This window comes from Psychrobacter sp. Marseille-P5312 (genome assembly GCF_900291405.1).
Classification (GTDB): Bacteria; Pseudomonadota; Gammaproteobacteria; order Pseudomonadales; family Moraxellaceae; genus Psychrobacter; species Psychrobacter celer.
Map to the genome: position 1 here is coordinate 230,687 of NZ_OLML01000001.1, position 115,343 is coordinate 346,029.

At 46.1% G+C, this 115,343-nt stretch carries 90 protein-coding genes, 3 tRNA genes, 3 pseudogenes and 1 other annotated feature (1 of these 97 cut by a window edge); of the genes and pseudogenes, 44 read left to right on the forward strand and 52 right to left on the reverse strand.

The window, feature by feature from the left end; translation table 11 throughout:
- Nucleotides 1–256 precede the first annotated feature (256 nt).
- Together C6W44_RS01010 and C6W44_RS01015 are read right to left on the reverse strand one after the other, a co-directional pair.
- Nucleotides 257–895, reverse strand: coding sequence for a peroxiredoxin (locus C6W44_RS01010; RefSeq protein WP_093068729.1), 639 nt, complete (start codon nt 893–895; stop codon nt 257–259).
- Nucleotides 896–1,274: 379 nt separating this feature from the next.
- Complete coding sequence (locus C6W44_RS01015; protein WP_105243868.1) at nt 1,275–3,002, reverse strand: glutamine--tRNA ligase/YqeY domain fusion protein; 1,728 nt, start codon at nt 3,000–3,002, stop codon at nt 1,275–1,277.
- A gap of 241 nt (nt 3,003–3,243) precedes the next feature.
- Here C6W44_RS01015 and C6W44_RS01020 point away from each other — a divergent pair, with 241 nt between their 5' ends.
- Together C6W44_RS01020 and C6W44_RS01025 are read left to right on the forward strand one after the other, a co-directional pair.
- Nucleotides 3,244–3,759 (forward strand): peptidylprolyl isomerase, encoded by a 516-nt coding sequence (locus C6W44_RS01020; protein WP_105243869.1) that lies wholly within the window; start codon nt 3,244–3,246, stop codon nt 3,757–3,759.
- 57 nt (nt 3,760–3,816) lie between these two features.
- Entirely contained in the window at nt 3,817–4,665 is an 849-nt protein-coding gene (locus C6W44_RS01025; protein WP_105243870.1) for a UDP-2,3-diacylglucosamine diphosphatase, read from the forward strand.
- Between the two features lie 131 nt (nt 4,666–4,796).
- On the opposite strand, the gene orn is transcribed toward C6W44_RS01025, so the two are convergent.
- On the reverse strand, nt 4,797–5,384 hold the full coding sequence (gene orn, locus C6W44_RS01030; RefSeq protein WP_105243871.1) for an oligoribonuclease: 588 nt from the start codon (nt 5,382–5,384) through the stop codon (nt 4,797–4,799).
- Between the two features lie 207 nt (nt 5,385–5,591).
- Here orn and rsgA point away from each other — a divergent pair, with 207 nt between their 5' ends.
- From rsgA to secB, 4 genes are all read left to right on the forward strand, one after another.
- Nucleotides 5,592–6,695: a ribosome small subunit-dependent GTPase A gene (gene rsgA, locus C6W44_RS01035; protein WP_105243872.1), complete on the forward strand. Its 1,104-nt coding sequence runs from the start codon at nt 5,592–5,594 to the stop codon at nt 6,693–6,695.
- Nucleotides 6,696–6,845: 150 nt separating this feature from the next.
- Nucleotides 6,846–7,301: a rhodanese-like domain-containing protein gene (locus tag C6W44_RS01040; protein ID WP_093068718.1), complete on the forward strand. Its 456-nt coding sequence runs from the start codon at nt 6,846–6,848 to the stop codon at nt 7,299–7,301.
- 442 nt (nt 7,302–7,743) lie between these two features.
- Complete coding sequence (grxC, locus tag C6W44_RS01045; RefSeq protein ID WP_075100643.1) at nt 7,744–8,007, forward strand: glutaredoxin 3; 264 nt, start codon at nt 7,744–7,746, stop codon at nt 8,005–8,007.
- Nucleotides 8,008–8,237: 230 nt separating this feature from the next.
- The gene (gene secB, locus C6W44_RS01050; RefSeq protein ID WP_075100642.1) at nt 8,238–8,690 is read left to right on the forward strand and encodes a protein-export chaperone SecB; all 453 of its coding nucleotides are present in this window, start codon (nt 8,238–8,240) and stop codon (nt 8,688–8,690) included.
- Nucleotides 8,691–8,896: 206 nt separating this feature from the next.
- Here secB and adk read toward each other — a convergent pair whose 3' ends face one another.
- The 6 genes from adk to C6W44_RS01080 all read right to left on the reverse strand — a co-directional run bounded on the left by adk (nt 8,897) and on the right by C6W44_RS01080 (nt 15,882).
- Nucleotides 8,897–9,550, reverse strand: coding sequence for an adenylate kinase (gene adk, locus C6W44_RS01055; protein ID WP_172953130.1), 654 nt, complete (start codon nt 9,548–9,550; stop codon nt 8,897–8,899).
- 232 nt (nt 9,551–9,782) lie between these two features.
- Entirely contained in the window at nt 9,783–11,063 is a 1,281-nt protein-coding gene (gene ccmI, locus C6W44_RS01060; RefSeq protein WP_105243873.1) for a c-type cytochrome biogenesis protein CcmI, read from the reverse strand.
- Nucleotides 11,060–11,623: a cytochrome c-type biogenesis protein gene (locus C6W44_RS01065; RefSeq protein ID WP_105243874.1), complete on the reverse strand. Its 564-nt coding sequence runs from the start codon at nt 11,621–11,623 to the stop codon at nt 11,060–11,062. Before C6W44_RS01065 ends, ccmI begins: the two co-directional genes overlap by 4 nt.
- On the reverse strand, nt 11,620–12,279 hold the full coding sequence (locus C6W44_RS01070) for a DsbE family thiol:disulfide interchange protein (RefSeq protein ID WP_105243875.1): 660 nt from the start codon (nt 12,277–12,279) through the stop codon (nt 11,620–11,622). Before C6W44_RS01070 ends, C6W44_RS01065 begins: the two co-directional genes overlap by 4 nt.
- A gap of 4 nt (nt 12,280–12,283) precedes the next feature.
- On the reverse strand, nt 12,284–14,311 hold the full coding sequence (locus C6W44_RS01075; protein ID WP_105243876.1) for a heme lyase CcmF/NrfE family subunit: 2,028 nt from the start codon (nt 14,309–14,311) through the stop codon (nt 12,284–12,286).
- A 236-nt stretch (nt 14,312–14,547) separates the two neighbouring features.
- Nucleotides 14,548–15,882: a hypothetical protein gene (locus C6W44_RS01080; RefSeq protein ID WP_105243877.1), complete on the reverse strand. Its 1,335-nt coding sequence runs from the start codon at nt 15,880–15,882 to the stop codon at nt 14,548–14,550.
- Between the two features lie 574 nt (nt 15,883–16,456).
- On the opposite strand from C6W44_RS01080, the gene mrdA reads away from it, so the two are divergent.
- The 10 genes from mrdA to C6W44_RS01130 all read left to right on the forward strand — a co-directional run bounded on the left by mrdA (nt 16,457) and on the right by C6W44_RS01130 (nt 26,486).
- Complete coding sequence (gene mrdA, locus C6W44_RS01085) at nt 16,457–18,424, forward strand: penicillin-binding protein 2 (protein ID WP_105243878.1); 1,968 nt, start codon at nt 16,457–16,459, stop codon at nt 18,422–18,424.
- A 57-nt stretch (nt 18,425–18,481) separates the two neighbouring features.
- The gene (gene rsmD, locus C6W44_RS01090) at nt 18,482–19,186 is read left to right on the forward strand and encodes a 16S rRNA (guanine(966)-N(2))-methyltransferase RsmD (RefSeq protein ID WP_105243879.1); all 705 of its coding nucleotides are present in this window, start codon (nt 18,482–18,484) and stop codon (nt 19,184–19,186) included.
- Between the two features lie 261 nt (nt 19,187–19,447).
- Nucleotides 19,448–19,876, forward strand: a complete 429-nt coding sequence (gene rplM, locus C6W44_RS01095) for a 50S ribosomal protein L13 (protein ID WP_075100632.1) — start codon at nt 19,448–19,450, stop codon at nt 19,874–19,876.
- A gap of 10 nt (nt 19,877–19,886) precedes the next feature.
- Nucleotides 19,887–20,273 (forward strand): 30S ribosomal protein S9, encoded by a 387-nt coding sequence (gene rpsI, locus C6W44_RS01100; protein ID WP_075100631.1) that lies wholly within the window; start codon nt 19,887–19,889, stop codon nt 20,271–20,273.
- Nucleotides 20,274–20,508: 235 nt separating this feature from the next.
- The gene (locus tag C6W44_RS01105; protein ID WP_105243880.1) at nt 20,509–21,618 is read left to right on the forward strand and encodes a lipid A biosynthesis acyltransferase; all 1,110 of its coding nucleotides are present in this window, start codon (nt 20,509–20,511) and stop codon (nt 21,616–21,618) included.
- 320 nt (nt 21,619–21,938) lie between these two features.
- Entirely contained in the window at nt 21,939–23,006 is a 1,068-nt protein-coding gene (trpS, locus tag C6W44_RS01110) for a tryptophan--tRNA ligase (protein ID WP_105243881.1), read from the forward strand.
- 45 nt (nt 23,007–23,051) lie between these two features.
- On the forward strand, nt 23,052–23,969 hold the full coding sequence (locus C6W44_RS01115) for a segregation and condensation protein A (RefSeq protein WP_227526316.1): 918 nt from the start codon (nt 23,052–23,054) through the stop codon (nt 23,967–23,969).
- A gap of 25 nt (nt 23,970–23,994) precedes the next feature.
- On the forward strand, nt 23,995–24,561 hold the full coding sequence (scpB, locus tag C6W44_RS01120; protein WP_075100629.1) for an SMC-Scp complex subunit ScpB: 567 nt from the start codon (nt 23,995–23,997) through the stop codon (nt 24,559–24,561).
- Nucleotides 24,562–24,723: 162 nt separating this feature from the next.
- Nucleotides 24,724–25,335 (forward strand): IS607 family transposase, encoded by a 612-nt coding sequence (locus C6W44_RS01125; protein WP_105243882.1) that lies wholly within the window; start codon nt 24,724–24,726, stop codon nt 25,333–25,335.
- Nucleotides 25,332–26,486, forward strand: a complete 1,155-nt coding sequence (locus C6W44_RS01130; protein WP_100749529.1) for an RNA-guided endonuclease InsQ/TnpB family protein — start codon at nt 25,332–25,334, stop codon at nt 26,484–26,486. The genes C6W44_RS01125 and C6W44_RS01130 overlap by 4 nt, the downstream gene beginning before the upstream one ends.
- 173 nt (nt 26,487–26,659) lie before the next feature.
- Here C6W44_RS01130 and lolA read toward each other — a convergent pair whose 3' ends face one another.
- The 3 genes from lolA to rplU form a co-directional block, all read right to left on the reverse strand.
- Nucleotides 26,660–27,346, reverse strand: a complete 687-nt coding sequence (gene lolA, locus C6W44_RS01135) for an outer membrane lipoprotein chaperone LolA (protein WP_105243883.1) — start codon at nt 27,344–27,346, stop codon at nt 26,660–26,662.
- Nucleotides 27,347–27,878: 532 nt separating this feature from the next.
- Entirely contained in the window at nt 27,879–28,136 is a 258-nt protein-coding gene (rpmA, locus tag C6W44_RS01140) for a 50S ribosomal protein L27 (RefSeq protein WP_075100627.1), read from the reverse strand.
- A 92-nt stretch (nt 28,137–28,228) separates the two neighbouring features.
- Nucleotides 28,229–28,540 carry a 50S ribosomal protein L21 gene (rplU, locus tag C6W44_RS01145; protein ID WP_075100626.1) on the reverse strand — a complete coding sequence of 104 codons (312 nt, stop codon included), beginning with the start codon at nt 28,538–28,540 and terminating at the stop codon, nt 28,229–28,231.
- Nucleotides 28,541–29,144: 604 nt separating this feature from the next.
- On the opposite strand from rplU, the gene C6W44_RS01150 reads away from it, so the two are divergent.
- From C6W44_RS01150 to hemB, 5 genes are all read left to right on the forward strand, one after another.
- Nucleotides 29,145–30,170 carry a polyprenyl synthetase family protein gene (locus C6W44_RS01150; protein WP_105243884.1) on the forward strand — a complete coding sequence of 342 codons (1,026 nt, stop codon included), beginning with the start codon at nt 29,145–29,147 and terminating at the stop codon, nt 30,168–30,170.
- Nucleotides 30,171–30,977: 807 nt separating this feature from the next.
- A complete protein-coding gene (locus tag C6W44_RS01160; protein WP_105243886.1) occupies nt 30,978–32,390 on the forward strand; it encodes an efflux RND transporter periplasmic adaptor subunit in 1,413 nt (470 codons plus the stop codon).
- A 35-nt stretch (nt 32,391–32,425) separates the two neighbouring features.
- A complete protein-coding gene (locus C6W44_RS01165) occupies nt 32,426–35,701 on the forward strand; it encodes an efflux RND transporter permease subunit (protein ID WP_105243887.1) in 3,276 nt (1,091 codons plus the stop codon).
- Nucleotides 35,698–37,488 carry an efflux transporter outer membrane subunit gene (locus tag C6W44_RS01170; protein WP_105243888.1) on the forward strand — a complete coding sequence of 597 codons (1,791 nt, stop codon included), beginning with the start codon at nt 35,698–35,700 and terminating at the stop codon, nt 37,486–37,488. Before C6W44_RS01165 ends, C6W44_RS01170 begins: the two co-directional genes overlap by 4 nt.
- Nucleotides 37,489–37,694: 206 nt before the next feature.
- Nucleotides 37,695–38,702, forward strand: coding sequence for a porphobilinogen synthase (gene hemB, locus C6W44_RS01175; protein WP_105243889.1), 1,008 nt, complete (start codon nt 37,695–37,697; stop codon nt 38,700–38,702).
- A gap of 163 nt (nt 38,703–38,865) precedes the next feature.
- Here hemB and C6W44_RS01180 read toward each other — a convergent pair whose 3' ends face one another.
- Nucleotides 38,866–39,843, reverse strand: coding sequence for a glutathione S-transferase family protein (locus C6W44_RS01180; protein ID WP_105243890.1), 978 nt, complete (start codon nt 39,841–39,843; stop codon nt 38,866–38,868).
- A 376-nt stretch (nt 39,844–40,219) separates the two neighbouring features.
- On the opposite strand from C6W44_RS01180, the gene C6W44_RS01185 reads away from it, so the two are divergent.
- Nucleotides 40,220–40,296: transfer RNA gene (locus C6W44_RS01185), tRNA-Val, on the forward strand.
- 87 nt (nt 40,297–40,383) lie between these two features.
- On the opposite strand, the gene C6W44_RS13535 is transcribed toward C6W44_RS01185, so the two are convergent.
- Nucleotides 40,384–40,701, reverse strand: coding sequence for a transposase (locus C6W44_RS13535; RefSeq protein WP_105243891.1), 318 nt, complete (start codon nt 40,699–40,701; stop codon nt 40,384–40,386).
- 382 nt (nt 40,702–41,083) lie between these two features.
- Between C6W44_RS13535 and C6W44_RS01195 the strand changes: the two genes are divergently transcribed.
- From C6W44_RS01195 to C6W44_RS01205, 3 genes are all read left to right on the forward strand, one after another.
- Nucleotides 41,084–42,208 (forward strand): hypothetical protein, encoded by a 1,125-nt coding sequence (locus C6W44_RS01195; protein WP_158676683.1) that lies wholly within the window; start codon nt 41,084–41,086, stop codon nt 42,206–42,208.
- 430 nt (nt 42,209–42,638) lie between these two features.
- Nucleotides 42,639–43,442, forward strand: coding sequence for an HAD-IIB family hydrolase (locus C6W44_RS01200; protein WP_105243893.1), 804 nt, complete (start codon nt 42,639–42,641; stop codon nt 43,440–43,442).
- 297 nt (nt 43,443–43,739) lie between these two features.
- Nucleotides 43,740–44,951, forward strand: a complete 1,212-nt coding sequence (locus tag C6W44_RS01205) for a glycosyl transferase (RefSeq protein WP_105243894.1) — start codon at nt 43,740–43,742, stop codon at nt 44,949–44,951.
- A gap of 215 nt (nt 44,952–45,166) precedes the next feature.
- Here C6W44_RS01205 and C6W44_RS01210 read toward each other — a convergent pair.
- A protein-coding gene (locus C6W44_RS01210) for an IS3 family transposase (protein WP_413772327.1) occupies nt 45,167–46,350 on the reverse strand; the annotation gives its coding sequence in 2 pieces (ribosomal slippage) (nt 45,167–46,101 and nt 46,101–46,350; 1,185 coding nt in all).
- Nucleotides 45,995–46,111 (reverse strand) — a sequence feature (AL1L pseudoknot). Its footprint overlaps the gene before it by 117 nt.
- 26 nt (nt 46,351–46,376) lie before the next feature.
- Here C6W44_RS01210 and C6W44_RS01215 point away from each other — a divergent pair.
- Nucleotides 46,377–47,125 (forward strand): annotated as a pseudogene (locus C6W44_RS01215) (IS5 family transposase).
- 183 nt (nt 47,126–47,308) lie between these two features.
- Here C6W44_RS01215 and cobA read toward each other — a convergent pair.
- The 5 genes from cobA to C6W44_RS01240 all read right to left on the reverse strand — a co-directional run bounded on the left by cobA (nt 47,309) and on the right by C6W44_RS01240 (nt 56,661).
- Nucleotides 47,309–48,241: a uroporphyrinogen-III C-methyltransferase gene (gene cobA / locus C6W44_RS01220; protein ID WP_105243896.1), complete on the reverse strand. Its 933-nt coding sequence runs from the start codon at nt 48,239–48,241 to the stop codon at nt 47,309–47,311.
- Nucleotides 48,242–48,378: 137 nt separating this feature from the next.
- Entirely contained in the window at nt 48,379–51,558 is a 3,180-nt protein-coding gene (locus C6W44_RS01225; RefSeq protein WP_105243897.1) for a nitrate reductase, read from the reverse strand.
- Entirely contained in the window at nt 51,555–53,000 is a 1,446-nt protein-coding gene (locus C6W44_RS01230) for an NAD(P)/FAD-dependent oxidoreductase (RefSeq protein ID WP_105243898.1), read from the reverse strand. Before C6W44_RS01230 ends, C6W44_RS01225 begins: the two co-directional genes overlap by 4 nt.
- Before the next feature lie 76 nt (nt 53,001–53,076).
- Nucleotides 53,077–55,155, reverse strand: coding sequence for a bifunctional protein-serine/threonine kinase/phosphatase (locus C6W44_RS01235; protein ID WP_227526318.1), 2,079 nt, complete (start codon nt 55,153–55,155; stop codon nt 53,077–53,079).
- Between the two features lie 3 nt (nt 55,156–55,158).
- Complete coding sequence (locus tag C6W44_RS01240; RefSeq protein ID WP_105243899.1) at nt 55,159–56,661, reverse strand: NarK family nitrate/nitrite MFS transporter; 1,503 nt, start codon at nt 56,659–56,661, stop codon at nt 55,159–55,161.
- A gap of 648 nt (nt 56,662–57,309) precedes the next feature.
- On the opposite strand from C6W44_RS01240, the gene nirB reads away from it, so the two are divergent.
- On the forward strand, nt 57,310–59,895 hold the full coding sequence (gene nirB, locus C6W44_RS01245) for a nitrite reductase large subunit NirB (RefSeq protein WP_105243900.1): 2,586 nt from the start codon (nt 57,310–57,312) through the stop codon (nt 59,893–59,895).
- Nucleotides 59,896–59,940: 45 nt separating this feature from the next.
- Nucleotides 59,941–60,348 (forward strand): nitrite reductase small subunit NirD, encoded by a 408-nt coding sequence (nirD, locus tag C6W44_RS01250; protein ID WP_077450019.1) that lies wholly within the window; start codon nt 59,941–59,943, stop codon nt 60,346–60,348.
- 268 nt (nt 60,349–60,616) lie between these two features.
- Here nirD and C6W44_RS13355 read toward each other — a convergent pair whose 3' ends face one another.
- Nucleotides 60,617–60,826: a hypothetical protein gene (locus C6W44_RS13355; protein WP_158676684.1), complete on the reverse strand. Its 210-nt coding sequence runs from the start codon at nt 60,824–60,826 to the stop codon at nt 60,617–60,619.
- Between the two features lie 211 nt (nt 60,827–61,037).
- Here C6W44_RS13355 and C6W44_RS01260 point away from each other — a divergent pair.
- The 3 genes and pseudogenes from C6W44_RS01260 to C6W44_RS01270 form a co-directional block, all read left to right on the forward strand.
- A pseudogene (locus tag C6W44_RS01260) lies at nt 61,038–61,406 on the forward strand (integrase core domain-containing protein); the annotation flags it as partial.
- 246 nt (nt 61,407–61,652) lie between these two features.
- A complete protein-coding gene (locus tag C6W44_RS01265) occupies nt 61,653–62,291 on the forward strand; it encodes an IS3 family transposase (protein ID WP_227526457.1) in 639 nt (212 codons plus the stop codon).
- 27 nt (nt 62,292–62,318) lie between these two features.
- Nucleotides 62,319–62,666 carry a hypothetical protein gene (locus C6W44_RS01270; protein WP_413772328.1) on the forward strand — a complete coding sequence of 116 codons (348 nt, stop codon included), beginning with the start codon at nt 62,319–62,321 and terminating at the stop codon, nt 62,664–62,666.
- A 4-nt stretch (nt 62,667–62,670) separates the two neighbouring features.
- Here C6W44_RS01270 and C6W44_RS01275 read toward each other — a convergent pair whose 3' ends face one another.
- The 8 genes from C6W44_RS01275 to C6W44_RS01310 all read right to left on the reverse strand — a co-directional run bounded on the left by C6W44_RS01275 (nt 62,671) and on the right by C6W44_RS01310 (nt 69,564).
- Nucleotides 62,671–63,720, reverse strand: coding sequence for a dipeptidase (locus C6W44_RS01275; protein ID WP_413772310.1), 1,050 nt, complete (start codon nt 63,718–63,720; stop codon nt 62,671–62,673).
- Between the two features lie 2 nt (nt 63,721–63,722).
- Nucleotides 63,723–64,880, reverse strand: a complete 1,158-nt coding sequence (gene pqqE, locus C6W44_RS01280; RefSeq protein ID WP_105243903.1) for a pyrroloquinoline quinone biosynthesis protein PqqE — start codon at nt 64,878–64,880, stop codon at nt 63,723–63,725.
- Entirely contained in the window at nt 64,877–65,173 is a 297-nt protein-coding gene (gene pqqD, locus C6W44_RS01285) for a pyrroloquinoline quinone biosynthesis peptide chaperone PqqD (protein ID WP_105243904.1), read from the reverse strand. The genes pqqE and pqqD overlap by 4 nt, the downstream gene beginning before the upstream one ends.
- Complete coding sequence (pqqC, locus tag C6W44_RS01290; RefSeq protein WP_413772311.1) at nt 65,170–65,937, reverse strand: pyrroloquinoline-quinone synthase PqqC; 768 nt, start codon at nt 65,935–65,937, stop codon at nt 65,170–65,172. The genes pqqD and pqqC overlap by 4 nt, the downstream gene beginning before the upstream one ends.
- A gap of 21 nt (nt 65,938–65,958) precedes the next feature.
- The gene (gene pqqB, locus C6W44_RS01295; protein WP_105243905.1) at nt 65,959–66,870 is read right to left on the reverse strand and encodes a pyrroloquinoline quinone biosynthesis protein PqqB; all 912 of its coding nucleotides are present in this window, start codon (nt 66,868–66,870) and stop codon (nt 65,959–65,961) included.
- Nucleotides 66,871–66,949: 79 nt separating this feature from the next.
- On the reverse strand, nt 66,950–67,024 hold the full coding sequence (gene pqqA / locus C6W44_RS01300; protein WP_075107140.1) for a pyrroloquinoline quinone precursor peptide PqqA: 75 nt from the start codon (nt 67,022–67,024) through the stop codon (nt 66,950–66,952).
- A 386-nt stretch (nt 67,025–67,410) separates the two neighbouring features.
- Nucleotides 67,411–68,553, reverse strand: a complete 1,143-nt coding sequence (locus C6W44_RS01305; protein WP_158676685.1) for a siderophore-interacting protein — start codon at nt 68,551–68,553, stop codon at nt 67,411–67,413.
- A gap of 351 nt (nt 68,554–68,904) precedes the next feature.
- Nucleotides 68,905–69,564 (reverse strand): hypothetical protein, encoded by a 660-nt coding sequence (locus C6W44_RS01310; protein WP_158676686.1) that lies wholly within the window; start codon nt 69,562–69,564, stop codon nt 68,905–68,907.
- 366 nt (nt 69,565–69,930) lie between these two features.
- Between C6W44_RS01310 and C6W44_RS01315 the strand changes: the two genes are divergently transcribed.
- The gene (locus C6W44_RS01315) at nt 69,931–70,911 is read left to right on the forward strand and encodes an alpha/beta hydrolase (RefSeq protein ID WP_158676687.1); all 981 of its coding nucleotides are present in this window, start codon (nt 69,931–69,933) and stop codon (nt 70,909–70,911) included.
- 192 nt (nt 70,912–71,103) lie between these two features.
- Here the strand turns inward: C6W44_RS01315 and C6W44_RS01320 are convergent, their stop codons facing one another.
- Nucleotides 71,104–73,422 carry a FepA family TonB-dependent siderophore receptor gene (locus tag C6W44_RS01320; RefSeq protein WP_105243909.1) on the reverse strand — a complete coding sequence of 773 codons (2,319 nt, stop codon included), beginning with the start codon at nt 73,420–73,422 and terminating at the stop codon, nt 71,104–71,106.
- Nucleotides 73,423–74,050: 628 nt separating this feature from the next.
- On the opposite strand from C6W44_RS01320, the gene truC reads away from it, so the two are divergent.
- The gene (gene truC, locus C6W44_RS01325) at nt 74,051–74,809 is read left to right on the forward strand and encodes a tRNA pseudouridine(65) synthase TruC (protein ID WP_105243910.1); all 759 of its coding nucleotides are present in this window, start codon (nt 74,051–74,053) and stop codon (nt 74,807–74,809) included.
- A 19-nt stretch (nt 74,810–74,828) separates the two neighbouring features.
- Here the strand turns inward: truC and C6W44_RS01330 are convergent, their stop codons facing one another.
- The 10 genes from C6W44_RS01330 to C6W44_RS01375 all read right to left on the reverse strand — a co-directional run bounded on the left by C6W44_RS01330 (nt 74,829) and on the right by C6W44_RS01375 (nt 87,793).
- Nucleotides 74,829–75,767: a response regulator gene (locus C6W44_RS01330; RefSeq protein ID WP_105243911.1), complete on the reverse strand. Its 939-nt coding sequence runs from the start codon at nt 75,765–75,767 to the stop codon at nt 74,829–74,831.
- Between the two features lie 24 nt (nt 75,768–75,791).
- The gene (locus tag C6W44_RS01335; RefSeq protein WP_105243912.1) at nt 75,792–78,152 is read right to left on the reverse strand and encodes an ATP-binding protein; all 2,361 of its coding nucleotides are present in this window, start codon (nt 78,150–78,152) and stop codon (nt 75,792–75,794) included.
- 289 nt (nt 78,153–78,441) lie between these two features.
- A complete protein-coding gene (locus C6W44_RS01340) occupies nt 78,442–78,855 on the reverse strand; it encodes a PaaI family thioesterase (RefSeq protein WP_105243913.1) in 414 nt (137 codons plus the stop codon).
- Nucleotides 78,856–78,905: 50 nt separating this feature from the next.
- Complete coding sequence (locus C6W44_RS01345) at nt 78,906–79,865, reverse strand: DMT family transporter (protein ID WP_105243914.1); 960 nt, start codon at nt 79,863–79,865, stop codon at nt 78,906–78,908.
- A 302-nt stretch (nt 79,866–80,167) separates the two neighbouring features.
- Nucleotides 80,168–80,662: a M48 family metallopeptidase gene (locus tag C6W44_RS01350; RefSeq protein WP_105243915.1), complete on the reverse strand. Its 495-nt coding sequence runs from the start codon at nt 80,660–80,662 to the stop codon at nt 80,168–80,170.
- A gap of 256 nt (nt 80,663–80,918) precedes the next feature.
- On the reverse strand, nt 80,919–82,964 hold the full coding sequence (gene betT / locus C6W44_RS01355) for a choline BCCT transporter BetT (RefSeq protein WP_105243916.1): 2,046 nt from the start codon (nt 82,962–82,964) through the stop codon (nt 80,919–80,921).
- 362 nt (nt 82,965–83,326) lie between these two features.
- A complete protein-coding gene (betA, locus tag C6W44_RS01360) occupies nt 83,327–85,027 on the reverse strand; it encodes a choline dehydrogenase (RefSeq protein ID WP_105243917.1) in 1,701 nt (566 codons plus the stop codon).
- Nucleotides 85,028–85,185: 158 nt separating this feature from the next.
- Nucleotides 85,186–86,700, reverse strand: a complete 1,515-nt coding sequence (gene betB, locus C6W44_RS01365) for a betaine-aldehyde dehydrogenase (RefSeq protein WP_105243918.1) — start codon at nt 86,698–86,700, stop codon at nt 85,186–85,188.
- 135 nt (nt 86,701–86,835) lie between these two features.
- Complete coding sequence (locus C6W44_RS01370; protein ID WP_105243919.1) at nt 86,836–87,417, reverse strand: TetR/AcrR family transcriptional regulator; 582 nt, start codon at nt 87,415–87,417, stop codon at nt 86,836–86,838.
- Nucleotides 87,418–87,448: 31 nt separating this feature from the next.
- Nucleotides 87,449–87,793 (reverse strand): DMT family transporter, encoded by a 345-nt coding sequence (locus tag C6W44_RS01375; RefSeq protein WP_105243920.1) that lies wholly within the window; start codon nt 87,791–87,793, stop codon nt 87,449–87,451.
- Between the two features lie 617 nt (nt 87,794–88,410).
- Here C6W44_RS01375 and C6W44_RS01385 point away from each other — a divergent pair.
- From C6W44_RS01385 to C6W44_RS01395, 3 genes are all read left to right on the forward strand, one after another.
- Nucleotides 88,411–88,486, forward strand: a tRNA-Asn gene (locus tag C6W44_RS01385).
- A gap of 202 nt (nt 88,487–88,688) precedes the next feature.
- The gene (locus C6W44_RS01390; protein WP_105243922.1) at nt 88,689–89,018 is read left to right on the forward strand and encodes a CopG family transcriptional regulator; all 330 of its coding nucleotides are present in this window, start codon (nt 88,689–88,691) and stop codon (nt 89,016–89,018) included.
- 320 nt (nt 89,019–89,338) lie between these two features.
- Entirely contained in the window at nt 89,339–90,076 is a 738-nt protein-coding gene (locus C6W44_RS01395) for a hypothetical protein (protein ID WP_227526319.1), read from the forward strand.
- A 160-nt stretch (nt 90,077–90,236) separates the two neighbouring features.
- Here C6W44_RS01395 and C6W44_RS01400 read toward each other — a convergent pair.
- The 3 genes from C6W44_RS01400 to C6W44_RS01410 form a co-directional block, all read right to left on the reverse strand.
- Nucleotides 90,237–90,327, reverse strand: a tRNA-Ser gene (locus C6W44_RS01400).
- A 92-nt stretch (nt 90,328–90,419) separates the two neighbouring features.
- Nucleotides 90,420–91,508 (reverse strand): type I glyceraldehyde-3-phosphate dehydrogenase, encoded by a 1,089-nt coding sequence (locus C6W44_RS01405; RefSeq protein WP_227526458.1) that lies wholly within the window; start codon nt 91,506–91,508, stop codon nt 90,420–90,422.
- A 126-nt stretch (nt 91,509–91,634) separates the two neighbouring features.
- A complete protein-coding gene (locus C6W44_RS01410) occupies nt 91,635–93,548 on the reverse strand; it encodes an AAA family ATPase (protein WP_105243925.1) in 1,914 nt (637 codons plus the stop codon).
- A gap of 284 nt (nt 93,549–93,832) precedes the next feature.
- On the opposite strand from C6W44_RS01410, the gene C6W44_RS01415 reads away from it, so the two are divergent.
- From C6W44_RS01415 to C6W44_RS01425, 3 genes are all read left to right on the forward strand, one after another.
- Nucleotides 93,833–95,359, forward strand: coding sequence for an aldehyde dehydrogenase family protein (locus C6W44_RS01415; RefSeq protein ID WP_105243926.1), 1,527 nt, complete (start codon nt 93,833–93,835; stop codon nt 95,357–95,359).
- 97 nt (nt 95,360–95,456) lie between these two features.
- Nucleotides 95,457–96,485 (forward strand): alcohol dehydrogenase AdhP, encoded by a 1,029-nt coding sequence (adhP, locus tag C6W44_RS01420; protein ID WP_105243927.1) that lies wholly within the window; start codon nt 95,457–95,459, stop codon nt 96,483–96,485.
- A gap of 514 nt (nt 96,486–96,999) precedes the next feature.
- Nucleotides 97,000–97,344, forward strand: a complete 345-nt coding sequence (locus C6W44_RS01425) for a DUF779 domain-containing protein (RefSeq protein WP_105243928.1) — start codon at nt 97,000–97,002, stop codon at nt 97,342–97,344.
- A 3-nt stretch (nt 97,345–97,347) separates the two neighbouring features.
- Here the strand turns inward: C6W44_RS01425 and C6W44_RS01430 are convergent, their stop codons facing one another.
- From C6W44_RS01430 to serS, 4 genes and pseudogenes are all read right to left on the reverse strand, one after another.
- Nucleotides 97,348–97,566: a topoisomerase DNA-binding C4 zinc finger domain-containing protein gene (locus C6W44_RS01430; protein WP_105243929.1), complete on the reverse strand. Its 219-nt coding sequence runs from the start codon at nt 97,564–97,566 to the stop codon at nt 97,348–97,350.
- 50 nt (nt 97,567–97,616) lie between these two features.
- Nucleotides 97,617–98,849 (reverse strand): annotated as a pseudogene (locus C6W44_RS01435) (IS3 family transposase).
- A 162-nt stretch (nt 98,850–99,011) separates the two neighbouring features.
- Nucleotides 99,012–101,009: a transketolase gene (gene tkt, locus C6W44_RS01440; RefSeq protein WP_105243930.1), complete on the reverse strand. Its 1,998-nt coding sequence runs from the start codon at nt 101,007–101,009 to the stop codon at nt 99,012–99,014.
- Nucleotides 101,010–101,331: 322 nt separating this feature from the next.
- Nucleotides 101,332–102,618, reverse strand: a complete 1,287-nt coding sequence (serS, locus tag C6W44_RS01445; protein WP_105243931.1) for a serine--tRNA ligase — start codon at nt 102,616–102,618, stop codon at nt 101,332–101,334.
- A gap of 583 nt (nt 102,619–103,201) precedes the next feature.
- Here serS and C6W44_RS01450 point away from each other — a divergent pair.
- Nucleotides 103,202–103,861 (forward strand): YcxB family protein, encoded by a 660-nt coding sequence (locus C6W44_RS01450; protein ID WP_105243932.1) that lies wholly within the window; start codon nt 103,202–103,204, stop codon nt 103,859–103,861.
- 488 nt (nt 103,862–104,349) lie between these two features.
- Nucleotides 104,350–104,829 (forward strand): Dps family protein, encoded by a 480-nt coding sequence (locus C6W44_RS01455; protein ID WP_105243933.1) that lies wholly within the window; start codon nt 104,350–104,352, stop codon nt 104,827–104,829.
- Nucleotides 104,830–104,948: 119 nt separating this feature from the next.
- On the opposite strand, the gene C6W44_RS01460 is transcribed toward C6W44_RS01455, so the two are convergent.
- The 3 genes from C6W44_RS01460 to C6W44_RS01470 form a co-directional block, all read right to left on the reverse strand.
- Nucleotides 104,949–105,650 (reverse strand): DUF2057 family protein, encoded by a 702-nt coding sequence (locus tag C6W44_RS01460; protein ID WP_105243934.1) that lies wholly within the window; start codon nt 105,648–105,650, stop codon nt 104,949–104,951.
- 190 nt (nt 105,651–105,840) lie between these two features.
- A complete protein-coding gene (gene hda, locus C6W44_RS01465) occupies nt 105,841–106,644 on the reverse strand; it encodes a DnaA regulatory inactivator Hda (protein WP_105243935.1) in 804 nt (267 codons plus the stop codon).
- Between the two features lie 314 nt (nt 106,645–106,958).
- Nucleotides 106,959–108,065: an AI-2E family transporter gene (locus C6W44_RS01470; RefSeq protein ID WP_105243936.1), complete on the reverse strand. Its 1,107-nt coding sequence runs from the start codon at nt 108,063–108,065 to the stop codon at nt 106,959–106,961.
- 411 nt (nt 108,066–108,476) lie between these two features.
- Between C6W44_RS01470 and purM the strand changes: the two genes are divergently transcribed.
- Complete coding sequence (gene purM, locus C6W44_RS01475) at nt 108,477–109,526, forward strand: phosphoribosylformylglycinamidine cyclo-ligase (protein WP_105243937.1); 1,050 nt, start codon at nt 108,477–108,479, stop codon at nt 109,524–109,526.
- Nucleotides 109,526–110,209, forward strand: coding sequence for a phosphoribosylglycinamide formyltransferase (purN, locus tag C6W44_RS01480; protein WP_105243938.1), 684 nt, complete (start codon nt 109,526–109,528; stop codon nt 110,207–110,209). Before purM ends, purN begins: the two co-directional genes overlap by 1 nt.
- A 99-nt stretch (nt 110,210–110,308) precedes the next feature.
- Here purN and C6W44_RS01485 read toward each other — a convergent pair whose 3' ends face one another.
- Both C6W44_RS01485 and C6W44_RS01490 read right to left on the reverse strand, forming a co-directional pair.
- Nucleotides 110,309–111,688: an NAD-dependent succinate-semialdehyde dehydrogenase gene (locus C6W44_RS01485; RefSeq protein WP_105243939.1), complete on the reverse strand. Its 1,380-nt coding sequence runs from the start codon at nt 111,686–111,688 to the stop codon at nt 110,309–110,311.
- Nucleotides 111,689–112,074: 386 nt separating this feature from the next.
- Nucleotides 112,075–113,064 carry a LysR family transcriptional regulator gene (locus C6W44_RS01490; RefSeq protein WP_075100589.1) on the reverse strand — a complete coding sequence of 330 codons (990 nt, stop codon included), beginning with the start codon at nt 113,062–113,064 and terminating at the stop codon, nt 112,075–112,077.
- A gap of 814 nt (nt 113,065–113,878) precedes the next feature.
- Between C6W44_RS01490 and C6W44_RS01495 the strand changes: the two genes are divergently transcribed.
- Nucleotides 113,879–115,343 carry the 5' portion of an isocitrate lyase gene (locus tag C6W44_RS01495; protein ID WP_105243940.1) on the forward strand. It continues 122 nt past the right edge of the window, so 1,465 of the gene's 1,587 nt are visible here — the first part of the coding sequence; it begins with the start codon at nt 113,879–113,881; its stop codon lies off the right edge, out of view.

Below are 115,343 nucleotides of genomic sequence, written 5' to 3' on the forward strand. Positions count from 1 at the left end.
CTGCCAGCCATTATTGTAATGAGTAACGAGCCTTGCTGAGCATTCGTATTGGGTGGCTACGACCCACTCAAATCTGGCTCACATCCTGACGCTCTATCATAGTTATAGCTTACTCAGCGCACCATAGCAAAGCTTTCTTGTCTTTTGCCACGGCAGAGGCCTAAAGCTAGATAAATACGATGATTGAGATATAAAAAAAGCCTCACAACTTTACGTCGTGAGACTTTGTATCATGCGACTTGCCATTCACTGCCACTTATTTATTAGGGGCAGGTGTGGTACGTAGATAGGGCTTAATTTCTGTATGGCCTTTTGGATAGTTGGCAGGGATGTCTTCGTTTTTGACACTTGGCGGGATGATCACATCGTCGCCATCTTTCCAGTCGACTGGTGTGGCAACATTATATTCATCAGACAACTGTAGCGCATCGATGACCCGAACGATCTCATCAAAGTTACGACCACAGCTGGCTGGATAGGTCAGGGTCAGACGTACTTTTTTGTTTGGATCAATGATAAACACGCTGCGAACTGTCGCGGTGTTATCAGCATTTGGGTGAATCATGTCATACAAATCCGCAACCGTGCGATCAGAGTCTGCAATGATAGGGAATTTCACCGCAGCGCCTTGTGTCTCTTCGATGTCGCTGACCCAGCCTTTGTGATCTTCTAAGCCGTCCACTGACAAAGCAATCGGCTTGACATTGCGTTTTTGGAACTCACCGCCCAATGCAGCGGTGCGGCCAAGCTCAGTGGTACAAACTGGCGTATAGTCGGCAGGATGTGAAAACAATACCACCCAGCTGTCACCCGCCCAATCATAAAAATTAATATCACCCTCTGTGGTGGTTGCATCAAAGTTTGGTGCGGTGTCGCCTAAACGTAAATGTGCCATACTAAATTCCTTATTTATATGAATGATGAGCGCCGATCTTACTGTCTTATGCGCCCTATTATTATAAACCGATTATTGCAATGTGCGAGACGGTTTGATCATTTGCTTATCCCGTCTAGTGCATCAATAAAAACTCACTTTATAGTACCAAACTGGTTATGAATGTCTTGTGAAGGATTGTAATGCGATTATTCCATTTATCACTAAGTAAACCACTATATAGGTAGCATAGCGCATTAAACTATCATGCCTGTATCCCACAAGCAAAGTTCATAAAAAACCCACCCCTAGCGCACTAGAGATGGGTAAGTCTAAAAGGACAATGATTTGACATAATAATTTGACGTTAAGCCCTAAGGGCAAGCTCAAAGGCTATGCATTAAGCTGGCTTATAACTGTCGCGTAAGCTGACAATTTGGTTAAATACCGGCTTGTCACTGGTGTGCTCTTCGCTATCGGCGATGAAGTAGCCTTCACGCTCAAACTGAAAGCGCGTGCCAGCATCTGCGTTGGCAAGTGACGGCTCAACCACTGCTGCAAGCTCAGTCAATGAATTGGGATTGAGTACTTGATGCACATCACTGGCACTACCTGGGTCCTCGACACTAAATAACTGCTCATACATACGCACGGTCGCAGGCACGCCAAGGCTGGCTGATACCCAATGAATCACGCCTTTGACTTTGCGGCCTTCAGGGTTGTTGCCCAATGTCGCAGGATCAATCGTCGCTTTTAGCTCGGTCACATTGCCAGCATCGTCAGTAATGTGTTCAGTCACGGCCAGCACATAAGTGTTACGCAGGCGGATTTCTGGCTTTGCTGGTGACAGGCGCTTATAACCGGCTGGCGGCTCAATCTCATAGTCGCCTTGGTCGATATAAAGGGTTTCGGTAAAGGGAATCTCACGCTCACCCATATCGACGTTAGGATGTTTTGGCTGCTTGAGCCATAGAGTCTGAGCGTCTTCATCCCAGCGCGCATTGACGCTATCGGCCTTTTGTGACTCCCAGCTGCTAACCGCATCGCTAAAGTTAGTAATCGTCACTTTTAACGGCTTAAGCACCGCCATGCCGCGCGCGGTCGTCGTCTCGAGTGATTGACGAATGCTAAATTCTAATAGACGAAAATCAACAACGCTGTCGACTTTGGTCACGCCAACGCGCTCACAAAAATCGCGCAGACCCTCTGGCGTATAACCACGGCGGCGCATGCCCGCGATAGTCGGCATACGCGGATCATCCCAGCCGCTTACCACCCCTTCATCGACCAACTGTTTGAGCTTGCGCTTACTGGTCATGGTGTGGTCGACATTTAAGCGACTAAACTCATACTGATGCGGCGGCACCTCAAAGCCGATTTTTTCTACTGCCCAATCATAAAACGGACGATGGTCTTCAAACTCTAGTGTACACAACGAATGGGTGATGCCTTCGAGCGCATCAGAGAGCGGATGGGCAAAGTCATACATCGGATAGATGCACCATTTATCGCCGGTTTGATGATGCGCTTGGTGCATGACGCGGTAGATGACAGGGTCACGCATGTTCATGTTTGGGCTGGCCATATCAATCTTGGCACGTAGCACCGCTTCGCCTTCGGCAAACTTGCCGTCTTTCATCTCATTAAAGCGCGCTAAGTTTTCTGCGACACTGGCATCACGTTGCGGTGATGGCGTACCTGCCTCATTAAATGAGCCGCGGTTGTCGCGGATTTGTTCAGGCGACTGCAAATCCACATAAGCGTCGCCCTGCTCGATAAGCTGCACCGCCCACGCATAGAGCTGATCAAAATAACCTGAGGCATGATGCGCCTCGCCTGCCCACTCAAACCCAAGCCATTTGACATCGTTTTCGATATTGTCGATGAAGTCTTGTTTTTCTGCCGTTGGGTTGGTGTCATCAAAACGCAAATTACAGACCCCGCCAAACTCCTCAGCAATACCAAAGTTTAGACAGATTGATTTGACATGACCCAAGTGCAAATAGCCGTTTGGTTCAGGGGGAAATCTCGTTACGATTTGGGGGTATTTTTGCGCCTTAATATCATCACGAATGATATTACGAATAAAGTCGTTTTTTTGTGCATTATTGCTTGAGTGCTCACTCATTACTCATTGCTCCTAGCGCAAGTATTCAGCGCGTGTTGCCACGCTCAAAAATGATAAATTAAAAAAGACTGATAAAAGATAACGTTGCGTTATTCTATCAGCTTTTGCAAAGCCATTAACAGCCTGATACATGACAGACGACAAAAAAGCCGTTAGACTAGCCATAACTTTTTAACCACCCACTTTTAACCACCACTTGACAGCGTCATTTAAGGCGCTGCAATCAAAAAAGGAATATCACATGGTAGACATGCCGCCAGTAGTACAACTAGACACCAATATGGGTGCGATCGTCATCGAACTCAACGAAGAAAAAGCACCAAAAACCGTAGAAAACTTCTTAAACTACGTAAAATCTGGCCATTATGACGGCACAATTTTTCATCGCATCATCGATGGCTTTATGATTCAAGGCGGCGGTATGGACGCTGAGATGAATGAAAAAGCAACCAATGCTCCTATCGAAAACGAAGCGGACAATGGCCTAAAGAATGACAAAGGCACTATCGCCATGGCGCGTACGCAAGATCCGCATTCAGCGACCAGCCAATTCTTTATCAATGTCAAAGACAATGACTTCCTCAACCACTCTGGCAAAAACATGCAAGGCTGGGGTTATACAGTATTTGGTAAAGTCACCAGCGGTATGGATGTCATCGACAAAATGCGCGGCGTACCAACCGGTCGGTTCGGCATGCATGCTGATGTGCCAAAAGAGCCTATCGTTATCAACTCTGCGACCATCGTTTCTCAGTAGGTCGTGATAAGTAAGTGTTACTGATAGTCTGACAATAGACGACAAGGATTATGATAAATGCAAACGTTTAATCATCTGATAACGACCCGCCCACATGAGGTGCGGCAAGTATTCATCAGCGATTTGCATTTATCGCCAGAGGAGCCTGCCTTAGTGCAGGCTTTTTTGGCGCTACTTGATGACTGTCTGGCCCTGCCCGTCCTCAAACGCTTATTTATCTTAGGCGATTGGTTTGAAGTCTGGATCGGTGATGACGCTTATTTGACGTTATCAGATGCCGCGCGCCAAACCCACTGGCTCACCCCGCTTATCGCTAAATTAAAACAACTGCGCATCAATGGCTGTGAGATATTAGTGATGCATGGCAATCGTGATTTTCTGCTGGGTCAGCCGTTTTGCAACCTGTTTGGCGGGGAGCTGATTGATGAGCCGCATATGTTAACCATCGGGCAGCAACACTACCGTCTCGAGCATGGCGACGCGCTCTGTACCGATGATAAAAAATATCAGTTTTTTCGTAAAATAATGCGCAATCGTCTAACCCAGTGGTACCTGCTGAATAAATCCCTAGAAAAACGCTTGGCTATCGCGGAAAAAATGCGCCAAAAAAGCCAACAAAACAATGCCAATAAAGCCGCTCACATTATGGATGTCAACGATGAGGCGGTAATACAAGCCGTGGCTAATAGCGATAGCGATGCGCTGCTACATGGTCATACCCATCGTCCAGATATCCATCAAGCAACGACAGATAAAAAACGCTACGTGCTGGGTGACTGGCGGCTGCTAAATAAAGATGCCCGTAAACCAACCGTCAGCGCAGTGATTGGTGTGATGATCGCTAATGCACACTCAGATAGCAATAAAGCCAAATTTGAACTGGTTGAATTTAGCTCACTGGTCTAGCTTCTTTTTTTTACAAACCAAACGATGTCATAAAATAAGGGTTCGCTAACTAGTTAGCAGACCCTTTATAATTGGCTATTCACTTATTAAGTGCAGGCTCATTACTTGTCGAGCTTAACTTATCAATCTTATTAAGGCATCAGTTTAAAAAAGTGCTGACGATAATGCTTTAGCTCACGAATAGAGTCACGGATATCATCTAGCGCGAGATGGCTGCCGCCCTTTTCAAAGTTTTTTAAGATATCAGGGCGCCAGCGAAAGCACAGCTCTTTAATCGATGACACGTCAAGGTTGCGATAATGAAAGAACCGCTCCAGCTCTGGCATTTGCCGCGCCAAAAAGCGACGATCTTGACAGATCGAGTTACCGCACATCGGCGACTTACCGCTATCGACCCATTTATTCAAAAACTTAATGGTTTCCGCTTCAGCCTCTGCCAGCGTCACCTTACTACGGCGCACCCGATCGATCAGACCTGACTGACCATGTTGCTTGGTGTTCCAGTCATCCATTTTGTTTAATACCTGATCGGATACTTTAATCGCAAACACCGGCCCTTCTGCAAGGACGTTTAAATCTTCGTCAGTGACGACAGTGGCAATCTCGATAATCTCATCGTTTAAGGTATCAAGTCCGGTCATCTCTAAGTCAATCCATACCAGCCCTTTTTTGCCTTGACTTTTGATCTTAATTTTATTGGGATGGTCGCCGGTAGTCATAAAATATCCTATGGTCAATAATGTTTGGAGCAAGTTGTTATATAAAAAGTGCCGTTTTATCTACGGTGACAAGATGAGGGCTTGGGATTTAACAGTGCCAAATCAGCCCTGATATTACAAAACCACTATCTGCCACGGACGGTTTAGGCTGTATGTTAGCAAATTTTCACGCTACACTTAGCAATATTTTTATAATAGGTCAAAACCATGGCATTAATACGGCAACGCAAACTGACTAAACAACAGATTCGTCGCATTGACAAACAGCAGCTCGACAGTCAAGACAGCCTCGATGACAGTTTGATGGATGGCGTGGTCATGGCGCATTATGGCAAGCAGCTAGAGGTACAAATCACCAGCTTGCCTGCGGTGCTACCGGTGCAGCCAGAGATTGCGCCTGATGATCCTGAGCCATTTTGGCAAGCGCTGGAGTTGGGCGATATATGGCGCTGTCATGTGCGTACCAACCTGCCTATGCTGGCGGCAGGCGACCACGTACGCTGGACAGCTGACCCCAATACCGGCTTTGGCCGTATCGAATCGGTCAAACCGCGTACCTCTCTTGTCTCACGCCCAGATCGGTATCATAAGCTCAAACCTGTCGCTGCCAATATCGATATCTTGGCGATTGTGTTTGCGCCACTACCAGCGGCGGCGGCGTCCCTGATCGATCGCTATTTGGTGGTCTGTCATCACGCGGGCGTCAAGCCGCTATTGGTATTGAACAAAGCCGACCTACTCGCACAAGAAGACGGCGTCGATACCAGAGAGCTTTTGACTCAATACGCGGCTCTTGGTTACGAGAGCGTACTGACGTCGGTTGACTGTCCTGAAAACATCGCCGCTAGCGACGCCCAAACAGGTCTTGATGAGCTCAAGCGTCATATAGATAAAAAGCTGGTGATTTTTGCTGGACAATCTGGCGTCGGTAAAAGCAGTCTTATCAATGCGCTGTTGCCTGAGTCAGGGCAAATGGTCAACGTCATCTCCGAAAACTCGAAACTTGGCCAGCATACCACCACCACCAGTCGTTTATTGCCTTTTAATCCAGAGGACTTGACCGAGGGCGGCATCGTCGATACGCCTGGCATTCGTGAGTACGGGATTTGGCATCTGACTCCTGATGATATTATTTCAGGCTTTATTGAGCTTGCCCCGCTCGCTGGTGATTGTCAGTTCCGTGACTGTCGTCACACTCATAACAGCAAAGGCTGCGCATTATGGCAAGCGGTAGCTGATGGTGATGTGCTACAGCGCCGAGTCGAAAACCTGGTGACCTTGAGCGAAGAGGCTGATACCAAGCCCTATTAATAACGCTATGTATCAAATCAGCATTATTAAAACGTAGGTTGCTCATCATACATTTACTATAGATGACCTAATCGGTATAATAGCGCCTTGTTCAAAATCATTGAGCTATCTTCTCGGCTTAATAGAACACTTATTTTTTGGAGGTATGGTTTGGATCGTGCGCTAGAATTTGTGGGCAACCACCCGTTTTTGTTTGGTATATTAGCCGTACTTGCTGTACTGTTTTTTACCATCGAAAACAAACGTAGTGGTAGAAAAATATCGCCCAACACGCTTGGTATGATGGTGAACTCGCAAAACGCGCAGCTGATCGATATTCGCGCCAAAAAGAAATTTTTGACCGGCTATATTCAAGGCAGCCGCAACATACCTTTTACTGAGCTAAAAGATCGCCTAGAAGAAATCCGCGCCATCCAGCAGCCAGTGGTCATCATCTGCGACATGGGCGTACAGGCAGGCGCAGCCATTCAAATGATTGGCAAAGATGACGTTTATCGCTTAGAAGGTGGCATTGGCGGCTGGCAGGCAGCTGGTATGCCACTCGTTGGCCTAAAAGATGCTAAGTCAAAAACCAAAGGCAAGGCCAAGCCGTCATTGCACAAATAGCTGGTGCTGCATTATTTAGTATCAGTAACCATCAAAAAGACACCGCATTTGGGTGTCTTTTTTTATGTGGTATATAGTCGATGTACTCTAAAAAGAATATAGCGCTACTGGGATGCTATTTTTAAACGTAGGTTGCGCAGCCTCTGGGAACGCAGCACGCAAGTAAAATTTTAGCGGCCTTGCTGGTTAAGCAGCGCCTTTTTGGCCCATCCCGCTTGAATTTGCCTGACACATCCCCACTGTACTAATAAGCCCGACCCAATACCTCGCACGTTTACTTGTGAGTAACTGATAATCATCATTTTTATCACATAATTTTTTATCGTATTTTTTATAATCACTAGGGTCTGTTAAGCATTCCACTTTTTATTCATATTTTTTATGCGTAGTTTTTTATAATAAAGTCATTACTGACGACCATACTGACCAATAAGGATTTATCATGACTGTATCTGTCAAAGTTTATACCACGCCTATCTGCCCGTACTGCTCTAACGCCAAACAACTACTAAAAACCAAAGGCGTCGATTATGAAGAAATCGGTATGCACGATATGACGAGCGAAGAGCGCCGCGCATTGATGCAAAAGACCAATAACTATCGCACCGTGCCACAGATTTTTGTGGGTGATACCTTTGTCGGCGGTTTTGATGAGCTCAATCAACTGAACCAACAAGGCAAGCTTGACGAGCTATTGGCTGGTTAATTTACAAGTTTTTTGCAACCTTGTTTTGCGGTTTGTCATCAGCTGTGTAATGATAAGCAGCGGCAAAATAAAACACGGTGTTATGCAATGCGTGTGATAAAACGGCGAGATTGGTCTTTTTGATTCAATCTAGGCTACTATTGCCATAAGGCTTTTATGACGAAGCTTTTGTTGTAGTATTTTTAATCATAACTTGCCCAATCATTTGATCTAATTTTAGAGGAATTATCATGGCTGAAGAACAAGCACAACCACAATTGGCACTAGAGCGCATTTATGTAAAAGACATGTCACTTGAGGTGCCAGGCGCGAGCGTATTTACCAAAGAGTGGAACCCAGAGCTTGACATCAATCTCTCTAGCAACGCAGAAAAGCTAGACGACGATCATTATCAAATCGTCTTGACCGTCAGCGTGACTGCAAAAAATGCAGGCGAAGCTGCATTTATCGCTGAGGTGCATCAAGCGGGTATTTTCTTATTAAAAGACATTCCAGAAGACCAAATCGGTCAAATTCTAGGCGCTTATTGCCCAAATGTGCTATTCCCCTATGCACGCGAAGTCATCAGCGACATCGTCACACGTGGTAGCTTCCCGCAGTTACTGCTCGCTCCTGTAAACTTTGACCAAGCCTACGCACAAAGCCAGCAGCAAGCACAAGTTGATGCGCAAGGTAATGCATAAGCAGTAAGCTGCTAAAGCAGAAAGCTGTTGTGCAAAATGCGTATTAAAAGCCGCTTACTTATCATAGGTAAGCGGCTTTTTTTATGAGTATGGTTGTGTGTGGGCAGGGTTGTACGGGCATGGCTATATGAATGCGTATCAGCCACAAAAAAACCCTGCTAAGAAACAGGGCTTTCAATCACGGCATCGGTTATCTTATAACAAGATTAACCCTTTAGCGCCGTTAAGATTTGTTGTTTGACATCATCAATCGCTTGCGTGCCGTCAAACTTATCGTAGTTCGGCGCATCACCACCTTCAGCCGCTTTGTTTTGATAAAAATCTACCAGCGCTGAGGTTTGCTGATGATACGTCGCTAGGCGATCACGAATGGTTGATTCTTGATCGTCCTCACGCTGGATCAGCGCTTCACCCGTTACATCATCGATACCTTCGACCTTTGGCGGATTGTGATCGACGTGGTAAACACGGCCTGAGCCTGGGTGCTGGCGACGGCCAGACAAACGCTTGACGATTTCGTCATCAGGTACGCTGATTTCGATGACATGGTCGATTGCAACATCCGCATCAGCCAGCGCTTGCGCTTGTGGAATCGTACGTGGAAAACCATCTAAGATACAACCATTGGCACAGTCAGGCTTGGCGATACGTTCTTTCACTAGGTTAATGATAAGGTCGTCAGATACCAAACCACCAGCATTCATGATGTCTTTGGCTTGTTTGCCAAGCTCACTGCCTTCTTTGATTGCTGCTCGCAACATATCGCCAGTTGAGATCTGCGGAATATCATACTCTTTAGAAATAAACTGGGCTTGGGTACCTTTACCGGCGCCTGGTGGACCTAGCAAAATAATACGCATCATTACACAACTCTCCTTAATAGGTAGGATTTTGGGACTAATAAATACTTAGGGATTGGTTGGTTGCTAAGCTACCTTACCTTGTGGCTTGACAAAGCTCAAGTATTTTCATTATCTGCAGTAAAAAGTCGCAATGACTTCTCTGTTCATATAATGCAGTTGCGCGCTGCTGTGACGACGACAGCGCGCTTACTGAGCAGGTAGTAGTCGCTACTAACAACCGTTATAAATACTAGGGAATTTGTTGATTGATTTCAACATTGGCCTGATTTTGATCGGCACTAATGACCACAGGGTTGCCAGACAAGTCGCCTGACTCAGCCGTCGCGGTGCCGCTATGACTGATACGAGCGATCACTGCCAGCTGTACCTTGTCTGCACGCGCCGATTGCAAGGTGCGTTCAGGCATCATCGCATCGAGATCGCTTAGACTGATAGTTGCCTCGCCTTGTTTGATCACGCTGATCGGTAAGCGCTTGGCGGCAAATGGCGGCCCACCGTTGACATCACGTATCGCCACAAAAAGTACATCGTCTGCCTTGACAAGTGGCAACAGGCTAGCGCTGATTCTAATGCTTACCTCTACCCCTTCTGAGGCTTGCTGCTGCTGCGCGCTGACATTGGCGCTGAGCTCATCTAGGCTGGCTAAGGCTTTTGTATGGTCGCCAGGTTTGGCCGCGATACTGCTCCGCAGACGTTTAATCCAGCCTTGCGCCTCTTCAAAGTTATTACTACGCGCCTCACCCATGGCCATCAGCATTTGCGCGCCTTCGTGGCTTGGGTTTTTGGCCAGCACGTCCTGCAAGACGCGGCGACTGGTGGCGTCTAGTTGGCCTTTATTGGCAAAGAAGCTGATCTGTGCATAGGTCGTCGCAATCTCCTCGTTATCAGGCGATAAGCGATAAGCGCGTGATAATGCCTCTAGCGCCGAGTCTGTCGCTTCTAATGACAAAAACAGCTCAGATAAACGCATCCAGCGATTGGGGTCATCAGCATGACGATAGACATTGGTCTGCATCGCGCTGATAAGCTGCTGGCCGTTTTCGATTGCCCATACAGGTGGCTGATCGATTTTGCCAGTCAACAAATCATCAGCGACTTTTCCGACCTTGTCTTCGGCCGTCCACAGATCAAACACAGGCGTTCGGTCACCCACCATCAGATACGCCAGCGCAGCCAATACAGGCACCCAAACCATGAGGATCAAGCGGCTTTTGATACCAGGGGTGACCATCGGCGTGACTTCACGCTGGGCATCCAATAGTTGCCGCTCAAGCTCAAGCTTTTGGTTTTGGTAGTGAGCATCATCGATGGTGCCACTGTCTTTGTCTGTTTTTAGCTCTGCCAGACGCTCGCGAAACACCGCCACGTTGATATCTAGTAGCTGGTTGTCCACAGAAGTGCCTGATGTACGCGTGGCGCGCAGCCATGGCATGATGGTAATAACAGCAAGGAGTAAGGCAATCAGTAAGCTTAGAGCAATAAATAAGCCAGCAGTAGAGAATATGGTCATTTTTTGTCCTCGGGGCTTGTGGTGTCATGAGCGTCATTATCGGTGCTATTGGCACGCGATAGCAGACGATCAAGTTCGGCTTTTTCGGCGACAGTCAGCTCCGAGGCGGTATTATCTACCGTCACTCTACTCTGACCGCTCGCTACCAGCTGACGGCGACGGCTTTGCCAAAACCACCCTATCAATAATACAATCAGTAGCAATGGCGGAAAAAACCATAAAATCCATGTCGATGGACGTACAGGTGGCTTGTAGCTGATAAAATCGCCGTAGCGCTCTTGCATATAAGCGCGAATCTCACCATCACTACGACCGTCTTTTACCATATCGTAGGTTTTTTGCTTTAAATCTTGAGCGATCGGTGCATCAGAGCCGGCCAAGTTTTGGTTTTGACATTTCGGGCAACGCAGCTCTTCGATTAGCCCTCGGTATTGGGCTTCTTGTTGTACAGAGTCAAAATCATATACCTCTATCGCCGCGTAACTTACGCTACTGAGCAAGCACGCTAGGACAACGCCTGCTAGCTTCAGTATCAGGGTAGATAAGTGATTGGCCATCATTTACATGCCTCCGCAACTTGAGCTGGATCTGGGCTGATGTTTTTATCATTGGCGTCATTGAGCACCATAAGACAAGGGGTGATACGGCTTTGCCAATTGCTCTCGTTTACCTCCCCAATAATATGCTGGCGAATAACACCCTTCCCATCGACCACAAAGGTCTCAGGCGCACCGGTCAACCCCAAATCCAAAGCAAATTGACCAGATAAATCTTGAATAGACATCAAAAACGGATCGCCGCCGCGGTTGAGATAGCTGAGCGCATCACCGATATCGTCTTTGTAGTTGACGCCCACCAAGTTGACACCGCGCTCCTCTAGCTGCATCAAAAAAGGATGCTCGATAATACAAGTGGGACACCAAGAGCCCCAAACGTTGAGCAAAAACGGCTGATCGGGCAAATTGTCGTTGGTCATGATACGGCTGGTGTCTGACAATAATGGCAACTCAAAAGGCGGCACCGGACGCTCAAGCGCCGTATTGGTCACGATATCTGTGGGCTTACCCAGACGCATATACAGCATAACGAGTAAGCCGATAAACACAATCAGCGGAATCAAGAACCATACTTTTAGCTGCTTTTTGTTCATGGTTTTAGACCCCTGTACAGAGGTTTTTTGGATGCTATTTTCAGAGGAATGATTGGATGAGCTCATGTGTTTACGCCCCTCTCTTTGGTGCTGGTGTGTCCAAGTCGGCAACCGTGGCAAAGCCTGATTTTTTGGCAGCGACTTGCGCAGGTGTCTTGTCTTTATTAAAACGATAACGCTTATCAAGCATACTGAGCAGCGCACCTAACGCCATGATGATTGCGCCTAGCCATATCCAGCGAATCAGTGGCTTCACATAGATACGAATTGCCCATTCGTTACTGTCAGCGGCGATAGGCTCACCAAGCGCCACATAGACGTCACGCATGAGGCTAGCATCAACGGCAGCTTCGGTCATTGGCATCATACTGATGATATAGTTACGTTTTTCAGGATACAAAGTTGTGACATCGCGCCCATCTTTGCTGACCAATACTTCAGCTTGAGTAGCATCAAAGTTACTGCCTTTGACTTCGCGAAAGTCCTTAACCGTAAAGTCATAGCCTTGGACATGGACGCTCTCGTTTGGCCCTAGTGCCACATCACGCTCGATGCTGAGCGTGCTGGTAAAGGCCACACCAATGACAGCAATGATGACACCAATATGCGCGGTTTGTTGCCCCCAATAGCTCAGACGCAGCTGGCGCAGCCCCTGCAGACGACTCGGGGCGTTTTTGGTTTTATCCTTGAAATCAACGACCATCCAAAACAACACCCAAAAACTAATCGCCAATGTCACGCCAATATTGAGCATGGCAGAGGGGCTAGTAAAGTAGGTGATAATCGCAGCCAGTACCAGACTACTTGCGGCAATCACCATGCCAGCGCCCAAGAGCGGACGGCTGTCTTTTTTCCAGCGAATGTTTGAGCCCATACCCATCGCGATGAGCAGCAGCCACGTCAGTGGCACAAACAGCGCGTTGAAGTACGGAGGGCCGACAGAGACCTGACCGAGGTTAAAGGAGTCAGCGATAATCGGATATAGCGTACCCAGCAATACCACCAAGGTAGCAATTAAAATAATAACGTTGTTAATCACCAAAAACGACTCTCGTGAGATCAGCTGATACTGACTCTCAACCGTCAAGCGCCAACCGCGCACCGCAAACATCAACAGGCCGCCGCCCACAACGATACCAAGAATCATCAAAACCACCAGCCCGCGCGTGGGGTCGGCAGCAAATGAGTGCACGGAGGTAATCACCCCTGAGCGCACCAAAAAAGTACCAAGCAAGCTCAGCGCAAAGGCAAAAATAGCCAGCATGATCGTCCAAGCCTTAAAGACCCCGCGTTTTTCGGTCACCGCCAGCGAATGCAGCAAAGCCGTACCAGCCAGCCACGGCATGAGTGAGGCGTTTTCTACAGGATCCCAAAACCACCAGCCGCCCCAGCCAAGCTCATAATACGCCCACCAAGAGCCAAGAGCGATACCAACGGTCAAAAACCCCCAAGCCGCTAGCGCCCATGGACGCGACCAACGTGTCCATACTGCATCCAAACGCCCTTCCCACAATGCCGCCATACAAAAAGCAAATGGCACCGCTAAGCCTACATAGCCCATATACAGCATCGGTGGGTGAATGATCAGCCCAAAATCCTGCAAAAGTGGGTTGAGATCTACCCCATCTACGGGCAGATTGGGCAAGGTACGATCAAATGGCGACGAGGTAAAAATCAGCATCGCCAGCATCATGACCTGCACACCGGCCAATATCACGAGTACCCGCGCGCGCATCGACAACGGTAAGCCACGGCTAAAATAGGAGACCAGCGCGCACCACGTGGCCATGATGGTCATCCACAACAAGAGCGAGCCTTCGTGTCCGCCCCATGTCGCCGAGAGTTTATAGTACCAAGGCAACAAAGTATTAGAGTGCTGCGTGACATAGACGAGACTAAAGTCATTGAAATAAAAGCCTGCCATCAATGCAACAAATGAAAAAATCATGGCAGCAAACTGTGCCCACGCGAGACTGGGCGCGAGACGCTGCCAAGCAACGTGATCGCGCATGACGCCAACGGTTGGTAATACCACCTGCAAAATCGCCAATATAAAGGCGGCCAGCAAGGCAAAATAACCCAATTCTGTGATTAACATACGGTCTAACCTTGTTTACCTTGGATACAATTAAGGATTCGCCAATAGCCTTTTGGCCCCTGGCAAACGCGAAATAGTCCTTTATGCGGTCATAGTTTACGGTTAAAAACGGCGGTTTTAATGGCTATAGAAGCTGTAAAACTCGCTACTATTGTCGTGATGCATCAATGGGAATCATTGATACAAAAAACGTATCTGCTATTTATACTGATACTCAGCGATGCGCCCATGACAGATCACTGTACTGAAGGAAAAAACACCAAGACCAAATGCAGCCAGCCTGCCAAAAACCCTGTCAAACCACCAAGGATGATCAGCGTCATCTCGTCCTCTTTAAAGGCAGGACGCAGCAGGTTTTGAAACTCATTTGGCGTCAGTGCCCGAATCCGATCGCGAAACATCCCAAATATTTTACTGGCACGGCTCTCATTGAGCTCAGGGTCACGCAGCGGCACCATCGTGGCCACGATTGACTTATCAATAATGGTGTTTTTTAGCTGACCATACTCACGGCGGCCCAGCCCGACACGCAATGTGGTACTGATCACAGGCGACTCTAACACCTGATACAAATGCGACTTCATCAAGTCACGCGTCTGCGGCGCGCGCGCGCCATACATCATCTCATTCATGATGTTTTCTAACGTCACCAAGTCTCGCACCACAATCTCAGCAAACACCTCAGAGACCTCTTCTTGCCGCTTCATAAAACCGCCCTGCAAACGGTACTGGGCAATGTGCGGCATTTGCGGCTGAATAAACGGAAAGCGGCGCCGAACTGTAAAAAACTTCACATAAGGTATAAAACGCGGCTCAACGGGATTAAACACCATCCAAATCGCAATCCAATTGGTCAAAAAGCCCCAAATCGCCGCAAAAAACGGCACGGTCCAATGCTGCGGCACCACCAAAAAGATAAACATCTGGATAATACCAAAGACCAGCCCAATCAAAGCACTGATATGCCAGATAAAATCTATCTCTTTTTGGCCAACTTTCAAAAACATATTGACCATCAAGCGGCGATCACTCTCCATTTTATTGACAATCATCTGACGCATATCGACAAGATCTTCGACATGGTACGTCAAATCCGTCACCAAGGACTGCATGATGCTTGGCAGCTCTTTGTGCGCTTGGGCATAGACGCGGCGCTTGACAGCATATGGCAAATTACCCCATAAGGCTGGCGAATGATCGAGCATAATCTCATCAATCAACATCTCAAGGTTTTTATCGACCGTCTCCGTGATAAAGACCGCCATCTGCTCAGGCTCCATCGCCTGAAAAAACTCATCAAGCGACCCAAGCTTTGATAATGTCTGATCGACGATAACACCCGATATCTTACCGGCTTTACGCGGCACGATACCCTGCCAGCCAATACCTGGCAAACCAAAAAACGGAAAGTTTGGGATACGAATACCCCAAAACTTAATCGGATAAAACAGCATTTTGAGCGCCATCCACACGTGTGCCCAAGTGACAAAAGCGGTCACCGGCGGAATGGTTAGCATGGCAAAAAACTCTGGATGCTCAGCGATTGTCTGCCACAATGAAGTTACGTCCATGATTTATCTGGTTCCTGACAGGTTGATTGTCGGTGCTAGTAAATGAGCGTTAGCAAACTTCGAGCGCGGCAAAAAGACGCGCGGCCATCATAACGACTATAAAACAAATCGCCTGATTTTAGCATACTTGCTATTTATTAGCACACGTCGCAGCGCGCAATTTGTGACTCATCTGACAAATAACGGTGAGCCACTGCCAGCGCTGACAAGCCCATCCAACATAACATTCGCGCCTTTTAGGTCGTGTCTACTGATATTCACTTTATATGGACCTGATGATGGTGGTCGGCCAGATAGCGCCTGATAGCAGATAATCGTGACAAACCCGCTGACGAGTACTGCGCCCGCGCATAGCTTCTGTTATAATTTGTCCACCAACCACATAAGATATCAGCTAGTCAGTTGCTAAGATATCTTTTTGAGCAAAGACCATCTATGTGATTGAAACTCTTTGCATTATCCTTTATTCTTACCGCGCTTTGGCAAACCTGTCTATTTGTTTGCTTGTTTTTTGTTATCCATGTTTTGCTGACTCAGCTTTATTGACTCGCTGACCGTTTGGGCTTTGATTTTTATGAATAAACCGCTGACTCCCAATACCGAACAGGTCAATCGTATTTTTACCAATCGCATTATCATTTTTGGCGCTATTATACTTCTAGGCTTGGGTGGTCTGATACTGCGTTATGGCTATCTGCAGGTCTATGCGCATGATAAATATACGACGCAAGCGGACAATAACCGTATCAAGCTGATTTCAGCGCCGCCGAGCCGTGGCTATATCTATGATCGCAACGGCATTATCTTGGCCGACAACCAACCTGTCTTTACCGCGATGCTCAGCCCTGATGAGGTCGAAAACCCTGAGCGCACCTTAAACTTGCTGGCGCCTATTTTTGATCTGACAGAGACGGACATCACTGATATTTTGGCACGTCTGAATAAAGCCAAAAACGATCCAGTCACCATCAAGATTGACCTAACCGAAGCACAGGTGGCGCAGTTTAGCGAGCGTAAACCGTTTTTTCGGGGCGTGACGATTCGAAGTAAGCTGACACGCTCCTACCCTTATGATGAGCTATTTGCCCATGTCATTGGCTATGTTGGCCGTATCAATGACAAAGAAACCAAGCGTATCGACAAGGATCGTTATGCAGGCACTGACCTCATCGGTAAAATCGGTATCGAAGATTATTATGAAGATATCCTCTTAGGGCAGCCAGGCTATCAATCGGTTGAGACCGACGCACACGGCAATATCATCCGCCAACTAGATACCAAACCACCGATCGCGGGCAACGACATCACTTTGAGCTTAGATTATGGCCTACAAAAAGTCGCCCAGCAGCAGCTAGATGGCCGCCGCGGTGCCATTGTGGCTATTGACCCCAAAACAGGCGACGTACTGGCGTTTGTGAGTAACCCAAGCTACGATCCTAATCCCTTTATCTCTGGTATCTCCTTTAAAGATTATGGCGACCTGCGTGATGACCCAGATCAGCCGCTGTACAACCGTGCGCTGCAGGGCATGTATCCCCCTGCCTCTACCATCAAGCCCTTTGAAGGCTTGGGCGCGCTGCATTATGGCCTACGGGAGTGGGAGACCTCTATCTATGACCCAGGGTATTTTAGCTTGCCAGGCGACAGTCACCGTTTTCGTGACTGGAAACGCGGTGGTCATGGCTCAGTCGACCTCAAAAAATCGGTGGTGATGTCGGTGGACACTTACTACTATAAACTCGCCTATGAGATGGGCATTCAGCGCCTGCATGACTGGATGGTGCGCTTTGGTTTTGGAGAGCAGACGGGTATTGACTTGCCGCATGAGCGTTCAGGTATCATGCCATCGCCGAAGTGGAAAAAAGAAACTTATGATAAAGACTGGCTACCGGGTGAAACCATCTCAGTCAGTATCGGTCAAGGGTATTTTTTGGCGACGCCGCTACAGGTAGCCAACGCCACCGCCATGACGGCCAGTAAAGGGCAACATATCACCCCGCATCTACTCAAAAGTAGCGACGGCGCAGCGGATGTAAAGATCATCAGCAAACCGGATGGCAAAATCGACTACAATGGCAAGCCCTCAGACTGGCTACGCATGCATGACGCGATGGAGAGCGTGATAAAAAACGGTACCGGACGCCGTATTTATACCTCCAAATATCGCATCGCAGGCAAGACGGGTACCGCACAAGTCAAGTCCATCGCCCAAGGCAAGCGCTATGATAAGTCTGCACTCGATAAGCGCCACTGGGACCACGCGTGGTTTAGTGGCTTTGCCCCTGTCGATGACCCACAAATCGCGCTGGCGGTGCTGGTCGAAAACGGTGGCGGCGGTAGTACCGTTGCCGCCCCAATTGGCCGCGCGCTCTTTGATTATTGGGTACTGCAGCGGCACGATGACCCTATCTTGCCACCGACAGCAGACGAACTAAAAGCCATTAAACGTCAAAAAGCGTTTGACAAAGCCATGCGTGAGGCGCTGCGTGATAAAGAAGAAAAAGCACAAGCTGAGCAAACTGCCAATGCAGCGGCACAATAGGATACATAGGAATAATAAGCAAAATAAAGACCATGACCAGACACGGTAACCCAAGCCATGACAAAAAAATCCTCAAGCAGACGCGCCGCTAAAAACCGCACACCCAAAACCAGCCATCTGGCAAAGAGTAGCTCTGCCGGAGATGTCCGCATCATCGGTGGAGAACACAAGCGCCGTATCGTCCAATTCGTCGACGCCGAAGGCTTGCGTCCGACGCCCGACCGCCTGCGCGAGACATTATTCAACTGGTTACTGGCTGATATACACGGCGCTTATGTGCTCGACAGCTGTGCAGGCAGTGGGGTGTTGGGGTTTGAAGCACTGTCCCGCGGCGCCGCGCACACTACCTTTATCGAGCCAAATCCTGCCCAATGCCGCTTACTTGAGCGAAGCGCCACGCAGCTACGCTTAGAGACTCATCGTTATCAGATTATCCAAGGTACCGCCGAACACGTCCTGACGCACACTCAAACATTGCAACGTCACTTTGATATCGTCTTTATCGATCCGCCGTATGCGCAGGACTTATGGCAGCCTATCTTGACGACGCTCATCGAGCAGTCGTTGATCACAAGCGACACGCTGCTATATCTTGAGGCAGACAAAGCACTAGAGGAACAATTGCAGCAATTGGCCGACCACCTTAGCCAATCAACGACCTGCGCGGCGCAGACAGAACCAACAAGCATCAGCTTTGATTATCTAAAACAAACCAAAGTTGGCCAAGTTGTCGCTGGACTTTATCGGCTGGTACCGTCATAATTGCAGCGTGCTTGCAAAAAGTGAGTGATGAGCAAATCGCTTTTCTTTGCCTCCACGCTTTTAGCAAAATCACGCAACACCTACAAAATGTCTAAAACCGCTTAAAAACTGGCCAAACGCTGCAGTTTGATGCATAAAGGCAAAAATAAACCCCAATGCAGCTTGCAAGCGTAGGCGCTACTGCTTATAATGTGCAGTCTGTTTTTTGAGAGCCCCGTTCCCAGCTAAACTCTCAACGAATTCTAATTTTAAGGTTTTATCATGAAAACACTTAGTGCAAAACCAGCTGAAGTGACCCATGACTGGTATGTCGTAGATGCTGACGGCAAAACTCTTGGTCGCTTAGCCACTCAAATTGCTACTCGCTTACGTGGCAAGCATAAAACTTCTTATACTCCGCACGTAGATACTGGTGACTTTATCGTTGTCATCAACGCAGAAAAAATCGCGGTAACGGGTAAAAAAGCACAAGACAAAAAGTACTATCGTCACAGTGGCTACCCAGGTGGTATCAAAGAAACCAACTTCACCAAGCTGATTGCACATAAGCCTGAAGATGTTCTATACAAAGCTGTTAAGGGTATGCTTCCAAAAGGTCCTCTTGGCTATGCGATGATTAAGAAGCTAAAGCTATATGCCGGGGAAGAACATCCACATACTGCACAGCAACCTAAAGAACTAGACATCTAAGGAGTCACTTATGGAACGCAATTACGGAACTGGTCGCCGCAAGACGTCTACTGCTCGTGTCTTTTTAGCGAAAGGTACTGGTGCTATCGTTGTTAACGGTAAACCACTTGATGAATACTTCAGCCGTGAAACTTCACGCATGGTCGTTCGTCAGCCACTAGAGTTACTAGACTCTGCTAACGAATACGATCTATATGTAACCGTTGCAGGCGGTGGTATCAGTGGTCAAGCGGGCGCAATCCGCCACGGCATCACGCGTGCATTGATCGAAGCTGACGAAACATTAAAGCCTGCTCTAAAATCAGCTGGTTTTGTTACTCGTGACTCACGTCAAGTCGAACGTAAGAAATTGGGTCTACGTAAAGCACGTAAACGTCCACAATTCTCAAAACGTTAATCAAAGCTATCTCTTATCTTTTTGCGATTGGCCGCTTTATCTCAAAACAGTCGTATTCGCATTAAGCCAAAGAGTAGATTTGTAAAACCTTATAAGCTGGTCACAGCTTATAAGGTTTTTTTATGGCTGTTTTTCTAAGACTATTCTACAAAAACCTGCTATACGCAAAAACCACCTTGCAAAGTATTCAGCACTACCCCATCATGATAGTAACTTTTATTACCTCATCCTTATTATGAAAGCGCCAGAACAATACGATCCCAGCAAGCACCCAAAGACTGATGTATCAGGCTCACGCCCTGCGTCGCCTAATCATACGGCCAAAAACAACAGCAAATCACCGGCCATCCCTGCCGGTACGCCGACCATCACACAAAACCACAAACGCACCGCACAAGCAGAAAAAAAGCCTTTTGAATGGCAGTTTTTGTTGCCCAAATACTGGGGCATTTGGCTATTATTCTTTTTTATATTACCGATGATATATCTGCCGCTGCGTTGGCAGTTTTGGTTGGGCCGTAAGCTGGGTATTTTGGTTTATACCGTAGCAGGCTCGCGTCGGCGTGATACGCTGATAAACCTTAGGCTGGCCTTTCCAGAAAAACCAGAAGCTGAACGCGAGCTAATGGCAAAGCAAGTGTTTGTCAATCAGGGCATCGGTGTGTTTGAGACCTTATGTGCTTGGTTCCGTCCTAATGTATTTACCCGTACGGTATCGATATCGGGTTTGCAGCACTTAGTCAACGCCCAAAACGAAGGGCGCGCGGTAATTTTACTGGGCGCGCACTATACGATGCTCGATTTGGGCGGTTTACTCTGTACGCAGTTTTTTGCCGCCGATTGTATGTACCGACCTCAAAACAATCCATTGCTCGATTGGTTTATCTACAACGGCCGCACCACTATCTTTGGTAAGCAAATCTCTAGCCGCGATATGCGCAGCCTAGTCACCTCAATCAAAGCCGGACACGTGATTTGGTACTCACCCGATCAGGATTATGGCCTCAAACAAGGGGTGATGGCACCGTTTTTTGGTGTACCAGCGGCCACCATTACCGCCGCCAGACGTATGGCAAAACTGGGTGACAAACAGCATCCACCTGCCCTCATGGCACTGCATACCTATCGGCAAACGCCTGATAACCTACCGCGAGGCAAACGTCCTCATTATCACCTGACCATTACCCCAGCGCTGGAAAACTATCCTAGTAATGACGAGGTCGCTGACGCCACACGTGTCAATGAGATATTAGAAGGACTGATTCGTATTGATCCGACTCAGTGGATGTGGTTCCATCGCCGCTTCAAAAACGGCCCTGATGGTCGTACAGATATTTATAAGTAGACATTGATACCCAAACAAAGCAGTAGGTAAATTTGTTATAATTTGCGCCATCAAATTGAGTCGTTGACGTCAATACCACTCTTTTACTTAAGTAAAAACACTAGGGCCTGTCCTCATTTTCAAAATGGCGATAAAAATGAGATAAATTGCCGCCAAGCAAGGAAAATAGCGCAGATAATATCAAGATATTCGTCAGCTATTTGACACCGTTTGGCCAGACTTAGCCGTTTTTAGCCCATTTAGATGGCTATCGATTGAATTGAGGACACGCCCTAATAGCACTCTAATAAATTAAAAAGTAAACCAACCACGGATTTTTCATGACTAATCAAACTGACGCCCCTAATAAAGAACACAAACGCATCCTCACTGGCATCAAACCAACAGGTATCCCGCATCTAGGTAACTATGTCGGTGCCATTCGTCCAGCGATTGAGTCGATCCAAAATAGCGACGATGAAGCGTTTTTCTTTTTGGCTGACTACCACGGCATCATCGGCTGCTACGATCCTGCCGTCATCCATGAGTCAACCAAAATCATTGCTGCGACGTGGATTGCTTGTGGTCTTGACCCTGAGCGCGTGACTTTTTATCGTCAGTCGGATGTGCCTGAGATACCAGAGCTGGCTTGGATTTTGAACTGTTCATGCGCCAAAGGTCTGATGAACCGTGCCCATGCCTATAAAGCGGCGGTCGATATTAATATGGAAAAGGCAGATGTCGATCCAGACCAAGGCATCAACATGGGGCTGTTTGGCTATCCTGTGCTCATGGCAGCGGATATCTTAATGTTCAACGCCACCCACGTCCCCGTAGGCCGTGACCAAGTACAGCACATCGAGATGGCGCGTGACATCGCTGGCACCTTTAACCATCGCTATAAACCGCTCTTTACCCTCCCCTCAGCGGTCGTTGATGAAGACATCCCTCTGCTGACAGGGCTTGATGGTCGTAAGATGAGCAAAAGCTATAGCAACACCATTCCTCTATTCGGTGAACCCAATCCGCAAGTCAGCGCTGAAAAGCAAATGCACAAAGCCATCATGAAAATCGTCACCAACTCGCAATTGCCAGATGAGCCAAAAGACCCTGATGACTCAGCACTTTTTGAGGTTTACAAAGCCTTTGCCACTGCTGAAGAAATCGCGGATATGCGCGCACAGTATGCCGCTGGTATCGGCTGGGGTGATGCCAAGCAAGTATTGTTTGATAAAATAAATAGCGAGATTGCGCCATTTCGCGCGCGTTATGAGGAGCTGATGGCCAACCCCAAAGAGCTTGAAGAAATCCTGCAAATGGGGGCGAACAAAGCGCGCCGTCATAGCCGAAAACAGTTAGACAAGGCCCGCCGTGCTATTGGAATACGTCCACTTGCCAAACTTAAATAGCTCCTTACGTGGCAAAGTACGTCGCCATCAGGACGGGTGCTAAACATGCAAACCTCAACGACCAAACAATCAGCCGCTTTAGATAAAGCGGCTTTGTCTGCTAGCACGCCTGACAAAAAAGACAGCACCGCTATCAGCCAAATACCGCTACGTATCTATCAAACGCCCGTACAACATCTGCCCGATGATCTGTACGTGCCGCCTGGGGCCTTTGCCATTTGGCTTGAGCAATTTGCCGGGCCACTTGATTTTTTATTGTATCTGGTCAAAAAAAACAACGTCGATCTCACGCAAATGCCCATCTTGCCTATCACAGAGCAGTATCTGGCTTATATCAGTGAGCTAGATACCGAGCATTTTGAGCTGGCGGGCGACTACTTACTGATGGCATCCACATTGATTGCGATCAAATCTGAACTGCTACTGCCCACGCCTGAGGTGCCAAGCGATGAGCGTGACCCAAAGGCAGAGCTGATCGAGCGCCTTGAAGAATACGCACAGATCAAGGCGGTCAGTCAACGCTTGGACAATCTGGTGCGTCTTGAGCGCGATGTGTTTTTGGCGATGGTCAGCATGCCCAGCACCGAGGTGATGAGCGCCGAATTACCTAGCTATTCACCAACTCTGTTGATCGATAGTTTGTTTAAGATGCAGTTGCAGCCTGATTATCAGATGCACACCATCAAAGTCGATACCGTGCCGCTGTCTGATCGCATCGCCAGCATCAGCCGTCAGCTAAGCACGGATGGCGCGCGCTCATTTTATGAGCTGTTGGACAATACCCAAGGTAAGATCGGTGTGGTGGTCAGCTTCGTTGCCGTACTGGAGCTGATAAAACGGCAGCTGGTTGGCGTTGTAAATACCGATTTAGAAAGCCGTCCTAACGATGCTGGTACTGATGCTGATAAAGGGGCTGCAGAAAACGACCACATAGGACACCTAACGCTACAGTGGCTGGCTTAATAGTTTTTAGTAGAGAATATATGCAATGACAGACAACCAGCACCAATCGCCAACACAGACGGACGATTATTTAGAGACGATGAGTAAGCATATCGAAGTGCTGTTGCACGCATCAGAGACACCTCTTACTGACACGGTCTTAAAAAAACAGCTGTCGTTAACGGTCGAAGAGCTGACCCAAGCGCTAGAGCGGTTACAATTACGCTTAGCCAGCGGCGTGCTCAGTCTGCACAAGACCGCCAGTGGTTATCGACTACAAATCTCTGACGACTATAGCGCGCTCATTCAGCGTGTGTTCCCGCAGCGCCAAGAGCGCCTAAGCCAAGCCCTGCTTGAGACTCTAAGCGTCATCGCCTATAAGCAGCCTGTGACCCGTAGCGATATCGAGCATGTCCGCGGCGTGACGCTATCGAGTAACATCTTGCGCCAACTGTTTGATAAAGGCTGGATCGTCGAGGAAGGCTATAAAGACACCTTAGGGCGCCCTGCACTGCTGCATACCACGCCGCAGTTTTTGGACGCATTTGGGCTAACACATTTGGATGAACTGCCGCCTATGCCAGATATGGAAGCTATCCAAGCGATGTCTTAGAGTCTTGCTGCCATAAAAAAGGACAAACCACGCAAGGCTTGTCCTTTTTTTTATACATAGTCGTTTGTTTTGAGGGTTGCAAACAGTTAAATAAAACATATACAAACCTACCTATTTATTACTATAATAGATAGATTATATCTATTATATAGAGAGCAAGTTATGGGGAAACTGGTTAGTATTGGGGAGGCTGCCAAACATTTCGGGGTTGCTCAATCCACATTAAGACGTTGGGATGAGGATGGTACGTTAGTCGCCAAGCGAACCGAAAACGGGCATAGGCGATATGATTTAAGTGAAATCAGACCGCATTCCTTGAATACACCACCTAAATTAGACCGAAAAACCATTGCTTATGCTCGTGTGTCGAGTCGTGATCAAAAAGACGACTTACTTCTCCAGTCTCAAGTTTTGGAACTTTATTGTGCCAGGCAAGGCTGGACTTTTGAGACGATTACCGATCTTGGTAGTGGAATGGATTATAAAAAGAAAGGCTTAAAAAACCTGCTTGATGATATACTGAGCAATAAAGTTGAACGGCTGGTAATTACCCATAAAGACAGGCTTTTACGATTTGGTGCAGAACTGGTTTTCATGTTGTGTGAAGCTCGTGACGTTGAAGTGGTAATAATCAATCAAGGTGAAGAATTGAGTTTTGAGCAAGAATTAGCCCAAGATGTATTGGAGATTATCACCGTATTTTCAGCGAGGCTATACGGCTCTTGCAGCAAGAAAAACCAACAATTAATAGAGGCGGTTAAAAAAGCATTATGATCCGTGGACACATTATCGAACTCAAGCCAAACAACGTACAGGCAAATCACCTTGCTCGTGCTTGTGGCGTGGCGAGAAAAGCCTACAACTGGGCTTTGCATGAGTGGCAGCGGCAGTATGCGCTTGACAAAGCGTACCGTGATGCGTGTTTGGCCGCAGGCGTTGAGGTTGATACTAAAAATCTAAACAAGCCCTCACAGGCGAAGCTCAGACGCGAATTGAACGCCATTAAGCGTGAATTATTCCCCTATATGCTGGAAGTGACCAAATGCGCTCCGCAGGCGGCAATCATGCAGTTGGGTGATGCTTATAACAACTTCTTTAAAGGCTTAGCGAAATACCCAACCGCTCGTAAAAAAGGCCGTGACGATAGATTCAGTTTATCCAACGACCAATTTGCCATTAAAGGTAAATCCATTCGTATCCCAAACTTGGGCTGGGTTCGCTTAAAAGAAGCTTTACGTTTTGACGGCAAGATCATGTCAGCCACCATCTCTAAACGTGGCGGTAAGTGGTTTGTTAGTGTGGCTGTTGAAATACAAAAAGCTGTAATTCCTACTAAAAAGACAGGTAAAAGCGTTGGTGTTGATCTTGGTATTACCGACTTACTGGTTTTATCAGACGGCACTAAAATTAAAGCGCCAAAACCACTTCAAGCAAACCTTAAAAAACTAAGAACGCTAAACAAAGCGCTCAGTCGCACTAAAAAAGGCAGTAAAAACAGAGAAAAAGCGAAAACCAAGCTCTCTCGTTTGCACTATAAGATCAGGTGTATTAGGCAAGATTCTCTCCATCAAATCACAACAAGTCTGGTTAATGAGTTCGATGTGATTGCGATTGAGGATTTGAATGTCAAAGGTATGGTTAAGAACAGGCGGCTATCAAGAGCTATCAGTGACTTGGGTTTCTTTGAGTTTAAGCGACAGCTTATCTACAAAGCCACTGAGCAAGGCAAGGTTGTGAAATCAGTCGGACCCTTCTACCCAAGCTCAAAAACCTGTTCAAACTGCAATCATATCCTTGGTAAAGATGAGCTAATATTGAAAATGCGTGAGTGGTTGTGCCCTAACTGTCAGGTTTCTCATGACCGTGACCTCAACGCCAGCATCAATATTTTAAATAACGCGACTGTTATTTTAACAGCTGCATAATCCTGTTTATTGGACGGTGAGTTCCATCGCCAATTAAAAAAGTCTGTGGAGTCGTGGTCAGTCTAAATCTCAAATGAGAAATAGCGCGTGACAATGAAGCAGAAAGAAAACGTCAAACCTATCTAATAGTCAATATTGGATAGGTTTGAGTAAGATTTTTGGAACGGCTAAACTTACTGATTGATGACGTCCACACCCTTTGGCGGGGTGAATTTAAACTGGCTACTACCAATACTCGGGTTTAGCTTGATATTGCTAAACTTGATAGAAGTAGTCTGACCCAAACTGTCATTAAGCACCATCATCACAGGCTTGCCGCCGCTAAAGCTCATCGACAGGCTCTTAAAGCTCGCACTATCAGCTTTTGGATAAAGCACGTAGTAGTTTTTATTATCATAAGGCTGGGTGATTTTGAAGTTTTTATCAATTTTACTGGGATCACCCGACAGCAATAACGCTGGCGTGTTGCCTACTTGGCTATCGACATTTTGTTTGCTCGCTTGCTCTAAGTCTTTATCATAGACCCACATCGAGTTGCCGTTGGCCACGATAAGCTGCTGCGATGGGGATTTGGTTTCCCAGCGAAAATTATTGGGACGCTGTACGCTCATCGTACCTGTGAAGGTGCCACTATTGGCGCCTTTGGTGGTTTGGCTAAAGTTTGCGGTCATACTTTTGGTGTTTGCCAAAAGCTTATTTAAGCGCTTAGCGGCTGTTAAATTGTCCGCGGGGGCGGCGGTTGCTGATTGGCTGATCGCCATCATAGGGGCAGCCACGCCAAGCGATGTCATCAACACGCCTGTCAACGCACTGCTCATCAGTTTTTGTGTTAAAGTGGTTCGTTTGCTAGATACAGTCATACTCATTCCTCTCTCAACATACAAATCGCATAAAAATAAAATGTCTTCATTAAAATTGTTTTTTTCAATAAGTGCTTATCTCGCGCCAAAAAATCGACGTGAGTAAACAATGCAGACAGTGTGCCAGTTTTTTTATTACACGCCTAGTCATCGTTTGCAATCTTTACTACGGCTGCCATACACGCTTGTAACTGATTGACGCGCGGCGACTATACATCATAAACCAAACGCACTGCCCTATGGCGCGCGATTGGGCAAGTTTTTAGATTCCTTCCAAACCGGTTGTCTAATAGACCAATAGCCGTCTTTTAAACTCGTAAGCTGGCAGATAATGGCTGATACAGAGCGCCCAACAAAACACTTAGCTCAAAGCAATTAGCTCAAAACGCTCAATAATGTTCGTGAGAAATGACTGGCATAAAAAAAGCTTCTACTGCCCTCAGACAGTAGAAGCTTTTTTGTCGTCATTTTATACAAATGAAAGATAAATAAAATGACGTCGCATCATTGCTAAGCCGTTATAGGCCATGAATTATGCGCTTTCAACCGATACATAACGACGGTTGAACTTACCTTTGGTCGCAAACTTTACAACGCCGTCATTTAGGGCAAATAAAGTATGGTCACGACCCATGCCAACGCCTTCGCCTGCGTGGAACTCTGTACCACGTTGACGTACGATGATGTTACCAGCTGTGATAGCTTGGCCACCAAAGATTTTTACGCCGAGCATTTTTGGGTTTGAATCACGACCGTTACGAGTCGAACCGGCAGCTTTTTTATGTGCCATGAGAAAATCTCCTTGTTAATGTGACTTACCGCCAATGCGATAACTCTTAAGCATTTAGTGCGCTAGTTTAGCGATAATCGCTAAATAGGGAATTAGGCATTAATGGCTTTGATTTTTAACAAGGTGTACCATTGGCGGTGACCTTGCTCTTTGTGATAGTGCTTACGACGGTTGTGCTTGATGATACGGATTTTTTCGCCGCGACCATGCTCAACCACTTCAACTTCTACGCTAGCGCCTTCAACAACAGGCTGACCGATTTTGACGTTATCGCCGTCAACAACCATCAACACGTCTTCTAGTTTGATTGTCTCGCCTTTTTCTGCTTTTAGTAGCTCAACTTTTAAAAGCTCATCGACGACAACGCGGTGCTGCTTACCACCAGTTTTGATTACTGCGTACATTGTATGACTCCGTTTAACCCGTGTGCCGTGGCTGATGTTATATCAACGCTTCGATAACGAACACGACAGGGAAAAATTAAAGGCAAGATTTTACGGCTTTTTGCTCATAAAAGCAAGCCGCGCCTCTTGTTTTTGTAAGGTGGTTACCTGAATACCATCGTCCGTATCTCTCTGCTTGTCAGTGACGATCAAGCTTTATAAAGGCGGCCGCTATTGCTACACACTTTTTATGGCCAGTGACTGTTTACAACTTACAATCAATGATTGTGAATGCCCAGTTGCTTAGTCTAGCAGACACGCTAGCAAATACGACGAATGGCTAATGCCTAACGGTGGCCATTATAGCTTATATAATCAGTGACTTACAGTTCTTTATTTACTCTTTGGTTATTTTTAACGCCTATCCTCGGTTGGCTTTTAGCTTTTAGCGTCTACCTTCCCAGCCCAGCACCTATCAGCGTCAGCGTCAGCGTCAGCGTCAGCGCACTACACTTTAACCAACCATTCAAAAACACAGCTATGCTATTATAACCAAAACGACGCCTTTGCTATATAAGACCGAGGCTACCAAACTTTTTTATTTTGACTGATATGACGATTTATTATGACCAGCACCCTTTTAGACTCGAATACGCCTAACGCTCAGCCCACGCCCAGCTATGCCGATATCCAAAGTATCGTGGCCGATGATTTTGAGATCATGGACAAACAAGTATTTGGCAGCCTGAACTCCAAAGTACAACTCGTCATGAGCGTCTCACAGCATGTGATCAATGCAGGGGGCAAACGTATGCGCCCACTGATTACGCTGCTTTGTGCGCGTATGTTTGACGACAATCCATCAGAAAAAGCGATGCACCTAGCCGCCATTACTGAGATGCTACATACCGCAACCTTAGTGCATGACGATGTGATCGATGAATCAGGACAGCGCCGCGGTAAACCGACGGCAAACGCCACATGGGACAACGCCACCGCCGTACTGGTCGGTGATTATCTAATCGCCCGTGCCTTTAATCTTTTGGTTGGTTTTCAAAGCTTGCCATTGTTGCAAGTCTTCTCTGATGGTACTTGTGATATTGCTGAAGGCGAAGTCTTGCAGTTGCAGCATCAGCATAATCCTGAGGCCACTGAGACAGATTATCTCAACATCATCGATGGCAAAACCTCACGGCTGTTTATGATGGCGACCCAAGGCGCGGCGATTTTGCAAGGCAAGACAGAATATATGGCTGCGCTAGGCGACTTTGGACAGCACTTTGGTAATGCCTTTCAAATTATCGATGATGTCCTTGATTATAGTGGGGATAGTGAGGTAATGGGCAAAAACCTAGGCGATGATCTTGCAGAAGGCAAGCCTACTCTGCCAACTATCAAAGCACTTGAGCTTTTAAAAGACCAAAACCATGAGGGCTATGAGCAGCTAAGAATTGCGGTACAGACGGGTAAAACACCGAATGCTGAGCAGCTTATTGAGTTGGTACGCAGCTCCGGCGCATTAGATTACTGTAAACAGCGTGCACTAGAGGAGACAAGATTGGCACAGCAAGCACTGGGCACACTGCCTGACAACCGCTACCGTCAAGGTCTGTACCAGCTGACTGAGCTTGCTAGCGCACGATTGGTATAATTAAATATGAGTCGTCTATGTTATCGACTAATTAAAATAATCGGCTAATTAAGACGACTCATTTTTTAGCAATCAATGAACAGCAATCCCATAACTTAAAAGCGACACTCTTCAAAAACTTATTCTCTTCAAAACCAACATACCAGTTAAATAGTTACCTTTCTTTAAGTTTCATAAATCTTTGCAGTACTATAATCATGTAAGGATTTTTGAAGGTTGGATGATATTTGACCACGCTCATTAGAGGCTACTGACTGGTCTAAGTCGCTATATTTTAAAGGTCATAATTAGGGGTTGATAAATTCGTCAATTTATTGACAAAGCAGATTTTTGGCGGTTTTAAAACCTCAATAACACTATGGCTTTACAATTATAACAAAAAATTACAATAAATTTGCATAGCGGGTTGTATGTCTTCTTATTAGCTGCTAGTTGGTGTAGCAGTTACTATGGCGGGATTTTATTTACTCAGCGAGCACAGTGCGGTCAGTTTTTGTCAGCTTTCCTATCGTGAATCACTTGACTGTGGGGTTACCCCAATAGTTTATAATAACTCTTTAAATTTACTAACCTACTTTGTGGTCTGCCTAAACTTCTAATATCACATTTACCAAATCGCGTCTCAATCAAACTCGCTACTGGCTGCCTTACTAGCGATTTTTATTAAATCCATTGACTCAAAGGTTGAGTATGCCGTACTGGCATGAATGTGCAGAATAAGTAGGCCCTCGATATTTCGTACATCAAAATTTATTGATAAACTTTTTATACTGCCATTATTCTTTATAGATATTGCCGAGGACATTGATGAAGCATTCTACTCTTGCGCTTGTAATAGCATCTGTGCTATCTGGAGCTGTACTGGTTGGCTGTGACAAAAACGAGGACGCCGCTGGCGCTGAAGCCGCTCAGCAGCAGATGCCGCCTGCGGTCGTCAACGTCCAAACCGTCACATTTGATACCGTCCCTCAAGTACAAACATTCTCCGGACGTACCGCCGCGTATCAAACCGCTGACGTCCGCCCACAGGTCAATGGTGTCATCGACGAAGTGCTGTTCCGTGAAGGCAGTAACGTCAAAAAAGGCCAGCCCCTTTATCGTATCAATACCGACAACTATGCGTCTTCTGTCGCCAGTGGGCAAGCCGCGGTGCAACAAGCACAAGCCAACTATCAGACAGCACAGGCCAACAACGCCAATGCCAAAGCTGAGCTAGCCAGCCGCCAAGCATCATTGGCGCAGGCGCAAAACGACTTACAACGTCTGCAAGGGCTGGTCGATATCGATGCCATCTCCAAGCAGCAATACGAACAAGCACAAACCGCGGTACGCACCGCACAAGCTGCTGTACAAAGCGCGGCGGCCGCTGTCGCACAGACCCAAGCTGGCATCGAGAGTGCCAAAGCAAGCATTCAAACGGCTAAGGCTGGGCTACAAGCCAGCACGCTAGACCTCAACCGTACCATCGTACGTGCGCCATTGACGGGTCGCACGGGCCGCTCAAGCGTGACGGCGGGTACACTAGTGAGCGCAGGTCAGCCCGATCCGTTGGTGACCATCTCTCGCTTAGACCCTATCTATGTCGATATCAGTCAGTCATCATCTGAGCTACTAAAGCTACGCCAACAAATCTCTGAAGGCAAAGCACAGCCAGGTATGAACTCTGTGGAGCTGGTATTAGAAGACGGCTCGGTCTATCCGGTACGCGGTAAGCTTGCGCTGTCTGAGGCCAAAGTCGATGAATCCACAGGCGCGGTCACCTTGCGAGCGATTTTCCCAAATAGCAACAATATCTTGTTGCCAGGCATGTACGTCACCGCTCGCCTCACGCAGAGCGTCATCACCAACGCCGCCTTAGTACCACAAAGTGCGGTCATGCGTACGCCTAAAGGCGACACGCAAGTGTACATCGCTGACAAAAACAACAAAATCCAAGTGCGTCCAGTCACCATCAATGGTACTTATGATGGACAATGGGTGGTCACAGATGGCCTGCAAGCGGGTGATAAATTGGTCGTTATTGGTGGTTCGAAGGTCAAACCTGAGCAAGAAGTGGTGGTAAAACCACTAGAGAGCGCCAATCCAGCACCATCTGCAAAAGGTGCTGAAGCCAAAACACCGCAGCAAGCGGCAAAAACAATGGATAAGAAGCCAGCTGGTAATGACACCTCTGAAAACAACGCTACCAAAGAAAAATCAACAGAAGCCGCTGCTAACTAATTCCATTCAAAGATAGGAAGACTTAGGGATATACTATGTCACGTTTTTTTATTAATCGCCCTATTTTTGCATGGGTGCTGGCTATTTTGGTCATGCTCATCGGGGTGATATCGGTCATCAATCTACCGATCGAACAGTATCCACGTATTGCACCGCCGACGATTTCGGTGAGTGCCAGCTATCCTGGTGCCAACGCCCAGACCGTCGAAGACTCCGTTGTTCAGATCATTGAGCAACGTATGAAGGGCCTTGATGGGCTGATGTATATGTCATCGTCGAGCTCCTCAAACGGTAGCGCTTCAGTGACGCTTACCTTTGAGAACGGTACCGACCCTGATACGGCGCAAGTACAAGTACAAAATAAACTGCAAGCGGCGATGAGCGCGTTGCCTGAGGCTGTTCAGCGTCAAGGTGTCAACGTTAATAAGTCCTCCAGCAGCTTTTTGATGGTGCAGGCATTTATTTCTGAAGATGGCAGTATGGATCGTGCTGATATTGCCGATTACATCAACTCAAACGTCGTCGATCAGCTTAGCCGCGTAGAAGGCGTGGGTGAAGTGCAAGTGTTTGGCTCCTCTTATGCCATGCGTATCTGGTTAGATCCTGCGCGATTGCGTAGCTATAACATGATGCCATCTGACGTGGTCAGCGCTGTACGCGCGCAGAACGCACAAGTCTCAGCTGGTCAATTAGGACAGGCGCCAGCCGACACTGATCAGCAGGTTATCAATGCCACCGTCAGTGTACAAAGCTATCTTCAGACTCCAGAAGAGTTTAGAAACATTCTACTAAAGACAGACAGCTCAGGCGCGCAGGTACGTCTCGGTGACGTCGCAGACGTAGAGATTGGTAGTGAAAACTATAGCATCATCTCCTTGTATAACGGTCAAGAGGCGGCAGGTCTAGGTATCTCATTGGCTGCAGGCGCAAACGCGCTAGAGACCCGTGAGGCGGTCGGCGCACGTATGGCCGAGCTAGAAACCAACTTCCCAGCAGGTCTAAGCTCTGTTGTCCCTTACGACACCACGCCCTTTGTACGCTTATCAATCGAGCAAGTCGTCAAGACACTTATCGAGGCGATTGTACTCGTCTTTATCGTGATGTTTGTCTTCTTGCAGAACTGGCGCGCCACCATCATTCCAACCCTTGCTGTCCCTGTCGTACTCTTAGGTACGTTTGCGGTGTTGTATGTCGCAGGGTTTAGTATCAACGTATTGACGATGTTTGCAATGGTACTGTCCATCGGTCTACTGGTTGATGATGCGATCGTTGTCGTCGAAAACGTCGAGCGAATATTAGAAGAAGACCCTGATATTTCAGTCAAAGATGCAACCGTTCAGTCGATGGGCGAGATCAGTAAGGTCGTTATTGGTATTGCGCTGATTTTGTCTGCCGTATTTGTACCGATGGCCTTCTTTGGCGGCTCGACAGGTGTTATTTATCGTCAGTTCTCTATCACCTTGATCACGAGCATGGCGCTGTCAGCCATGGTGGCATTGGTGTTCACCCCTGCCCTATGTGTGACCTTGCTAAAACGTGGTAAGAGCCATGAAAAAGGCAGTATTGAACAACAAAAAGGCTTCTTTGGCTGGTTCAACCGCGGCTTCTTTAAACTCAGCCGCTCTTATGAAAACTTCGTCGGCAAAAGTATTCGTTTTAAGTGGTTGTACCTGATCGGTTATGCCGCCATTATCGGTATTATGGCAGTGGTGTTCTTGCGTATTCCAGGTTCGTTTTTGCCAGAAGAAGACCAAGGTATTATGTTTACCTTAGTCCAGCTTCCTGCTGGCTCCACGCTAGATGAAACACAAGACGTGCTCGATAAAGTCAGTAATTATTACGACACACAAGAAGGCGACAATATCGCCTCTGTCTTTACCGTTGCTGGTTTTAGTTTTGCAGGTCAAGGCCAAAACATGGGTCTGGCATTCGTTCGACTGTCAGATTGGGAAGAGCGCTCAGGCGATGAAAACACCGCGCAAGCCGTTGCTGGTCGTGCCATGGGTTATTTCGTCACACAGCTCAATGAAGCTCAAGTATTTGCCATCGTGCCGCCAGCCATTACTGAGCTTGGTAATGCCAGTGGTTTTGATTTGATGCTACAAGACAGTGGCAACCTTGGACACGAAGGCTTACTTGAAGCCCGTAATATGCTCTTAGGCATGGCAGCACAGAACGATAAAGTATCTGGCGTGCGTCCTAACGGACAAGAAGACTCACCGCAGCTCAAGGTCAATATCAACCAAGAGCAAGCAGCGGCTTATGGCCTATCGCTTGGCAGCATCAATAGTGTTATTTCTACGGCTTGGGGCTCGAGCTATATCAACGACTTCGTCGATCGTGGTCGTATCAAGCGTGTCTATGTTCAAGGTGAAGCCAGTAGCCGTACCAATCCTGATGACATCGGTAAGTGGTATGTACGTAATGATACGGGCGACATGATTTCATTTGATGCATTTTCTAGCAGTGAATGGCAATCAGGGTCACCGCGTCTGACGCGTTATAACAGCTTACCTTCGATGAATATTCAGGGTAGCGCCGCTCCAGGCTTGAGTACTGGTGAAGCGATGAGCTCAATGGAAGCGATGATTGACAAGTTGCCTGAAGGCATCAGCTATGAGTGGACGGGCATGTCATTAGAAGAGCAAAAGTCAGGTGCCCAAGCGCCGATGCTTTATGCGCTTTCAATCCTTGTCGTATTCTTGTGCTTGGCGGCACTATATGAGAGCTGGTCTATCCCCTTCTCTGTCCTATTGGTTATTCCACTTGGGGTATTGGGTGCGGTGATATTTACGTGGTTACGCGGTTTTGCTAACGACATCTACTTGCAAGTGGGTCTACTCACCGTCGTTGGTTTGTCCGCCAAAAACGCCATCTTGATTATTGAATTTGCCAAAGAACACCAAGAAGAAGGCTATAGTCTGACAGAGGCCGTCATGACCGCAGCACGTCAACGTCTGCGTCCAATTATCATGACCTCACTTGCCTTTGGGCTCGGTGTTGTGCCATTATTCTTGGCGAACGGTCCAGGCTCAGGCAGTCAGAATGCTATTGGTACCAGTGTGGTCGGTGGTGTCTTAACCGCTACCTTCCTCGGCATCTTCTTTATTCCTATGTTTTATATTTGGGTGCGCAGCATGTTTCCTTATAAGGGCAATGAAGCTCACAATGGTAAAGGGGATGATGATAACCATCCAGGTGGTAACGGCGGCGGTGATAATCCGGTCCCATCTGCCCCTACAGAAGATAAGCAATCATTAACTCCTCCTGCGAGTTATCAGCCTGTAAGCCTTGGAGATAATACACAATGAGTTCTTTATTCTTAACCTCTAACTCAGCCGTAAGAGCGATAAGCTCTAAAGCTTTACTAGCTACTGGTAAATCATCGCGCCTACTTGGCCTGAGCTTTTTGGCTATGAGTATGGCAGCCTGTAATACCATTCCAAAGGCGGATATGCGTCCTGTATTGGCTGAGCCCAATGTGCCGATTGAGCAAACCTACGGCGCATTTGACAAAGAAACCGTCAGTAGTGGCGAGCAGCCAAGTATCGCAGGACAGCGCTGGCAGGACTTTTATAGCGATGAGCGCCTAAAAGGTCTGATTGCGTTAGGACTGGAAAATAACAAAGACTTTGAGAGTGCCCGTTTGGCTATCGAAAAAGCGCGCGCGCAATATCAAATCACTGACATCAATGATTTGCCTGCGATCAACGCCAGTGGAGGCTACACGCGTCAAGCGCAAAATAGCGTCGACAAAAACCCCAATAGCAGCTATAACGTCAACCTAGGCTTGGCCAACTATGAGCTGGATTTTTGGGGTAAAATTGCCAGCTTAAAAGATCAAGCCTTGCAAAATTTCTTAGCGACGAGCGCCGCCAAAGACGCCACGCAAATCAGCCTGATTAGTAACATCGCCCAAAGCTATGCCAACCTAAGCTATAGCTTGGCGCAGCTAAAACTGGCAGAAGCCACTGCTGAAAGCCGTGAGCGCTCGCTGTTTATTGCCGACAAACGCTTTGAAGCTGGGGTCGATCCCAAACTGCCCTCATTACAGGCCAGCGCGTCTTTAGAAAATGCCAGACTGGCGGTACTACGCGCCCAGAGTAGTATTTTGACCTCGCGTAATGCCTTGCAGTATCTGATTGGCGCCCCGATTCCAAATGAGCTGATTCCAGCGCCTGCCGTCAGCAATATCACAAGCCAGCAGATCTTTAATGCCGGCTTGCCAAGTGAGCTGCTGCGTTATCGCCCTGACGTCCTACAAGCAGAGTACAGCCTCAAAGCGGCTGGTGCCAATATCGAAGTGGCACGCGCCTCTTACTTCCCCTCTATCAGTCTAGCCAGTAGTGTGGGCGTGAGTAGTGGTAGTTTGGATGACTTGTTTAAGAGCGGCTCGGTGGGCTGGTCATTTGGCCCAAGTATTAGCGTGCCTATCTTTGATGCAGGTCGCCTAGATGCCAACTACGACGTGGCCAAAATCGAGCGCGAGCAGACCTTGGCAAACTACGAAAAATCTATCCAAACTGCCTTCCGTGAAGTGTCAGATGTATTGGCCACACGTGCGACGCTAGGACAGCAGCTCGAAGCACAGTATCGTCTACAAGACAACTTTGAGCAGACCTATCAGATAGCAGATGCACGCTTTAAGGCTGGTATCGCAAACTATCTAGACGTACTCGATGCCCAGCGCTCGCTGTTCTCAACTCAGCAAGGTATCTTGGATTTGGAGCTACAAAAAATCGTCAGCCAAATCGAGCTATACCAAGCGCTCGGTGGCGGTGCCAACCTTGATGTACCAACAGCCATTCCCGTACCGCATAAAAACTTGGTACAATTGGTCAACTTACCTGCTAGCACCAACAAAGCAAAAGCAGTAAACGCTATCGAGGCTGCCAGCTCAGCACGGGTAGCCTCGCCGCAAGAAGCAGGTGCAATAAAGCAAGCGCAGGCCAAAGAGACCGCGAGCTTTGAGCCAACCGCGGTGGTCGATGTCAATGACGATGGTAAAACAGATACTGCAGTCGGGGTGATCACCGAAAAAACCACCTTTGACACCAGTACAGAGACCGTCCCTGTGACCCAGATCGTTGAACCATAAGCAGTCTTAACGAGGGCAAGGCCATGCCCTCACCTTGACAGTCGATACGTACCATCAGCCCTACCGACTTGGTAGGGCTTTTTGCTTTTGACCGCGGCTATTGGGTATAGTAGTCAGACCATACTAGCCAGCCTCACATAGCCGTATCAGACGACAACGCTTAAAACATGTAAACCCATCAAACAAAACAAATATAAGGAATGATTATGAGCTATACCTTTAACCGTCAATATCCTGCCACTCGCTTACGCCGCTTGCGTTATAACGACAATGTACGCTCGATGATTCGTGAAGTGGAGCTACACCCCAAACACTTTATCGCCCCTGTTTTTGTCTTAGAAGGTAAAAATCAGCGTGAGGCTATCTCTAGCATGCCAGGGGTCGAGCGTCTATCTATCGATCTGCTGATCGATTATGCCAAAGCGCTATTAAATGAGGGCGTCACAACCATCGATATTTTTCCCGTCATTGACAACGCCCTAAAAACCCCAGACGGCAAAGCAGCCTACGATAAAAATGGCCTGACAGCGCGCGCTGTAAAAGCCGTAAAAGACGCCGTACCAGAAATGGTGGTGATGACTGACGTGGCACTGGACCCGTATACCTCACATGGCCAAGATGGTCTGCTCGACGATAGTGGCTATGTCATCAACGATGCCACCATCGAGGTATTGGTCAAGCAAGCCCTTGTCCATGCACAGGCTGGCGCTGATATCATCTCACCAAGTGACATGATGGATGGCCGTATCAAAGCCATGCGTGATGCCTTTGAGAGCGAAGGTCTTGTCAATACCGCTATCATGGCTTATTCTGCCAAATACGCCTCGGCTTATTATGGACCATTCCGTGATGCTGTCGGCAGTGCAGGCAACCTAAAAGGTGGGCACAAAAAACAATACCAAATGGACTTTGGTAACCGCGCCGAGGCTCTACACGAGGTGGCCATGGACATCAACGAAGGCGCCGATATGGTGATGATTAAGCCCGGTCAGCCTTATCTGGATTTGATTCGCGAAGTCAAAAACACCTTTGGCATACCGACTTTTGCTTATCAAGTATCTGGCGAATATGCCATGCATATGGCCGCGATTCAAAATGGCTGGCTGACTGATGCGGTGATCCTAGAGTCTTTGATTGGCTTTCGCCGCGCGGGTGCCGACGGTATCTTGACCTATTTTGCCTTAGAGGCAGCGCGCCAGCTAAATAACGCTTAAAGATAAGTTTAACCAGTAGTTTATCTTTCAAAAACGCCCCAGCTCACATCGGTCAGCTGGGGCATTTTTTGTTGTGGTGTTTTTTTATCAGTATCAGTTAACCTATGTCAGTGAACCTCTTAAACACACTGACAATTTAATAAATGGTCACTTTGAGACAAACTTATGTCTTATCACGCTGATGTGGTGAATGAAAATCAATCGCAGGCCCGACAGGGACGATACGTGTTGGGTTGATATTGGCATGACTGCCATAATAGTGCTGCTTGATATGCGTCATATTGACCGTCTCTGCAACGCCTGGCACTTGATACAACTCTCGTAGATAGCCCCATAGATTGGGATAATCAACAATACGGCGTATGTTGCATTTAAAATGACCAAAATACACACTATCAAAACGCACAAGCGTGGTAAATAAACGCCAATCTGCTTCTGTGATCGTCTGGCCGACCAAGTAGCGCTGCTGGGACAAGCGCGCCTCGAGCATGTCTAACGCCTCAAATAGCGCCGTCACTGCCTCTTCATAAGCAGCTTGCGTGGTAGCAAACCCTGCCTTATAGACGCCATTGTTTACCGCTGTATAGATCCTATCGTTGATCTCATCGATTTCGGCCAACCTCTCTGCTGGCAAAAAGTTACCAGCACGCGCGCCAACCTCATCAAAGGCGGTGTTAAACATACGGATAATCTCTGATGACTCATTGCTGACGATGGTGTTGGTTTTTTTATCCCACAAGATAGGCACCGTGACGCGCCCTGTATAATCAGGCTTCGCCGCAACGTATATCTCATAAGCATAATCGGCATCGTGTAGCGGATCAGCAATCACGCCCTCACCCGCGGCAAACGTCCAGCCATTATCACCCATAAACGGATGCACGACCGACAACGACACCATATCCTCCAAGCCCTTGAGCTTACGATAAATGGTGGTGCGATGCGCCCAAGGGCAAGCCAGCGATACATACAGATGATAACGGTTTGGCTCGGCTTTAAAACCGCCTACCCCTGATGGGCCTGCGCTACCGTCTGCGGTCACCCAGTTTCTAAAGCCTGCGTCCTCACGCTGAAAACGCCCCCCACTGGATTTTGTGTCATACCACTGATCTTGCCACTTTCCCTCGACTAATAATCCCATAACCTATCCCATTCTACGTTAATATCATCATAGCCTTGTCAACGTCATCATTGAGTCCTGACATCAAACAAAACAGTCTGTACAACGACCTCTGATCAAAACCATTGCTCTTTTATGAAAACCACTGAGCCATTATGACAACCATAGTAACATCAATACCGGTGATATCTCTATGCAGCTTTATCCTTAATGCTTATCACTCACAGAACACCATCCAAACGCATCAGATAAATCGCTGGCAGTCGCCAAACTATAGAGAAAAGGCCATAAAAAGCTTCAGTATCGAAGGAATTATAAGTATTTTCATAATAATTCAATTTTTTTATAAAAAAGGCTTGCAAAGTCTTAAAAACTTGCTAAAATGCTCAACCTAAATAGGCGTATAGCTCAGTTGGTTAGAGCGCTACCTTGACATGGTAGAGGTCGCTAGTTCGAATCTAGTTACGCCTACCAGATTCGAAAAGCCCCAATCTTTAAGATTGGGGCTTTTTTTATGCCCGTAATATAAGGGCTGTGGCGGAATAGAAAGGTTAATTTCAACTAAACTTTATATCTGTAAGACATCAAAAAATTATTGTTGAAAAACCTGTGTGCCCAAAATGCGCCCTCTCTGGGGGTGGATATCTCAAGATCGCCTGTGTCACTGCGTACTGTCTTTTTAGTGTGACCGTTGCGCTTGTTTTGCTTATCCGCCTTTTCATGCTTAGGATAGCCTAGATGATCTTCCATCTCGGCTTCTAAGGCAGTGTCAATAAATGACTGCATGAGCTCTTTTTGAAATGCTTTGATGTCTTCGAAGCTTCCAACGTGTTTAGCCATTTGTTCGGCTAATTTCTTTAGTTCTGTTTCTTTTGTCATTGCTTATAGTCGATACACTCTAAAAATGTCATAGCGCTACTGGGATGAATTTTGCGCAGCCTCTGGGAACGCAGCACGCAAGTAAAATTTATACCAGTAGCGCGTTTAAATCCATAACAGTTTTACATTCAGCTAACTATATTCTCCTTTACATTGGATTATAAGCAGTTACACAGAGTTTGGGAAAGGCTCGAATTTTTTTATTAATTTTGTGCAGAGTAATATTGGCGACAGTTCAAACAAATTTATCTTTACCTTATCATCGGATCAGCGCCCTATTGATGACCATGTTCCGTTGCAGTTACTCAAACGAGTCTTAAAAGACATATCGGTAGATGATAATGTAGCAGAGCATACTTTTCATGGGTTTAGGCATACGGCAGTGAGCAACCTATCTTTAGCGCTAGTAGGCCATTCAGATCTCGTAGAAGCACTCACCGATTATGACGAAAGCGACGTATTGCGTATAAAAGAAGGCCTACTCGGGGAGCATACCAAGGGACAAGATCGCTGGTACGCTCTATCAGGTATTATGGGGCACTTATCGCCTGAGCGGAGCTTTGAGTATTACAATCACTTTGCTACTCTGATGGCTACTTATGCGTTGAGTGTTGCTGACATCGGACTACCCAAACAAACACTGTGTAACATTACCAAATCTACTAAAATTAGCCCAAGACAGATCAGTGATAATGCTGACATTGATGATAACGGTATGATCAATATGCCTAGTATACGTAAGCTGTTATTTAAAAATATCATAGAAGGCAAACGCAAGTCACCGAAATTTACGATCGAAAGCCGTGCTAAGCAATTTCTCTTGAGTACCAATACGCCAGCCAATAATGAGCTGTTTGGTCGTTATGGTCTAAACCGAGTACAACTGCTACTACAGACCTATGATAAAAAGATGCCTTTAAGTAAAGCGGCCCAGTTGGCAAATATTTCTATTCACGATGCAAATATTTTAATAAAACGTGCCAGCGAGATTACCGATATCACTACCAAACGCGGCAAACCTCGCTTTGTTAAGCTATCAGATTCAAACACCCCTGTACTGAGTCCACTGAACATTCAATACCAAAGTGATTTAAGATTGCTATCGCTTTTGTTAAATAATGCCTACCGTCTACGAGAAAAGTCAGGGACTGACTGGACTTGGTTTATTGAGATATGTCGTGAAAAACTGTCTGTTAGCAGAGCATACCTACCATTTAGAACAGAAGATGAGAAGGCGTTGCAGCGTTTCATTGATATCGCTGAGAAGCTGTTACCTTTGAAGCGTTGGCTAATAAGTAGCAACGAAGCTTTATTGATGAAAACTATTTCATCTACTGACTATCAAGACATTAAGCAGCAATCTAATGAGTCGAAAAATGCTCTCTATATCGGTATTGCTAGTCAAGACCATAGAGAACGGACGAATAAATGGCAATACTCACCGCTACTACGGTTTTTTGTGCATATGATGCTGATTACAGATGAAACATTATCTATTGCAAATTAAGTTTCTTGTCTCAAAAAATTTTAATATAACGTCCGATACCTTCAGTATAAAGACGTTTAGACTTATCTAAGCCCCAAAAGCAGATTTTTTTTGATAAACTGGTGTTTACTAAATTGATTGTATGTTTGCGTTATTAAATAGTAAGTGCTTTCAGCATGATAAGCTTAAAGACAGTTACGGTGCTGCGATCATAATAGCTTGTGTTTTTATTTGGTTGCCGCTGATTTGAGTTCTATACAGCCCCTAATCTAAGTTGTAATAAACCCAAGTTGTTAGTCCATAAAGTAATTGCTCAAAGCGTTGTTCTAAAGTGCTAGATACCATAAGAGGTCTCATGGCATTTTCGACTGCGTTTACTTCAATAAAAGCCTTTAAGAAGTGGTCTGAAATAAGTCGACCATGACAAATAATTGCGTTGTATCTTACTGCTATGAAAAAGAGATATCTTGTATTTACCGATTTAGATGGAACACTACTCAATCACCAGAATTATAGTTTCGCTCCTGCAAAAGAGGCCTTAACACTTTTAAAATATCGCTCAATTCCTCTCATTATCGCTACGAGCAAAACCTTTAGTGAAGTAGTGGTGCTTCAAAAGGAGTTAGGCATTCGGCAGCCTTTTATTGTTGAAAATGGTGCTGGGATATTTGTGCCCTCAGAGTCTGTACTTGCAAGACAGATGGCGGTTAAAGAGGAGTGGATAAAATTCTCGAAGGCTTACTCCTACACAGAACTAAGACTTTTTTTCACACACATGAAACACAGCTACTCTATAAAAGGTTTTGGAGATATGAGTGTTGACGAAGTCATGCATCATACAGGTTTGCCAAGAGAAGAGAGCTTAAATGCCATGAAACGCGACTTTAGTGAGCCTTTTTTGATGCAAGACGAAAGAGAGCTTGAGGCTCTTAAAAAAGAGGCAAATGAAGAGGGCTTCGATATAGTAAAAGGGGGAAGGTTTTTCCACCTTGTCTCACTCCTACAAGACAAAGCAAACGCCATGCTTACACTTGCTCACATGTATGAAGAGTATTACAAACAAAAGTGTATCAAGATAGCCCTTGGGGATAGTGCAAATGACTTTGTTATGATAAAAAAAGCAGATATTGGTGTATTAGTTCCCCTCTATGATGGCTCTTTTAGTGCCATAGGAAACGCAGATATAAAAAAAGCAGACTACCCAGGACCAAAAGGTTGGAATAGCTCTATACTGGAGATATTTGATGGACTCTAAAGCGCTTGCAAGAGAGATATTTGCCGATGTACTTGAGGCGTCTTTGCTAAAAAAATTCGTCTCAAAATATGGCTAGCTTAAAGAAAAGACTTTAGGTGTAGGTAGCAAGAAATATGGTACCCCCCTAAACATAAGACTGTAGTGGCACAAATATGATAGATGTAGCGATAATAATAAAAGGTAACCGTGAAGGCTAGAGTGCCGCGCTTCGCTTGCAATGACACTTGCTGTCACTGCGAGGTTTTGAAAAATCATGGCAGTCTAGTCATATGAGATAACATCTAAAGGGAGAATAAGATGTCAGATTTTTTTCAAAACGGCGTTATAACAACACTACAAGATGTGGGAAATCGCTCCTTAGAAAGCATAGAAGAAGAATTATTGCACTTTTCAAAACGCAGAAATATGGTGCTTTTGCTTCCCGCTCTCTACTCAGAGTTTGAAACGCCAGCGATGCAGACTATTATTGATGAGCTTAAAAACGTGAAGTATCTCTATAAAGTTATACTTGGACTCGACTGTGCAACTAAAGAGCAGTATTTAGAAGTAAAGAAACGTATGAGCATTTTGGAGTGTAATGTTGATGTGCTTTGGAATGATGGTCCAAATATAAAAAAGATATATAAAGAGCTTACAGATGAGGGTTTTCCTGGTTTAGACACTCCAGGAAAAGGACGTAATGTCTGGACAATGATAGGTTATGGTCTCACAGATCAAGATAACTATGCTTTTGCCCTGCATGATTGTGACATAGTAAACTACTCACGAGCGCTTGTTGCACGGCTTTTTTACCCCATAGTACACCCAGGACTTGATTTTGAGTTTAACAAAGGCTTTTACTCTCGCGTTACAAACAAGCTCCACGGTCGTGTGACCCGTCTTTTTTATACACCACTCATAAAAGCCCTCAAGATCACTTTTGGCTCAAACCAGTACTTGGAGTATATGCAGAGTTTTCGTTATGCCCTCTCTGGAGAGTTCGCATTTATCCGCTCTCTTGGTCGTGGTATTGCAATTTCTCCTACTTGGGGGCTTGAGGTTTCAACACTCTCAGAAATTTATAACAACACCTCAAGCCGTCGTATCTGTCAAACAGAAATCATGGAGAGTTATGAGCATAAACATCAAGACTTAGGCTCAAAAAGTGAAGGTGGTGGCATTTACAAGATGGCACACGATATAGCTAAAACTCTTTTTAGAATTTTAGCTCAAGAGGGAGTGGTTTTTTCAGAAGCCTCTTTTAAAACACTCCTTGCTTCATACTACCAGCAGTCGCGTATTGAGATTTCAAAGTACAATGCACTCAGTAAGATAAATGCCCTTGAGTATAACCGTCAAGATGAGATAAGTGCAGTCGAAGCTTTTGAAGAGGCTATCAAAGAAGCTGCAACTGAGTTTTATGAGGATCCAATGGGTATTGCCTCCCTCTCTCCGTGGATTACAGTGCGCTCCGTTCTACCTGAATTCTCCGATAGATTTAGAGCGATGATAAAGGAGGAGTCAAAATGATAGTTATAACCCCAGTTCGGAATAAGTGATTCATTAAGCTGTTGATAGTAACGGTCTAACTCAATGTAATTGTACTTACTCTGTGTAAGGTTAACGTAGTATATTCATTTTTAATTACTTATCTTTAGGCTATAACCCTAGCGGAACTACCAAAAAGGCTTCAAAAACATGTTAACTGAACCGCCCCGACTATATCGGAGACTTGATTGCTTGAGTCAGGCAGCTTTGTCTGACTCAATAAAACTATCATAGTTTCGTCTCTCAAACTCAAAAGGCGACACATAACTAATCGTACTATGAATGCGAGTTTTGTTAAACCAATCGACCCATTCAAGGGTTGCTAATTCAACATCACACGCATCCCGCCACTGCTGTTTTAAATATTCAATCACCTCTGTTTTATAAAGTCCGTTAACCGTTTCAGCCAACGCATTATCATATGAATCACCTGTCGTGCCAACAGATGCAATGACGCCAGAATCAGCCATCTTATCAGTATAGCGAATGGATAAGTACTGAACCCCTCGATCACTGTGATGAATGACATCCTTAGGGTTGTTCCTGTCTGCTATCGCCTGATTTAGCGCAGCCATAACCATATCCGTGTTCATGCGATTAGATACTTTCCAACCGACAATGCTACGAGCAAATACATCAATGATAAAGGCGGTATATACCCAGCCACTCAGTGTCTTTGTATAGGTAAAATCAGCAACCCATAGTTGGTTAGGGCGATGGGCATTAAAGTTACGATTAACCAAATCATCAGCACGCTTTTGATCGTCACGAGACTTAGTCGTTATCTTACCTTTACCTCGCCAAATACCCTGCATTCCATGCTGACGCATTAAACGCTCTACAGTGCAACGTGCAGGATGTATACCCTCTGCTTTCAACTGTTGCCAGACTTTACGAGTACCATAACGGCATTTGCTGTCCTTCCAAATACGTTTGATTTCATTTAGATAGAAATCGTCATGCTGACTACGCTGTGAACGCTTCTCCGGATTGTCGTTTAAGTCTTTGGTACGATAGTATGTGGATGGGGCAATCGGCAAGACTCTACAAATAGCTGGAATGCCATAAATAGATTTATTCTCGTCGATGAATTGAACCATCACTAAGGTTTGCGGTCTATTTCCGCCTGGGCGAAAAAAGCGGCTGCTTTCCTTATGATCTCATTGGCTTGTTTTAATTCTTTGTTCTCACGTTCAAGCTCTTTGATGCGCTCGGCTTGGCTTTGAGCTTGAATCTTTGCAGGAATGGTTTTATCAATGTGCTTTTTATGCCATGATCGTAAGGTCTCAGGCGTGCAACCTATCTTTGGTGCTATGGCTTTGATGGCTGACCATGTGGATGGGTAGTCGTCTTTAGCTTCAACTAGGGTGTGTTGACATATATAGAATAATTGATAATCATAGTGTTATGACTAGATTAACACTAAGTGATGCCCAGTGGGCAAAGATAGCACCGTATTGTTCAGGTAAAGAGACCGATGTTGGTAGAACAGCGGTAAATAATCGACTATTTATCGAAGCTGTTCTATGGATTGTCCGAACAGGTAGTCCGTGGCGAGATTTACCCCCTGAATTTGGTAACTGGAACAGTGTTTATAAGCGCTACCGTCGATGGGTAAAAAGCGATAGATTCAGCAAGCTATTTAATGCTCTGAATGACTCAGATTTAGAGTATGCCATGATTGATGGCACTATTGTTAAGGTACATCGTCATGGACAAGGCGCAAAAGGGGGGCTTGTCATCAGGCAATTGGCAAATCAAGAGGCGGTATGACCACTAAAATCATGGCAATGGTTGATGCATTAGGCAACCTTGTTGATTTTACTTTATTGAAAGGACAACAGCATGACATGGCTGGCGTTAAACCTTTAATTAAAGATAAAGAGTTTGGTGCATTGCTTGCTGATAGAGCCTTTGACACGGATTGGCTACTGCTAGACTGAAAAGAGCGTGGTAGCAAAGCGGTCATACCCCCTAAACGCTCTCGTTTAAAGCAACGAGATTTCGATAAAGAAATGTACAAGTGGCGTCACTTAATCGAGAACTTCTTCTGTAAGCTGAAAGATTTCAAGAAAATTGCCATGCGTGCTGAAAAAACGGATGAGTCGTTTGCTGCTAATATCTATTTAGCAGCGACGATTATCCATTTACGGTAATTGTCAACACACCCTAGCATACGGACGGCTCGCTCTTTCATTTCAGGGGTATAGTTTCGTGTTTTCATTGTCGTATTCTCTCAGAATGTTAAGTCTCCGACAATACCGGGGCGGTTCAGTTTGCGCTGACATACTATAAAAGTGCTAAGCACTATTATCGCTTGGCACTAGTATGCTTCTATCCTACGTGACAACCTCCAAATTACTGACTAAATCATGACTGCTAACAACGTTTTGAACGTCAATAAAGGTACTTTTGCCTAACGCACCAAGGTTGTAGTTTGCAAACTCATGATATAAATTAACCACATCACCCATAATCAATAGCGCAGGTGTTGGCAGTTTTGCCTCAGCTTGCTGCTCCGCGATATTACCAAGCGTACCGATAAGAAGCTGCTGCGTTGGCAAACTGGCATGACTAATCACAGCAAAAGGTGTATTACTGTCGCGCCCTGCGGCAATTAGCCCTTGGGTCATCTCATCTAGTCGATTCAACCCCATATAAAAGACAACCGTCTGCGTACTGTCTAAGAGTTCATCGTAGTCATTATTAGGTGCGCCCAACTTTTTGCAAGCGGTCACAAATTTTACGGCTTGCGCATGATCACGGTGTGTCAAGGGAATACCTGCTCTACTTGCGGCCGCACTAGCAGCAGTGATACCAGGAATAGATTCAAAATGAATACCATGACGCACCACTTCTTGCAGCTCCTCTCCGCCGCGTCCAAATATAAAGGGGTCGCCACCTTTGAGCCTAACGACCGTTTTGCCTGCTAGCGCGTGTTTGACCAGTAGCTCATTGATACCTTCTTGTGGTAGTGCGTGATTGGCACAGCGCTTACCGACAAATATCTTCTCTGCCGTCAGCGCACACATATCTAAGATATCCTCTGAAACTAAACTATCATAGAGTACGACCTCTGCTTTTTGCATTACTCGTAATGCTTTTAACGTGAGTAGCTCAGGATCGCCAGAACCTGCACCAACCAAATGTACCGTGCCTGTTTTCACACTTTTTTCTATACCTGATGGCTCATCGCTCACACTGATATGACAATTTATATTGGGTAAATTTTGTGAAGTTAATGCGGCAATAAAGGTAGATGAATCAGTCATGGTAATAACTCCTAATAACACTGTTAATAACGCGCAACTCTGCACCTAACAATGGCATACCTAAGAAAAGAAGAGCATATAAAATACGCTGCAAGCCCTATGCCATATTAACGATCAAACTTTGCAACAAGCACTACTTAAGACGCATACCTATCGATCAAGGCATTAATTTGACTCACACATGAACCGCAGTTAGTCCCTGCTCGGCATGCCTTTCCAACCGCGTGGGCACTCATACACTGCTGCTTGGTAATTGTTTCGATAATAATATTCTCTCCAACAGCCATACATGAACATACTAATGCACCTGGATCAACATACCCTGTCGCTGGACGACCTGCCAGCAACCACTTATAGCGTTGATTCTCTGGTATCGCATCAGTACTGGCAAAGCAATTGTTAAGCCAATGCATACTGGGTAGCTGCGCCACTTGCGGCGCAAAACAAATGCTGAGCAGTAGCTGATCGCTTGGTATGTCAGACTTTGACGTACTAATCGATGCCCGATCTATCACTTTATTATTTGCCTCTACCTGCGTCGAGACGAAGCGAAGCTGCTTTGCTTGCTTGCTGCAAGTAAAGGCACTATTGATCGATTTATCGGTGAGAGATGCTTGATAGGTATTGATAAAGTGCTGCCAGTACTCAGGGTCAAGCAGTTTACTGATGACTTTGTCTACAGGGCTAGCTAAAGTAATCAAGACGCTATTGGTTTGACGACTTAAACTCCATGTCAATGCGGGTAATGAGTTTGATCTTTCAGAAGCTGTATTTGTATCAGAAGAAGGTATCAGCACTCCTTGATCCTCAGGCTCTTTCTCAAAATCCAATAAAGTCTCACGCAGATGCACTATCATGGTGTCTTGTAGATCAGGATGCACCAAAATCTTGCCATAAGTTTTCATCGGTACAGGCATCACGCTGATTGCAGAATTTTTTAATTCAGGCTGTCCTGAATGTGGATCAACGACTGTTGGGATCAGCGTACCTACGCGAGCAAAACGAGCAAAGGCGTTGCTCCAATGCATCGGCATAAAGGCATCACCTGCACTCATACTGTCGCTGATAGCAACTTGCGCGAGCACCTGACTGTTTGTAGTGGTGCTCGCGACCGTACGCGGCGGCTGGCTATTTATTGATAAGTTTTTCTCATAGCAGGGACGTAGCTGTACATAATCGCCTTGGTCAACACCGAGCTGCTTGGCATCATTTGGATGCACGGTGAGCGTTGGTACAGACTCGTGTTGGTTGAGCTGCGGTGCAAGTCCTGTGCGCGTCATCGTATGCCATTGATCGCGAAGCCTACCTGTAATCAGCCGTAGGTCTAATGCCCCTGAGCTATCTTGATGAAACGTATGACTGCCGTTATTTTTTTTACTATCAGCGCTTTTCGAGCTCAATCGTTGCGTATGCCTATTGGGTATACTGGCGTGACTGGGAGGCGTAATGGCAATAAATTTCGTTTTGCTAGGTGTAATACGTGCGCCGCCCCACTGAAACGGTGTCATGACATCATATGCGTCGTGACTGAAAGAGAATACGTTTTTATTTTGCTGCTTAAGATGGTTTGGGCTTTCCTCTATCGATGCTATCGCCCCTACTACCATTGGCGAAAGATCTTTTGCTAAATTAAGATGGCGCGGTTGATTGTTTTCTGATACATCTTGGCTGGTATCATTTCTATAAGCTGTCAGAGCGATATGCTCATTAAATATATCCCTAGCATGCTGATAATCAAACCCTGCCAAACCCATGCGTTTAGCGACTTGCGACAGTATCCACCAGTCAGGCTTTGCTTGTCCGAGTGCAGGCATTAACGCCCGCTGGCGCGAGATGCGGCGCTCCGAATTGGTCACTGTGCCTGATTTCTCCCCCCAACCCTGTGCAGGCAAAACAATATCTGCACACTTAACCGTATCGCTGTCGACGGAGCAGTCAGATACAATCACCAAATCACAGGTAGCCAATGCGCGGCGAAACTTATCAGCCTCAGGCAAGCTGACGACAGGGTTGGTCGCCATAATCCAGATGGCTTTGATACGGCCATCTAGTATGGCATCAGCAGCATCGCAAGCTTTTACCCCAACTTCTGCGGCAAGCGGTTGCGGCGCTTGCCAAAAATCAGCCACCAAATGACGATGCTGCTCGTTGTCTAGGTCTAGATGCGCGGCAAGCAGGTTAGCTAATGCACCGACTTCGCGCCCGCCCATCGCATTTGGCTGACCGGTGAGTGAAAACGGACTTGCACCTACTCGGCCCACTCGCCCAGTATACAAGTGAGTATTGATAATGGCATTGACCTTGTCGGTACCACTTGCAGATTGGTTGACACCCATGCTAAATGCCGTGACGGTTTTATCATTTGCAGCAACCAGCGCATAAAACTCCTGTACCAGATCCGCACTGATACCACATGCCGTCGCCACTTTATCAATCGTCCATGTTTTTGCGGCCTCTAAGGCGGGCTTAACATCATGACACTGCTTAAGATAGTCTTTATCACCACAGCCTTCTTGCTCAAGATAATGCAGCAGTCCGTTATATAAGTGCGTATCCGTGCCAACAGCGATGGGTAAATGCAAATCAGCAAATTCACAAGAATCAGTACGACGCGGATCAATCACGATTAGTTTTTTATTAGGATCACGCTTTTTGGCGGCTAAAAACCGTCCGAATAAGATAGGATGACACCACGCCATATTGGAGCCCACCAGCACCAATAAATCACAAGACTCTAAATCTTCATAATTACTAGGCACTAAGTCTGCACCAAAAGCACGCTTATGCCCTGCAACCGCTGAGGACATACAAAGACGCGAATTGGAATCGATATTATTATTACCAATAAAGCCTTTAATGAACTTATTGGCAACGTAGTAATCCTCAGTAAGCAGCTGCCCTGACACATAAAACATTACGCTGTCACGCCCGTGTGTCACGATAGTGTTATTCAAACGACTGGCAATATCATCCAATACTGCCTCCCACTCGACAGGCTGCGTATCTGTCGGTTGTCCTTTTGCTATTGTTCGCTGTTTGTTTTGATAATAAGGCTGAGTCAACCTGCGTTCAGTGCCCAATGTTTGTGCCAATGCACTGCCTTTTGAGCAGAGTTTGCCGAAGTTTGCTGGATGCTCAGGATCGCCTGTCACGCTGACTACACCTGCCTCATCGATGTTTGCTAGTACGCCGCAGCCTACGCCGCAGTAAGGACAAGTGGTACGAATAGGACTGATCAAATCCTCAGTGTAAGTTGTAATGCGAGAGGACGGTACGACACTGAGGGCTTGATCGTCATTTAAGATGGTGCTGCTCATGAGGCCTCTCCTATTAGGTGTGCGTCACTTGGCACGGCAGATTCGGGCTCAGCTGCTTCTATTTTCTCTACATCGCAATAGGCTTCGCCAAAGATAAGGTCTTCTTTTATCGAGGATATGTCACTGCCATCAGTGATCAGCTGACTATAAAACCCGCTTTCACTCACATCACCGTATAGTACCGTGCCAATAAGTTTGCTTTCTTTAATGTAGAGACAAAGATAATGATCGAGGCTCGTTTGCTGATAAACCACGCGCTCTATCTGTGCCATTTCAATATCATCAAAAGCAATCTGACCTGCTGAAAAAGCGGCGATGCCAGATACTTTTAATTTTAAAGATAAAGGCTTGCTGATAAAGGGACGCCAGTGGTTTTTGTATTCGGTTATTCGTGAGTCACTACTAAGTCTCCTACTACTTGAGACGCTCGACTCTTTTAGGACAGAAACCAAAGTATCCACCTGTTGATTGACAGGAGCCACCATCCCGAATAGCTCCCCGTCCAGCTCGACACATTCACCGATCGCATAGACATGAGGACAGCTCGTATGCATAAAGTTATCTACAAGGATACCTCGGTTAACCTCAAGACCGCTTTGCTGGGCCAGTGTCGTATTGGGGATGACACCAACGGCCATGACAATAAAGTCTGCTGGCAGTGTGCGGCCATCCTTTAACAACAGACCATTAACCTCGTGTTGATCATTGACCGTAATACATTCTGTGTTGGCTAACACCTCCAGCTTGACACTTCGACTGAAGAGCTCTGCTTGTAGCAGATGAGCGGCGGGCATATCAAGCTGTTGGTTGAGAACATGACTATCGACATGAACCACTGTCATATCTGCCCCTTGAGACGCCAAAGCACAAGCGGCTTCCAGACCCAGCACCCCGCCACCAATGACAAGACCCTTTTTTGCTTGGCGCGCGTACTCCGTCAATACCTGCACATCAGCAATCTCTCGAAATACATGAACCCCCTTAGCATCATGATTGGCAAAAGGGATGACGCGAGCTTGTGAGCCAGTAGCAAACACCAGCTCGGTATAATCCAGGGTTTGTCCATCACTCAATTTGACACGCCGCTTATTGGTTTCGATTGCATCTACCGACGTGCCAGCCAATACCGTGATACCCAATTGCTCATATTCTGCTAGCTCGTATAAATATGTCTCTTCAAAAACCGACTCTCCTGATAGTACGGGTGACAGCATGATACGGTTGTAGCCCACTTGCGGTTCTTTGCTAATCAGCGTGATGGGTAAATGAGCTGCGCCTTTTTCTTGGCTGCTTTGCTGCTGAGCACGTGCCAGCTCAATGGCAAAACGACTGCCTGCCATCCCAGCGCCTATAATAACGATGCCCGCAGTAGTCTGACGTCTAGAAGAAGAAGCATTGGTAGAGAAAGCAGTATGGGTTGGTTCTGGTGAATCAAGTGACATAGGAAAATCATTCCTTAGCCGCAACACGCAGCGTTGAGTAAAATGGCTTGTCGTACTATTTACGTTTAACAAGGTTTTATGAAAAATAAATCAGCAACGATATGATAATGACAAATTGAATAAAGCAAATGCTGTGCCAAACCAATAAGGGATGACGTATGATCAGCGGTTCAGGGTCTCTGGTATCGTTACTATTATCGGGATTAAAGTCTTGTAAGAACTCGCCAATCGCTTGATACCTTGCCTGCGTACTAGAGTGTAGTGCACGCATCAACGCTTGCTGGCTGGTAGCGGGCACTCGGTTTTGACGCAGGCGCTCGGCAGGTACAACTAGTGAGACAGATGGGTTCATCAACTCTTGCGAGCTAAATGGTAGCTCACCTGTGAGTAACTCATAACCAATCACGGCAATGGAAAACAAATCAGAATGCACACCTTTTGGGGCATCGGTGTAATATTCTGGTGCAGCGTAGTGCAAATCGCCATTAGGAGGACGCGTACTATCTTTTAGTATGGAGGAGCTAGCAGAGCCAAAGTCGATTAACTTGACCGCACCTGATTGAGTTAATAATATATTTTCAGGCTTGATATCTTGATGCAGTAGGTAGTTTCGATGCATCACACGGACCGCCATGCCGATCTTAGTGAGTAAATCGTAAGTTTGCCAAATATCACAAGGGGCTTGACGATCCATAAAAACTCGTAGGCTCTCCCCTTCGATATATTCCGTTAAATGATATAAATAAGTGCTACTGGCAGGCACTGGGTAGTAGCGCAAAAGCCCCGATGCATTAGACGCATTGAAAGTAGCATTCAGTTTTTTAGAGACATCACTGGTTAAAAGCGGATCATGGGAGGATACGCTATTGGGGTTCACTTGATTGTAAGCGGGCTCACCAATACGTTTGTGCTTGGACAGGCTCAAACCGATTTTACGTTCCTTTAAAAACTCACGTAGATAATACCCATCAGCAATGACATTGAGACTTGGCGACTTCAAAACAAATGCATGCTGGTCGTTATCCTCTACTAAATACACCTCACTGCGAGCCGTACGCGCGATGATTTTTTTGACCACAAAATTATCAATCTGTGCCCCTACTGCCAAGCCCGTTGGTAAGCGATAGTGATTGATATCCTGAGCATGACTACGGTCGCTATCCAAACCTTGATCAAGCGCAATGGCGTTGTCTGTTTCTCTGTGCGTTTTACTCTTTATGATTTCATCGTTCATACCCAGCATGATTACACTGAGATTATCATGGCTACCCTCGCTAAAGGCGTGCTCACATAAACGCTGGCTCATCTGAAGATGGTCGATGATTTGATTGGGACATGCTACTGATTGGTGCATGGCCTGTACCGCAGTACACAGCTCAAACTGTAACTCTGCTGGCGTAATAGACTCATAAACCCCATCGGTCATGAGCGCCAAACACTCGTTTTGGTGCAAAGTGAACACAGATTGTTGCAGCTCCACTCGTGTGTCAGCACCGATAGCAGCAGACAGGGCTCCTTTATCCCGTCCATGGTGGATATGATGGTCTTTGGTCAATAGCACCATACTGTCGATACCGATACGATAGATACGAGAATCGCCCGTATGAAACAGATGAATACGGTCGCCTATGCACAGCAGCCCTGATAGCGTGGATAATAAGGCGGGCAGGCGCTCATAGGCTTGCGGGAAATAAAGCGCATCATTGGCTTGGTGCACCGCCTCCTTAATCACGATGGCAACTTGATCGTCATCAAAGCGGTGTAGTGGATTTGGCGATTGCTCTTGAGATTCGCTTGATATCTCATTTGCTTGCACCCTATCTGTCTGTACCATCTCTGCAAGTTGTGAGGTGATATGGTGTGCCACCGTGTTTATCACTGACTGACTGGCTTGTTTGGGAAACTGGCAAGCACTGACCCCATCAGCCATCAGCACCAATAAAGGCGCTGTAAAAGAGGGATGAGCCCCATGAAACGCTGACGATGATAACGATGGAAACCCATAAGGTAGGCAGGTCGTTATGAGTAGGCTATCTTGGTTCTCAGCTTTGCGTCCTGCCATCGTAAAAAAATCAGGCAGCCACAATGCAACGTCCGCATCATGGCTGCTTACTTGATTTGTTTGTTTAGGCGCTTGTTTGACGCTCTCATGCATAATTTAGCTCACTTGTATTTGAGCAAAGCTGCCATCTGGCATCTCTTCAATAATAACGCCTTCAGGCTCTTTTAATAAAAACAGCGCCAAGAAGCCAATCACTGCTGTTGCGGCAATCACAAAGAAAAACACCTGATACGATACCAGACTCAGTACAGTTAGATAGACCACTGACCCGACGTTACCGTAAGCACCCGTCATTCCTGCAAACTGACCTGTCATACTACGTTTAATCAAAGGAATCACAGCAAACACTGCTCCCTCACCCGCCTGTACAAAGAAAGAGCAGAACATGGTAATCAACAGCGCAAGTGCGATCGGCCATGAAGAGTCAACGACACCCATCAACAGATAACCAATAGCCAAACCTGCGGTAAGAATCAACAGCGTGATTTTGCGACCGAATTTATCACTCAACCAGCCGCCGCCTGGACGTGACATCAGATTCATAAAGGCGTAGCTTGATGCCAAGGCACCTGCCATGACAATCGATAAGTTAAAGGTTTCTTGATAGAAGAGTGGCAGCATAGAGATCACAGCCAACTCTGAGCCAAAAGTCGCAAAGTATAAAATATTCAAAATACCGACTTGCTTAAAGTCATATCGGTGAGCTTTTGGCACAGGCGTGGTAAATACTTCCTTATTAAAACGATAACTACTGATAAATTCATAAACGTATAACACCACCAACGCAATATAGACGATGTTGACACTTGCCTGATTCAGCAAACTCACACCAGCTGGTGATAATTTCCACGCCAATAAGGCCAATGCCAAATACATTGGCAGTTTAAATACCATCATGAGCCAGAAGTCACCTGATGAAGTCACCATCATGGCACCCGATTTTTTAGGTTTGAAATACGTAGCACCCTTAGGGGTATCACGTACCATCTTATAAAAAATCACGCTATAGAGCATCATAACCACCCCTGAGGTAGCCGTTGCATAACGCCAACCTTCCTCACCGCCAAAGATGGCAGCGGCCGCAATAGCGACTGTCGGTAGTAGCAGTGCCGCGGCGGCAGAGCCGAAATTTCCCCAGCCCCCATAGATACCTTCAGCTGTACCCAGCTCATTAGCAGGGAACCAGTCACTCATGAGACGAATGCCAACCACAAACCCTGCACCAATGAAACCCAATAAAAAGCGTGATAGCGCTAACGTGTTGTAATCTTGCGCAAAAGCGAAGGTGAGACAAGGAATAGCGCCAATGGCTAAAATTGCAGTGTAAACAAGCCGAGGACCAAAGCGATCGGTCAACATGCCAATGATGACCCGAGCTGGGATAGTCAAGGCAACATTTAATATCAATAAAGTTTTTACCTGGTCTTTGGTGAGGTTCAAACTCTCCCCAATCGCAGATAAGAATGGCGCATGGTTAAACCACACGAAAAAGGTGAAAAAAAACGCCATCCACCCAAGATGGAGAATTTTGTTTTTACCGCTAAAAGAAAAGATATTCAGCTTGTTTTTATTTGGCACATCAGGTTTCGATGAAGGCATAGACGATTTCCTCAAATGGCTAACATTAAAGTTATAAAAACACGTTATGAGTCAGAAACTTATCAGTTGCGACCATTAAGAGAGTGCAATGGATGTGCCAGCTGCAAATATAAAATTGACATAGATATAAAACATCATCTTTTTTAATAGGGCTACGCTTTGTACCAGATGACTCTAAAGGCATCCCAATTAAATAGTATTGCTTAGATAAAACTGAGTTATCTCTCGATTAAGTAAAGTAAGCGATGCACCTTTAAAGTAACAATCAAAACCAATTTGGTGCATTTTTGCAACTATTCGGTGCATTTGGTGCATTTGGTGCATTTTTGCACTATTTCGGTGCATAGGATGTAAATGACAACTATTAAAAAGATCATATTAAGCAACTACTTATAACAGAAAATAGTATCGCCAAAAGTACTGGCATGACCTTATAAACTGGTAAGGCTACATATTTTTTAACTATATAAGGATTCGATAATTGAATGTCATTAATTGTGTTTGGCACGATTATTGATGGCTTAATAGTTATAGGCATCTAAGTATTAACGACTATCTATCATTGAACCATCTAAAAATTAACTTGCGACTTTTGGATGGGACATTAGATGAAAGTATTTAAGCAAACACATTACTGAGGATAGGCATATGAGTAACACTATAGTAAGTACGATGAATAAAGCTAAATTAGTGGTGATTGGTAACGGTATGGTGGGACATCACTTTATCGAGCGAGCCATAGAGCAAGGCTTACACGATCAGTTTGAGATTCACGTATTTGCTGAAGAGGATCGCCCAGCTTATGACCGGGTGTATCTATCGAGCTATTTTGAACATAAAGATGTGAGTAAACTAAACTTAGTGGACTTGAGCAGGTATGAGGATGCGCAGATTCAGTTGCATCTCAATCAGCGAATCACAAACATCGATGCCGCCAATCAATGTATCAGCACGGAAGAAGGTACCCAGATAGACTATGCTAAATTGGTATTAGCAACAGGCTCCTATCCGTTTGTGCCGCCAATTCCAGGGCGCGAGCATCCGCACTGTCATGTCTATCGTACGATTAAAGATTTGGATGATATTCTCAGTACTGCTGAGAAGCCAAAAGTCAAAAAAGGCGTCGTGGTCGGGGGTGGCCTGCTTGGCCTTGAGGCAGCCAAAGCCCTAGTCACACTAGGATTAGAGACTTACGTAGTCGAGTTTGCGCCTCAGCTGATGGGCGTACAGCTCGATGCTGCTGGCGGTGATATTTTAAAGCGTAAAATTGAAGCCCTTGGGGTCAAGGTATTAACAGGTAAAAATACTAAGGCCATTATCGACAACACCCTATCGGATGAAGCATCGTGTCATTTAACCATGCAGTTCGCTGATGATACCTCATTAGATACCGACATGATCATCTTTAGTGCGGGTATTCGTCCGCAAGATGGCATTATCAAAAGCAACCCTGAATGCGGTATTGAAATCGGCACCCGTGGCGGTATTTTGATTGATGAAGCCTGCCGTACCAATGCTCCGAATGTCTATGCCATTGGAGAATGCGCCGTATGGGACAACACCGTTTTTGGCTTGGTCGCACCAGGCTATAGCATGGCCAGTATTTGCGCCGCTCAAATTGCAGGCGATCACGCTCAGACCTTTACAGGCGCTGACATGAGCACCAAGCTCAAATTGATGGGTGTAGATGTGGGCAGTATCGGCGATGCGCACGGTGCAACAGAAAACAGTTTGAGCTATTTATACCAAAACCCTGCTGAGGGTATCTATAAAAAACTGGTAACCACAGCGGATAATAAGCGGCTACTGGGCGCTGTATTGGTAGGTGACACTGAGGATTACAACAATCTCTTGCAGCTATTTCTAAACGATATTGACCTGCCTACCCATCCTGAAAGCCTGATCCTACCCAACGTAGAAAAACCCACCATGGGTATCGAGAACCTGCCCGATAGCGCCACGATTTGCTCTTGTTACAACGTCACCAAAGGTGCTATTTGTGCCGCCGTTGAAGACGGTGCCTATACCATGGCAGAGGTGAAATCATGTACCAGTGCCGGTACAGGCTGTGGTGGCTGTGCGCCTATGGTGAAAGACACATTAGATTATCAACTAACCGCGCTTGGTTTTGAAGTCAATAATGATCTGTGTGAGCACTTTGCTTACTCACGTCAGGAGTTGTATAGTTTGATTCGAGTACAAGGCATTAAGACATTTGATGCGCTATTAGATGAGCACGGTAGTGGTCATGGTTGCGAGATTTGCAAACCAACCGTTGCCTCTATTTTGGCGTCTTGCTGGAATGATTATGTACTCAAACCCGAACTCACACCACTGCAAGATAGCAACGATTACTATCTAGGCAATATTCAAAAAGATGGCACTTATTCGGTCGTGCCGCGCGTACCTGGCGGTGAAATCACTGCAGATAAACTCATCATACTCGGACAAGTCGCCAAAGAGTTCAATCTATATACCAAAATCACTGGCGGTCAGCGTGTCGACTTATTTGGCGCACGCTTAGACCAACTACCCGATATTTGGACACAACTGGTCGATGCTGGATTTGAGACGGGCCATGCTTATGGTAAATCTCTGCGTACAGTGAAATCTTGTGTGGGCAACAACTGGTGTCGCTACGGTGTCGATGACAGTGTGGGTTTAGCACTTAGACTAGAAGACCGCTACAAAGGAGTACGCTCACCACACAAAATAAAAATGGCCGTATCTGGATGTACCCGTGAGTGCGCTGAAGCGCAAAGCAAAGATTTTGGGATTATTGCTACTGAAAACGGCTGGAATCTCTTTGTCTGCGGTAATGGTGGCATGACCCCACGTCATGGCGAGCTATTCGCAACGGATCTTGATACGGATACAGTTGTCAAATATATCGACCGTATTATCATGTTTTATATCAAGACCGCAGATAAGCTTCAGCGTACATCCAAATGGCGCGAGAGCCTTGAAGGTGGACTTGAGTATCTACAGGCAGTCATTATTGAAGACAGTTTAGGTATCGCTGAGGAGCTAGAGTCACAGATGCAATTACTCATCGACAACTATGTTTGTGAATGGAAAGCCACCATTACTGATAGCGAAAAACTCAAACGTTTCCGTCATTTTGTTAATAGTGAGCAAGGCGATGACAATGTGGTATTCGTCACTGAGCGAGAGCAGATTCGCCCTGCAACCGATATTGAAAAAGCTAAAATCCTAGCGACTGAGCTGTCTTAATCACCGCTTAATAACTTTCGATCATACACCAATAAGGATAATCCAATGAACCAGTATGTAGTTTGTAGATTAGAAGACATTCTCCCTGAAACTGGTGTTTGCGCACTAATAGAGGGCAAACAAGTAGCAATTTTTCGTACTAAAGACAATAAACTATTCGCGCTTGATAACTATGATCCCTTTAGTCAGGCCAATGTATTATCTAGAGGGTTAGTGGGTGGTACTACTGTTACCAACGATGGTGGCATTGATGAAGCGGTGTTGTATGTGGCTTCACCTATTTATAAGCAGCGCTTTAACCTTGCTACCGGTCAGTGCTTGGATGATAACAGTGTAATGCTTGCTACTTATGATGTTGAGCTTGATATTAGTTTTGAAGGTAATGATGTGATTATAAAATATGAGCAGTTAGAAACGTCATCTACGACACTACTCGAAATAGAGGCTGTCTAAGCTGTTGGTTTACATTTACATCTGTTTTAGTCAATACTCAATAGTTGATAGACAGTGGTTGATATAATATTCAAGATTGCATAATAATCTGAGATAGGCTTTGAAATTAAAACCTTCTCAGATTATTACCTGCTTTAGTCTCATCCCGATACAAGATACTCTTAGCTTCTGCTTTAAAATCCTGTGGATTCATTTCTGTCTGAGTGGTAATGTCAGGTTTCTGGCTGGCCTGTTTCTCTGAGTCACGGAATAAGGTATTCTGCGCCTCTTATCTAAAATCATGCTCACTAAGTGCTGTTTTAACTTTTATAGCCTTCATATTATTGATTTGCTCATCACCATTTTGCCTTTCATTACCATTTTGCCTTTCATTACCATTTTGCCTTTCATTACCATTTTGCCTTTCATTTTTTGTCTCATCTCTTGGTGAAATGAAAGTAGGAATAGAATTAGGGTCGGTTGCTAAGTTTGTATTCATTTGCTTGGCAGATGCCCTATTCTGAGCAACTGACGTGCTGTTAACTCCTAATGGTACCTGAGAATTTTTTGAGAGTAAGTAATTGAAGGCAAATACGGCGAGCAAGAAGACAGCGCAAAAGATAGCCATGACACTGAGAAACTTGGCATAATTAAGCGACCTACTCTTTTTAGGTTTCTTTGTAGATTTAGCCGTGTCAGCGTAAAATGGAGAGGTTGATTTCTCTCTACCAGCTCAAAGAGTGATACGCAGTTTAAACCAGCTTATAGAGTACCGAGGTAAGCCTGATCAAATCAGGTGTGATAATGGCCCTGAATATATCAGCAATGATTTAAAAGACTGGGCAACTAAGCAAGATATCGTTATCGAATACATTGAGCCTGGCAATCCTCAGCAAAACGCTTATGTTGAACGATTTAATAAGACAGTACGTTATGATTGGCTGAATCAGGAACTGTTTGATAATTTAGATCAAGTAAGACAGCAAGCTGAAGTTTGGCTTGATCACTATAATAACGAGAGACCCAATATGGGTAATGGTGGCTTTACGCCAATTCAGAAACTTAATATGGCAGCTTAGTTCTACTTATTTGGTGTTTTAAATTTGGGGGTATTTCCGTTCGAATCTAGTTACGCCTACCAGATTCGAAAGCCCCAATCTTTTTGATTGGGGCTTTTTTTATGCCTGAGATATAAGGGCTGTGGCGAAAAATACTTGTCTACATCGACTCTTAATTATGATTACACAAACAGATTTAAATCATTTAAAAAAGTGACGGTGACCAAATGGTGACCAAAACGTGACCGACCCTCAAAAACCATTAAAATTAAAACCTCTTCTAAGTGCTTTAAGCGTATACGTAAGCTTGGCTATTCTTGGAATCACAAGCGAGTACACCGTGTTTATACCGCGTTAAACTTAAACCTACGCCGTAAGTCTAAAAGACGGCTACCAGCACGTAACCCCCAGCCGTTAAGTGTGCCAAACGCATTGGGTCATACATGGTCAATGGACTTTATGAGCGATAAGCTGCAAAACAATATTCGCTTTCGAACCTTTAATGTGATTGATGATTATAACCGTGAAGTATTAGGCATTGATATTGGTACCAGTATGCCCTCACTCCGAGTAATTCGCTACCTTGATCAGTTGGCTGAGTGGCATGGTTACCCTAAGCAAATTCGTGTGGATAACGGCAGTGAGTTTACATCCAGCATATTCACTGATTGGGCATCAGCTCATGGCATCTATATTGATTATATCGAGCCTGGCTGTCCTTATCAGAATGCTTATATTGAACGGTTTAATCGTAGTTACCGCAATGAGGTCTTGGATTGTTATTTATTCAATGATTTAAATGAGGTCAGTCAACTGACTGAGGAATGGATCACGGTTTATAACACCGAAAGACCCCATGATTTACTTAATGATATGACACCTGCTGAGTACAGACAGGTGGCTTAATTATTCTACGATGATGTTGTGTTAAGAATGGGGTATTTACAGTTACATATGACGTCACTGCACTATGCAATGCGGGGAGAAAATGCAGAAGCAGCAATAGCTTTGCTAGAAGCAGGAGCAGATCCAAATGTACCAAACAGAGACAATATTATTCCCTTAGCTATGATTGTAGGAATGCCTGAAAGACTTGATCTACTTAAGCTAATGCTTGATAAGGGAGCCAATACACACTATAAAAATGGTAATAATGAACTAAGTATAGTAAATAGTATGAAAAAGCACCTTGGGAGTCAGGAAAAATTCATACCTGTTATCCAACTCTTAGACAATACGCATCGATATAGATATTTTATTTCGCGGTATCCAAAGATATAAAATATCAACTCCATATCTTATCCAACACAGCAAACCAATTCTTTGACGTGATCTTTTCAATAAGCGCATCAGAGAAGTGACGTTGTTGCATCCGCTCAATCAGCTTAGAGATTTGACTGATATCAGACAATTCATCAGGTAATAAACACCCATCGAAATCAGAGCCAAAGCCAACGTGATCTTCGCCCAAATGGTCAATCAGATAAGCAAGATGATCCACAATGACATCAAGGGAGGTTTGCGTATTTCGCTGCCCATCCGCACGAATAAACGCCACATCGAAGTTCACCCCAACCATACCACCATTTTGTTTAATGGCAGCCAGTTGTCGATTAGTCAGGTTTCTTGCTTGCGCGCATAAGGCGTGTGCATTGGAATGCGTTGCGACAATCGGCTGATCGGCAATCTCTAACGTATCCCAAAACGCGCGCTCATTCATGTGTGACACATCAATTACCATGCCCTTTTTGGCACAAGTCATCACAAGGTCTTTGCCTGCCTTAGTGAGTCCAGAGCCTGTGTCTGGCGAGTGCGGAAAAGAGGCATTTAAGCCATCACCAAATAGGCTTTTTCTATTCCACAGTGGGCCAATGCTTCTGAGTCCTGCCTCATAAAACACATCCAGCAAGTCAGGCTCAATAGCCAAAAACTCAGCGCCTTCAAGATGCAAAACGATGGCCAGTTGCTGATTCTGCTGACAGGCTTGAATTTGTGCCATAGACGTACAGATCTGAATCTGACCGTTTGATCGCGCCTGCAATTGCTGGGCAAGTTCTAGTTGCGCGCAGCAAATATCAATGATTTCTTGCGGAGTGAAGTCTGAGTTTGATAAGTTGGATAACTTATCAGGATGGTTGTTTTTCACATAAGCGTAGGGCGGTAAGAAAATAGAAAACAAGCCGCCCATCCATCTTGCTCGTCGGCAACGCTTTAAATCTAAATGTCCCGGTAGTGTGCCATAAATAAAATCATGCACCGGATCGTCAGCAGAGCTTAGCCATAGACGGGTTAACAGATCATTATGACCATCAAAAATTATAGGCTGGTTATTCATCATTAATCCGTGACCATACGCGTGGGAATCAGTTGCTCTTGACTCATACTTAATCGTTTAGAATTTTTAGGGTTCCTAAAGCGCAGATCTTCAAACGGAGTTGGCGTCTCGCTATTAATACGTGCTTCTTCGATCAGGTAGTGATAAGGCGATTTGCCGCACACAGGATCGGCGTTTTTGGCATCGCCCGTCAGCATAAACGCTTGGCAACGGCAGCCGCCATAATCGCGCTCTTTATCAGGGCAGCTTTGGCACATGTCAGGCATCCAGTCATCACCGCGAAAGTGATTGAAACTGTCTGAGTCATACCAGATGTCTTTTAATGGCGTCTGCCTAACATTGGGAAAGGATATGGGCAGTTGTCTGGCAGCATGACAGGGAAGCGCGGTGCCATCAGGTGCCACGGTCAAGAAAATCTTACCCCAGCCATCCATACAAGGTTTTGGCCGTTCTTCGTAGTAATCAGGCACCACAAAAATGAGTTTGCATTTGATACCACGTGCTTCGATTTTTTGGCGATATTCGTTAGTAATGCGTTCGGCTCTGACCACTTGTTCTTTGGTCGGTAGTAGGCCTTCGATGTTTTCAAACGCCCAACCATAAAACTGACAAATAGCCAGCTCAACCGTATCCGCTTCCAGCTCTAAACACAGATCAATAATCTGGTCAATCTGATCGATATTTTGCCGATGGATCACAAAGTTAAGTACCATCGGATAGTCGTACTGCTTGACCAGACGTGACATCTCATATTTTTGTTCAAAGGCATGCTTTGAACCTGCCAAGAGATTATTTACTACAGGGTCACTGGCTTGAAAGCTGATTTGAATATGCTGCAGTCCTGCGTCTTTTAAACTGGCAATGCGCGCTTCAGTCAGTCCCATACCTGAGGTGATGAGATTGGTATAAAAGCCTTTTTGATGCGCATAAGCGACTAGTTCTTCTAGGTCTTGACGCACCAGTGGTTCACCACCAGAAAAGCCCAGCTGCACCGCGCCCATGTGCCGCGCCTGATCAAACACATCAAACCACTCCTGTGTCGTCAGCTCGTCTTTATACTGAGCATAGTCAATGGGGTTGGAGCAATACGGGCATTGTAAGGGGCAGCGATAGGTCAACTCAGCAAGTAACCATAGCGGCATTCCGACGGGCGCAGTCATACTAAGTCAATCCAATGTTCACGCTGGGCGACCAGCATATATTCAATGATGTCTTGCTCGATTTCAGGCACGTCGCCAAACATGGCTTGCACCTTTTGAATAATATCAGCAACCGATGCGGTGCCATCGATATGTTGTCCAATGATACTGGCACTGTCATTGAGTGTAATCATCCCCTCAGGGTAGAGCAGGACATACGCGTCTTGCGCTGGCTCAAACTGGAAGCGGTAGCCATGACGCCATGTGGGAACCAGCGATTGATCCAGCTCAGGTAAACTAGTAGGGATACTCATTTAAACAATCCTTTATGCCAGACATTATCTGTGGTGACGCTTTGATAAGGCGCTTGGTCATGCACATAGGCGAGGCTCAAGGCATCCAAGATCGTCCACAAAATATCGAGTTTAAATTGTAATATCTCAAGCATGCGTTCTTGCTGCTCTGCCGTTCTGAATGAGTCAAGCGTGATGGTCAGACCATGCTCAACATCGCGGCGCGCTTGGCTGAGGCGCGAGCGAAAATAGGTATAGCCTTCTTCTTTGATCCAAGGGTAATGCTTGGGCCAAGACTCTAAGCGCGACTGGTGAATCTGCGGGGCAAACAGTTCGGTCAATGAGCTACTTGCCGCCTCACGCCATGTGGCACGGCGGGCAAAATTGACATAAGCATCTACTGCAAAGCGCACCCCTGGCAAGACCAATTCTTCAGAAATGACCTGCTCACGCGTCAGGCCAACCGCTTCTGCCAGCCCAAGCCACGCTTCGCGCCCGCCGCCATCAGGATACACGCCGTCTTGGTCAATCATGCGCTGGATCCACTCTTGGCGCACGCGCTGATCGGGACAGTTCGCCATGATTGCCGCGTCTTTTAGCGGGATATTGATTTGGTAATAAAAGCGATTGGCGACCCACGCTTGGATTTGCTGCTGCGTGGCGCGCCCTTCGTGCATCATGATATGAAAAGGATGGTGGATATGATAATACTGACCTTTTGCCATAATCGCTTGTTCAAACGCTTCTGGACTTAAGGCGATATTGTCTTCTGTTATTGTTGTCATAGGATTGCCTTACCGTGTGTCTTACAGTTCTATCTGCATGCCATCGAACGCCACTTCAACGCCGTGCTGTTTTAATGTCGCTGCTTGTTCAGATTGCTCGTTCAATATCGGGTTGGTGTTGTTGATATGGATGAGCACTTTGCGAGCATTGTCGAGCTGATCTAAATAATGCAGCGAGCCATCGTCACCACTGATATGCAGATGCCCCATGTCTTGGCCTGTTTTGGTGCCGACGCCGCGCTCTTGCATCTCGTTGTCTGTCCATAGCGTACCGTCAATCATCACGCAATCAGACGCTTTCATGATTTGCATCACTTCGTCATCAATTTTGCCCAAGCCTGGCGCGTAGAACAGCTGCTTTTGTGTTTTTAAATCTTTCACAATCAGCGCGATATTATCGCCATCATGAGGGTCATTGCGATGCGGCGAATACGGCGGCGCTGAGCTTCTAATGACCAAAGGCGTTAGCTCTAAATTGCTATAACCGTCAATTTGAAAGGTTTGCTTTGGATCGATTTGATTATATTGTAGACCGCCATTCCAGTGCTTTAGCATGTTGAACAGCGGAAATCCTGTGCTGAGGTCGTCATGCACCATGTCCGTACACCAAACAGAGATGGGGCAGCCTTCACGTAGGGTCAACAATCCCGTGGTATGGTCAAGCTGACTGTCCATCAATACCACATCGGTGATGCCTGTGTCTCGCAATTGACGCGCTGGCTGAGCCGCTTTAAAGTCAAATAGCTGCTGGCGAATGTCTGGTGAAGCGTTAAACAAAATCCAGTCAACACCATTTTCTGATATGGCGATCGAGGACTGGGTACGGGTCTTTGCTTCAATGGTGCCTTGGCGTACGCCGTGGCAGTTTTCGCAGTTACAGTTCCACTGCGGAAAACCGCCGCCCGCTGCTGAGCCTAAAACGTGAATATACATAGCGCAATATTTCCAAATGTCAAAAAAAGTAAAAGCCCTAATCATCTAGGGCTTTTAAGGTATTCAGGTTTATAAGCTTTTAGCGTGCTTCAAAATACATAGTGATTTCGAAACCGATACGGATGTCTTGAAAAGCGGGTTTAGTCCACTGCATGGGATTGCTCCGAGTGTCTGTCACTCATTAATAAATGAGTAAGGTGAATAAAGGTAGTGATTAATGGTATTACAGACAGGCACTTAATGTCAATTTGTTAGATGTTAACATAAGCGCGCCAAGCGTATATTTTAACGCTGCTAGCGAAACACATCAATCGGTCCTATTGTTACATTTGGTTGTGTTATGCAAAAGCAGAGACACAATCTTAATCCTATAGAGGCTGCTCAATAATGATCAAGGAGCATTCGATAGCGTACTCATTATGTGCTGTCCAAGTTTATTATGCCAATACAGTATCAGCTTATGGGACGCGTTTATGATGGGTATCTCTTATAAGCTGTCCAAATTTATTATGTCCCTACAGAGCGACTTATACTCACCTTTTACGACGCCCGCCAATACACTTTCATAACCATATCTTGGCGAGATAAATCAAACTTAGTCTTTAATTGGCGCCTTAATACTTTGGCATCAGCTGCGCTAAGCGCGCCCCAAACCTTCTCTATAAGAATAGAGCCGTCTTCTAAACGTGTATCTATAGCTGAGACAATAGCATCAGGAAGATCAATAGAAGGTGTATTCAAAATATGTACTATATTGTCTTGTTTAAAATTATCAATCTGTGCCAATGTCTGACTTAATTCGATATCTTGTAGGTAAGCCGTATCTGCATCATCATTAGTGACGACAATGACGATTGGCGCTATCGTATTTTGCCAATTTTCTATTAAATTAGCGACTGTTGGTATAGACGTTTCGTCACAAATAAGCAGACACTGACCCTCATTTAAATGTGCAATTTTTTCTGGATAATCGCGTACACTTTTAAGTTGTGTTCCTGCTTGAACCGCTCTCGCCCAATTACCACCAGGTGTATCACCATGAATATAAGTATCCACCCAGCCTTGTACTTGCTGAGTTTCTGCGTCTTGCCATGCTTTTCGCAAGGTATAATAGCGCTGTAATTTCTCCGGAGCGTTATCAGGGGCGTTGGTAGATTCACTACTGATTGATATGCCACTATTCATTTCAAACAGATAAGCATATCCTGCATGATTCAGTGGCGAATCAGCAGGCGCAGTTACGACCAATCTATACATATTTGGACTGGCGTAATAACTATCAATCACAGTGAAATAACGCACTTGCTGTTTTATCGCAAGCTTGCCAAGTTTCTTTGAGGCCACCTGCAAGAGGTTGATATATTGCGACTTCAAAGTAACCGTTTCATCAATCACATTTTCAAATTCAATAAAGAATTGCTTAACCACATCAGGCAACGATTCAGCTTTATGACTTGGTAGACTTTCTGAGTTTTGAGCTGCTGCTTCGAGCAATAATCCATCGCTATAAACCTCTGCCACCACAACCGCTACATCATTACTGAGCTTAGTGTCAGCAAATGCCTCCACAAACATAGCCAGCTCATCTTGGTGTTCATCATTGACATGGTTCATGAACTTTATTTTAGCCGCCACGGGTAATGGCACTTTGTCTGTATAACGTTGATCAAAAACTTGGGACATAATGCACCCTTTATAAAAAATTAGTTTTATAAAAAAGACAAGGCGCTTGATCCACTCAATGCGCCTCATTTATTAGGCTTGTAACCTAACAAGCCATGACTATTTCTAAAATTTAGCAGTCGCTGGTACTGACATAAAAAGTAACGATAAAACAGAATAGCATAGCGGAGAGAGTCGGAAATGCGAGGATTGATTGGAGGTATTATTAATCAAATGAGAATTACTTAAAGCCATAGTAGATAACCCATTGGGTTTGTTGATGGTTTTAAAAACAGATCACGATTAAACGGAAACGACTCTGGCTTCATCTAGCGAAGTCAGAGCCTGTTCTTACCAGTTAGAACTCAACAACTAAAACCCTCTAGCATTATCACTAGTCACGGTATAAAAGATATTAAAAGCACTATTAGCACCAGTCTTGACCACTTTGCCATCTATCAAGGCACTGGCCTCAAAATCAATGCCGCCTCCTGCGCTTTCACCACTGGCAATATTGGGTAGCGTCAGTGAGCGCAAAACCACTTTTTTATCAGTCACTGCGGTGTCTGGTTTGGTCAGCTTCGTACCGCGAGGTTTAACGACCTCCCCTTTGATCACTGCTTTAGACAAATCATCATAAATAATGTCAAAGTCTAATAACTGCGCCTGCTTAAGCTGAGCTTGTCCATTAACGACAGGGATACCGATGAGCGACTTACTGCCGCGGTGAATCATGCGATTATCGATAACTTTACCATTATCTAGCTTTCTGCCTTCTGCAGCAATTGAGCTGGTACGATTCATCAGCATGACTTTATAACCTGGTACAGCCGCTTTACCCTTTCCATCAAAAATATCAGCGACCAATTCTGGTGCATTTTTCGCGTCATTAATGACTACTCGAGCAGCGCTTTCAGAAACAGGATAGTCTTTGCCGTCAATCGTCAAATAACGAGTATCAGCATAGCTGCTTTGCGTTTTCATCAGACCCGTGGTGACAGCATTAGAGGGCGTTGCGCTCGATAATGACATCGTATTTTGACAGCCTGCGACTCCCAAAGATAATAGGGCAATAGATAAAATACAAACTTTAGATAATGGGTTTTTGCTGAAACATGAGTGAGTTGAACGTGACATAATTTAATCTCATAAGAAGGATTTTTGTGAAATACAGAACCATTAGAAAGCAGTATTATTGATAATGATTATCATATGCATTATTATTACGATATTGTAACTGATTGTCAATAATTATCAGAGATATAAATTGCATGTGTTAGTCCTCTTACAGCTTCAATATAAGCAACGCTATGTCTAAGACTTTGTTCAATAAACTAAATATAATAAAGGATAAGTATGTCAAGATCTCAGAGAAGCCTTGCAATGATAACGATAACCATGGCAGGAGTAGTGATGTCACCAAGCTATGCTAAACCTGACTTGACCAAGACCGTAGATATGAGCTTATTGCATGCCAAAGATATCGGGTATCGTTTCGTATATCATACCTTCAGTGCACCTGCACCAAAACTATTCTCCTCTAGCTTAACCGATTCACAATTGAAAACGCTGCAAACCTATGCAAAACCTCGTCATTATCAAGTGTGGTTAGCTATTCCTGAGCAGACAACCTATCATCTACTCTCTAACAATTCTGTAAAAACTCCTAGTAAAGTGCTTTATATGCTTGATGGTAATGCGGCTATTGATGATTTAGATAAGGATACGCTGCGCTTATTATCCCAGTCTACACCACAAAAATCAGCGCCTACTTTAGTCTTTATAGGTTACCAAACACCTTATCGCTTCGATGTTGATGCCCGCGCCTACGACTATACCCCACCATTATTAGCCAACACTGTAGATAACGGTGCTTTTCAAGAAGAAGGTAGAGAGCGATTAAACGGCGGTGTAGAAAAATTTTATACGTTGATTGAAAAAGAAATTAAACCTTGGGTATATGAACAGTTGGGCGAGAAACCGAAGCAAGAAGCCATCTGGGGGCACTCTTACGGTGGTTTGTTTGTGTTATATAATTTGTTCAAGCACCCTCAAGCTTATCAGCAGTATTTCAGTGCAGATCCATCACTTTGGTGGCAAAATGGAGAGATGATTAACTATTGGCAGGCATATCAAAATCTTCCTAAAGCGCAACTTGCAGATATAACCAATAATAAACACAAACAAATACGACTCACTTTTAGTCACTCTCCAGATCAGACCACTATGCCAGTAGTAGCGCCTACTCTGATGAGTAAAAAAGAATTCGCCAAGGAAGTCTGTGAGCACTTTGAGGAGCGTTGTAGCTATCAGTTTTACAACCAATCTCATGGAGAGGTATTTACAACCTCTCTATTAGAGAGCTTAAAAAACTTCTAAGATTAAGCCTATTCAAGATAACTTTAGCACTCTGACCTTATCTACTGGATAAAAAAACCTCGCTAGGTTACCCAAGCAAGGCGGGAGAGAAACTTTTTACAAGATTATGAGACAATTGATCACCCAAATAAAAAGGTCTGAACCATTAGTTCAGACCTTTTTTATTCTTAAAGAAAATACTGTATCTAAGAATTAGAAATCAACACTCACATCAAACACATAAGTACGGCCAGGCTCATTAAAAGTACGTGCGCCTGCATTCGTAGCGGTACCCTCACGATAAACACCCGTATCAAATAAGTTTTTGACACCAGCACCAACCGTAATCGCTTTTGTCAAATCATAGCGAGTGCTCACGTTAGCAATGGCATACGGCTCGCGATCAAGCAACGGGTCATCACTATCATCTCCCGTCGTCGCTGAAATCGTTGGGGCTTCAATCGTGCCATAGTAGCTCACATCAAAACCAGCATTCCACTGAGGCGTGATATCCCAATCGACACCCGTGTTTACAGTGAACTTAGGAATGAGCGATAATGGCTCGCCATTATCTTTACGCTCTGAGCGGATGTTACCAGTGATATTAGAAGACCATCTTACATTGTCAGTGACTGGCACTTGTACAAAGCCTTCTAAACCTTCAACAATTGCTTCACCTTGATTGTCCCATTGAAAGATAGAACGATCTGTCGCCGTATCTACCGCCACACGATCCGTACCAGCGCCAATGCGGTTATCATAGGCATTGTGGTAATAAGTCAAGCCAGCATTCAATCCAGTACCATCATCGTAAGTAAAGGTCAGCTCTTTGTTCCAAGAAGTTTCATTTTCTAGATCAGAATTACCCAAAACATGACACCCTCCATCTCTGTTTTCATCTTTCACGTATTGTGGACAGCCATAACCACGAGTGTAGTAAATGTAATTTGGGTCAAGCTGGTATAGCGATGGTGCTTTAAATGCACGACTGACACCCGCCTTCACTGACCAATCAGGGCTAAAATGCCAAGTGGTATTGATACTAGGCGACCAGTTACTGCCAGCTTCACTATGATAGTCAAAACGTAAGCCTGGCGTGACATACCAATCAGGCGTGATCTCATAGTTATCTTCTAAATAAGCACCGACGAGGTAGGCATCTGAGGTCGGATCGCGCTTGTCAGGATCGGTCTCTACATCACCAAACTCAAAACCATCCTCAAATGTCATATCAGATACCACAGGGTTATCCAGCTTTTCACCGCGGAACTCTGCACCAGCCGTCAAGGTATGACGGTCAAAATAAATATCCCACTCTGATTTGGCATTTAACGTATCGTAGGTTGCCTCTACCCATTCAAAATCCTCGCCGTCGTCAGGTATGACAATCTGACCTTCACCACCACCCGCACTACCTTCACCCAAGCGCTCATTAATTGTCCGAGTGTACTCGACGAAACTGTTACTACTAGCGTCATCGTACTCACCGCGATGGGTGATCGCCGCGCCGTAGCGCTGCATCTTATTGGTGGTCTCACCTTCTAACTCATCTAACAAGTTTTCGTTCACTGATTGGAATAATGAGTCACCTGCCCAGCGGTTTTCTTGACGACTATAATTGACCTCAACACCGACCGTATTCATCGCATCCATCGCGTATTCGAACAACTGACGCACATCGATATTTTCGACACCTTCAGTACCTGCTGCTACTGAGTCATCTAGCGCTTCTGCTGCATTAATATACGGATCATCTGCTTCACTATCGTGGTAACCAAGGGTAGTACGTGAGGACAGCTTATCAGTCAATGCACCAGACATATTGACGTTAGTACGCCAGCTGCTGCCTTCTAGGTCACTCTCTGGCGTCTCATAGTGCCCACTGATAGAAAACTCTGACTCAGTCGGGCGCTTGGTGATGATATTGACTACCCCGCCCATACTACCAGAGCCATAACGAGCGGCTGCTGGGCCACGCAATACTTCGATGCTCTCGATAGCACCTGGTGGTACCCACTGCGAGTCACCACGTGTGTCTTGCTCACCACCACGGCTCGGTCGCGAGGAATTACGAGAAGTGACAGGACGACCATCGATTAAAATCAAAGTGTTATTTGGCCCCATGCCGCGCAAATCGATTTGACGCTGATTACCGCGCTGTCCAGAAGTAGACGAGCCAGATAAATTGACGCCAGGCATTTTGCGCACGATCTCTGCAATGTCATTGGAAACAGAGGCTTTCTCGATGGCCTCTTCGCTAATGACAGACAACCCCGCCGCTTGCTCGAGCTCCTCTCGCGCCGCCTTGACGACGATAGTATCCAGCTCAACAGAAGGCATCGCTTGCTGTTCTACAGCTTCTTGCGCTTCTATTTGTTGTACAGTAAGACCCTCGCTCTCAGCTGCAAATGCGGTAGTAGTGAGAATAGAGGCAATCGCCATGCCAAGCAGCGCTTTACCCGTCACTACGTGTAATGGCTTTGATAGATGAAGGACATGCTCAGAAGCAAAAGAGGGTGATGATGTTGGCATAAATGACAATCCTAAAGTATTTAGTATTTACCAATACCTGTTATGTTTTCTGATAGCGCTGGTCAGCAACAACCTAGTGAGTAAGTGGCAGCAAAGCACGGATATGGTTGTGTGTGATCGTTATAACATCAGAATAAAGGCGGTATTGATATCCATAGCATCTTGAGGACAGAGCGCGCCTAGAGCGACTCGATGCTTAGTAATAAAGAGTACACACTCTAGCAACATTCAATAAATAAAGCAAATAACAATGATAACTATTATCGTTAGTATTTGCGTTATTTTCTGGTGTCATAAAGTTATAAATCTAGCGATCACTCTTATGGTCAGGTGATGTGGCCAAAAACTCTCAAATGCATGACCTGCGAAGCTAATGGTCTGATAGTAGCAGTCATTTTCAGCGAGACGCTAAAAAAGCGATATCGTCATTACTACATAAAAGAGATACACTGTATATATTCGCTAAACTGACATAAATTTTCTTGCGTGCTGTGCCTGCGCCGACAGGTGCTGCGTAAAACTTATCTCAGTCTCGCTGTATCCTGTTTATATTGACCTGACTATATATAAAAACAGCCGATATATAATAGATATATAATGATAGCCTCTACAGTATGGGTAAAAAAACATGAATATCGAAAGTGATAACGTCAACCAAGTAGAGATTATTTATGAAGATGAGTTTTTGGTGGCGATTAATAAAGAGGCGGGGCTATTGGTGCATCGCAGCTGGCTGGATAAAGGCGAGACGCGCTTTGCCCTGCAGCTGACCCGTGATGCCGTAGGCTGTCATGTGTTTCCCGTACATCGTCTGGATCGGCCGACGTCAGGGGTATTATTGTTTGCCAAAAGTGCGGACGTGGCGCGCACGATGACTGAGGCCTTTACTACGCGCCAGGTAACCAAACAGTATTTGGCGGTGGTGCGCGGCTTTATGCCAGAGCAAGGCTTTGTTGATCATGCGCTAAGCTTTCAGCCAGACGCCATCGCCGATAAGTTTGCCAATGTGGACAAACCTGCTCAAGAAGCGGTGACCCATTGGCAACGCTTAGCACAGATCGAGCTGCCATTTGCCGTATCAAAAAAGCACAACACCAGCCGCTACAGCCTCATGCGCTTGATACCCATCACTGGCCGCAAGCATCAGTTGCGCCGGCATATGAAGCATTTGTTTCACCCCATCGTGGGTGATACCAGTCACGGCGATGGACGGCACAATCGATTTTTTCGTACTCAGTATGATTGCACGCGCATGCTACTGCATGCTCACAGTTTGGTGCTCAGCCATCCTGTCACCGGTGAGCCACTGCTACTAAAAGCAGGACTGGACGAGCAGTGGCGGCACATCATAGAAGCCTTTGCTTGGACAGCGGGTATTACAGACTAGGCACAGTTATCCATCGCTGCTATTTACCGATGCGCCAGCTTTTTATTTTGGTAAAAAAACCTTTTATTCTCTCAGAAAAGCCAAACGCCTCGGACGCAGGCACTGCTTCAACCTGATGGCGCGCCGCCAGTATCGGCTGCTGGAGTAGTCGCTCATGATGATCAAAAGCGCGATCCAAACTGATACTCATCATAGAAAAATTGGTTGGTCGTGGTAAGCAGCGATACACTTGACCCTTATTGATTAAATCAATCACCATATGAGCATCTTTAAATTCAGTCAGCATCAACACCATCAAGTCTGGCTGGATGTTTTTTAGGGCATAAACCACAGGCGTGATGTTTTCTTCGTTGAGCGTGGCGTCAGCAATGGTGACCCCAAAGCGCTTTTTTTGTAATAAGCTTGCTGCCTGCTCCAGCGTGTTTGCCCAGCTCACTGTATAGGCGCCCCTAAAATGACTTTTTATTTGCTGATAGACATGCTCGTCATCGTCTAATACCAGTAGATGGCGCTTGCCAGCTGCATTACTGTATGCAGAGTGAGACAGTGCGGTGTCCCCAAAAACACTCGGGGCTATGTCTTGTGTTTGTTGAGCAATCTCTGTCGCTTTGTTGATGACGTCTTTTAGCTCGTCATTTTGCCAAGGTTTGGTGATATAACGATAAATCTCGCCTTCATTGACCGAATCAATCACCGCGTTTAGATCGGCATAACCGGTCAATAAAATACGAATGGTATTTGGCGATTTCTCTTTGATATCACGCAGCACTTCTGTCCCTTGCTTATCTGGCATACGCTGATCACTGATGACCACTTGGACATCGTGGCGGCTGACATACGCCATCAGCTCGGCGGCATCGGTGGTGGTAAATACATCGTGCGACTGGCGAAAGTGCATCTTTAAACTGCGTAAGATGCGCGGCTCATCATCGATAAAGGCAATCTTTGGTTTTTGCATGTCATTCTCTTTATAGTTTTAAGTCTATTCATTTTCAAATAAAGCCCGAGCTGGTTTGCTCTTATGGGCAGTCGACTGCACAGGCAGCAGCAGCGTAAACGTCGTGCCCTCCCCAACGACTGAGCTGACCTCCATACGTCCATGATGCTGCTCCATGATTTGCGCGCTAATAGCCAGCCCTAGGCCTGTGCCCTCACCGGCTTTTTTGGTGGTAAAAAATGGCTCAAAAATCTGTACCAGCTTGCTCTCCTCGATGCCCACGCCATTGTCTTTGACACTCACGGCTAGGTACTGCTGGGTGTCATCGACAGATGACGTAATATGCAATGTGCCTTTACGATCGGCTGGCATGGCTTGAGCGGCATTATTAAATAGGTTTAATAACACTTGGTTGATTTGTGAAGGGTTGCATTGAATCAACGGCAGCTCGGCAAGCTCTGTGCTGACGTCTAGGGTTTTTAGATTGTTTCGCGCCATGACAAGGGAGGTGGTGATACAGTCATTGATATCGACTTCTTTGACTTTAGATTCATCAATTCGAGAAAAATCACGCAAGCTGACGACCAGCTCTGCAATCTGATCGACGCCGTACAGCCCGTCTTTAATCAAATCGGCCAAATCCTCACTGACCTCATCTTCTTTGATTGCCTCACAGCATTGTAAGGTTTGCGCTATCAGTTGCTCGGTTTTTTCTGGCGGGGTATTTGGCGCTTTTAAGGCCTGCAATAACTGCTCGGTATGCTGTATCAGCTCATCAAAACGCCCAAGATTATCACCCACCAATTCCATATTGCTGCGCACATAGCCAAGCGGGGTATTGACCTCGTGTGCCACGCCTGCCACCATCTGGCCGAGCGTGGCCATTTTTTCGGAGCGTACTAGCTGCACTTGTGAGGCTTTTAGCTCATTCATGGCTTGCTGTAGGTCTTGGGTTCGAGCTGCGACTTGCTTTTCTAGATGGACATTGATTTCAGCCAGTGCGCCTTCGTTTTCGACGATACGGTCGATCAGGTGATTGGTTTGTTCACTGATGACATGGATTTCACTGACCGCTGAGGCTGGCAGTTTGTGCGCGCTTAACTGCTGATATTGCTTTTGTTCAATCAGCGTACCCATGTCAGCCACAGCATCGGCCATCCGCTTGAGCGGCCGCGTGAAGTAGCGACGAAACACCCATGCGGTCAATAATAAGATCGGTATAAAACCCAACAACATGGCCTGAATCAGCTTGTCAGACAATGCATTTGCCACGCTCATCATATCGTTATCAGGCTTGACGACGACCATCTTCCAATAGGTAAACGGCATACGAAAGACAAAAGCGGTCGCCGGCTGCTGCAATATAAAATCATCGGGCACAGCGATGGTCTCAACCAAATGGCTGTCTACAAGCGCAAACTTCTGATCGATATTTAATAGTAGTAAGGCAGAGAGCAGTTTGGACTCTTGCTCGCTAATTTTGTCTAGATTGGTGGTGCTCAAGATACTACGAGCAGCGAGTGTAAAGCGGCCTTCATCTTTTGCCAGTGCTTCATCGATTAGCTGATGATTGATACGCTCTAAGCTGTCCGCAATCGGCGCAAAACCAGGACTTTGGGCGGCCAGCTGCCGTGCCGTAACTACCTCACCTTGCGGATTATTCTCAGTCGTTTGTGTGACCTTCGATTGCTCTGGAAAGGCCAAAAACCGATTGTCCAAATCGACCAAAAACACATAACCACCGAGCTTGTCTTGCCACCTTTTCATGGCAGCGCCGAGGTTATCCAGCAACAAATTAAAGCTCACTACCCCATCAAACGCCTGATTGCGACTGTCATACAGCGCCTTGGCACAGGTCATTACCCGCTGATTGCTCACAGGATCGACGTAGGCTCGGCTCCAGACGCAGTGGTCGTGCCGCGCATACATCGCAGGGATGTACCACCAGTCCCGATAATACGGGGTTGGCGTTTGACGAGCTTGATTATAACGCGTCAATGGCTGCATCACGCCTGACGTGTCTCGCGCCCAGACAAACGACTGGCGCTCGCGGCCTTGTACATACATATTGGGATCAAACCACACACCGCCGCCCACGATACGCGCATCCGTCTGCTGCATGAGGTTGCCAAAGGTTTGTTTATAAATGTCATCTTGTTTTGGCAAGCCGCCTGCCATCGTGCTGGTGGCTTTGGCCAGTCCATCGACATGATTGATACTGGCCATGATGCTATTGATGGCTTCGTTGCCAGTTTCTACGACTATCTCTGACGTCATCGCTAGAATGCGCGGTTTGGCTTGTGTTTGTATGACCCAGTACACCAATAAAATAATCAACAAAAAAGCCAGTGCCAAAATAACCAAGATACGAGTGGAAATACTGCCAGACCGACCAACAACCTTCATAAACTTCCCTAATGGCTATGCGTTGACTGCCATCGACATATCAATAAATAGCTAAAGATATGAGTGTGACGCAACCACGATTTATCGTGAGCACAAGGATACGACGCCGTTATGACAATATGATGACAAAACTGGTGTTTACTATTATTCAGACCATACAAATAAAAAAGCCCTCAGCAGTGACGCTAAGAGCTTTTTTAGAAAACAATAATAAACTTTACTTCACTAACATTTTAAATGATAGTAATTCAGATAATAGTACTTTAAATGATTTGTTGTATGGCTCGCACTATGTGAGCGCTGGTGGCACCGAGTACGTTCCAACGACATGAGCCACCATATCACTTGAGCCTTCTGAATACAGCGACACCTCACCCACTATCAGGGTTCGCCCCACTTTTATCAGGGTGCACTCCGCTATGATACGAGCCTCAGACGAGGGTTTTCGCAAAAAATTAATCGTCAAACTGGTGGTCACGGTCAAAGGTACGATGCCAATCCTACCGAGGATGGCCACATAAATTGCCACATCCGCGATGCTCATCAATACAGGCCCTGATACCGTCCCACCTGGGCGCAGCTCATCTATGCCAATATCATGTGATAGCACTGCCCCTTTATCATTTACCGACTCGACCACGCATTTGGTCTGCGGAAACTCTGCTGCCATAAAGGCGACGATCTGTTCTTTAGTTGCCGACATACAAACTCCTTGTTCAGCGGTTCTTATTCTTTTATAAGTTACTTTTTTACTTATTGCTGTTTTATATCACTGTCTTTTGCTGCTCGCGCCGTCACTCTTACCCCGCCCCACGTCACCAAAACTACACCTATCGTAATCAGTGAAGCGCCTAAAAACAACCCCTCAGGCGGCGTCTCTTTTTGCAAAAAAATAGCGATTGGCACGCCGACGACCGCGCCCACCGCGCCCAATAAGCTAAGCAGCACTGGGCCACCCGTCTTTTGTAATAAAAACAATAGCAAAAACTGCCCAGCAAAGAGCCACGCTTGTAAGACAATCACAGCAATCGGCATCCATCCTGTATGCGGTAACGCCACTGAAAAGCCCGGCAACGCTGCACACAATAATAATAGCAATGCCGCCGCCAACAGCATCCCTGGTGCTAGCGCATTGGGAGAGGCACCCGTAGGCCAGCGCAACGTGCGGTAAATATTACCAGCCGCCAGCAGCACTGGGCCACACAGCGCGATAAACACCCAAAACATACTGGTGTCTGGCGCAGAGAATTTGTGTGCCGCCAGCACCCCCGCCCCCAGTAGCGCAGCCCCCACACCAAACGCACGACTGATATCAAAGCGCTCCATGCGTAAAGTGAGCGCGGCCAGATAAGTGAGCAGCGGCGGCAACGACACAATCAGCGCCACAAACCCTGCGCCGACATGAGGAATGGCCGAGAATAGCAACAAATTAGACCCCGCCACACTGACCAAAGCGGCGATAACATAATACTCAAAGCTGCGTTTACTCAAGGGTGGCAACTCGTGCCTAAGCACAGCCACCACCAACAGTATGAGGGCGGCGCCTGCTATCGACCAAAACAAAAACGCCAATGGTGTTAGCCCCACCAATCCTGCATATTTTGCCACATTGGTCGAGACACCGATCAGTGCTCCACCCGCCAACAGACACAGTACGGGGACAAGCCATGTTGCTTTACCCGCACGTATGGGCGGCGTCGTGCGTGTGCTCATCGGCTATCCTATCGGATCGTATTTTATCGTTAATCGTCATACTCATACGGTTTCATTCCGATGATGATTGGCCCCACCAGCGTAAGGGCCGCGGTAAAACCCTTGCCAATATGAAAAAACATCCATGTTTCACCCATTCATAATGCTTTAGAACGACTACCATAGCACATATCTTTGTGACTTCATCAGGTAATCCACCAAGCAGCTGTCATGCGTAGCCATCAAAAGCAAAAAAGAGTAAGACACCATGCCTTACTCTTAAAGTAGGTTATATATATTACCTTTTATGAATATTTTTATAGCTAAGATCTAAACTCACGCCAGTGCAACCATAAACGCGTGTCTAATTCGAGCTGATGATACTCTGGCTCCATATGGCAACATAATTGATAAAATGCTTTGTTGTGCTCATGCTCCTTAAAATGCGCCAACTCGTGCACGACGATCATGCGCAAAAACTCAGGCGGCGCTTCTTTAAATAAGCTGGCCACCGTGATGCTGTTGTGCGATTTAAGCTTACTACCTTGGACGCGAGACTGCGTGGTATGAACCCCCAACGCCTGCTTGAGGACTTTTAATTTGCTGCTATAACTGACATTCGATAGCGGGCCGATTTTGCGCATAGACTGGTTTTTTATGTCGTTTATATATTGATAAAGCGCCTTATCGCTTTGCACTTGGTGCCGATTGGGATATTTGCTTTCTAGATAATCACCCAGCCTGCCCTCGCTGATGAGCCGTGCCGCTTGGCTTTGGATGTGCTCAGAATAATGAGCGATATACTTGAGTGGGGTCACAGATTTATCCTTTTATATAGGGTATGTCTTAGTCAAAATACTTTAAGTACACTATGCTACTGCTGGTATAGATATCACGTTTCACTGACTATACTTTACAACTTATTTCTATATATTTTACCTTATACCACCTATTGACCTATCGTCAGCTCATAAATAAACCCCATAAGCTAACTGTAACTTATGGGGTCATCTAAAAGACAATTTTGTCACGGCATCTAGCCAGTTGACATCTGGTTATTCAACATCTATTTCATTAACGCTCTAAATGTAGATACTGCAAATGGCGCTCATACTGATGCAAGATATCGACCAGCACTTGCTCTTTGGTGTAGCCAACCAAGTCGTACTCCTGTGAGCCATCGCTTAAAAACACCTCAGCACGGTAGTAAAACTCTGCATGCTTGGTCGAAGTATTCAGCGTAAAATTAGGGCGCTCAGCTTTGATGAGATTGACCTCATAAATAAAGTCATCTTCATCGCCATGACCGACGCGCAGCTTGATACCATCTATTTGACCATTGTCATCGTCTAGACCTGCATCGAGATCGTCACCAATATTGGCCAGATTTCGCACATCCAATGACGTCTTTAGACCGCCAGCTCTTAGCTCTTTTTCGACATCACTCATGGCAGGTTTGACAATATTCTGTAAAAACCGTTCGACTTGCGTATGGCTTGGGAAGCTAACGATACGCTGCAGACGCGCTTTCCAGCTCTTACCGCTATCAAGTACGTTTGCGGTGCCAACCGTACTGGCTTTACGCTTATTGCCCTCTTCTTTTAGGCTGCGCCACATCGACATCATATAAAGCACCAAAATCAGCGAAAATGGTAAACCTGCGATGACAGACACCGACTGCAACGAAGCAAAGCCGCCTGCGAACAGCAGACCTAAAGTGATCAGACCGGTGGCCGCTGCCCAAAATAGGCGCAACCAAACCGGTGCATCAGCATCATTGGTCATACCTTTTGAGCTAAGATTGGCCAGCACTAGCGCACCAGAGTCCGCTGAAGTGACAAAGAAAATAAGCCCGATGACCACGCCAGCGAATGATAAAACATCACTAAAAGGGAAGTACTCAAATAAGGCAAACATGCCCATCGCAGCATCATTGATAGCGATTTCACCCAGCTCCGTCGCACCATTGGCGACTAAGTCTATCGCTGAATTGCCAAAGATAGAAAACCAAGCAAAGATAAAGCCCAGCGGGATAAACATCACACCAAAGACAAACTCACGCAAGGTACGGCCACGGCTGATACGCGCAATAAACAAGCCGACAAAAGGCGCCCAAGCCACCCACCATGCCCAGAAAAATATCGTCCAGCCTGATTTCCAATCGGCACCAGCGCTGCCGTCATAGGCATAGACGTCGAATGTTTTGAAAACGATGGTTTGGAAATACTGACCAATACTTTGTGTAAAGGTATTGAGCAAGTACACCGTATTGCCCATCACCAATATCGCAATCAATAGCAATATCGACGAGAGCATATTGAACTCAGACAGGCGGCGTACGCCTTTTTCTACACCGGTCATCGCTGAGATGGCGGCAGCTAAGACCACGCCCAATATAATCAGGCTCTGCACCATCTTGCTCGACTCGATACCGAAGACATGGGTCAAACCCGCATTAGCCTGCAACACCCCGATGCCTAAGCTGGTGGCAATCCCCATCAACGTGCAGACCACACCAAAGGTATCGATACCATCACCCAGCCAGCCTTTGACTAGGCGCTCGCCAAAGATAGGCGTCAGCGGTGAGCGTAGCGCCAGCGGCATGTTTTTGCGATAGGCAAAGTACGCTAGCGCCATACCGATAAGCGCATAAATACCCCAGCCATGCAGACCCCAATGCAAAAAAGTCTGAGATAACGCTTGGCGCATCGCTTCTGCACTGGCAGGCTCTAGCCCCGTATGCGGCGTGAGATAATGCATCAACGGCTCAGAGGCACCAAAAAACAATAAATCGATACCAATACCAGCCGAAAACAGCATCGCCGCCCATGCTAAAAAGGGAAACTGCGCTTTTTCATGGTCCTGCCCCAGCTTGATATCGCCGTATTTTGAAAAGCCCACAAACAAAGCAAAAATACTATAAGCAGCCACCACCAGCATGTAATACCAGCCAAAGCTCTCTGATACCCACGCCATGCTCGCGCTTAATAATGCCTCACTATAATCTGGCAAGGCAATCGTCCAAATAATCAATAAAATAGAAATAATCGCAGAGCCTAAAAAAACCGTCTTATTTAGACTCAAGGGTTTCGTCGCATCTTCTGATGGCGAGCTGTACATAAAAGACCTCAATAGGTAAATGAAACAGGATCTGATAGTGCTTTGTCCGTCATAACATAGTGTAGAGTTACCACGTTATCTATATAAGCGCAGGATGCACAAAGCAGTACCAATCAATAAAAATTTGCTAAACAGTCCGCAGACCCCTTAGCACCACCTTTAAAAAATAATGAAAAGATAATCAGCGCAAAATAAAGCCGATATGCTGACATGCTCATTTGCGTGCGGTACTGATGATATCAGTGCTCACAAGGGTGCCAGCAGATCTGCGCTGATAAAAAAGACCTTTACGTTGGAAGGCCTTTTATTTGAAATTGACGTTATATTATCCTTATATCGTGCCTACTCGCTGGCACGTTTATTTATACAGTCGTATGATAAGCACGCATCGGCTCAGCTCTGAGCGGTGCGCCATTGGCGACATAATAATCCGCTGTCGAGCGTGGTAATTGTCTACCGCGCATCTTATCAACGATTTTTTCGGCCAACATAATGGTGGTAGCATTTAAGTTACCACTAATGATATTTGGCATAATCGACGCATCAACGACACGCAGACCATCGATACCGTGTACCAGCCCTTCACCATTGACCACCGAATCATTACCCTCACCCATCGCACAGGTACACGACGGATGATAAGCGGTCTCGCCATGATTGCGGACATACTCATCCAACTGCGCATCGGTCACCAGATCATCGGTCGGCGCGATAGCACGGCCGCGATATGGGTCAAGCGCTGGCTGATGCATAATCTCGCGAGTGATACGCATCGCCGAGCGGAACTCTTGCCAGTCCTGCTCGTGCGACATATAGTTAAATAAAATGCTTGGATGCGCATTTGGGTCTTTTGAGGTGAGCTTGACGCGGCCACGACTCGGTGATCGTAGTGAGCCCACATGCGCTTGGAAGCTGTGCGATTTCACCGCACTACGACCATCGTAACGCACCGCTAATGGCAAGAAGTGATACTGGATATTGGGGTGCGTAAATTTCTCATCAGTACGGATAAAGCCGCCACCCTCGAACTGATTGGACGCGCCAAGACCAGTACCATTAAACAACCACTCAGCACCAATCGCAGGTTTATTCCACCATTTATTGGCAGGGGCAATCGACACCGGCAGTTTACATTCATACTGCATATACAGCTCTAAATGGTCCTGTAGATTGTTACCCACGCCCGGCAACTCTAAAACCTCATTAATACCCAAGTCTTTGAGCCACTGACCAGGACCAATACCAGAGCGCTGCAATAATTGCGGCGAAGCGATAGCACCTGATGAGACGATCACTTCACGAGCGGCATAGAATTTTTTGCTTTGACCTTGATGCTCAACTTTAACGCCGACCGCGCGCTTACCATCGAATAAAATCACATCGGTCAAGGCACCGGTCAAAATGGTGATATTGCTACGTGGTTTGGCACGGTCGAGATACCCGCGTGCCGTTGATGCGCGGCGACCATTAGGCGTGACAAAACGATCCATTGGCCCGAAGCCTTCTTGCTGATAGCCGTTTAGATCCTCTGTACGCGGATAGCCTGCCTGCACGCCCGCTTCAATCATCGCTTCAAACAGCGGATTGACCCCAGGTTTTGAGGTGGTCATTTCTACCGGACCACCGACGCCATGATAGTCGTTTTCGCCTGCGTCGCAGTTCTCTGATTTTTTAAAGTACGGCAAGCAGTCGAGATACGTCCAGTCTTCTAAGCCCTTGATTTTGGCCCAGTCGTCAAAATCGAGCGCATTACCACGGATATAACACATGCCATTGATGAGTGATGAGCCGCCCAGCCCTTTACCGCGGCCACAGTCCATAACGCGGTTATTCATATATGGCTCAGGATCGGTTTTGTAGCCCCAGTTATAAGTAGTGCCTTGTAGCGGCATCGCGAGCGCCGCTGGCATCTGCGTACGAAAGTCTAGTCGATAATCAGGTCTACCAGCTTCTAATAGCAACACCTTAATGTTGGCATCTTCGGTCAAGCGCGTGGCCAGCACGTTTCCGGCTGAGCCTGCACCGACAATGATGTAGTCATATTCAGGTGTGGTTGATGTCATAAAACGCTCCATAATAGTAAAAATACGTCATGTCATCAGTAAGCTCACATCATGCCGGCGTATTTACCTACATGACGTGCTTACTAACGACAGCTTTCTTTGTACATTAAAACAGGTAGTTAAAACAGATGGTTAAAAAACAAGCAGTTAACAAGCTATTAAAATACTGACTCAAACTTACCCAGCTCGACTTGGATAGATTTGGTCTGCGTATAGTGTGCAAGGGCTTCGATGCCGTTTTCGCGGCCGATACCTGAATGCTTATAACCGCCAACTGGCATTTGCGCAGGCGACTCGCCCCAAGTATTTAGCCAGCAAATACCAGCTTCAATCTGACCGATGACACGATGCGCGCGGGTTAGATCTTTGGTTACCACCCCTGCGGCCAAGCCGTACTCGGTATCATTGGCACGGCGAATGACTTCATCCTCAGTCTCATAAGTCAATATCGACATCACTGGACCAAATATTTCCTCACGTACAATCGTCATATCATCGGTGCAATCGGTAAACACCGTTGGCGCGACAAAGGCACCATTGGCAAGCTCGCTAGTTGTTACTCGCTCACCGCCAGTTAATAGACGCGCGCCGCCTGCTTTACCTTGCTCAATATAGCCAAGTACGCGCTCCATATGCGGGAAGCTCACTAGTGGTCCCATATTGATATCTTCATCCATCGGATCGCCGAGTTTGATACGTTTGACCCGCGTCAAGATCGCTTCTTCAAACTTGGCTTGTAGCACTTTTGGGATAAACACACGCGTGCCATTGGTACAGACCTGACCGGTGCTATAGAAGTTCGCCATCATGGCGATATCCGCTGCCATATCGATATCGGCATCGTCAAAGATAATCAATGGCGACTTACCGCCCAGCTCTAAGGTTACGTCTTTGAGAGACGATGATGCCGCGCTTGTCATGACTTTTTTGCCCGTTGGCACGCCGCCTGTAAACGAGACTTTGGCAATATCAGGATGCTGAGTTAATGCTTCGCCTACTTTATAATCGCCTTGTACGACGTTAAATACGCCATCTGGCATGCCCGCCTCAGTAAAGATTTCCGCCAGTTTCAGCGCCGTCAGTGGCGTGACTTCTGAGGGTTTAAAAATCATCGCATTACCAGCAGCCAACGCTGGCGCAGCCTTCCACATCGCGATCTGAATCGGATAGTTCCATGCGCCGATACCAGCGACGACGCCGAGTGGCTCACGGCGCGTATAGACAAAGCTGCTATCACGTAGTGGAATCTGACGACCCTCAATCATTGGCGCAAGACCGGCATAGTATTCAACAACATCGGCACCAGTGACGATATCGACATACTTAGTCTCAGACAGCGCTTTGCCGGTGTCTTTGGTTTCAAGCAATGCCAGTACATCATTACGCTCGCGCAATATCGCAACTGCCTTTGACAAAATACGGCCACGCTCAACTGCGGTCATTGCCGCCCACACTTTTTGCCCTTGTTGCGCCGCTTTTACCGCTTCATCGATTTGCTCGGCAGTGGTTTGCTGAATGCTCGCCAGCACTTCACCTGTCGCTGGGTTGATATCGTCAAAAGTCGTTAAAGAATCATCGACCGCCAGATAGCGACCGTTAATATAAGCGGTCTGCGTTTGTGTTAAATCAATAATGTCTTGTAAATCATTTACGTTTGTCTGAGTAGTTGTCATAAGTTTTCCTTAAGGCGACTGAGAATTTATAAAAAAGCGTTCAGTCAATCATGCCGTCATAGGTTAAAGATAAAATTTTCTATGTGCGTGTTATTGACCAAAGCTGTTTATCAAGTTATTGGTCAAAGTCATTTATCAAAACTGTTTATCGAAGTCTTGCTGCGTCATATTTATCAAGCGCTCACGTATTGAAGCCTTGTCCGAGATATCGATACCCGAAAAGTCAGAGAGCCAAATACCATCGGCGACCAGACGTACCATACATAGCGTTTCGCTATTGTCGGTAGCGGCATATTTTTTTAGCTGCTCATTTGACCACTCAGCCCAGCGTTCGCGTAGCATCCGGTCTCCTAGCATCAACACATACAAAGTCGCTTGGCTATTAAACTCGGCCTGCCCTTTTTCGCCTAAGCTGATGGTGGCGTCGATATAAGCGCGGGTAAACGAGCCGTAGCTGACCGGATCCTTTGCCATGGCAGCATTGACTTCTGCCTCAAACTTGGCCATCGCATCATAAAATACCTCTAAGATAAGCGCGTCCTTGGTAGCAAAATGATGCATCACTCCGCCTTTGGTCACGCCGACGGCATCTGCCACCGCTTGAAAGGTCACTTTAGACAAGCCCTGCTCTAGCGTGATACGTGCTGCCTCATCGAGCAGCGCCCGCCGCACCAGCTCTGGCTGTTTTTTACGTTTATGCGCGTTTTTCGTTTCCATTTTTGTGTCCATGTTCATTTTTACCTACTTGTCAGTGCACCACCGAGTTTGACAATACGTTCATCACCACCACACCGCCGACGATCATCGCAATACCGACCACCGCCGCGGTATCGAGACTTTGCTTAAAAAAGAACACCCCGACTAGTGAGGTCAGCACAATCCCCAGACCGCCCCACAGCGCATAGGCGATGCCAAGTGGTATGGTCTTGATGGCCTGGGTCAACAAATAAAACGAGATGACATAAAGCACGCCCATAATCAAGGTCGGCACCAAACGGGTAAATTGCTCTGACTTGACCAAAAAGGTCGTGCCAACCACTTCACAAATGATAGCGATGGCAAGATAACCGTAAGCAATGATGGTAGGACTCATAGCTAAGACACCTGTGTTAAATCCAGCGTACACGCTTGATTGAGCGAAATGGATAAGTAATAAATAATAGAATGCAGCTCCCAAAGAAACCACACGGTCGGTATTTTATAGAAATAATCCAGCAATGTGAAGAGCAGCCCAGCAGTTTTTTTGTTTCAAGCGATGTACAGATTGCTTTTATATTCAAAAAGATAGCCAAGTTGTCTAATCAAATTACCCGCAAAAGCTTGGTAACCAACGCTGACAGCAGATTGCTTAAGCCATAAATAAAAGTAGCATATCGCTGCTATTTTTTTGTTACACGCCGCAGGTAGATAGAGGTTTTAACAAAACAAACACGCTATCAAGCCCATCCATATCCAGACCTATCCGCCCTAACGCGCCGTCTTATAGATACATCATTCTGAGGTGCGCTTATGACATATTAGGGTCGTTTTTATCGCTAAAATGCGCCAAGGACTGAGGGCTGGCAGTCAAACTTCACAACATCTAAAGAATATTTGCGAATTATGTCAAAATAAGGTTGACAGCCTATACCGACTTGGCTAAAATGTGCCCCACATAACGCAGACGGCAATTACTTTTAGCTTGTCATATTTACCGTTATCACAGATTATTCTCCAATAGCTCAGTTGGTAGAGCAACGGACTGTTAATCCGTGTGTCCCTGGTTCGAGCCCAGGTTGGAGAGCCATATACGAAAAACCTTCATCATTATTTGATGAAGGTTTTTTTATGGCTGTCATTTTTGGCTCAGACAATTCTCTTATGAAATCAGTGATATAAATACCGCTGCGGTGTTCATTTGGACGATTTTGTTGTATGGTAAGAGTAGTTTGCTTGGGTTCGTTTTGTCTGAATATTTTACTCCTACTCACTAAAAATAATGGTTTATTATGATACCTGCACGTGTAAAAAATAAGTTTTCTGACCATCCGCAAAAAATCATGCGCCCGGTTAGTATTCGGCTGTCTGAAGAGATGATCGCATTATTAGAGACAACCTCAAAAGAGCTGGGCTTTAAACGTATTCAAGGACTGATTCGCCTATACATCCGTCAAGGGCTTGATCGTGATCATCAAGACTATACTCTAGCGCACGATGAAGTATTTATCGAGTCTTTGCGCAAGCGCGGCGTCAGTCAACGCATCATCGATGAGGCCATCGTGGTGACTCACAATAACAACATCTCCCACCCCCTATCCGAGCTACAAAACGACGATTAGCAGAGATGATTAAGAAAGCCGATTCGATATACTGCCGACTATATATAGACAACAATATATAATCGACGATACATAAGCGACAGTATAAAAAACTGCTTTCTTAATGATGAACTAGATAGGCTGCGTACCAAAAGACTGAGCTTGCCCATGGCGCTCAGTCTTTTTTGTGCGCCAAATGATGGTTGTCGCCCGCACACAGTTTTTAGCCATAATCCAACATAACACCCAAAAAAACCAGCTATATTAAAACCAGCCCTACTCATAAAAAAAGCCGATGACAATCACGGTCGTTGGTGCAAAACAAATTGACACGGAGGTGTATGATGGGAGGTTTCTATCCGCGTTTTAACCAAGCATTATTGTTGACGATGGCATTGGCATTTCTGCCTGCTATCTCTGCGTGCTCACAGCCGCAAGCAGATCCTAGCAAAAAAACCATTCCGACCAACTCTGATCAGTGGCAAAAAAAGCTCGGTGATACTTTTGAGCAACTGCCTAAGACCGATCAGCAACTACTCAGTCGCTATATGCTGCGCATGAAACTCAGCGCTGCCTATGAGTCTGGTGCGATGCCGCGCACTACGATCAAACAAGCCTTGATACAGCAGCGTGAATATGAGCGCTTGCATCCCAATAATCCCACGGGCAAAAAAAGCCCCATCATAAAAAGTCAGCAAGCGGCCACGGCCAATGCGCAACACTACCCTGTGGCGCTCTTGCCAGTCAAAAGCAGTGATAGCGACAGTTTAAACCAAGTAAAGCTCCAGTTTATGCTATCCAACCACGGCGAAGTCGCCATCGATAGCTTTAAGGGTACATTGGTGATGAAAGACATCGCTTTGACCCAAGGCAAGCACTTTAATGTTCCGTTGACTGTGTTTGATCCTGCTATCAAACCTGAGCAGTCTGGCAAAATTATCATCGAGAGTAGCATTGAGGACATCAATGTCATGCGCGCTATCAGAAACACCAGAGACATGACTATTGAGATTAGCGAAGGGACGTTGACACTAGCAGATGGTCAACACGTTGAGTTTGATGAGTCTTTAATCAAATAAAACATCACTAGGTATGCGACTGGGCATATAAATGAATACGCAGGTAAGAGACTGGCTAAAAAGTAACAAGCACTCTCTTGTCATTATTTAAGTGATAAAGCGCGCTGATACACGCCCATAAAAAAAGCCCCAATCATTGCTAATTGGGGCTTTTCGAATTTGGCGGAGACGGAGAGATTCGAACTCTCGAAGGGCTATGAACCCTTGCCGGTTTTCAAGACCGGTGCATTCAACCGCTCTGCCACGTCTCCATTGGTGCATCATTATATAGATATCATTTCATAATGCAAGCAGATAATCTAAAAAAATTAAATTAATTTATCGATGAGCACAAGTCACAGATTTAATGACCGCTGGAGGCCAAATGCAAACACATATCAAGCAGTCTATTGGCATAGCCCCACTCGTTGTCGTACCAAGCAAAAACCTTATACTGCGTACCGACCTGCATCAACTGCTGACCATCAATGATAAGCGACTCGGTCTGATGGATAAAATCGCTGGATACTAGTGGCTCATCGGTATAGGCCATGATATCACGCAAATGACCGTCGCTGGCGGCTGTCAGTACTTCACGAATCGCCGCAATGCTGACAGGCTGGGTGTCAAAGACAAAGGTCACATCGATCGCTGCAACGGTGATGGTGGGTACACGGATAGAGTGACCATTGACCTTGCCGACCATCGCCGGTAATACACGCTCGGTCGCAGCGATACTGCTCGAGGTCGTAGGTATGATGTTATGACCTGAGGCACGGGCACGTCTTGGATCTCGGTGCGCTTGATCGAGCACAGTCTGGTCAGCAGTGACTGCATGAATCTCTGTCATCATCGCGGAGGTGACGCCAAAGGCCTTATCAAGGGTATCGATCAGCGGTACCAGCGCTTGGGTGGTACATGAGACGCTCGAGATAATCGGTAGCGCCCGCGTCAAGGTATCGCTGTTGACACCCATCACGATACAGGCATCGACATCATCAAAAGGCGCTGCACCAATAATGACCTGCTGCGCGCCTGCCTCGATATGCAGATGCGCCTGCTCATAAGAGCGAAAATGCCCCGTACACTCCAATACCACATCGATCCCTAACGCTTGCCATGGCAGGCTCTTGGGATCCGGCTCTGAGAGCATATTGATACAGTAAGTCAGGCTGTTTTTGGTCAGGCACAGCTGGGTTTTATTCTCATCCGTACTGGCTACCACCAGCTCAGCTGCCACGCCCAGCTGACTTAAGCGGCCATGCGCACTATCAAACTTTAATAAATGCAATAAAATATCAGCAGGTGCCAAGTCATTAATTGCCACCACATGAATCGCTCGACCCAAGACCTCAAAACGCTCTAATAAGGCGCGCAGTACATTACGCCCGATACGGCCAAAGCCATTAATCGCCACTCGTAATGGCTGGGTATGCTCGCCTGTATAAGACATCGCGGCGACGGCTGGATCAGAGGTCAGTTGATAAGTGGCGCTAGAAAAATCAGGCATAAAAACATATCGCTATAAAGATAAAAAACACGGCAAATCACTGAGACGATATCACATCATCGCCCAGCCCTATGGGGTAATAAAAATCAAGGCCAGACGAATGGTGTTGTAATCGATACGCTGCTTGAGATGCTCAAAGACTGGGCGCAGCTTAACACTGCCATCATCATTAAAGTCATTGGGATTGTTGGCGACTTTGATCGCGATATAAGCGGTACCTACTGCCGTCATCACCTCATCGTCTGGGCGCAGATGGTCACAGGCCAAGCTTGGGTCTTGCAATTTTAACTCTGCAATATGGCGCATGATGGTAGATTGCGACAGCTGGCGCGCTTGTGATATCTCAGCGATAGACAAGCTCTCTTCGAGGAGCGTTTTGGTTGCCAGCAAGGTGCTTTGGGACTTATCAGCAACTTGGTTGCGGCGTTTTTGTTTTTTGTCAATCTTTGCCTGCTGCTGCTCACGGCGCTTTTTTTGTAGCGCCGCGTAGGCATCAATCACTGATTGATTCAGCGTACCGCCCGACTTTAAGATAAACTTGTCATGCGCCTGTGTCAGACTCTCTTCATTGAGCATGGCATAGTTGGCATCCGCCTCTTCGGAGAGCGCCAAAAACCGCTTGTCCGCCCCGCGTGCGAGGGGGTCTAACTGCAGACTCATCTCATTCATGCCAAGTAGCTGCAGCCCTGCTAGCGACTTGAGGCGTGAGAGCGCCACATAGCCTTGACCCAGCTCAAAAGTGCGCGACAGATCAATCTCTGCGGCCTCTAGGGTCATGCCTTGCGATTTGTGAATGGTAATTGCCCAAGCCAGACAAAGCGGCACTTGGCTGTAGCTTGCCAGCACATCCCCTGTCTCATCTTCGATGATCCACTCTTCTGTCTCAGCGACGACCTCACGGCCTGAATTTAGCCGCACTACAGGCATTTTTTGTGTGGTGGGCTTTTTGGTTTTTGCCGTCTGTTTGTCTGACGTATCTGTCTTTTTGGCCGTCTCTTCGTCATCGTCTGCCTCGACTTCTTCAATTAAGGCTTCGCTATTGCCCTTACCATCGTCTATCTTGACAGCGGTAAAGCCAACCAGCTCACCCATGGTGCCATTCGAGACGCCAAGCTCAGTGTTGTTTTTGATAAACATCACCTTAGCGCCGACTTTGAGCGTCAGCTCATCTTGGGTACGCACGGTCTTTTTGAGCGTGTCGACCAGCTTACTATCGCCCATCGAGGTCGCCTCAAAACGCATCATCTCGCCATCTAAGGCAGCCAGCTCTTTATCATTGATTTTATTGACGTTGAGGTTGTGGGTATAGAGACGGGTGCGATTGATATCGACGTTTTGATCAAAGGTAGCTTCCAATGCCGCAATCGCCTCAAAAGTGACTTCTTGTCTGCGAATCTGATTGAGAATATCATCCAAATCCAGTCCGCCATTAGCGGCCTCACTGACTTGCCGATGCTGCTCGGATAAATAACAAATATGGAACTTAGCATCGAGCCAGGCCTCAGACATAAAGGCAAACTTTTCTCGGTTACTCTCACCCTTACTTCCAATCGGTGGTAACTGAAAAAAGTCGCCGGCAACGACCACTTGGATACCACCAAAGGCACTGTCGTTTTTGCGCACGTGTTTGAGCACTTGATTGACTAAGTTTAGCTGCTTGGCATGCAGCATCGATATCTCATCGATAATAAGTACTGCTGTTTCTTTTAGGCGATCTGCCAAAAATTGCTTGCGCGATAGATTGCTCAAATCGCGCTCCGTCAGCTCATCTTTGATACCTATTCCTGACCAGCTGTGAATGGTGGTGCCGCTCATGTGCGTCGCTGCAATGCCTGTACTGGCTGTGACCGCTACTGGCACACGGCGCGCGCGCAAATAATCAATATATTGGTTAAGAGTATAAGTCTTACCCGACCCTGCCGATCCAGTCAAAAAAACGTTTTGACCTGTTTTTAAAATATTAAGAGCAGAAGATTGACGCATATATCCAAACCAATAAGTAATAAAAGAAAATAGGGAGTAAAAATACCGCATTGCATCGCACCCAAGTGTGCGGCAATGCCATTTAATTATAACAGCTGCACTCACTTTACAAAGCACTTTAGCAGGCGCTAATCGCATAACATAAAGTTATGCGATACGAAATATATCATTATAAAAAGTCATTATCACTCAACGCCAAAGCTCAGTACGATAGAGTCATAGCTTGGTCAGGAAGGCCAAATATTTATGTTTCAACCATCATAATACCCAACAAGGAGTCGTTCATGTTATACGCCTATCCCAATACTGAAAACAGTCCCGTCCAATTCCGCAAAAAATACGACAACTTCATCAATGGTGAGTGGGTCGCCCCCATCGATGGTGAATACTTTGACAACCCAAGCCCCATCGATGGCAAAATCATCTGCCAAGTGGCACGCTCAAAAGAAGCCGATATAGAAAAAGCACTCGATGCCGCGCATGCTGCCAAAGACGCTTGGGGCAAAACCAGTGTCGCTGAACGTGCCAATCTACTGCTCAAAATTGCAGATAAGATGGAAGCCAATTTAGAAGCCATCGCCATTGCCGAAACGTATGAAAACGGCAAGCCTGTACGTGAAACCCTAGCAGCAGACATTCCATTAGCTGTCGATCACTTTCGCTATTTTGCCAGTGCCATTCGTGCACAAGAAGGCGGCATCAGCCAGATCGATGAAGACACCGTTGCTTATCATTTCCATGAGCCACTAGGCGTGGTCGGACAAATCATCCCGTGGAACTTTCCTATCCTGATGGCGGTGTGGAAAATCGCCCCCGCCCTCGCCGCTGGTAACTGTATCGTCATGAAGCCAGCTGAGCAAACACCAGCGTCCGTGCTATTTATGCTAGAGACCATCGGTATCGCTGACATTTTGCCAAAGGGCGTGCTAAACATCGTCAATGGCTTTGGCGTTGAAGCAGGTAAACCACTGGCCTCTAACCCGCGCATCAATAAAGTCGCCTTTACAGGTGAGACCACGACCGGCCGCCTCATCATGCAGTACGCCAGTGAAAACATCATTCCTGTGACGCTAGAGCTGGGCGGCAAAAGCCCCAACATCTTCTTTGCCGATGTGATGGATGAAGACGATGACTTCTTGGACAAAGCGGTCGAAGGTTTGGTCATGTTTGCCCTCAACCAAGGTGAGGTCTGTACGTGTCCGTCACGCGCACTGGTACATGAAAGTATCTATGATGAATTTATGCAACGCTGTATCGAGCGCGTCAAGGCCATCAAGATGGGCAACCCGCTAGATACTGATACCATGATTGGCGCGCAAGCCAGCTCAGACCAATTAGAAAAAATCCTCTCTTATCTGGATATCGGTAAGCAAGAAGGCGCAAAAGTATTGGTCGGCGGCGAACAAGCCAAACATGATGGCGCGCTGGGCGATGGTCATTATGTGCAGCCAACCATCTTTGAGGGCACCAATGATATGCGCGTGTTCCAAGAAGAAATCTTTGGACCTGTACTTGCCGTCACAAAGTTTAAAGACGATGACGAAGCCATGAAAATCGCTAACGATACCTTATATGGCCTAGGTGCAGGCGTCTGGACTCGTAGTGTACATAAGGCGTATCGCTTTGGCCGTGGTATCCAAGCGGGCCGCGTCTGGACCAACTGCTATCACATTTATCCATCACACGCGGCCTTCGGTGGCTACAAGCAATCAGGTATCGGCCGCGAAAACCATCTAATGATGCTCGACCATTATCAGCAAACCAAAAACATGCTGGTCTCTTATAGTCCCAAAAAGATGGGCTTCTTTTAAGCCTGTCTGTCACGCACTTTATGGCAGCCACCATAAAGTAATGAGTTGGTAGATATCATATCTACCAACTCACCATCCGCGATAAGGAGAATGCAACGTGAGTAATAAAATGAAAGCGGCCGTACTACATGAGTTCGGACAACCCTTGCAGATTGAAGAAGTGGATATCCCAACCCCAGGTGCCGGTCAGATTGTGGTAAAAATGCAAGCTTCTGGCGTCTGCCATACTGACTTACACGCTGTCGAAGGCGACTGGCCTGTCAAACCAAATCCGCCATTCATCCCAGGCCATGAAGGCGTCGGATTGATCACAGCTGTCGGCGACAACGTCCACCATGTCAAAAAAGGTGACCGCGTCGGTGTGCCTTGGCTCTACTCTGCCTGTGGTCACTGTACGCATTGCCTAGGCGGCTGGGAAACGCTCTGCGAGCAGCAAGAAAACTCCGGCTACTCAGTAAACGGCAGTTTTGCTGAGTATGTCTTGGCCGATGCCAACTATGTCGGTATCATCCCTGAGGGCGTCGACTCTATCGAGATTGCCCCGGTGCTGTGCGCAGGTGTCACCGTCTACAAAGGTCTTAAAATGACGGATACCAAGCCTGGCGACTGGGTGGTGATCTCAGGTATCGGTGGACTTGGGCACATGGCCGTTCAGTACGCCATTGCCATGGGTCTTAATGTCGCGGCGGTCGATATCGACGATGAGAAGCTTGAGTTTGCCAAAAAGCTGGGCGCCAAAGTCATCGTCAACGCCAAAGACACCGATCCTGGCGAGTATCTCCAAGAGCAGATCGGCGGCGCTCATGGCGCCCTTGTGACAGCGGTATCGGCCAAAGCCTTTGACCAAGCGCTAAGCATGCTCCGCCGCGGTGGCACCTTAGTATGTAACGGCTTGCCAACGGGCGACTTCCCTGTCTCTATCTTTGATACCGTGCTAAATGGCATTACCATTCGTGGCTCGATCGTCGGTACGCGCCTAGACTTGCAAGAGTCGCTAGACATGGCGGCGGCAGGCAAGGTCAAGGCCACTGTCACGGCTGAGCCACTTGAAAATATCAATGATATCTTTGCGCGGATGCATGATGGCAAAATCGAAGGTCGCATCGTCATTGACTATAGCATGTAGGCTCATGACGGTATAGTGAGTTCAGTATAAAAACGATACAGTGGGACTGGAATAAATTTTACGCAGCATCGAGCGGCGTAGGCACAGCACGCAAGGAAAATTTATACCAATTCCACGTTGATATATAATGTATCTGTTTTATTGAGAATTGACTATATGATAGAGCTGTGCTGCTTTATGCCGATTCTCTCTTAGTGCAGCACTGGCTTGTTGTATTTTATTTAGCCTTCTTAGTCGTATCGTTTTCACTCGCATGCTATCTTTGGTGTGAATGAAGAGGATACGACTTTTTACATGCCTCTGATTTTATACAGATATAGCCGATGCACTCTAAAAAGAATATAGCGCTACTGGGATGAATTTTGCGCAGCCTCTGGGAACGCAGCACGCAAGTAAAATTTATACCAGTAGCACGTTTAAACTTATATAACAGTTTTATTTTCAATTGATTATAGTTAAACAATTTACCCAGTTTATTCAGTCAAGACACACCACCAATGATAAGGACATCATGATGAAAGTCACTGCTACCCCATCTTGTAAAGCACTGATCGACTTACTAAAATCCAAGCATGGCGAGCTGATGTTTCATCAGTCTGGTGGCTGCTGCGATGGCAGCTCACCGATGTGTTATCCACTAGGCGAGTTTGTCGTGGGCGGCCAAGATGTTTTGGTCGGCAAGCTGGCAGGATGTCCTTTTTATATGGGCAAAGCCCAGTATCAGCTATGGCAACACACCGATCTTATCATCGATGTGGTCGATGGTCGCGGCGCCAGTTTTTCGCTGGAGATACCCGAGGGCAAGCGCTTTATCGTGCGCTCTGAGGTGTGTGCGATCGATGATGAAACCGCTAAATAGATATTAGCTTACATTAACCACGCCGCGACACTTAGGAAACTGCACGCACCCATAAAAATATTGTCCTTGGCGTGCGCCTTTTTTCGCCACGCGTGCGATCATCGCGCCGTTGCATCTTGGGCAGGTTGGCGCTTGATCGATATTAGCGTCATGATCTGTCGCTTTAAGTATCTCAGGTTTATTCACTTTTGGCTCAGATTCTACAATCTCAAACGGCATCATAAACTGACCCCTGCTGTCAATTCCGTACAGTTAAACTTGGGAGATTTTAGTTACGCAGCCTGACGATAATAATCAAACCACACCTGTCTTGGTGATTTATAGCCCAAACCCTTTTGAATTCTAGTCTGATTGTAGTACAGCTCGATGTATCTAATAATATCGTTGATCGCTGCAAATCTAGTCTTATAATCCTGATGATATACCAGCTCGTTCTTTAAAGTGCCCCAGAAGCTTTCTATTGGAGCATTGTCGAAGCAATTACCTTTAGCGCTCATTGAGCCTGTAAATTGATGCTGCTTAACGATCTTGTGGTAGGCATGGCTGCAATACTGGCTGCCTCTGTCAGAGTGAACGATTAGCCCTTTGTTTGGACGTTTATTCCTGATGGCCATGTTCAATGCGCGACAGACCAAATCTGCGGTCATACGCTTGTTAATAGCGTAACCGACAAGCTCTTTGGTGTATAAGTCTTTGACCCCTGCTAAGTACAGCCAACCCTCATTCGTCCAGATATAGGTGATGTCGCTTACCCATGCTTGGTTAGGGCGACTGGTGTCAAACTTCTGATCGAGCACGTTTGGATAGACCAGTTTGTTGTGATTGGAGTCGGTGGTGACTTTAAAGCGCTTATGACTACGACATTTAATGCCGTGTTGCTCTTTGATGCTTCTTACCATATACAGGCTAATGTCATGCCCTTGCTCGCTTAGATGAGCATGCAGTCGATCTGCGCCATAACGTTCTTTCGTTTCATTGTGAGCGGCTTTAACCAGTAACTCGCACTGATTACGATGTACCTGCTGACAGCTGATATGACGACCTAGCCAGTCATAGTAGCTTGAGGGTTTAACCTGTAGTACGCGGCACATCCTACTAATGCTAAAGACTTGCTGGTTGTCTTTGATAAAGGCGTACTTGACTAGCTGTCACTGCGGACATAGCCCTTCGCCTTGCGTCACTAAAACAGTCTCCCAGACTGTTTCTTAACGTTCCTCATTCGCGAAGTACGCCGTCGCCTTTTTTAGTATTTCGCGCTCCTCTTCGGCAACTTTAAGCTGGCGTTTGAGCTGCTTTATCTCTTTAAGAGCACTCATAAGGTCAGGATTATATTGCTCTGTGCCAACAAGCTTGCCTTGATTGGCTTTGTTATGCCAATTTGAGAGCGTTTGCATGGCAATGCCAAGCTGCTTTGCAGTTGCTGAAATATTGCCGTTGTTGTCTGCTATCTTTTTAACAGCTTCGGCTTTAAATTCGTCACTGTAGGTTCTTACTTTCTTGGTCATGGTAAACTCCTGTTAATACGCTTAGTTTACCAAGTTTATCTCTACGGTTTTTTCAGCATAGCTCAGAACGACTCTAAAGCCAAAAATCAAACCATAAAAAAAGCCACCAGATTTCTCCGGCAGCTCTCTTTTTTAAACTAAACACAAACTAAATTAGGTCTATTACACCAAACTATTTACCGCTTCAACCACAGCGTCGGCCGTAATACCAAACTCTTTATACAAGTCGCTGGCTGGTGCTGACTCGCCATAAGTGGTCATACCGATGACTTTGCCATCGAGACCGACAAACTTATACCAGTAGTCTACGTGCGCCGCTTCTACTGCGACGCGGGCGCGGATAGTGGCAGGCAATACTGACTCACGATAATCAGCGTCTTGCTCCATAAAGATCTCGGCACATGGCATAGAGACCACACGCACGCCAATGCCATTTTCGCTAAGCGTCTTGTGCGCTTGCATCGCAAGACCAACTTCTGAGCCGGTGCCGATGATGATGGCTTGTAGCTCGCCTTGTTCTTTGGCTAGTACGTAACCGCCTTTGGCGATGTTCGCGACTTGGCTCTCATCGCGCGCTTGATGTGGCAAGCTTTGACGGCTAAAGATAAGCGCTGATGGGTTGTTTTCTGACTTAATCGCTTCTACCCAAGCACTAGCAGATTCAGTCGCATCACACGGACGCCATGTGCGTAGATTTGGCGTGGTACGTAGGCTAGTCAATTGCTCAACTGGCTGATGCGTTGGGCCATCTTCACCCAGACCGATCGAGTCGTGCGTATAGACATGGATGACGCGCTGCTTCATCAGTGCGCCCATGCGTACCGCGTTACGCGCGTATTCCATAAACATCAGGAACGTCGCTACGTAAGGGATAAAGCCGCCATGCAAGGCAATACCATTGGCAATCGCGGTCATACCGAACTCGCGCACGCCGTAGTAGATGTAGTTGCCATCAGCATCTTTCTCGATGCCTTTAGCGCCTTTAAATAGCGTAAGGTTCGAGCCCGCTAAATCTGCTGAGCCTCCTAGTAGTTCTGGCAATAATGGCTGCAAAGCATTGATCGCATTTTGACTGGCTTTACGACTGGCGACATCACCGCCTGCCTCTTGCGTTTGCTGAATGTAGGCTTGTGCTTGGCTAGCAAAGTCAGCAGGCAACTCGCCATTTAGGCGGCGTAATAGCTCGTCTGCCAGCTCTGGATAGGCTTTTTTGTACGCTGCAAAGTCAGCATCCCAGTTCTTTTGCTGCACGTCGCCTTTGGCTTTGGCATCCCACGCTTCATAGATTTCATCATCTAATTCAAATGGGGCATGTTTCCAAGACAGCGCATCACGAGTCAAGGCAATTTCATCATCACCAAGTGGCGCACCGTGGCTAGCCGCTAAACCTTGTTTGTTTGGGCTACCAGCACCGATAGTCGTTTTGCAAATAATTAGGCTTGGCTTAGCAGTTTCTGCAATCGCTTGCTCAGTTGCTTGCGTGATGGCATCAGTATCATGACCATCGACTTTGATAACTTGCCAGCCGTAAGACTCAAAGCGCGCTTCGGTATCATCAGTAAACCAACCCTCGACATTACCATCGATTGAGATGCCGTTGTCATCATAGAAGAAGACCAGCTTGCCAAGCGCCAACGTGCCAGCTAGCGAGCACACTTCATGACTGATACCTTCCATCAAGCAGCCATCGCCTAAGAACGCATAGGTATGATGATCGACGATGTTATGGCCATCGCGGTTAAACTGTGCAGCTAGGGTTTTTTCGGCAATCGCAAAACCAACGGCATTGGCGATACCTTGGCCGAGTGGGCCTGTGGTCGTCTCAACACCAGGGGTATAGCCATACTCAGGGTGACCTGGGGTTTTTGAATGCAGCTGACGGAAGCCTTTTAGGTCATCGACACTGACGTCATAACCAGTCAAATGTAGCAATGCATAAATCAGCATCGAGCCATGACCATTTGATAAGACAAAACGGTCGCGGTTGTGCCAGTTAGGATCGGCAGGGTTGTGTTTTAAAAATTTACGCCACAAAACCTCGGCAATATCGGCCATGCCCATCGGCGCGCCCGGGTGCCCTGAGTTGGCTTTTTGAACCGCATCAAACGACAGTACACGGATGGCATTGGCTAGTTTACGTTCGCTAATTGGAGCTGGCATAGAGTGTCCTAATATTCGAATCAGAAATGTGGAGCATAAGAGGAGAGTTTACTCGAGGATAGTCTGCCAAAAACGCCTGACGCATCATCGACAGACAGACGATAAAGTCAAAGTGCTATATTAACATATTTGCCATCAGGCACGCTAAAAATGCGCTGATAGAATCGTTTGTATTTAATCAGTATTTGTATCAGTATTTGTATCAGTATTTGTATCAGTTTTTTTTCAAACCAACACGGATCAAAAAACCGCGAGCCCATTGATGACCCGCAGCTTAGATAGCATAGCAATGTAGAGGGCAATTTAGAAAAACATCCCTGCATTAAACCAAAATGGTCTCAGCGCCGCCCATATATGGACGCAGCACTTCTGGAATGCTAATGCTACCGTCAGCGTTTTGATGGTTTTCCATCACTGCCAGCAGCGTACGGCCAACAGCAAGGCCTGAACCGTTTAGCGTATGAGCAAGACTGGTTTGTTTGCCATCTTTGACTCGTGTGCCCATACGGCGCGCCTGAAAGTCGCCGCAGTTTGAGCAGCTAGAGATTTCGCGATAGGTGTTTTGGCTTGGTAGCCATACTTCGATGTCGTAGGTTTTTTGCGCAGCAAAGCCCATATCACCAGTACACAGCTGTACCACCCGATAAGGCAGATTTAGCTGCTGCAAGATATCTTCGGCTTGGCCTGTCATCGCCTCAAGCAAATCATCTGACTGCTCGCTAGTGGCGATATTGACCATTTCGACTTTTTCAAACTGATGCTGACGAATCAGACCACGGGTATCACGGCCATGCGAGCCAGCTTCACTACGGAAGCATGGCGTATGGGCGGTAAACTTCAATGGCAGCTCTTTGATATCCAAACGCTCGCCGCGTACCAAGTTGGTCATCGGCACTTCTGCAGTCGGAATCAGATAAAAATCCATCTCATCGTTATTGGTATGATTGGTCAGTTTAAACAAATCTTCTTCAAACTTAGGCAGCTGACCCGTCCCTTTTAGACTATCGCTATTGACGATATAAGGCACATAAGTCTCAAGATAGCCGTACTTGACCGTATGAGTGTTCAGCATAAACTGAATCAAAGCGCGATGCATCTGTGCCAGCTGCCCTTTTAGCACATTAAAACGACTACCGGTCAGCTTGGTGGCCGCTTCAAAATCCAGCATGCCCAAGGTTTCGCCGATATGGGTATGGTCTTTGATGTCAAAATCAAACTGACGCGGCGTTCCCCATTTGCGCACTTCGACATTATCATCCTCTGACGTTCCGACAGGCACATCTGCTGCTGGAATATTAGGGATTTGCATGGCTGCTTGTGTGATGCGCTCTTGCAAGGTGCGCAGCTCATCTTCTGCCGCCTTAATCTCACCGCTGATGCTTTGCATTTGAGCCAGTAGCTCGCTGGCATCTTCGCCTGATTTTTTTAGCACGCCCACTTGCTTTGCACCCGCATTACGGCGCGATTGCAGCTCTTCGGTTTTGACTTGTAGCGATTTACGCTCGGTTTCGATATTTTGCCAAAAAGCCATATCAAGCTCGTAGCCACGAGTGGCTAGCTGCTGTTGTAAATCACTTAAATCGCCGCGTAAGAGTTTCGGATCAATCATAATAGTCGCCTGTAACGCTAAATGTGGGTAAAAGTTTAATAGGGCGTGTTGATAATCAGATCAGCCAATCAGAGCATGCTGTCAGGCCAATCCCACTAAGACAATAGACTTACATGGCCTGTTAAAGGACCATCCCATTATCCTAAAATGGTTCTGATGATTGTTTTCATGATGCACTGATGGATATCAAGCCGCCTGATGTGCCATGCTGGTTATAAGAATATATAATAGCCGCTATGATACCAAGACCCAGCAGATTTGACCATGTTTTGCCTATATTTTGGCGATGTTCTCAGTGATATCGCGATAACGCCCTAACAAGACTTTAATGATGCTATATTCACGCCGTAGCGCTTGTTATGCTGGAGTGATTTTTATTTTATGTAAATACCACCTGCGCACAGCGCAACCATAGAAATATAAGACCAATCCCGCCATCGCACCGCTTATATGTTTCATTTAAGAGCGCTTTTCGGTAAGATAAGCGCATATCTTTTTTCTGTCTTTAGCCAAGTATGGCGACGCTGTCCTGCTTTGGCGATCGAAACCCAACGCTGTTAACACAAGTATCTGAGAAACCTCTATGGCCCTGTACCCTTACACGCTCCAACCCATCGCCTTAAACCTCACCGAGGCCGAATTTCATCAAGCACAGTATGAGCTGTTTGCCAGTGCGAGTCCCTCATTTGGTTTATCCAGTTTTAGGACCAAAGAATGGGTCATCATGGCCGTGGTCGTGATACTAGCGATTGCAGGTTTGGTGTTTGTCACAGGCTACTCTACGATTATCTTTTGGTTAATGCTGGTGGCCGTGGTGATTTATGTACTGGTGCGTACCCTTGGTTTTAAATGGTACGTCAAAAGAGAGTTTGAAAAACAAGTGGCCGATCAAGAAATGCCCGATGAGATGCGCCAGATGAAGCTGGGTGTACAAAAGCACGGACTGGTGATGGCCATGCCTGTCAATCAACCAGAGATGTTTAATAGCAATCAGATGCGCGGCATGCAGATGCGTGCAGGCCAAACTCAGCAAGCCGTCATTCCATGGACTGCTGTCAAAAGCTGGGATGAAACCGACGATTACATCTTTATGATGTTTGAGGTTAAAGGCCAACAAGGCAGCCAGATCGTCCCAAAACGCCTACAAGCGCAAAAGTTTCCGATCGATACCGTGCGTCAGCATCTCCAAGAAGTGGTACCTGTCAAAGGCTTAAACCCTGAAAGCTTGCAACCACCTGCTTAATCATATTTTTTAGCAGCTTATGATACAAAAGCGCTCTATACCTCTAGGGCGCGCCTTAGTTCTAAATAATCAATCACATGGTTAAAATTAATGAATTTAACTTATTCATGATGTTTTGCTATGATAGTCACCAGTAGAAGAAAAAAGGGTTTAGAAGTCCCCAAAAGGTGGCATGAGGCCGGTACCTACTTTTGATAGCAGATACCTTTGCTTATGATACTGGCTATCGGCCGCCTCATAGGCAACTGATAGATGTTGTGGTACGAGTATCGCCGTATCATTTATATTGTTATTTTTTTTGGTAAAACGGCTATATTGTATGAATGAGCATAGCCACGTAGCCTATGACTTGCTACACTCTTAGTCTTCTTTATTATCAAGCTTTTTAGTGGTTTTTTTGGTCATCTTTTTGGTGACTCAAGATTACGTACGCTACTAGGCTTTTAATACGACTTTTTATTGAACACTCAAACTATAAGGATAATATCATGAGTAATAATGCAACCAACCAGATTGGCCTAGAAAAAGCAGACATGAGCGAAGTCATCAGCAAGCTAAACGACTTACTATCAAGCTATCATATGTTTTATATCAACGTCCGTGGTTATCACTGGAACGTCAAGGGCGAGCACTTCTTTACTTTGCACCCACAGTTTGAAGAGCTATATACCAGCCTACAAGTAGAGATCGACGAGATCGCTGAGCGTATCTTGACATTAGGTGGTACGCCATTACACGCTTATAGCGACTTTGCTCAGCACACCAGCATCTCTGAAGACAAAAACGTCAAAGATGGCAACGCTTGTGTAAAAGGTGTGGTCACTGGCCTAAAAGCTTTGATCGAAGAGCAGCGCGACGTGTCATTAGTGGCCGAAAAAGCCGAAGACCAAGGCACAGCAGACTTGGTCGATGAATACGTACAGCAGCAAGAAAAACTGATCTGGATGTACAATGCATTTTTGGGCTAAGGCTATAAAATACGCTGCTTATACTTATATATAAGCACTAAAAATATAAGTACAAAAAACATAAGCATTAAAAAAGCACCCAATGGGTGCTTTTTTTTGATTCAAAACACTTAGGCTGCTTATTTTTGAATCCACTGACGGATTTTTTCGCGCTCCGCAGGGGTCGCCTGTAGCCATAACTGCATAAAGCTATCAAGAGTATTATCGGTTTGCACAGCCGCTGGCACAGGTTGCGCGGTGCCTGTATTGACACTACTCTGGGCCGGCTGAGTCGCTGGCTGCTCTAAAGCGGCAATCGCTCGCTGGTTTTGTAGCTCGGCGTCACCTGCACCACCAAACACGCCGCCGATGGCTTTACCCAAGCCTGAGAACAGTCCACCTTGTTGATTGCCGAGACTTTGCTGGCTGGCGATCACGGTATTATTTTGCTCTACAGCCAATGTCGGACGTTTGGCATACTCTCTCGCCGCTTCGTACGCTTCTGGCTGATTTGGCATGGTCAGACGATAGGTCTGATTGTCTGCTAATTGCGCGGTCACACTGACATTTCCTGAGCGCAAATAGTCGTGCTCATCACGGCGCAAGTTGTACAAACGGTCGTATTTGGCCGTAATCGCATGCGTACCAGGCTGCAACGTAAACTTCTTTGTGAGCGGCTGAAAGGCACTCTGCTGCACTTCTTGACCATTGATGGCAGTGACCTTGATATAATCATCGACCAACAGCGTCACAGCCGCGTGCGATAGCATAGAGACAGAACCTGCCCCTATGAGCAAAGCACTGGTGGTCAGTTTTTTTAACAAAGAAGCATGTGGTTTCATAAGTGGGTCCAGTAGTCATGTGGCGTTTTAGAGAATAAAGCGGGTTGGCAAACAGTTGACAAACAATGGATAAAAAACGTTGTTTTTTGTATGACAGCGTATGGGGTTACTCATAACATACGCCGTTATTTATCGCGTATTCAAACTTAGAAAAAGCAATCAAACCTATTAGAAGTAAAAAACACACCGCCTAAAAGTCGAGTGGCATGGTATGTTGGTCTTGCTCTGCTGTGCTGCTATCTATTTGCGTCTCTTGAGCAATATCTGCCAGCTCAGCGGCCAGCGTTTGCTCATCGATGGTACGCAGCGCATCACTGATGACGGCTTTGGAAATATTGCTGCGACCAAGATTGGAAAACATAGGCTGAATATAATTGAGCACGTCCATCATCGCACCGATACGGTGTGGCCCGTCAGTCAGCAAGTGATCGATGATACGGTCGTCAAACTGCCAGCCGCGGCGGCGCAAGATAGATTGCAGCAGCGCTTGACGGTCAGCGAAGTCATGGCCATTAGGAACCTTAAAGGTCGGCGATTGAGCCAAACGCGTCAGCAAGTCCCTTAGCCCAAAGGGTAACTCACTTGCAGGTTTGTTGGCAGCAAACAATAGCTGGCGCTGCCCTTCTCGGCTACGATTGATCAGATGAAACAAAGCCTCTTGCCACTGGGTGCTTTGCTCTAGCACCTCCAAATCATCAATGGCGATTAAATCAAAGTTTTCTAACGACGAGAGGACATGGACATCTGTATGAATCAGCTCATTGAGCGACAAGCAGATAGCCGTCTTATCCATTTCTATATACGACTCACAAATAGCGGACAACAGATGAGACTTGCCCGTCGCAGGACTGCCAAACAGGTATAACTGACCGATCAGGCCGACATGTAGCTGCCTGACTGCATCAATAATCGACATCCAACCAGGACCTGCAAAATCGCTAAGACTTGCATCGTGCTTAATGTCCAGATTGAGACTTAGCTGTGCTTCTGCCATGAATCATCAACTCGGTTTGCGTAGCGCAATCACTAAAAAGGCTAAACGACTAATATTTTTAAACTGGCTTGGGTAGCTTGTGCTTTTATGAACGCTGACCCAAGCCAACCTAGGAACGATAAATACCGTGAATACTGCGCCTATATATAACATATTTGTAAAATGACTGACAAGTCTTTTACCCTTTACCTTGCATCAATCAGCATTTACGTTCATACAATCCATGTTATAACTTTTATCACTCATCATTCGGGCGCATTCTCATTTTAAAATGGTGATAACCACGGGGTAAATCAAACACTAAGACACATGAATCATTGATCCTTAAACAATGTCAGTTGCTTGTGGCCTTTATACAGATCGGTTGAGCGATAATAATCATACAAATGGCGAAACAACACATTCAGGACAGCTGACACAGGCAGTGCAATCAGCATCCCGACAAAGCCTAATAAGCTTGCCCCTGCCAATACCGCAAAGATGACCCACAGCGGCGATAGACCAATCTTATCCCCCAACAACAGTGGCTGCAGTATATAGCCCTCTGCTGCTTGCCCCACCAAAAACGCCCCAACAATCAATGCCAAATAGGTCCAGTCTAGCCCAAACTGAAACAAACAGGCGATAATGGCCGCGATAAAACCAATACCAAACCCCAAGTAAGGCACAAAACTTGCGATACCTGCCACCATCCCGATAATCAGACCCAGCTCAAGGCCGATAAGCTGCAACTGCACCGCATATATCGCGCCCAGTAGTACCATGACCAGCAGTTGACCTTTGATAAATGCCATCAATGCACGGTCGCACTCATGCGCTACCTGTAACACTTTTTTGCAATAAGGTGCTGGTATGGCCATCTTCCAAGTCTGCAACCGCTGATCCCAGTTGAATAAAAAATAAAAAGTCAAAATCGGTACCAATACGATAAGACCTGCATTGTTAATAAAACTCATACTAGAGGCGATGATTTGACTCATCATCGTACTGGCATCTGCAAACTTATAGTTCGTCTGCATATAGTCGACCAAGGTTTCAGAAAACCCTTTGGCTTCTAGCTCAGGCAAACGAATACGGCTGTTATTAGCAAACCATTCACGCACGACTTGATTGTACCAATTTAGCACCTTTGGCAGATATTCCCAAGCCGCTTGCAACTGATGCCATAACGTCGGTACCAGCCACCAAAGCAGCAGCACCATACCCAGCGTGATGGTGGCATAGACAATGATAATCGCTACCCAGCGCTTGATATATTTCGATAGGCGCTTGACCAGCGGATTAAACAAATACGCCAGTACAAAAGCAAAAATAAACGGAATAATGACTGGCATCATCAAATACAATAAAAAAAGCGCCACCACCATCGCCGCCACAATAAATAAGCGCCGAAAAAAAGGATCTATGGTTTGGTTTATCATGGTGGGTAACCCTGCGATTGGCTAATAAAAATAGTAAACAATGAAAAATAGTAAACAGTGATTGACAATGATTTTGCGTTCTATTATCGCAAAGTACAGCAAAAAATCCGTCATTTTTTGTTTCTTATATGATTGTAAGTAGTAATATGCCAGCAAAACCATATGGTGCAATCACAGGCAACAGTCACTTTTAGTCATTCCCTATAGTCATGATGTTTTATGGTTTGATAAGGTTTTTTTGGCAAGCACTGATGATCTGGCGCAAACTGATGCAAATATAGCGAATAAGTGGCAAGTTGCTTTGCGAGTCAGGGCGGTTTTTGGGTATAATGCGCCCACGACCTTCAGAGTTATCACAACCAACTCGCTTTTTGACCCACCTTCATTCCTTATAAATTTTGTGAGATGACCATGAGTAACAAGCCTTCTTTAAGCTACAAAGATGCTGGCGTTGATATTGATGCTGGCGATGCGTTGGTTCAACGTATTAAATCAGTGGCAAAAGCCACCTCTCGCCCTGAGGTTGTGGGCGGACTTGGCGGCTTTGGAGCGCTTTGTCGTATTCCGACTGGTTACACCTCGCCTCTACTGGTATCAGGGACGGACGGTGTCGGCACCAAACTTAAATTGGCATTGCAGCTACAACGTCACGACACCATCGGTATCGATTTGGTCGCTATGTGTGTCAATGATTTGTTGGTTTGCGGTGCAGAGCCACTATTTTTCTTAGATTACTATGCAACAGGCAAGCTGGACGTCGATGTCGCGGCGACTGTGGTCACTGGTATTGGCGATGGTTGTAAACTTGCAAACTGTGCACTTATCGGTGGTGAAACTGCTGAAATGCCAGGTATGTATCAAGACGACGATTATGACCTCGCTGGATTCTGCGTGGGCGTGGTTGAAGAAAGCGAGGTCGTGACTGGTAACAACGTTGCCGAAGGCGATGTTCTGATCGCCCTAGCTTCGAGTGGCGCGCACTCAAACGGCTACTCACTAGTGCGTAAAGTCATCGAAGTTAGCGGTATTGACGTGGCTACTAGCGATGAGCAACTAGATGGTCAACCTATTCAAGATGCCTTGATGGCCCCTACTCGTATCTATGTCAAAGCCATTAAAGCGCTGCAAGATACCCTTGGTAGCTCAGCGCTGCATGCTATGTCACACATCACCGGTGGCGGTCTCACTGATAACTTGCCACGAGTGCTCCCTGATGACCTAGCGGCTAGCATCGATACCAGCAGCTGGCAGTTCTCAGAGTTATTCACTTGGTTACAGACCCAAGGCAATATTGAGCAAAGTGAGATGTACCGCACCTTTAACTGCGGCGTTGGTTTTGTGATTGTCGTGCCTAAAGACAAAGCTGAAGCAACGATCAAAACATTGACTGACGCTGGTGAAAACGCTTGGCAACTCGGCGAAATGGTCAAACGTGAAGCCGATGCCGTGGTATACCGTTAATGTCAATTGATCAGACAAGCCAATCTATCAAGCCATTACGCATTGCCGTTTTGGTATCCGGAAGTGGCAGTAACCTGCAGGTCTTGATAGATGCCATGCAAGCAGGTGCGCTACCGATTGAGATCGTTGGCGTCATTAGTAATCGCGAAGATGCCTACGCTGTCACCCGCGCAAAAGACGCAGATATTCCTGTCACCGTGTTGTCACATGTAGCCAGCGGCAAGCGCATGGGCATCAAGACTTTTGAGGCGCATGCCACCGCACAGCTTGAAGCGTGGCAGCCTGACTTGGTCGTTTTGGCAGGCTTTATGCGGGTATTGAGTGCAGACTTTATTGATAACGCGCCTGCACCGATGATTAACCTGCACCCATCGCTGCTTCCCGCTTATAAAGGGCTAAACACGCATACCCGTGTACTCTGCTCAGGTGAGCGTGAGCACGGCTGTAGTATCCATGTGGTCACCGCCGAGCTGGATGCAGGACAAGTGTTAAGCCAAGCGGTCTTGCCTATTCGTCATACCGATACGCCTGATAGTTTGCAAAAGCGCGTACAAGTGCTGGAGCATCACTTATTGCCGTGGACGATATTGCAAATCGCTATTGGCGGCGTGTCATTAACGCCAAGTGAGCAAGCCTCTAGCATCTTGCCTGCCCTACCCTTACGTCTATTGATTGACGCTTAGTTGTTTTAAAATATTATTTTCACCCACACAAAAAAACCCAGCTATTAAGTAGCTGGGTTTTTCTTTTTAGTCTTTAACAGTTTTACGTGTTATTCACTGTTATTTTCCAAATACATGTACTGCTTTAATGTTTACAAACTCTTTAATACCAAAGCCGCCGTGCTCGCGACCGTAGCCTGAGTTCTTCACACCACCAAATGGCAGTGCAGGATTGGCAAGACCGTAACCATTGATATAGACCATACCAGTATCGAATTGTTCACTGGCTAAGCGAATGGCTTTTTCTTCATCTTTTGAGAAGATAGCGCCGCCTAGACCATAACGGCTGTCGTTAGCAATGCGCATGGCATCGTCTTGGTCTTTGGCACGAATGAGCGAGGCTACAGGACCAAATAATTCGTCGTCGTAGGCAGGTTGACCTTTCTCGACATTTTCTAAAATGGTCGCTGGATAGAAACTGCCTTTACCTTCTGGTACTTTACCGCCAACAGCAATCGTTGCACCTTTTGCTACACTTTCTTCTACTTGCTCATGCAGTTTTTCTTGCAAGTCTTTACGCGCTAATGGACCGATATCTGAGCTGTCATCCATTGGATCGCCAGATTTTGTACCTTCAAATTTTTCTACGATACGCTTGCGGAATTCGTCATACACGCTATCGACCACGATGAAGCGTTTCGCTGCTACGCAAGTTTCACCGTTATTGACCAAACGGGCCTGAGTACAGGTTTCTACAGCGGTTTCGATATCAGCATCTTCTAGCACGATAAAGGCGTCATTTGAGCCAAGCTCTAATACTGATTTCTTAATTGCTTTAGCCGCTTGTTGACCAACGATACGACCAGCATCATCACTACCTGTGAGTGTTACGCCGCGTACTTTGTCATTTTCAATCAATTTTTCTGATTGGTCATGGTCAATCAAAATCGTACGGAATAAATCATTTGGCAGTTCAGACTCGTGGAAGATTTTTTCGATCAATAAGCCAGAACCTGTGACGTTTGCTGCATGCTTAAGTAGCACGCTGTTACCTGCCATCAAGTTAGCAATGGCATAGCGAAAGACTTGGTAAGCTGGGAAGTTCCATGGCTGCATACCATAGATAACACCGATTGGCTGATAAGTCACGATACCTTTTTTCATGCTTTCGATATCGCGCTCATCATCTGCAAGCGCAGCAACACCATTTTCAGCAGTGTAATCACAAATTGCTTTACATAGATCAACTTCTTGCTGGCTTTGCCCATAGAGCTTACCGCGCTCTTCGGTCATAAGGCGAGACAGCTCTTCTTTATATTCCATCAGCTTGTCACCGATAGATTGAATGATACGGCCACGCTCTTCATGGCTCACCGTACGCCATTCTAAAAATGCATTATGTGACGCATCAACAATTTTGTTAACTTCGTCGTTGCTCATGTAATCATAATTTTTAATGTCTTCGCCCGTGGCTGGGTTTACTGTCGTAATATCTGCCATAATGTATGTCCTTGTTGTTATACATGATAATGGTTTATTTGAATCAATTTTAAAGTATTGATCGACTTGCAATCGGCTCACTTAAAAGATGATATAGAGCCATCTTTATAGTGTTGTAAAACTTAACAATGGCCTTGATTATTGTTTTTTTTCTTAAATCTCATTTATCATAGCAAAATGCTCAGCAAGTAGGTTTACAAGATATAAAGAAGTGTGCGTAAGATGTTAAAAGTGTCACTGAGATATTAATCTCTCTTGTCTAATAGAGGTTTAGAAGATGGGTACTCAACTCAGTCGATGGTCATTTACTGAGTTAAAAACAAAAAACCAGCCCTATGGCTGGTTTTGAGAAAGTAGGCTGATAAGTAGAGGCAAGACGTATTCAATCAAAACAAATGATTGATAACTGGTATGTTTTGTGGCGGGTTTTCTTCTTCAGCGACCACCTGACGCGCCACGTGCATGATCAGCTGACGCAGCCAGCGATGGGCTGGATGATGCTGAAGTAGTGGTGACCAAGCCATCGTCAGCTCAAATTCAGGAATAAAAAATGGCGGCTCTTCCATGATGATACTGTCGTTGTTGGCCTGCATACGAGCCACGCGTGTCGGCAAAGTGGCAATCAAGTCTTTATTTGCTGCGAGCATGGCTGGCATCTGATAATGGCGAGTAAAAACGCTGATTTGCCGTTTTTGACCCAAGCGCTGCAATGCTTGATCGATAGAGCCAAGTCCGCCAGACTTTTCAGGATTGACCCCAAACCCGACCCCCATACCTGTTTTGGATACCCAAACGTGCTGAGCTTTTAGGTAGTTTTTTAGATTAAAGCGGTTGGCATAAGGGCTTTCAGAGGACAGCAGACAACTAAATGTATCACGCCAGACCAGCACTTGGTGAAAGCTCTGCGGTATCTCATTAAAGCGGTTGATCGCCAAATCCACACGGCCCTGCTCCATATCACGGTAGGAGACATCAGAGGGCGTCAAAAAGTCCAAAATCACATTGGGCGCTTCAGAGCGCAGCGCTTTGACCAGTTTTGGCACCAGCGTCGCCTCGGCGTAGTCTGAGGTCATGATGCGAAACACGCGTGAGGTGCTATAAGGACGGAATTCTGTGCGTGGTTCCAGCACTTGCGTCAAGTCAGCCAATATCTCACGAATACGTGGCTGCAGCTCCAATGCACGCTCCGTTGGCGTCATACCCTCAGACGAGCGCACCAATAATGGGTCATTAAACAGCTTGCGCAACCGCCGCAAAATATTGCTCATGGCAGGTTGGGTAATGCCAAGCTGCTCGGCTGCTCGCGTGACGTTTTTTTCTCGTAACAACACATCTAAATGTACCAATAAATTTAAATCTACCCGCTGCAAATTCATATATATTTCTCTTGGCTTTTGAATAAAGGCCTTTTATAAGCTCGGCATTTTTTGTGCAATTATGCTGACCATCAGCCTGTAACTGCATAATATCGCTATTTATTTTATATTTTGCGTTAGCGCCCACTGATGATAACGCGATTTACCAGTCGTAAGCCTCTGTTATCTATACATTATAACCCATAAAAATACTAAAGATAACTATCATAAATTAGATAAATCTTGGTAAGGCAGTTATAGTGAATCCCGTAGATGATTTGCAACACGGACCACAACCATCCTGTTTGTGTGCTATTGATGCCGGTCTATCAGACTCTGATGAGCCGGTCGTACAAGCCGCCAAACCGTGTTGACAAAAGATACATTTATGAAAGTTATCGCTGCGACAACGTTATAAAAATCCCAATCGCAGGCCAGTTATCCAGAGGATATCGGTCATGGATTGCGACCAAACCCAGCGAGTACGGCATTGAATATTGTAACATCTCTTATCGCCAATGATGACACTGCTGTCTAATAATTTAGCGTAAGCCCCTGAGCGATATATGGATACGCCCCATTGTTATCGATATTTTACCCATCATCTGTCGCCGACCAAGTTTAGTAGCTTACTTGTATTTGCGAGCAAGTTTGTTTAGGGTAACTAAGACTTGAACAGATGCTCGAACGGATGACTGATGATGGTCTCTGCTCTGATAAGCCGCCGATAACACTCAAATAAAGCATCACGATGCGCTTATCTGGTCAGATACCATTAGCGTTATTTTAACATGGAATTTTTCGTTTTTTTTACACCCCACCAAGGAGACTATAGATGTCAACTGCATATAAATCAGCGATCGACTTAGTACGTGAATTAAAGCAAAAGCACGGTAACTGGCAGAATATCAGCGAGACTGATGCGGCACGTATGATGATGCAAAACCGTTTTAAAACCGGTTTGGATATCGCCAAATATACTGCAAAAATCATGCGTCAAGACATGGAAGACTATGACAACGATACGTCTCAATACACACAGTCTTTAGGTGCTTGGCACGGTTTTGTCGCTCAGCAAACCATGTATGCAAAGAAAAAATACTTTGGCACCACATCTAAAACCTACATCTATCTATCAGGCTGGATGGTAGCTGCCCTACGCTCTGAGTTTGGTCCACTACCTGACCAATCTATGCACGAAAAAACCTCTGTGCCAAAGCTAATCGAAGAGATCTACACGTTCTTGCGTCAAGCCGATGCTAAAGTACTAAACGACTACTTCCGTGAGCTAAACGCAGCTGAAGAAGCAGGTCAAGATACCTCAGCTATCTTAGAGAAAATTGAAAACTTCGAATCACATGTTGTGCCAATCATCGCCGATATCGATGCAGGTTTCGGTAATGAAGAAGCGACTTACTTGCTAACCAAGCAAATGATCGAAGCCGGTGCTTGTGCCATTCAGATCGAAAACCAAGTATCTGATGCCAAGCAATGTGGTCACCAAGCAGGTAAAGTCACTGTACCGCACGAAGACTACATCGCCAAAATCAATGCCATTCGTTACGCATTCTTAGAGCTTGGTGTCGAAGACGGTGTTATCGTTGCTCGTACTGACTCTGAAGGCGCATCGTTGACGCAAAAAATCCCAGTATCACAGGAGCCAGGCGACCTTGCTTCTAAATACATCGACTTCCTAGAAATGGAAGAAATAAGCATTGAAGACGCAAATGAGAACGATAGCCTACTTAAGCATAACGGCAAACTAGTACGTCCAGTACGTCTGGCTAACGGCCTATACCAGTTCCGTGAAGACACTAACATCGACCGCGTTGTGCTTGACTGTGTGACTGCGCTTGAAAACGGTGCTGACCTACTATGGATCGAAACACCAACGCCAGATGTTGCCCACATCAAATCAATGGTAGATCGCATCAAAGAGCAGCAGCCAAAAGCCAAGCTCGTATACAACAACAGCCCATCATTCAACTGGACGCTAAACTTCCGTAAGCAAATAATCGCTCAGTGGGAAGAAGAAGGCAAAGACGTATCAAGCTATGACAAAGATAACTTGATGAGTAGCGATTACGACGGCACTGAGCTTGACGCTGCCGCTGACGTTGCTGCACAAAACTTCCAGCGTGATGCGTCACGTGAAGCAGGTGTCTTCCATCACTTGATCACCCTGCCAACTTACCACACCACAGCGCTTAGCGTACATGAGCTTGCTAAAGGCTACTTTGGTGAAGAAGGCATGCTTGCTTATGCAGCTGGCGTACAGCGCAAAGAAATCCGCGAAGGTA

What these genes read in the sequence shown, in the direction of transcription:
- scpB (WP_075100629.1), top strand. Translation starts at nt 23,995, where the DNA reads ATGACAGACAACCAGCACCAATCGCCAACACAGACGGACGATTATTTA.
- C6W44_RS01410 (WP_105243925.1), bottom strand. Translation starts at nt 93,548, where the DNA reads ATGCGTCAATCTTCTGCTCTTAATATTTTAAAAACAGGTCAAAACGTT.
- C6W44_RS01105 (WP_105243880.1), top strand. Translation starts at nt 20,509, where the DNA reads ATGAAAGCGCCAGAACAATACGATCCCAGCAAGCACCCAAAGACTGAT.
- C6W44_RS01200 (WP_105243893.1), top strand. Translation starts at nt 42,639, where the DNA reads ATGAAAAAGAGATATCTTGTATTTACCGATTTAGATGGAACACTACTC.
- purM (WP_105243937.1), top strand. Translation starts at nt 108,477, where the DNA reads ATGAGTAACAAGCCTTCTTTAAGCTACAAAGATGCTGGCGTTGATATT.
- nirB (WP_105243900.1), top strand. Translation starts at nt 57,310, where the DNA reads ATGAGTAACACTATAGTAAGTACGATGAATAAAGCTAAATTAGTGGTG.
- betA (WP_105243917.1), bottom strand. Translation starts at nt 85,027, where the DNA reads ATGACATCAACCACACCTGAATATGACTACATCATTGTCGGTGCAGGC.
- betB (WP_105243918.1), bottom strand. Translation starts at nt 86,700, where the DNA reads ATGACAACTACTCAGACAAACGTAAATGATTTACAAGACATTATTGAT.
- pqqD (WP_105243904.1), bottom strand. Translation starts at nt 65,173, where the DNA reads ATGAGTATCCCTACTAGTTTACCTGAGCTGGATCAATCGCTGGTTCCC.
- C6W44_RS01160 (WP_105243886.1), top strand. Translation starts at nt 30,978, where the DNA reads ATGAAGCATTCTACTCTTGCGCTTGTAATAGCATCTGTGCTATCTGGA.
- C6W44_RS01080 (WP_105243877.1), bottom strand. Translation starts at nt 15,882, where the DNA reads ATGGACGTAACTTCATTGTGGCAGACAATCGCTGAGCATCCAGAGTTT.
- C6W44_RS01455 (WP_105243933.1), top strand. Translation starts at nt 104,350, where the DNA reads ATGAGTAATAATGCAACCAACCAGATTGGCCTAGAAAAAGCAGACATG.
- C6W44_RS01370 (WP_105243919.1), bottom strand. Translation starts at nt 87,417, where the DNA reads ATGGAAACGAAAAACGCGCATAAACGTAAAAAACAGCCAGAGCTGGTG.
- ccmI (WP_105243873.1), bottom strand. Translation starts at nt 11,063, where the DNA reads ATGACCATATTCTCTACTGCTGGCTTATTTATTGCTCTAAGCTTACTG.
- C6W44_RS01485 (WP_105243939.1), bottom strand. Translation starts at nt 111,688, where the DNA reads ATGGCAGATATTACGACAGTAAACCCAGCCACGGGCGAAGACATTAAA.
- C6W44_RS01460 (WP_105243934.1), bottom strand. Translation starts at nt 105,650, where the DNA reads ATGAAACCACATGCTTCTTTGTTAAAAAAACTGACCACCAGTGCTTTG.
- C6W44_RS01065 (WP_105243874.1), bottom strand. Translation starts at nt 11,623, where the DNA reads ATGATGGCCAATCACTTATCTACCCTGATACTGAAGCTAGCAGGCGTT.
- C6W44_RS01310 (WP_158676686.1), bottom strand. Translation starts at nt 69,564, where the DNA reads ATGTCATTATCGAGCGCAACGCCCTCTAATGCTGTCACCACGGGTCTG.
- truC (WP_105243910.1), top strand. Translation starts at nt 74,051, where the DNA reads ATGAATATCGAAAGTGATAACGTCAACCAAGTAGAGATTATTTATGAA.
- C6W44_RS01165 (WP_105243887.1), top strand. Translation starts at nt 32,426, where the DNA reads ATGTCACGTTTTTTTATTAATCGCCCTATTTTTGCATGGGTGCTGGCT.
- C6W44_RS01340 (WP_105243913.1), bottom strand. Translation starts at nt 78,855, where the DNA reads ATGTCGGCAACTAAAGAACAGATCGTCGCCTTTATGGCAGCAGAGTTT.
- C6W44_RS01010 (WP_093068729.1), bottom strand. Translation starts at nt 895, where the DNA reads ATGGCACATTTACGTTTAGGCGACACCGCACCAAACTTTGATGCAACC.
- pqqE (WP_105243903.1), bottom strand. Translation starts at nt 64,880, where the DNA reads ATGACTGCGCCCGTCGGAATGCCGCTATGGTTACTTGCTGAGTTGACC.
- C6W44_RS01015 (WP_105243868.1), bottom strand. Translation starts at nt 3,002, where the DNA reads ATGAGTGAGCACTCAAGCAATAATGCACAAAAAAACGACTTTATTCGT.
- mrdA (WP_105243878.1), top strand. Translation starts at nt 16,457, where the DNA reads ATGAATAAACCGCTGACTCCCAATACCGAACAGGTCAATCGTATTTTT.
- C6W44_RS01025 (WP_105243870.1), top strand. Translation starts at nt 3,817, where the DNA reads ATGCAAACGTTTAATCATCTGATAACGACCCGCCCACATGAGGTGCGG.
- C6W44_RS01320 (WP_105243909.1), bottom strand. Translation starts at nt 73,422, where the DNA reads ATGCCAACATCATCACCCTCTTTTGCTTCTGAGCATGTCCTTCATCTA.
- C6W44_RS01205 (WP_105243894.1), top strand. Translation starts at nt 43,740, where the DNA reads ATGTCAGATTTTTTTCAAAACGGCGTTATAACAACACTACAAGATGTG.
- tkt (WP_105243930.1), bottom strand. Translation starts at nt 101,009, where the DNA reads ATGCCAGCTCCAATTAGCGAACGTAAACTAGCCAATGCCATCCGTGTA.
- C6W44_RS01235 (WP_227526318.1), bottom strand. Translation starts at nt 55,155, where the DNA reads ATGCATGAGAGCGTCAAACAAGCGCCTAAACAAACAAATCAAGTAAGC.
- adk (WP_172953130.1), bottom strand. Translation starts at nt 9,550, where the DNA reads ATGCGTATTATTTTGCTAGGTCCACCAGGCGCCGGTAAAGGTACCCAA.
- C6W44_RS01335 (WP_105243912.1), bottom strand. Translation starts at nt 78,152, where the DNA reads ATGAAGGTTGTTGGTCGGTCTGGCAGTATTTCCACTCGTATCTTGGTT.
- C6W44_RS01075 (WP_105243876.1), bottom strand. Translation starts at nt 14,311, where the DNA reads ATGTTAATCACAGAATTGGGTTATTTTGCCTTGCTGGCCGCCTTTATA.
- C6W44_RS01130 (WP_100749529.1), top strand. Translation starts at nt 25,332, where the DNA reads ATGATCCGTGGACACATTATCGAACTCAAGCCAAACAACGTACAGGCA.
- C6W44_RS01315 (WP_158676687.1), top strand. Translation starts at nt 69,931, where the DNA reads ATGGCAGGAGTAGTGATGTCACCAAGCTATGCTAAACCTGACTTGACC.
- C6W44_RS01240 (WP_105243899.1), bottom strand. Translation starts at nt 56,661, where the DNA reads ATGCCTTCATCGAAACCTGATGTGCCAAATAAAAACAAGCTGAATATC.
- betT (WP_105243916.1), bottom strand. Translation starts at nt 82,964, where the DNA reads ATGTACAGCTCGCCATCAGAAGATGCGACGAAACCCTTGAGTCTAAAT.
- C6W44_RS13355 (WP_158676684.1), bottom strand. Translation starts at nt 60,826, where the DNA reads ATGAATACAAACTTAGCAACCGACCCTAATTCTATTCCTACTTTCATT.
- C6W44_RS01230 (WP_105243898.1), bottom strand. Translation starts at nt 53,000, where the DNA reads ATGTCACTTGATTCACCAGAACCAACCCATACTGCTTTCTCTACCAAT.
- hemB (WP_105243889.1), top strand. Translation starts at nt 37,695, where the DNA reads ATGAGCTATACCTTTAACCGTCAATATCCTGCCACTCGCTTACGCCGC.
- C6W44_RS01405 (WP_227526458.1), bottom strand. Translation starts at nt 91,508, where the DNA reads ATGTCTTATACAGGCGAGCATACCCAGCCATTACGAGTGGCGATTAAT.
- C6W44_RS01270 (WP_413772328.1), top strand. Translation starts at nt 62,319, where the DNA reads ATGGGGTATTTACAGTTACATATGACGTCACTGCACTATGCAATGCGG.
- trpS (WP_105243881.1), top strand. Translation starts at nt 21,939, where the DNA reads ATGACTAATCAAACTGACGCCCCTAATAAAGAACACAAACGCATCCTC.
- rsgA (WP_105243872.1), top strand. Translation starts at nt 5,592, where the DNA reads ATGGCATTAATACGGCAACGCAAACTGACTAAACAACAGATTCGTCGC.
- hda (WP_105243935.1), bottom strand. Translation starts at nt 106,644, where the DNA reads ATGGCAGAAGCACAGCTAAGTCTCAATCTGGACATTAAGCACGATGCA.
- C6W44_RS01070 (WP_105243875.1), bottom strand. Translation starts at nt 12,279, where the DNA reads ATGAGCTCATCCAATCATTCCTCTGAAAATAGCATCCAAAAAACCTCT.
- C6W44_RS01430 (WP_105243929.1), bottom strand. Translation starts at nt 97,566, where the DNA reads ATGATGCCGTTTGAGATTGTAGAATCTGAGCCAAAAGTGAATAAACCT.
- C6W44_RS01470 (WP_105243936.1), bottom strand. Translation starts at nt 108,065, where the DNA reads ATGATAAACCAAACCATAGATCCTTTTTTTCGGCGCTTATTTATTGTG.
- cobA (WP_105243896.1), bottom strand. Translation starts at nt 48,241, where the DNA reads ATGACTGATTCATCTACCTTTATTGCCGCATTAACTTCACAAAATTTA.
- nirD (WP_077450019.1), top strand. Translation starts at nt 59,941, where the DNA reads ATGAACCAGTATGTAGTTTGTAGATTAGAAGACATTCTCCCTGAAACT.
- C6W44_RS01375 (WP_105243920.1), bottom strand. Translation starts at nt 87,793, where the DNA reads ATGAGTCCTACCATCATTGCTTACGGTTATCTTGCCATCGCTATCATT.
- rpmA (WP_075100627.1), bottom strand. Translation starts at nt 28,136, where the DNA reads ATGGCACATAAAAAAGCTGCCGGTTCGACTCGTAACGGTCGTGATTCA.
- pqqB (WP_105243905.1), bottom strand. Translation starts at nt 66,870, where the DNA reads ATGTATATTCACGTTTTAGGCTCAGCAGCGGGCGGCGGTTTTCCGCAG.
- C6W44_RS13535 (WP_105243891.1), bottom strand. Translation starts at nt 40,701, where the DNA reads ATGACAAAAGAAACAGAACTAAAGAAATTAGCCGAACAAATGGCTAAA.
- C6W44_RS01395 (WP_227526319.1), top strand. Translation starts at nt 89,339, where the DNA reads ATGATGGGAGGTTTCTATCCGCGTTTTAACCAAGCATTATTGTTGACG.
- C6W44_RS01345 (WP_105243914.1), bottom strand. Translation starts at nt 79,865, where the DNA reads ATGAGCACACGCACGACGCCGCCCATACGTGCGGGTAAAGCAACATGG.
- C6W44_RS01450 (WP_105243932.1), top strand. Translation starts at nt 103,202, where the DNA reads ATGGCCCTGTACCCTTACACGCTCCAACCCATCGCCTTAAACCTCACC.
- rplU (WP_075100626.1), bottom strand. Translation starts at nt 28,540, where the DNA reads ATGTACGCAGTAATCAAAACTGGTGGTAAGCAGCACCGCGTTGTCGTC.
- C6W44_RS01490 (WP_075100589.1), bottom strand. Translation starts at nt 113,064, where the DNA reads ATGAATTTGCAGCGGGTAGATTTAAATTTATTGGTACATTTAGATGTG.
- purN (WP_105243938.1), top strand. Translation starts at nt 109,526, where the DNA reads ATGTCAATTGATCAGACAAGCCAATCTATCAAGCCATTACGCATTGCC.
- lolA (WP_105243883.1), bottom strand. Translation starts at nt 27,346, where the DNA reads ATGACTGTATCTAGCAAACGAACCACTTTAACACAAAAACTGATGAGC.
- serS (WP_105243931.1), bottom strand. Translation starts at nt 102,618, where the DNA reads ATGATTGATCCGAAACTCTTACGCGGCGATTTAAGTGATTTACAACAG.
- C6W44_RS01170 (WP_105243888.1), top strand. Translation starts at nt 35,698, where the DNA reads ATGAGTTCTTTATTCTTAACCTCTAACTCAGCCGTAAGAGCGATAAGC.
- rplM (WP_075100632.1), top strand. Translation starts at nt 19,448, where the DNA reads ATGAAAACACTTAGTGCAAAACCAGCTGAAGTGACCCATGACTGGTAT.
- C6W44_RS01415 (WP_105243926.1), top strand. Translation starts at nt 93,833, where the DNA reads ATGTTATACGCCTATCCCAATACTGAAAACAGTCCCGTCCAATTCCGC.
- C6W44_RS01390 (WP_105243922.1), top strand. Translation starts at nt 88,689, where the DNA reads ATGATACCTGCACGTGTAAAAAATAAGTTTTCTGACCATCCGCAAAAA.
- C6W44_RS01180 (WP_105243890.1), bottom strand. Translation starts at nt 39,843, where the DNA reads ATGGGATTATTAGTCGAGGGAAAGTGGCAAGATCAGTGGTATGACACA.
- pqqC (WP_413772311.1), bottom strand. Translation starts at nt 65,937, where the DNA reads ATGACAACAATAACAGAAGACAATATCGCCTTAAGTCCAGAAGCGTTT.
- rsmD (WP_105243879.1), top strand. Translation starts at nt 18,482, where the DNA reads ATGACAAAAAAATCCTCAAGCAGACGCGCCGCTAAAAACCGCACACCC.
- grxC (WP_075100643.1), top strand. Translation starts at nt 7,744, where the DNA reads ATGACTGTATCTGTCAAAGTTTATACCACGCCTATCTGCCCGTACTGC.
- C6W44_RS01115 (WP_227526316.1), top strand. Translation starts at nt 23,052, where the DNA reads ATGCAAACCTCAACGACCAAACAATCAGCCGCTTTAGATAAAGCGGCT.
- secB (WP_075100642.1), top strand. Translation starts at nt 8,238, where the DNA reads ATGGCTGAAGAACAAGCACAACCACAATTGGCACTAGAGCGCATTTAT.
- C6W44_RS01330 (WP_105243911.1), bottom strand. Translation starts at nt 75,767, where the DNA reads ATGCAAAAACCAAAGATTGCCTTTATCGATGATGAGCCGCGCATCTTA.
- C6W44_RS01020 (WP_105243869.1), top strand. Translation starts at nt 3,244, where the DNA reads ATGGTAGACATGCCGCCAGTAGTACAACTAGACACCAATATGGGTGCG.
- C6W44_RS01425 (WP_105243928.1), top strand. Translation starts at nt 97,000, where the DNA reads ATGAAAGTCACTGCTACCCCATCTTGTAAAGCACTGATCGACTTACTA.
- C6W44_RS01225 (WP_105243897.1), bottom strand. Translation starts at nt 51,558, where the DNA reads ATGAGCAGCACCATCTTAAATGACGATCAAGCCCTCAGTGTCGTACCG.
- C6W44_RS01125 (WP_105243882.1), top strand. Translation starts at nt 24,724, where the DNA reads ATGGGGAAACTGGTTAGTATTGGGGAGGCTGCCAAACATTTCGGGGTT.
- orn (WP_105243871.1), bottom strand. Translation starts at nt 5,384, where the DNA reads ATGACTACCGGCGACCATCCCAATAAAATTAAGATCAAAAGTCAAGGC.
- rpsI (WP_075100631.1), top strand. Translation starts at nt 19,887, where the DNA reads ATGGAACGCAATTACGGAACTGGTCGCCGCAAGACGTCTACTGCTCGT.
- C6W44_RS01275 (WP_413772310.1), bottom strand. Translation starts at nt 63,720, where the DNA reads ATGAATAACCAGCCTATAATTTTTGATGGTCATAATGATCTGTTAACC.
- C6W44_RS01305 (WP_158676685.1), bottom strand. Translation starts at nt 68,553, where the DNA reads ATGTCCCAAGTTTTTGATCAACGTTATACAGACAAAGTGCCATTACCC.
- C6W44_RS01150 (WP_105243884.1), top strand. Translation starts at nt 29,145, where the DNA reads ATGACCAGCACCCTTTTAGACTCGAATACGCCTAACGCTCAGCCCACG.